Below are 83,255 nucleotides of genomic sequence, written 5' to 3'. Positions count from 1 at the left end.
ATCAGGAAACCTTAGAGCGAGTTCGTCGGCCGCCAGAAGCGCCGCCGCTCTCGTTCGATGGCCGGGTTATAGGCCCACTCATTCTGGGCGTCAACAGCCGATTTCATAAAAAAAGAGAAAATCGACAAGTAATTGATTTTGTTCGTTTATTTAATGAGACACGGACGGGGGAAGGGCGTAACCGGCTGAAAACCTGCGTTTCCGCAATTTGAAATCTTGTCCAGGTGGTAAAACTTTCTGCCTGCACCGCATAACGTGCTTTCGGGAGATCAACCCACTCTCCCGGCTCTTTTCCGGGCCTCCCCGGCGGGCTATTCAGGCGGAAAGAGAGCGGTTCCGGCGTCGTCGGCCCCCTCTTTATATATAGGGATATGCAGACCGATCATGGCATCGATATCAGAGACCATGCCGAAACTGCCGATAACGGATGTGCTGCCCGACCTCGGAGCCGCCCTTTCCGTCGGCACGCGCGCCGTGCTCTCGGCGCCACCTGGAGCCGGCAAGACGACACTGGTGCCGCTTTACCTGCTGGAACAGACCTGGCGCGGCGATGGCAGGATCATCCTGCTTGAACCCCGGCGCCTTGCGGCACGTGCGGCGGCCGGGCGGATGGCGTCACTGCTCGGGGAGAAGGTAGGCGAGACCGTTGGTTATCGCATGCGGCTGGACAACCGTATTTCCGCCAAGACGCGCATCGAGGTGGTGACGGAGGGTGTCTTCGCCCGGATGATCCTCGACGATCCCGAGCTGGCGGGTGTGTCCGCCGTTCTCTTCGACGAATTCCACGAGCGCTCGCTCGATGCGGATTTCGGGCTGGCGCTGGCGCTCGACGTGCAGGCTGCCTTGCGCGAGGACCTCCGCATCGTCGTCATGTCGGCGACGCTTGATGTCGACAGGGTATCCACGCTGCTCGACCATCCGCCCGCCATCGTCAGCGATGGACGCAGCTATCCCGTCGAGATCCGTTATCAGGACCGGCCCGCCGGCGAGCGTATAGAAGACAGCATGGCGCGCGCCATCATAGAGGCGCATCGCGCGGAAAGCGGATCGATCCTCGCCTTCCTGCCGGGACAGGCCGAGATTTCGCGCACGGCCGAGCGGCTCGAGGGCCGCTTCGGCGCCGACACGACTGTAGTGCCGCTCTACGGCAATCTCGGCCAGAAAGAACAGGACGCGGCGATCCGCTCCGCGCCCGCTGGCACCCGCAAGATCGTGCTGGCAACCTCGATCGCCGAGACCTCCATCACCATCGACGGCGTTCGCATCGTCATCGACAGCGGTTTGCAGCGCCTGCCGGTCTTCGAGGCGGCGACCGGGATCACGCGGCTGGAAACGGTGCGCGTCTCCCGCGCCTCCGCAGACCAGCGCGCCGGTCGCGCCGGGCGAACGGAGCCCGGCGTGGCGATCCGTCTCTGGCATGCCGGCCAGACGGCGGCGCTGCCGGCCTTCACGCCGCCGCAGATCCTGTCCTCCGATCTTTCCGGCTTCATGCTCGACGTCGCCCATTGGGGTGTCGCCGATCCCGCGACGCTGCGGCTGGTCGATCCGCCGCCGATGGCTGCGGTGGAAGAGGCCCGTAACCTGCTGCGCCTGCTCGGTGCGCTGGATAACAGCGGCGCGCTGACGCCGTCGGGAAAGCGCATCCGCGAACTGGCATTGCCACCGCGGCTCGCCGCAATGATCCTGTCGGCCGCCGAAACCGGCGAGCAGGCGGCGGCGGCGCGGCTCGCCGTGCTTCTCACCGAACAGGGGCTGGGCGGCCCCTCGGTCGATATCGAGGAGCGCCTGCGCCGCTTCTCCCAGGAGCGCGGCGAACGGGCCGATGCGGCGCGAAAACTCGCCCAGCGCATGGCCGAGGGTTTTGGCGCGGCCAAAGGCGGATCAACGAGCACGCCGGGCGCACTGCTGCTGCATGCCTTTCCCGACCGCATCGCTCTGCAACGCGGCGGCCGGGGACGTTTCGTCATGGCGAACGGCCGTGGCGGCGAAGTGCCGGAGACCGAGCGGCTGGCGGGCGCCGACATGATCGTCGTCGCCGACCTCACCGGCCAGGCCGGACGGCAGCGCATTCTCGCCGCCGCCGAAATCGACCGCGCGACCATCGAAGCCGAGCTTGCCGACAGGATCGTACGCGAGGACCAGTGCCTCTTCGACCGGGCGAGCCGGCAGGTGCGCGCACGCCGGGTCATGCGCCTCGGCGCGATGATCCTGGAGGAGACGCCGCTCAAGCGTCCGTCCGGGTTAAAGGCGGCGCAGGCGCTGGCCGACGGCATTCGCCAGCTCGGCCTGCAAGCCATTCCCTTTTCCCGCGAGGCGGCGCAGCTGCGCGACCGCATCGGCTTCCTGCATCGCTCGCTCGGCGCGCCCTGGCCCGACACCAGCGATGACGCCTTGCTAGCCTCGCTCGACACCTGGTTCACACCCTTCCAGGAAAACACCCGTGGGATCGACGACATCACGGCGGCAAGCCTGCACGATGGGCTGATGGCGCTGGTGCCCTACGACGTGCAGCGCGATATCGGCAAGCTGGTGCCCACCCATTTCGAGGCGCCGACGGGACAGCGCCATCCGATCCGCTATGATGGCGACGAGCCGGTGCTGGCGATCCGCGTGCAGGAACTGTTCGGGCTGAAGCAGCATCCGTCCGTTGCCGGCGGGCGGCTTCCGCTGCTGCTGGAGCTCGTGTCGCCGGCCCAGCGGCCGATCCAGACGACCCGCGACCTGCCCGGTTTCTGGGCGGGCTCGTGGCGGGATGTGCGCGCCGACATGCGCGGGCGCTATCCCAAACATCCCTGGCCGGAGGACCCGGCCGAGGCCATGCCGACGACGCGCGCCAAGCCGCGCGGCACATGACGGAAGAGAAGGGACGCATCATGGCATTCTATCAGGATATCGACTTCGAGGGCTCCGGCCGGCGGCTGCGCCTGGAAACGCTGATCCGCCTGCGCTGGCTTGCCGTCGCCGGCCAGTCGATCAGCGTGCTCGTCGTCGCCTTCTGGCTGAAATTCCCGTTGCCGCTCCTGCCTGCCGCGGTGCTCATCGCGCTGCTTGCGGCGGTCAATTTCTTCCTTGCCGTGCGCTTTGCCCCGGCGCACCGGCTGACGCCCGCCTCCGCCTTCACGCTGCTTGCCTTCGATCTCTGCCAGCTGATGGCGCTGCTGTTCATTACCGGCGGCCTTGCCAATCCGTTTGCACCGCTGGTCTGCGTGCCCGTCATCATCTCGTCGTCGCTCCAGCCGATCCGTTTCAGCCTGACGCTCGGCGGGCTTGCCGTCGCCGGCATCACGGCGCTCGCCTTCACGCCCTTCCCGCTGCCCTGGTATGTCGGCACGCTGCTCGTCGTTCCGCCGGTGCTGACGGCGGGCTTCTGGTTCGCCATCGTCTCCACCACCGCCTTCGCCGCCTTCTATTCCTATCGGGTGTCCCAGGAAGCCAAGGAGCTTTCCGACGCGCTGACGGCAACCGAACTCATCCTCCAGCGCGAAAAGCACCTCTCGCAGCTCGATGGCCTTGCCGCCGCCGCCGCCCACGAGCTTGGCACGCCGCTCGCCACGATCAGCGTGGTGGCGCGCGAGATGGAGCGCGAACTCGGCAGCGACGAGCGCTTCAAGGAAGACGTGCAGCTCCTGCGCAGCCAGAGCGAACGTTGCCGCGACATTCTGCGCCGGCTGACCACGCTCTCGACGGAAGACGAAGCCCATATGCGTGTGCTGCCGCTCTCCTCGCTGATGGAGGAGGTCTTGGCACCGCACCGCGAATTCGGCATCACGCTCAACCTCGTCGAGGACGGCGACCGCGCGGGCGAGCCGATCGGCAACCGCAATCCCGGCATTCTCTACGGTCTCGGCAATCTCATGGAAAACGCCGTCGACCATGCCCGCGAGGCGGTGACCGTCACCGTGGGCCATACGCCGGATAAGGTGACCATCGTCATCGAGGACGATGGCGACGGGTATGCGGCGGACGTTCTCCAGCGCATCGGCGATCCCTATGTCACCAAGCGGCAAAAGGACGAGCGGGCGGGCGGGCTCGGGCTCGGCCTCTTCATCGCCAAGACGCTGCTGGAGCGCTCCGGCGCCAAATTGACCTTCGGCAACCGCACGGGCGACCAGCCGGGTGCGCGCGTCTCGGTCGATTGGCCGCGGGCCCGCATGGAGGCAAAGGGCGTGAAATGACTTTACCGGCGCACCCTTAGGGGTGATAAGCTGATCCCGATCAAGAATGGACAAAAATCCGCGACGGAAGACGAAAAATGGCTGAAAACAACGAACCGCAGACCGCACCGGAAGATATCGGGCCGGATCCCTCGCTTCTTCTCGTCGATGACGATGCGCCGTTCCTGCGCCGTCTGGCCCGCGCCATGGAAACACGCGGCTTTGCCGTCGATACGGCCGAATCGGTCGCCGAGGGCATTGCCAAGGCCAAGACCAACCCGCCGAAATATGCCGTGGTCGATCTTCGCCTCGGCGACGGCAGCGGCCTCGACGTGATCTCGGCCATCCGCCAGCGCCGCGACGACACGCGCATCATCATGCTGACCGGCTACGGCAATATCGCCACCGCCGTGAATGCGGTGAAGCTCGGCGCGGTCGATTACCTCGCCAAGCCCGCCGACGCCGACGACATCTTTGCCGCGCTGACGCAGCGCCCCGGCGAAAAGGTCGAGCTGCCGGAAAACCCGATGTCGGCGGATCGCGTGCGCTGGGAACATATCCAGCGCGTCTATGAGATGTGCGACCGCAACGTCTCCGAGACGGCCCGCCGCCTCAACATGCACCGCCGCACGCTCCAGCGTATTCTGGCCAAGCGCGCGCCGAAATAGGCAAGCTATCACGCCCAGGGCGCTGAAAAGGGATAGCAATGGCAAGCAAGAGAATACGGCGTAGGATAGGCGATATTCTGCAGATCGATCTTGGCGATAGTCAACATTGTTATGCGCAGGTTGCTGGTGAGCCAGTGATCGTCTTCTTCGATGGCATTTTCACAGAAACCATCTCGATGGAGGATATTCCAAGGCTCCCCGTTGCCTTTAGGCTGGCCGTATCCAATTACGCGGTCACCAGAGGGGTCTGGCCCGTTATTGGCTCAAGGCCATTGACGCCCGAGAATGCTGAAGAGCCATTCTTCTACAAGCAAGATAACAGAGACCGTCTTTTTCTCTACCACTCCTCGTTTGCCGCTCAGAATTATGAGCGGCCAGCATCCTTGGCAGACTGCATCGGGCTGGAATGTGCTGCTGTATGGGACCCAGAACATGTCGTGGATCGATTGCGCGATCATGCTCTGGGTCAACCCAATCGATGGGTTGAGATCCTGAAAATAAAGATTCCCTCAATTTCCGGCTGACAGTGCGCGGTACAGAATCAACAACTACGCCGGTTCGTCGCGCCGCCCGGAGACGATCGCCGACATATCCGGCCCGTCGCGGCGCGAATCCATTGCAAACTCCGCCAGCAGCAGCCGGCCCGCCGCGACGCGGGCGAAGGCGAAGGTGACGGCCTTGCGCGTCGGGGCGGCCAGCTTGTGCTCTGGCGCCTCGCGCAACATGTGCGCACCGTAACCATCGGAGAGGATGAGGCCGCACTCCTCCGGAAAGATATCGAGCGGCACGTCCTTGTGGGTCGCGAAGAACAGGCGGTCGCAGTGGCGGCGGTAGTCGGGCCACTTGCGGTCGACGCGAAAATCCTCGATCGACGTCTTGATCTCGACGATCCAGATCTCGCCCTTGTCCGACAGGCTGACGAGATCGGCGCGCCGGCCGCTTGCAAGCGTCAGCTCCGGCAGCACTGCGTGGCGCATCTCCATCAGCATGCGCTGCACGCCGCGGCGCACCATCATGGCACGATCGGACTGGCGGCCGTCGAGCAGCGGATTGTCGTTGTGAATCGAAACGATCGTCATCGGTCAAACCTCGCGAATCACATTCTAGCGGCCGATCCCGCGAAATCGATTCGGCCCTGCCGGAAAACGTTAAGACAGCGGGCAAAACTGCGGCGAGAAAAAGACTCTGTTAACTGCGCGAATCTGTTCTTGTGCGGCTCGGGCACGATGCGCTGCAAGGGCATTGAACAGCGCACGGTGGCGTGCTTGGCATTGTCGGGGCTGAGCGAAAGCGGCGGGACGCCGGCATTGTTGTTGCAAAAAAACAATCCGGCAGCTTTTTGCCTTCGCTTACGCCCGCGCCGCGGCGCGCAGACTTGCATTGACTGGTTTAATCGAAAATAAACCATAATCGATGAAAGCTTCCGCATCCCGGAACTTCTTAATTCCTTTACAAGAGAATCTCATGCGCTTCCGCAATGCCCTCCTTCTGTGCGGCCTCGCAGCAGCCGTCACGCTCGCTGGTTGCTCCTCGTCCTCCCTTCCGGGCGAAAAGGTGGCGACCAATGCCATCTTCACGTCGGACTACGGCGCTGTCGAGGACAACGGCTATGCCCTGCCGGCGATCCCGATCAGCAAGGTGAACACCAAGTTCCACCGCCAGATCGTCGATTACGCCACCAGCGAGAAGCCCGGCACGATCGTCGTGAACACCCCGAACCGCTTCCTTTATTATGTGCTGCCCGGCGGCAAGGCCGTGCGCTACGGTATCGGCGTCGGCAAGTCCGGCTTTGCGTGGCAGGGTGAAGCCTACATCGCCTGGAAGCAGGAATGGCCGAACTGGCATCCGCCGAAGGAAATGGCGGACCGCAAGCCCGAAGTCGCACGTTACGTCAAGGACGGCATGGGGCCGGGCCTGAAGAACCCGCTCGGCGCCCGCGCCATGTACCTCTTCAACGAGAAGGGCCAGGACACGCTGTTCCGTCTGCACGGCACGCCGGAATGGGCCTCCATCGGCACGGCCGCCTCGTCGGGCTGCATCCGCCTGATGAACCAGGACATCATCGACCTCTACAGCCGCGTCCGCCCCGGCAAGGGCGCCCGCGTCGTCGTCCAGCAGTAAGCAGACGACAGTCTCTGTATATAAAGAAGCCGCCGGAGCAATCCGGCGGCTTCTTTCGTTTGGGGCATTGAACGGCAAGGCGATCAACCGCCTTGCCGGAAGGCACATCAGGCCGCAGCGGCCTTCAGCTCGAGGCGGCGGCGGTGCAGGACCGGCTCGGTATAACCGTTCGGCTGCGCGCGGCCCTCAAGCACGAGCTCGACGGCAGCCTGGAAGGCGATCGAGCCGTCGAAATTGCCAGCCATCGGGCGATAGAGCGAATCACCGGCATTCTGCCCATCGACGACGGCGGCCATGCGCTTCATCGTTTCGAGGATCTGATCCTTGGTGATAACGCCGTGGTGCAGCCAGTTGGCGAGGTGCTGGGCGGAGATGCGCAGCGTCGCGCGGTCCTCCATCAGGCCGACATCGTTGATATCGGGGACCTTCGAGCAGCCGACGCCCTGGTCGATCCAGCGCACGACATAACCGAGGATGCCCTGTGCATTGTTGTCGAGCTCGCGCTGGATTTCCTCCGGCGTCCAGTTCGGCCGCACCGCGACCGGAACGGAAAGGATGTCGGTGAGCTTTGCCCGCGGGCGCGACCGCAGCGAGGCCTGCACCTCGGCGACATTGACCTTGTGATAGTGCGTCGCGTGCAGCGTCGCCGCCGTCGGCGAGGGAACCCAGGCGGTGTTGGCGCCGGCCTTGGGATGGGCGATCTTCTGCTCCAGCATGGCGGCCATCAGGTCCGGCATGGCCCACATGCCCTTGCCGATCTGCGCATGGCCCGACAGGCCGCAGGCGAGACCGATATCGACGTTCCAGTTCTCATAGGCGGAAATCCAGGCGGCCTGCTTCATGTCGCCCTTGCGGATCATCGGACCCGCTTCCATCGAGGTGTGGATCTCGTCGCCGGTGCGGTCGAGGAAACCGGTATTGATGAAGACGACGCGCTCCTTGGCGGCGCGGATCGCTTCCTTGAGGTTGATGGTCGTGCGGCGCTCCTCGTCCATGATCCCCATCTTCATGGTGTTGGGCGCCATGCCGACGGCGGCCTCGACGCGGCCAAACAACTTCGAAGCGAAAGCGACCTCTTCGGGGCCGTGCATCTTCGGCTTGACGACATACATCGACCCGGCAGGCGAATTCTGCCGGCGGCCATTCGGACCGACGTCATGCAGCGCGATGAGCGCGGTGACCATGGCGTCCATGATGCCCTCCGGCACCTCGTTGCCATCACGGTCGCGGATCGCCGGATTGGTCATGAGGTGGCCGACATTGCGCACCAGCATCAGCGAACGGGCACGCAGCGACGCGGCCGAGCCATCCGGCGCGGTGTAAGCGCGGTCCGGGTTGAGCCGGCGCGTGATGGTCTTGCCACCCTTGGCGACTTCTTCCGACAGATCGCCCTTCATCAGGCCGAGCCAGTTGCGATAGACGACGACCTTGTCCTCGGCATCGACGGCGGCGACGGAATCCTCGCAGTCCATGATCGTGGTCAGCGCCGATTCGATCGCGACGTCGGAAATATGCGCCGCATCGTCCTTGCCGGTCGGCGTCGTCGCATCCACGCGGATTTCGATATGCAGGCCGTTGTTGCGCAGGAGAACCCGCGTCGGTGCGGCGGCTTCACCGACAAAGCCGGCGAACTTCGCTTCATCCGCAAGACCCGTCTTGCCCCCGCCGACCAGCGCGACGACGAGCTTGCCGCCCTCGACGGCAAGGCCGGCCGCCTCGCGCCAGGACGTGCCCGTAAGCGGCGCAGCCTCATCGAGGAAGCCGCGCGCCCAGGCGATGACCTTGGCGCCGCGCACGGGATTGTAGCCCTTGCCCTTTTCCGCGCCGTCGGTTTCCGGAATGGCATCCGTGCCGTAGAGCGCATCATAGAGCGAGCCCCAGCGCGCATTGGCGGCGTTCAGCGCATAACGCGCATTCATGACGGGAACGACGAGCTGCGGGCCGGCGAGGCTGGCGATCTCTGGGTCGACATGGTCGGTCGTTACCTTGAAGTCGCCGCCCTCGGGCAGGAGGTAGCCGATCTCGCGCAGGAAGGCTTCATAGGCCGCCATATCGACGGGTGCGCCGTTTTCGCGATACCAGGCATCGATCTTTTCCTGCAGCGCATCGCGCTTGGCGAGCAGGGCGCGGTTTTCCGGGGCCAGATCATGCACGATGGCGGAAAAATCGGCGAAATAGCACTCCGCATCCACGCCCGTGCCAGGAAGGGCCTCCGTGACGATGAAATAATAAAGGGCGCTGTCGATCGAAAGACCGGCTTTTTCGGTATAGGTCATCTGAAAAGGCTCCGAATGGCGGGATAAGGGGAGTATCCCGAATGGTCCCACTTTCCGGAGGTTTCATTCATAGTCAATTCGGCAAGGACATAAAGAATTTATTCCGCTCGGGAATAAATCCTACTTATCCTTCCTGCGCGATGCGTGGCCGGCCGCTGGCGGTGGCCGTAAAACGCGCCTCGATCAGCTTGCGCGACCCCTCGACTTCAGGCGCATCGATGGCCTCCGACAGGGTCACGACCGGCTCGTCCGCCCCGTTGGCACGCGCCGCCTGCAACGCTGCCGTCATCGCCCGCTCCTTGGCCAGCGAGAAGGCTTTCTCCTCGTCGATGAGGCGTACGCTGTCGCCCGCACCGTTGACGATGAAGATACCCTCTTCCGGCTGGGTGACGAAGACCGTGACGGCATTGCGCACCTGGCCGACGACGGCGCCGACGGCGTTCGCCACGCCGGCATCCGCGGGGATGGAGGAGACCGCGCCCAGCATCTCGGCGATGGCGGGATAATAGACCGGTGCCGAGGCGCCGAGGCCGACCAGCGGCCGGTCGAGCGCGATGCGGAATTTCACGATGCCGGGAACGCGGTGCAGCGCCCGGTCGATGGAGATGGAGTTGGCCGGATCGAGTGCGCCCACGCCGTCATCGGCAAGGCAGGCGGAGAGGATGACATCGGCCGATTGGCGGGTGAGACGGTCGACCAGCGTGCGGGCCAGCGCTTCCGGCGTCTCGGCGATCGGTTTCCCGGTGCCGTCCTTGGTGCGGGCGGCAAGTTCGAGGCCGAGACGGGCGGCCACGGCATCCCACTGCCCCTGCCCACCCAGCACATGCATGGCATCCGATGGCGTGATGCCGCAGATATGCACGAGGCCGCGCGCAACCAGCCGGTCGAGCGTCGCCTTTTGCGGCGTCGAGAGCAGCAGGCCATCAAGCGGCAACGGCGTGGCGCCGATCTTGTCGTAGAGCGCCTGTTCCTGCGCCGTCAGGCCGCTCGCCAGCCGCTCCGGCACGCCGGTGCGCACGGCAAAACGCCCGTCATGGCGGCCCATATGCGGCGCGCGCAGCTGGCGCTCCAGCACGGAAACCACCGCCTCGGGATGCAGGTGCGAGGCAAGGCTGAGCGGCATGAAGCGGCGCGGCCCCAGATCGATCTTCGCCTTGAGGCCGCGGTCGTTGATGCGCACTTCCGAATCACCGCCCAACCCGAAAGTCCGCATCGCGACGGCTTCCACCATGGTGCGATAGCCGCCGACGACGGCACCTTCCGCATCGAGTTTCGGCCGGCCATTGTCGAGCACTGCCACGTCGGTCGTCGTGCCGCCGATATCGGAGACGACGGCATTGTCGAGGCCCGTCAGATGGCGCGCGCCGACAAGACTTGCCGCCGGGCCGGAGAGAATGGTCTCGATCGGCCGCAGCCGCGCTTCCGCCGCCGAGATCAGCGCGCCGTCACCACGCACCACCATCATCGGCACATGGATGCCGCGGCGCTGGAGATAGTCCTCGCAGGCGCCGATCAGCCGGTCGATCATCGAGATCAGGCGGGCGTTGAGCAGCGTCGTCAGGGCGCGACGCGGGCCGCCGAGCTTCGAGGAGAGCTCGTGGCTGCACGTGACGGGCAGGTGCGAGACCGCGCGGATGCGATCGCGCACCCGCTGCTCATGCGCCGGATTGCGCACGGCGAAATAGCCGGCAACGGCGAAGGAGGAGACGGTTTGCGACAGCTGCGGCAGCGCTTCGTCCAGTGCCGTCATGTCGAGCGGCGTCTCGTTGCCATGCACATTGTGGCCGCCGGGCAGGAAGAGCACGGGATCGTTGCCGAGCGCATCGGCAAGCCCGTCGCGCTTGAGATCGTCGGGCGAAAAACCGATCATCACGAGGCCGGCGCGGCCGCCCTGCCCTTCGACGAGAGCATTGGTGGCAAGCGTCGTCGACAGCGACACGAGGCCGATGGCCGCGACCGGCACCTGCGCCTCGGCCAGCACCGCCTCTACCGCGCCTGATATGCCGACCGCTAGGTCGTGGCGCGTGGTCAGCGCCTTGGCGCGGGCGACGACGCCCCGGGTTTCGCTGTAGAGCACGGCGTCCGTATAGGTGCCGCCGGTATCGATGCCGAGTAACAAATGATCTGCCACGAGAATTCTTCCGAATGCCGCCCCGTCTGTTGTCAAAAGGGCCTGGCTCTTTTCAAAGCGGGTGTGGAATGGTGTTATTGCATGTCCAAGCCGAATGCCACCATCCCGCCGGCGACATCAGGTGAAAGAACAAGGAGCCTTGCAGTGATTGAACTCTCCATCCGGCGGCCGCTTCTGGCGCGCCTTCTTCTTGGCGCCGCACTCGTTGCCGCCGGCCTGCCAGCCCATGCCCAGGAGGACGGCGAGGAGGAATACAAGGCGCAGATCCCCGATGTCTCCATCTACAAGGCGATGCTGGATGCCAACAAGCAGACCGGCTGGGTGCAGTTCCGCGAATTCTCCGGCCAGCAGCTCATCTATTTCACCGCCTTGCAGACCATGCATTGCCGGCTGAAGGAAGTGCGCTACTCGATCAATTCCGACACGCTCGACAAGACCTTCCCGATGGCGAAATGCGATCCGGAACTGCCCTTCAACCTGCCGTCCGACGACAGCCAGAACTGGCTCTACCTCAACCTGAAGCCGGGTGAGGCCCAGACGATTGCCGTGCAGGCAGTATGGGATGACGGCAGCGGCAGCGAGATCGTCATCTACCAGCCCTGCAAGAACCCGGAAGCGACCTGCGCCTCGATCAAGACGATCAAGAAGCCGAAGAAGCGCGGGGACGAGCCCGCACCCGTAACGCCAGCCCGTTAGCCGGCTGCGTCGTCAGGCGCTGCACCGGCCAGGGCTTCGTGTCCTCGGTCATGTCGAAGCGGAAGCGGTGCATCAGCACACCGAGCGCGATGATCGCCTCCTGCATGGCGAAGGTCGCACCGATGCAGATGCGCGGCCCCGCTCCGAAGGGCAGGTACTGGAAGCGGTGGATCGCCTCGCGATTTTCCGGCAGGAAGCGCTCCGGCATATAGGCGCGCGGCTTCTGCCAGAGCAGCGCATGGCGATGCAGCGTCCAGGGCATGACGAGAATGGTGACGTCGCGGGGGATTTCGACCACCTCGCCGGACGGACTCGTCCAGCGGTCGTCGGCAATCGCCTCGCGGTTGATCGAGGGCGCCGGCGGATAGAGCCGCATCGCCTCCTCGAAAGCCGCCCGCGTCCAGGGCATCAAATCCAGCCAGTCGACGGGATCGGCACCGCTTGAGACGACGCGGTCGATCTCCGCCTCCATCGCGTCGCGCACATGCGGGGAATTGGCGACGCAATAGAGCGTCCAGGCAAGCGCACGGGCCGTCGTCTCGTGCCCGGCGCCGATGAAGGTGAGGATATTGTCCTCCACCTCCTCCATGGTCAGCCCGTCCGGCCCGGCCGCGCGCAACAGCAGCGTCAGGAAATCGTTGGGTGCATCGCCATCGTCCGCCGCCATGCGCTTCAAGCGCAGATCCATCGTATCGCGTACGATCTTTCGGAATTTGCCGAGAACCCGGAGACCGCCGATGCGCGTCACGCGCGGCACCCAAGAGGGCGCGCGCAGCAGATCCATCGGATCGACCCGGCCCATGGAGTGCAGGAGGTCATCCACATCATCGGCGAAATTGTTGGAGGCGGTGACGATCTCGCCGGAAAACAGCGTTTCCGAGAGGATCGAAAAGGCGAGCTCCGTCATATCGTTGCCGATATCGAAGACCGTGCCCTCGGCGCCTTCGTATTTCCTGGCATAAAGCTCGGACTGCGCCAGCATCTGCGTCGCGAAGCCCTTGGCATGGCGCGGCGTGAAGATCGGCGCCACCGCCTTGCGCGAGCGGCGCCACACCGCACCCTCCGCCGTCAAAAGACCATCGCGCAGGATCGGCCGCAGCACAAGCTGGCGCACCACCGCCATCTTGTAGTTCTGGGCATTGTCGACGAGCAGGTATTTGATGAGGCCGGGATCGTTGACGATCAGCGTCTTCTCGCCGAAGAAGCTCGTCATGATCCAGGGCAGCGTATAGGACGGCTCGCCCCACAGTTCGAGCGGATTGCGGAAAACCGTCCTGATGATCTCGAGCTTCGACGGCGGCACCGTGCGCGGGATCGGCGCCGGCGGTTCGAACGGCTCGGGACGCATGTCCATCATCTGCCTCCTTGTGATCGGCTCCCTACACAAGTTGGGCCGAGAGGTGGGCGAAACTTAGAGCAGTCCAGCAAAAGTGCGCAGCGGAAAGCAGATCAAATTCTTATTGAGCGTTCATCACCCAGTTTCGAAACATCGTGAGAAGCGAATGGAGATGAAGCGGACCGCCAGCACCATGAAACACGTTGTCGTCGGTCCAACACACCCACCAATCAGTTTCATGATCATAATTGTACGTGGTCCGATCAAGCGATCGACCGTCGCAGTCCGTCCCTGTAAGATCGATTTTTATCGACCAACCCGGATTGTCGACAGTGTTGATCGACACACCAAATCCATGCTCCCAATCGCCGTTGCATTGGGACTTGTACCAGTTGGAAAACCATTCCAAAATATCCATGTGCCTATGCTATCGGAGCGGTAGCATGGCGAAAAGAGCAGAACGCTTTCTGCCGCGTTCTCGGAACTAACTTCCTAGAGCAGCCCCTGAAGTTCCGCCAGCTTGTCGTTGACCAGCCAGCCGTAATAGTTCTCTTCCGGCCAGGTCACCTCGCCGGCCGCGCGGCGTGCGGCAAAGGCGGCGGCGCGCGCGTCGGGGTTGCCGATATTATAGAGCGTCGAGGTTACGCCCGGATTCTTCGAAATGTCGACGCCGGCGATCTTCTTATAGGCATCGATCGAGCGGCGGATGGACGCTGCCATATAGGCGAGCGAGATATCGGGATCCATGATCGCCTGATAGACATCGGCCGCATCGTTCTCGTCGAGACGGTCGTAACCGGAGATGCGTGCGACGTCGTCGGTCAAGGTCAGCGCCGTCAGCGGGTTGATCTGGCCGAGGCCAAAAGTCTGGCCGGCATAGAAGGGCTGGAAGAACACCGCGCTGAAGCGGTTGTTCGGGAAGGATTTTCCGCCGACCGTCTCGCCCTTGAACGTCCGGTTCCAGACGCCCTCACGGCAGGTCCACAGCGCATAGGAGCCCTTCTTGTCGGCGCATTTGGCAAATTCCGGCCGCGCGACGAAGTCGGCGACATTCTCGCCGTCATAGGCGAAACGGAAGCTGCCGGTATAGGAGGCCGCCTTCACGTAATAGCTTTGCAGCCGATCATAGGCGTCGACATTGTAGGTGTGCTCGCCCACGATGGCGCCGACCATGTGGATCGGGGCGATGCCGTATTTGGCGGCGGTCGACTTGATCTTGCTCGTCAGCTGGCCATCGCTCGCCAGGAGATCGCGCACCTTCTCGTATTTGGCGTCGAAGGAGGTCTTGCCCGCCTTGGTACGGCGCACGGAGGCGCCGGGAATCGCCGGCTGCTCGGCATTGCGGTTGCCTTCAGGCACCACGTCCATCGCCATGACCGTGGTCTGGCTCTGCAAGACGAGCGTGGCGGCAAGGGCAAACACAGGGATGAGCTGACGCACGGTTGCGGTTCCTGTCTGATCGAATCTCTGGGCGGATGGCGGGGACCGATGCAAGACAATCGTGTCGGAATGATGCCAGCGCGGGCAAAGGCCTAGGCCGCGTCGCCTCTTCTGTCGAGGGGCCGCCCATCAAAAATGCGGCACCGGCGACGCCGAATGGGTCGCCGGTGCCGAAAGGTCACAGGATGTAGCGCGACAGGTCGGTGTTGGCCGCCAGCGTGCCGACATGCTTCTTCACGTAGTCGGCATCGATCAGCAGCTTGTTGCCGCCCTTGTCCGGCGCCTCGAAGGAGATCTCGTCGAGCACCCGTTCCATCACCGTCTGAAGACGGCGGGCGCCGATGTTTTCAACGCTTGCATTAAGCTGCACGGCTACGTCGGCCAGCGCATCCAGCGCGTCCTCGGTGAAATCGAGCTCGACGCTTTCGGTCTCCATCAGAGCCTTGTACTGGCGGATCAGGCTCGCCTCCGTCTCCGTCAGGATGCGGCGGAAGTCCTCCTTGGTCAGGGCCTTCAGCTCGACGCGGATCGGCAGGCGGCCCTGCAGTTCCGGCAAGAGGTCCGAGGGCTTGGAGACATGGAAGGCGCCCGAGGCGATGAAGAGGATATGGTCCGTCTTCACCGGCCCGTATTTCGTCGCCACCGTCGTGCCCTCGACGAGCGGCAGCAGGTCGCGCTGCACGCCCTCACGGGAGACGCCCGCGCCCATGCCGCCGTCACGGGCTGCGATCTTGTCGATCTCGTCGATGAAGACGATGCCGTCGTTTTCGGCCGAGCGGATCGCCTCGCGCTGGATCTGCTCATTGTCGAGCAGCTTGTCGGATTCGTCGTCGATCAGGATCTTGTAACTGTCCTTGACCGTCGTCTTGACCTTCTTGCTGCGCCCGCCCATCGCCTTGCCGAACATTTCCGACAGGTTCAGCACGCCGATATTGGCGCCCGGCATGCCGGGGATCTCGAAGCCGCCGGGCGTGCCGGTATCGGCGACGTCGACCTCGATTTCCTTGTCGTCGAGTTCGTTGTTGCGCAGTTTCTTGCGGAAACTGTCGCGCGTCGCCGGCGAGGCGGTGGCGCCGACCAGCGCGTCGAGCACGCGTTCCTCGGCATTGGCATGGGCCTTGGCCGTCACCTCGGAGCGCTTCTTCTCGCGCACCAGGCCGATGCCGACCTCGACGAGGTCGCGCACGATCTGCTCGACGTCGCGGCCAACATAACCGACCTCGGTGAACTTGGTCGCCTCGACCTTGACGAAGGGCGCACCGGCGAGTTTGGCGAGACGGCGAGAAATCTCCGTCTTGCCGACACCCGTCGGGCCGATCATCAGGATGTTCTTCGGCATCACCTCGTCGCGCAGGTCGGGCGCAAGCTGGTGGCGGCGCCAGCGGTTCCTGAGCGCGATGGCCACGGCGCGCTTGGCGTCGTGCTGGCCGATAATGTAGCGGTCGAGTTCGGAGACGATCTCGCGGGGGGAAAAGTTGGTCATGATCTCTCGTTCGCTTTCGGGTCGAATTGCATGATCAGCACGTCGTCGCCGGTGCGGCCCAGAAGGCTTTCGACAGGCCGGAAGCCGGCTTTCGAATAGGCGCGAACCGCACGGACATTCGTGGGATCGGGGTCGATGATGATGGTCTCGTGGCCAAGGCTGCGAAGACGGGAAACGAAGGCGGCAAGGGCCGCGGAGCCGACGCCGATGGAAAGCTTGTCGGCATGGCCGATCGACAGATCGACGCCGACGGCGTCCCGCGGCAGCTCCAGGAGCCAGGGATTGTCCTTCGTCCAGTCCTCGTTCTGGTGATGGCCGAGAAACCAGACTTGAATATAGCCGACCGGCTCGCCATCCAGCTGGATGAGGAAGGGACGGGTCGTGTCCCTGCCTTCCACCATGGCCCTGATGAAGCCGATTTCCTCCTGCGGATCGCCCCACCATTCGCGCACATGCGGCGTTTCCAGCCATGCACGAAGCAGCGGGTAATGCTCCTCCCCGACCGGGGAAAAACCGATCCGTCGGGGATCAAGCGGCATCCAGCGTCTCCACCACGAAATTGTGGTTGGTGTAGACGCAGATGTCGCCGGCAATCTGCATGGCCTTGCGGGCAATCTCTTCGGCCGATTTGTCGCTGTCCATCAGCGCGCGCGCCGCCGCATAGGCGTAGTTGCCGCCCGAGCCGATCGCCATGGTGCCGTGTTCCGGCTCCAGCACGTCGCCATTGCCGGTCAGCGCCAGCGTGACGGTCTTGTCGGCCACCAGCATCATCGCCTCGAGCCGGCGCAGATACCGGTCGGTGCGCCAGTCCTTGGCAAGCTCGACGGCGGCACGCATCAGCTGGTCAGGGTATTGTTCGAGCTTGGCTTCCAGCCGTTCGAGCAGCGTGAAGGCGTCAGCCGTCGCGCCGGCAAAACCGGCGATCACGTCGCCCTTGCCGAGACGGCGCACCTTGCGCGCATTGCTCTTCATGACGGTCTGGCCAAGGCTCACCTGGCCGTCGCCCGCCATCACCACCTTGCCGTCCTTGCGGACGGTGATGATCGTCGTGGCGTGCATGGAGGCGTAGGGGTTGTGTTCACTCATCGATGGACCTTTCAGGCCCGCAAACCGGGCAAGGACACCGCCAGCGAGGCGGCTTCGTTGTGTCCTATGTAAGCGGCGTTTTGGAGATTGCAAACGCAGGCAGCCGGTCGGGCCGCATGCCGCGCGCACGAAAAACAGGACAAGCACGGCGCCGTCCAAAATAAGCCTTGCTTTCCCCCTGGGATGAGCAGGTTATGGTCTCCCATCAATCAAAAGGGGTTACGGCAATGGCCAAAGGGCAGGTCCGCAGCAACAAGGAAACGCGCAAACCCAAGAAGGACAAGGTGGCCGCCAAGGCCCCGCCGACGCTTGGATCGCAGGTGAAAAGCAGCGAGAGCGCGACGAAGAAGAAGTGAGGGTGGCTGCGGAGCGGAGGATGTCCCGCATTCCTCTCCTCCGATCTCCCTCCACCTTTCTCCCACTCGCCGCGTCTCCCCGCGACACGCGCGAATCTCTCCTCCGTCATCCTCGGGCTTGACCCGAGGATCCACCCATCCGCACGGCCCAGCTTGTGGCATGGATCCTTGGGTCAAGCCCGAGGATGACGTAGAGGGGAGGATGAGGGCGTGCCCCAAAGAGACCCAGTTAACCGAAAGACGCTTCGCCAAAAGGCCGCTGCAGGGCTGGCTTTCCGAAAGGGCTCGCCCAAAAACAAACGCGACTCCACCCCACCCAACCACATCTTTACCCCCCAATTTTCCCCGCCCCCACAACGTCGCCTATCCTGAACGTCCTTCCGCCGCCGGACGGATCGCGTAACGTGTCGATGCGGGCGGGAGGAGGCGCTTTCGTGTCTGCCGAAACGTACGGCAGGGGCGAAAGAGGCGTGGAGCGGCGGGGCGTGACACCCCCGTCGTGCGAGGTTTCCCCCTTCTCCGGGTCGCCGAGGAGGTTTGGGCCCGCCATGCAAGCATCGCTACGCATGAGCCCGAAAAATGCGCAGGCGGTTTTCGGACAAGGCTCATGCGAGACGATGCGCAGCGAAGCCCCGCCATGCCTGAAGGAGGATGAGACCGCCTCCGAAGAACGCCTGGGCCGCGCGAAAGCGAAGCCACCATCACACCAATTCCAGAGGCAACGCTTTCGCGCTGTTCTCCGGACGGTGTCATCAACCCGATGGCCAGCCATGCGGGCCGCTCCTGCATGCGCCTGAAACCCCTCGAAAGACTGGCCTTTTGTAAAGAGCCCTGTTAAGGAGCGGCGGTTAATTTACCGGAGACTGCCATGAGCCGCACCGCCAGCGTTTCGCGCAAGACGAACGAGACCTCCGTATCGGTCACCGTCGACATCGACGGCACCGGCACGTCGCGCATTTCGACGGGCGTCGGTTTCTTCGATCATATGCTCGACCAGCTGTCGCGCCATTCGCTCATCGACATGGAGATCAAGACCGAAGGCGACTTGCATGTCGACGACCACCACACGGTGGAAGACACGGGCATTGCCATCGGCCAGGCCATCGCAAAGGCGCTCGGCGACCGTCGCGGCATCACGCGCTACGCCTCGCTCGACCTCGCCATGGACGAGACGATGACGCGCGCCGCCGTCGATGTCTCCGGCCGGCCGTTCCTCGTCTGGAACGTCAATTTCTCGGCCCCGAAGATCGGCACGTTCGATACCGAGCTGGTGCGCGAATTCTTCAACGCGCTCGCCCAGCACGCCGGCATCACACTGCATATCCAGAACATCTACGGCGCCAACAACCATCATATCTCGGAGACGTGCTTCAAGGCCGTCGCGCGTGTGCTGCGCACCGCGACCGAGATCGATCCCCGCCAGGCGGGCCGCGTTCCCTCGACGAAGGGTTCGCTGGCCTGATCCAAAGGCACAGCTGGAGGCCGTCATGGCCACATTCCTCGTTCTGATACCGCCCGGCGCGACATCCGGTGATGAAAATGCCCGCATCGTCCGCGACCGCTTTTCCTGGGTCGCGTTCGTCCTGCCCGTCATCTGGCTCCTCTGGCATCGCGCCTGGCTCGCCGCAGCCCTCGCCTTCGCCGTCCAGGCGCTCGGCGCGGCAATTGCGGATCATCCCGTCTTCGGCCTTGCCGGCCTCGGCATCTGCCTTGCCACCCATCTTCTCGTCGCGCTCGAAGGCCCGTCCATGCTCGTCGCCGGCCTGGAACGCCGGGGCTGGGCGGTCGATGCGGTGATTTCGGCCGACGACCGCGCCACGGCGGAAGAAATTTATTATACGGAAACCCCGGCCGCTGCGGCAGAAACGCGCGACAGCGTTTCGCTCCCGGCCGCCGAAACCTCCGCGCGCCGGCACGCTCCCATGCTCGGCCTCGTCGGTTTCAAGGAAGGACGCTAGAATGCGCGTTGCAATCATCGATTACGGCTCAGGCAATCTGCGCTCGGCCACCAAGGCCTTCGAGCGCGCCGCCCGTGAAGCCGGTATTTCCGCCGAGATCGACCTGACGGACAAGGCCGAACGCGTCGCAAGCGCCGACCGCATCGTGCTGCCCGGTGTCGGCGCCTATGCCGATTGTCGCCGCGGCCTCGACGCCGTGCCTGGCATGGTCGAAGCGCTGCGCGAGGCCGTCGAGGCAAAAGCCCACCCCTTCCTCGGTGTCTGCGTCGGCATGCAGCTGATGTCGTCGCGCGGCCTCGAAAAGACCACGACCGAAGGCCTCGGCTGGATCAAGGGCGATGTCGTCAAGATGACGCCCAGCGACCAGAATTTGAAGATCCCGCAGATCGGCTGGAACACGCTGGATCGCAAAAGCACGCATCCGCTGTTTGCCGGCATCCCGGAGGCGCTGCACGCCTATTTCGTGCACTCCTACCATCTTGCCGCAGAAAATCCCGAGGATGTGGTCGCGACCGTCGATTACGGCGGCCCGATGACCGCCTTCGTCGCCAATGGCAACAAGGCCGGCGCGCAGTTCCATCCGGAAAAGAGCCAGACGCTCGGCCTCGCCCTCATCACCAATTTCCTGCGCTGGAAGCCGTAAAATGATTCTCTTTCCCGCCATCGACCTGAAAGACGGCCAGTGCGTTCGCCTGAAACTCGGCGACATGGACCAGGCCACCATCTACAATCCCGACCCGGCCGCCCAGGCGAAAGCCTTTGAAGACCAGGGCTTCGAGTGGCTGCATGTCGTCGACCTCAACGGCGCCTTCGCCGGTGAAAGCGTCAACGGCGCCGCCGTCGATGCCATCCTGAAAGCCACGAAGAACCCGGTGCAACTCGGCGGTGGCATCCGCACCCTCGACCATATCGAAAACTGGCTGTCGCGCGGTCTCTCCCGCGTCATCCTCGGCACCGTCGCCGTGCGCGATCCGGCGCTGGTCATTGAGGCCTGCAAAAAATTCCTCGGCAAGGTCGCCGTCGGCATCGACGCCAAGGGTGGCAAGGTTGCCGTCGAGGGCTGGGCGGAAGCCTCGGAGCTCGGCGTGATCGAGCTCGCGAAGAAGTTCGAAGGGGCCGGCGTCGCCGCGATCATCTACACCGACATCGACCGCGACGGCATTCTCGCCGGCATCAACTGGGCCTCGACGCTGGAGCTCGCCGAGGCCGTCTCCATCCCGGTCATCGCCTCGGGCGGTCTTGCATCGATGGACGATATCCACCGTCTCGTCGCGCCCGATGCGCGCAAGCTCGAGGGCGCAATTTCCGGCCGGGCGCTCTATGACGGCCGCATCGATCCTGCCGAAGCGCTGGCTGCCATTCGTGCAGCACGGGGAGAAGCCGCATGACCCTGAAAGCTCGCGTCATACCCTGCCTCGACGTCAAGGACGGCCGCGTCGTCAAGGGTGTCAGCTTCCTCAATCTCGTCGATGCCGGCGATCCCGTCGAATCGGCCAAAGTCTATGATGCGGCCGGTGCCGATGAACTCTGCTTCCTCGACATCACCGCCTCCTCCGACAACCGCGACACGATCTTCGACGTCGTGGCGCGCACGGCCGATCATTGTTTCATGCCGCTGACCGTCGGCGGCGGCGTGCGCACGGTGGCGGATATCCGCAAGCTGCTGCTCGCCGGTGCCGACAAGGTGTCGATCAACTCGGCCGCCGTGTCGAACCCGGATTTCGTCGCCGAAGCCGCCGACAAGTTCGGCAACCAGTGCATCGTCGTCTCGATCGATTCGAAGAAGGTCTCGGCCGAAGGCGAAGAGGACCGCTGGGAGATCTTCACCCATGGCGGCCGCAAGGCGACCGGCATCGACGCCGTGACCTTCGCCGAAAAGATGGTCGAACGCGGGGCGGGCGAATTGCTGCTCACCTCCATGGATCGCGACGGCCAGAAGGGCGGCTATGACATCGCGCTGACCCGCACCATCGCCGACCGCGTCTCGGTGCCGGTCATCGCGTCCGGCGGCGTCGGTACGCTCGACCACCTGGTCGAGGGCGTGCGCGACGGCCATGCGACGGCGGTTCTCGCCGCCTCGATCTTCCACTTCGGCACCTACACGGTCGGCGAAGCCAAGCGCTACATGGCCGAGCATGGCATTGCCATGCGGCTGGACTGAGGAGGCCCCATGAGCACCTTCACTCTTGCAGACCTGGTCGAAATCGTCGACGCCCGTTCGAAGGCCGATCCGTCGGAAAGCTGGACGGCGAAGCTCGTGGCGGCCGGGCAGCAGAAAGCGGCAAAAAAGCTCGGAGAAGAGGCCGTCGAGACCGTTATCGCGGCCATCGAGGGGGACAAAGCCGCCTTGACGAGCGAAACGGCCGATTTGCTCTATCATCTGATGGTCGTATTGAAAATCGGCGGCGTGGCGTTACAAGATGTCATGGGGGAGCTGGAGCGGCGCACGAGCCAATCCGGTCTCGTGGAGAAGGCCAGCCGGAAAAGCTGATGATTCAGGCAGCGCGTGACAAGACCCAGCCGGATATTCCGGATGATTTCGGCAACCGGGATTATTCGCCCTACCGCTTTTTCACGGCAGACGAATGGGCGCATTTCCGGGCCGACACACCCCTGACGCTGAAGGCGGATGAGGTCCAGCGCCTGCGCTCGCTGAACGACCCGATCGATCTCGACGAGGTCCGGCGAATCTACCTGTCGCTGTCGCGCCTGCTCTCGGCGCATGTCGAATCCTCGCAGATGCTGTTCGAGCAGCGCAAGCGCTTCCTGACCCTGTCGGACGAGGCCAAGACGCCCTTCGTCATCGGGATCGCGGGTTCTGTCGCGGTCGGCAAGTCGACCACGGCCCGCATCCTGATGGAACTCCTGTCGCGCTGGCCCTCGAGCCCCAAGGTCGATCTCGTGACGACCGACGGTTTCCTCTATCCGAACGCTGTGCTTCAGCGCGAAAACCTGATGGAGCGCAAGGGGTTTCCCGAGAGCTACGATATCGGCGCGCTGCTGCGTTTCCTCTCGGCCATCAAGGCGGGCAAGAAGGCCGTGCAGGCGCCGACCTATTCTCACCTCACCTATGATGTGCTGCCCAACACCTTCCGCACCATCGACCGGCCGGACATCCTGATCTTCGAGGGCATCAACGTTCTTCAGTCGCGCAATCTGCCGGCGGACGGCAAGATCGTGCCGATGGTTTCCGACTTTTTCGATTTCTCGATCTATATCGATGCCGAGGAAACGCTGATCCACGCCTGGTATGTCGATCGCTTCATGCGGCTGCGCGAAACCGCCTTCCGCAACCCGGATTCCTATTTCCATCGCTACGCGACGATCAGCGAGGCCGAGGCGCTGGCGATTGCGGAGAACCTCTGGCGCAACATCAACCTGAAGAACCTGCACCAGAACATCCTGCCGACCCGCCCGCGTGCCGATCTCATCCTGCAAAAGGGTAAGGACCACCTCATCGAGACGGTGGCGCTGCGCAAACTGTAGCCGGCTTATGGATTTACCCGGCGAAGCGTGAGATTGATCCGCCCGGCATTCTTCAAAAGCGTCGACGTATCTGGATAGATCCTGTCGACGCCGTGAAAGATCAGCCGGCTTTCGCCCCCGAACACGAAGACATCGCCGCTCGAAAGCCTGAACGACCGCGTCGGATCGTTGCGTGATACGCCACCGACGCGGAACAGGCATTGATCGCCCAGCGAGACGGAGACGACCGGCGCGCCGAATTCGTTTTCGTCGCAGTCCTGATGCAGGCCCATCTTCGCGTCGGGATCATAGAAATTGACGAGACAGGCCTCGGGCGGCTTGTCGAAGCCGGAAACATCCTTCCACAGCGCCAGAAGCGCCTCGGGAATGGCCGGCCAGGGCCTGTGGGTTTCCGGGTGCGTGGACTGATAACGGTAGCCGCGCTCCTTGTCCGTCACCCAGCCGAGCGATCCGCAATTGGTCATGCGGACCGACATGGGTTTTCCGGTCTTCGGCATGCGCGGCACGAAGAGCGGCGCGTCAGCCACGACTTGCCTGATGGCCGCGACAAGGGCCTCCTGCGCGGCACGGTCGAAATGATCAGGGAAATAGCGCAACCCCGGAGCGAGGCCGCGCTCGGACATCGCCACTTATGCTTCCGAGAGATCCGGGATGCGCAGGACCTGGCCGGGATAGATCTTGTCCGGATGGGACAGCATCGGCCGGTTGGCGTCGAAGATCACCGTATGCTTGGTGCCCTTGCCCTTGCCGTAATGCGCCTCGGCGATCTTCCAGAGATTGTCGCCCTTCTTGACCGTGTAGAGCGTCGGTGCCGCTGCCGGTGTCGAGGTCTTCAAAAGTTCGGTCAGGTCCAGCTTTTCGAGCTTCAGGCCGGATTCGGGCGCGACCTTGAGGTCGGCGGCTTCCACCTTGGAAATGCCGAGCGTGTTGCCCACGGCGATGACGGCCTTTTCGAAGGCGGTCTGGTCGGCCACGACACCCTTCAGCACGCATTTGTCGCCTTCGACGGAAACCTCGACATTCTTTGTGCCGAGATCGAAGGAATCGAGCTCCTTCTTGACCGCTTCGGCCTCCGGCGCTTCGTCGTCGCCACCGATGCCCAGCTTCTTGCCGGCGTTCTTGATAAAGCTGAAGAGACCCATGCCAACCTCCCGTTTCTGGTCTTGTTTTTTCGAACTAAAGCAGAGCCTTTCCGCAAAGGAAAGGTTTCGTTTTCATCTCACGCATAAACGGCCAAGTTGCGGCAATCAATCGCCGCCGGGCTTGGCGCGCAGGCGCTTCACATCCGACCGTCCGGATTTTTCCTTGAGCCGGCGCTCGACCGAGCCTTTCGTCGGCTTTGTTTTCCGGCGCGGCGGCGGCGGCGGTTCAGCCGCCTTGAGGATCAACTCCTTCAGCCGCTCGCGCGCATCCTCGCGATTGCGCTCCTGACTGCGGAAGCGGTTCGCCTCAATCATCAAAACGCCATCCTTGGAAACCTTGCGGCCTGCAAGCTTTTCGGCGTTTGCCTTGACCCGTTCGTTCAGCGAGGGTGAATTCCTGAGATCGAAGAACAGCTGGACCGCCGTCGATACCTTGTTGACGTTCTGCCCGCCGGGACCGCCCGCCAGCACGAATTGCTCGGTCAATTCCCAGCCGGCAATGGTGATCGTGTTGCTGATGTAAAGAGGGTCGCTGGCCATGGAAATTCCTTTCCGGGCCGTTGTAGCCGGCGAACAGGCAAACGGAAAGCCGTTTGCCGAGACGAAAAACCCGGCCTTGGGAGCCGGGTTTCACGTGAATCATGACCGAATCTTACTCGGCGGCGACCTTGAGGCCGGGCGCCGCGTCGCGCACGCTGCCATCCACCTGGTCTTCGAACTTCTCGAAGTTGGCAATGAACATGTCGACGAGCTTCTGGGCCTGCTTGTCGTAAGCGGCCCCATTGGCCCAGGTCGAGCGCGGGTCGAGGATCTTGGTATCGACCTCGGGAACCGAGACCGGAACCTGGAAGCCGAAATTGTCGTCGCGGCGGAAAAGCGCGCTCTTCAGCGAGCCGTCGAGGGCGGCGGCGAGCAGAGCGCGCGTCGCCTTGATCGGCATGCGGCGGCCTTCGCCATAGGCGCCGCCGGTCCAGCCGGTGTTGACGAGCCAGCAATCGACGCCGTGTTCGGCGATGAGTTCCTTCAGGAGGTTGCCGTAGACAGTCGGGTGACGCGGCATGAAGGGGGCGCCGAAGCAGGTCGAGAAAGTGGCTTCCGGCTCGGTCACGCCACGCTCCGTGCCGGCAACCTTGGCGGTGTAGCCGGAAAGGAAGTGGTACATGGCCTGGTCGGGCGTCAGCTTGGCGATCGGCGGCATCACGCCGAAGGCATCGGCCGTCAGCATGATGATCGTCTTCGGATGCGGCGCACGGCCGGTCTCGCTGGCATTCGGAATGAAGTGCAGCGGATAGGCGCAACGGGTGTTTTCCGTCAGCGAGCCGTCGTTGAAATCGGGAACGCCATTGCCATCGAGCACGACGTTCTCCAGAACGGTGCCGAAACGCTGGGTCGTGGCGTAGATTTCCGGCTCGGCTTCGGCCGAAAGACGGATGGTCTTGGCGTAGCAGCCACCTTCGAAGTTGAAGATGCCGTTTTCACCCCAGCCGTGCTCGTCGTCGCCGATCAGCGTGCGGTTCGGATCGGCCGAGAGCGTCGTCTTGCCGGTGCCGGACAGGCCGAAGAACACAGCGGCGTCGCCATCCGGGCCGACATTGGCCGAGCAATGCATCGGCATGACCTTTTCCGACGGCAGCAGCCAGTTCAGAACGGTGAAGACCGACTTCTTCATTTCACCGGCATAATAGGTGCCGGCAATCAGAACGATACCACGCGACAAATCGCAGGCGATCATGGTTTCGGTGCGCGCGCCGTGGCGGGCCGGATCGGCCTTGAAGGTCGGGAGATCAATGATCGTCAGTTTCGGGGCGAAGCCGGCCAGATCCTTCTCTTCCGGGCGGATGAGCAGGTTGCGGATGAACAGCGAGTGCCAGGCTAGCTCAGTGACGACGCGGGTCGGCAGCGCGTAGTCCGTGTCGGCACCGCCGACGAGGTCTTGCACGAAGAGGTCACGGCTGCCGGCATGGGCCAGCATGTCGGCATGCAGCGCATCGAAATGCTCGCGCGACACGGCCTTGTTGTTGTCCCACCAGATGGCGCCTTCGGTGTTTTCATCGCGAACGACGAACTTGTCCTTCGGCGAGCGGCCGGTGTGCTGGCCGGTCAGGGCGCGAAGGGCGCCATGGGCAGTCTTGACAGCTTCGCCGCGGCCGAGCGCCTCTTCATAGAGCGCTTCTGCTGCAAAGTTATACCGGACCGTGCCGTTGGTGTTGATACCCATCGCGGTGAGCCCCAGATCGGGGTTGCGAACGCCAATTTCCTGCATGGTCCAGATTTCCTCCGTGGACGAAGACCCATGGTGAATTTTGCCGGAAGCTAATCTGCTCCTGTCACAAAAACAAGAGGCAATCGGAAATTTGGCAATAATATCAATTATTTAATCGATTTAAATATTTGTCTGACTTTTTTAATCGGTTGAATAATCGATTTAAAAGCCCATTGGAAAACCACTCTGAAACGTCATCCTTTATCTCTGCCACAATTTGTTCCACCTTTACCCCCAGGAAGGCGCATCACATCCAGGACAGGAACTCGGATCCGAGGTCGGGAAAGGCGCCGATGAATATGGAGACTAACAGGATGCAGACGATCGCACTCGTCGACGACGACCGGAACATTCTCACATCCGTGTCGATCGCCCTTGAGGCGGAAGGTTACAAGGTCGAGACCTATACGGACGGTGCGTCCGCGCTCGACGGCCTTCTCGCCCGCCCGCCGCATCTCGGCATCTTCGACATCAAGATGCCGCGCATGGACGGCATGGAGCTTTTGCGCCGCCTGCGCCAGAAGTCGGACATTCCGGTCATCTTCCTCACCTCCAAGGATGAAGAGATCGACGAGCTGTTCGGCCTGAAGATGGGGGCCGACGACTTCATCACCAAGCCGTTCTCGCAGCGCCTGCTGGTCGAGCGCGTCAAGGCGATCCTGCGCCGCGCCTCGAGCCGCGAAGCCGCAGCCTCGGCCGGCGGTGGTGCTGCCGGCACGCCGGCCAAAGCCGGCGAAGTCGCCGCCCGCTCGCTGGAACGCGGCCAGCTCGTCATGGACCAGGAGCGCCACACCTGCACCTGGAAGGGCGAACCGGTGACGCTGACGGTCACGGAGTTCCTCATCCTGCATTCGCTGGCCCAGCGCCCCGGCGTGGTGAAGAGCCGCGATTCGCTGATGGACGCCGCCTATGACGAGCAGGTCTATGTCGACGACCGCACCATCGACAGCCACATCAAGCGGCTGCGCAAGAAGTTCAAGATGGTCGATACCGATTTCGACATGATCGAAACGCTCTATGGTGTCGGCTACCGTTTCCGCGAAGCGGCTTAAGGCGTAAAATCGCTTGCATGAACCGCGGCAGCGATGGCATGCCGCGGTCGGTGGCGTAATGCCGCCCGCATGAGGAATAGAATCAGGTGTTGCAGACCGTGCCGGACAGGGATGGAGACGACGTCGAGGGCAGGCCCGCGCCGCGCTCGCTGCGCCGCCGCTGGACGCATCCCTTCACGATCGCACGCCGCATCTTCGGCAATGCCGTCTTTTCCAGCCTCACGCGCCGCATCCTGTTCTTCAATCTCGTTGCGCTGGTCGTGCTCGTCGCGGGCATTCTCTACCTCAACCAGTTCCGTGAGGGGCTGATCGATGCGCGCGTCGAAAGCCTGCTGACCCAGGGCGAGATCATCGCCGGCGCGATTTCCGCCTCGGCCTCTGTCGACACGAATTCGATCACCATCGATCCGGAAAAGCTTCTGGAATTGCAGGCCGGCCAAAGCATCACGCCGCTGCCGAACGACGAAGACCTGGAATTTCCGATCAATCCGGAGCGCGTCGCGCCGGTCCTGCGACGGCTGATCTCGCCGACCCGCACGCGCGCCCGCATCTACGACACAGATGCCAACCTGCTGCTCGATTCGCGTCATCTCTATACGCAGGGCCAGGTGCTGCGCTTCGACCTGCCGCCCGTCGAGCCGGAGAGCACCAGCATTACCGAGCGACTGAACGTCTGGTTCAACCGCGTGCTCCAGCCGGGCAACCTGCCGCAATACAAGGAAGCGCCCGGCGGCGACGGCTCGATCTATCCGGAAGTGATGAATGCGCTGACCGGCGTGCGCGGTGCGGTGGTGCGCGTCAACGACAAGGGCGAGCTGATCGTTTCGGTCGCCGTGCCCGTACAACGTTTCCGCGCCGTGCTCGGCGTTCTCCTCCTGTCAACGCAGGCGGGCGATATCGACAAGATCGTGCATGCCGAGCGCCTCGCCATCATGCGCGTCGCCGGTGTCGCCGGCCTCGTCAACATCGCGCTGTCGCTGCTGCTCTCCTCGACCATCGCCAATCCGCTGCGCCGTCTTTCGGCGGCGGCGATCCGCGTGCGGCGGGGTGCGAAGGAGCGCGAGGAAATCCCGGATTTCTCCGTGCGGCAAGACGAGATCGGCAATCTGTCTATCGCGCTGCGTCAGATGACGAATGCGCTTTACGATCGCATCGACGCGATCGAAAGCTTTGCCGCCGATGTGAGCCACGAGCTGAAGAACCCGCTGACCTCGCTGCGCAGCGCCGTCGAAACCCTGCCGCTCGCCCGCACGGACGATTCGAAGAAGCGGCTGCTCGATATCATCCAGCATGACGTGCGCCGTCTCGACCGCCTGATCAGCGACATTTCCGATGCCTCGCGGCTCGACGCGGAACTGGCGCGCAGCGATGCGCGCACCGTCGACCTCGAAAAACTGCTCGGCGACCTCATCGACATCTCGCGACAGGTCAATACGCGCAAGAAACCTGTCAGCCTCGACTTCGTCGTCGATCGCAAGGACAATCCGAAGGTCAAGTTCGAGATTTCGGGCTATGAGCTGCGCATCGGCCAGATCGTCACCAACCTGATTGAAAATGCCCGCTCCTTCGTGCCGGATCCGGGCGGACGCATCGTCGTGCGCCTGTCGCGTGGCCGCAACGACCGTTGCATCATCCAGGTCGAGGACAACGGCCCCGGCATCCAGGCGGAAAACATCGATCGCATCTTCGAGCGCTTCTACACGGACCGCCCGGCGACCGAGGACTTCGGCCAGAATTCCGGTCTCGGCCTCTCGATCTCGCGCCAGATCGCCGAGGCGCATGGCGGCACGCTGAAGGCCGACAACATCGTCGACAAGAAAACCGGTACGCTGTCCGGCGCCCGCTTCACCCTCTCGCTGCCGGCCGGCCCCCACAAATGACCGCGCCCGTAAACGTGCACGCAACGGCAATCGTCATCGGCACGACGGGACTTCTCTTCATCGGACCCTCCGGCAGCGGCAAGAGCGCCGTCGCCCTCCACTCTATCGAGGAAGCCCGCGGGCGCGGCCTGTTTGCTGCCATGGTCAGCGACGATCAGGTACTGGTCTCCGAGGCCAACGGCCGCCTGATCTCGCGCGCGCCAAAAAGCATTGCCGGCCTTGTGGAAGTGCGCGGCGCCGGCATCGTCACCGTCGAAACCATCGAAGCGGCGGTGCTCCATCGGGCCATCCGGCTGATGGAGGCACCCTTTGCCGAGCGATTGCCGCCGGGGGAGGAGCGGTTCGAGGTTCTGCCTGACCGCTTCCTGCCTTTGACCCGCCTGCCGCTCTTTACCGGCGCCACGGCCTTCTCGACTTTGATCGCAATTCACCCCGAATTGCTTCATCCTTGATCGCAAAAGCCCCGTCAAAACGCGAAATCGGCCATTTAGGGCTTGCACTTGGGCTTTTCATTGACAAGATGGCCACCCCAGCGGTGGACGGAATTGTTGCATTGCGGTATTCGGCCGACCGTTTCGAGTTGGGAAAGTGGAGCGATTGCTGATGATCGGACTGGTGCTTGTCACCCATGGCAGGCTGGCGGAGGAATTTCGTCATGCGCTGGAGCATGTGGTCGGTCCGCAAAAGGCGATCGAGACCGTCTGCATCGGTCCCGAGGACGACATGGACCAACGCCGCCAGGACATCCTGGAAGCGGTCCAGCGCGCCGACCAGGGTCACGGCGTCATCATCCTCACCGACATGTTCGGCGGCACGCCCTCCAACCTCGCGATTTCGGTGATGTCGGGCGAGAAGATCGAGGTGATCGCCGGCGTGAACCTGCCGATGCTGATCAAGCTCGCCGGCATCCGTGGCGAAAACAACATGGAAAAGGCGCTGATAGACGCGTCGGAAGCCGGCCGGAAGTATATCAACGTGGCAAGCCGCGTCCTCAGCGGCAAGTAAGGTCCCCTGCCCTCCATGACCGTCTCGAAAGAGCTCCTCATCATCAACAAGCGCGGTCTGCACGCCCGCGCTTCGGCAAAATTCGTCCAGACGGTCGATGGCTACGACGCCGAAGTGACCGTCTCCAAGGACGGCATGACGGTGGGCGGCACCTCGATCATGGGCCTGATGATGCTGGCCGCCAGCCCCGGCTGTTCCGTCTTCGTGACGGCGACGGGCGCGCAGGCGCAGGCCGTTCTCGATGCGCTCGATGCGCTCATCGCCGACAAGTTTGGCGAGGAGATGTAAGTCTCCCGTCAATATAAGGATATAAAGACTTCTTTATGTCCGGTTGCTCCAGCGGCTGTTTCCTGATAGGAAGCGCCATCACCAAAAGCCAGAAGGCTGGAGCTCTTCATGACCACCACCCATGACTACCACGTCGCCGACATCGCGCTTGCCGATTTCGGCCGCAAGGAAATCCAGATCGCCGAGACGGAAATGCCGGGCCTGATGGCCTGCCGCGAAGAGTTCGGCGCATCCAAGCCCCTCAAGGGCGCGCGCATCACCGGCTCGCTGCACATGACCATCCAGACCGCCGTTCTCATCGAGACGCTGGTGGCACTGGGCGCCGACGTGCGCTGGGCCTCGTGCAACATCTTCTCAACGCAGGACCACGCCGCCGCCGCGATCGCCGCCGCCGGCATCCCGGTCTATGCCGTGAAGGGCGAGACGCTGAAGGAATACTGGGAATACACCGACAAGATCTTCCAGTGGACCGATGGTGGCTTCTCAAACATGATCCTCGACGACGGCGGCGACGCCACCATGTACATCCTGCTCGGCGCCCGCGCCGAAGCCGGTGAAAACGTGCTCGTCAATCCGGGTTCGGAAGAAGAAGAGATCCTGTTCGCGCAGATCCAGAAGCGCCTTGCCGCTTCCCCGGGCTGGTTCACCAAGCAGCGCGACGCCATCCAGGGTGTGACGGAAGAGACGACCACCGGCGTCAACCGCCTCTACCAGCTCCAGCAGAAGGGCCTCCTGCCCTTCCCGGCGATCAACGTCAATGACTCCGTTACCAAGTCGAAGTTCGACAACAAGTACGGCTGCAAGGAATCGCTGGTCGACGGCATCCGTCGCGGCACCGACGTGATGATGGCCGGCAAGGTCGCCGTCGTCTGCGGCTACGGCGACGTCGGCAAGGGTTCGTCCGCCTCGCTGCGCGGCGCCGGCGCCCGCGTGAAGGTCACGGAAATCGACCCGATCTGCGCCCTTCAGGCCGCCATGGACGGCTTTGAAGTCGTTCAGCTGGAAGACGTCGTCTCTTCCGCCGACATCTTCATCACCACGACCGGCAACAAGGACGTCATCCGCATCGAGCATATGCGCGAGATGAAGGACATGGCGATCGTCGGCAATATCGGCCACTTCGACAACGAGATTCAGGTCGCCGCGCTCAAGAACCTCAAGTGGACGAACGTCAAGCCGCAGGTCGATCTGATCGAGTTCCCTAGGGGCAACCGCATGATCCTTCTGTCGGAAGGCCGCCTGCTCAACCTCGGCAACGCCACCGGCCACCCGTCCTTCGTGATGTCCGCCTCGTTCTCCAACCAGGTTCTGGCGCAGATCGAGCTCTTCACCAAGGGCGACGCCTACAAGAACGAAGTCTACGTTCTGCCCAAGCAGCTCGACGAGAAGGTCGCCCGCCTGCACCTCGCCAAGCTTGGCGCAAGGCTCACGGAACTCTCGGACGAACAGGCCGGTTATATCGGCGTGACGACGACCGGCCCGTTCAAGGCTGAACACTACAGGTACTGATCCTTACCCGGATTATCCACAACATCTAGAGGCGGCGCGCTTGACACACGCGCGCCGCCTCTTTTTTGGGCCGGTGCCTTCCCGTCGATTCGGGAAACAAGTATCGTTTAAAGCATTGATTCGGCGTGCAGATGCGGAGCCTTCGCGCCGGATTGGGATGTCTTGTCGATCAGGCGGCAAACGGACGGAGACATACCGGGGATGATGTCGGATTTGAAACGAGGCCGTTCCGGGCAGGCTTTTGGCGTGCCGGAGCGGGATTGCGCGCATGGCTTTGCGCTGCAAAATGCATTTATGGTTAACAGTTGGTTTACAGGCAGCCAGCGCCGTCTCGTTTCGGCACTGTCGGCCGGCTCGGCGCTGATGGCCTTTGCCAACCCGGCCCACGCCGCCGGCCGCTACTTCGCCACCACGGAAATCGTTACGGGCTCCATACTGCTCGGTGTCATGTCGGCGGCCGTCGTTTCAGCGCTTTGGATGGGCCGCCAGCGCGCGAAGATGGCGGCTGAAAGCCGTACGCTGCAGGCCAGCCTTTCCGATGCCCGGCACAATGTTTCCCGCCTGCAGGCGCTGATCGGCGACAAGGATCGGCGCATCGTCGTGTGGGACGGTCGCTCCGGCAAACCGGAATTTCTGGGCCAGCTGCCGCCCGAGACCGGCGCGCCCCAGGCCGATAACGAATTCCTCGCCTTCGGCCGCTGGCTGAAACCCACCTCAGCGGGCGAGATCGAACGCGCCGTCGAAAGACTGCGTTCCCAGGCCCAGAGCTTCGACCTCGTCGTGGAAACCAGCCGCGACGAGGTGCTGGAAGCCCAGGGCCGCGTGTCCGGCGGACAGGCCTTCGTGCGCTTCGTGGCGCTCAACAACCTGCGCGCCGAAGCCGCCGAGCTGAAGCTCGAGCGCGACCGGCTGGTCGCGGCGCTGACCACCCTTCAGGGCATGCTCGACCAGATCGACCTTCCCGTCTGGCAGCGCGCCGCCGATGGTTCGCTCGCCTGGGTCAACGAGGCCTATGCCGAGGCCGTCGAGGCGAAGGACGCCGCAAGCGCCGTACACGAGGGCCGCGAACTGCTGCCGACGATTGCGCGCGAAAAAATCCGCGCCACCAGCACCTATGATATGGCTTATCGCGACAAGGTCTCGACCGTCGTGCACGGCAATCGCGGCTTCTTCGACGTCGTCGATGCCCGCAGCCCGACGGGCTCGGCCGGCATCGCCGTCAATGTCTCGGATGTCGAGGCGGTGCGCGAAGAGCTGATGCGCACGCTGAAGAGCCATGCCGAAACGCTCGACCATCTCGCCACGCCCGTCGCGATCTTCGACGGCGACCAGCGCCTGCAATTCTACAACCAGGCCTTCCAGCATATGTGGGAGGTCGATATGGCCTTCCTCGAAGGCAAGCCCGGCAATGGCGAGCTCTTCGACAAGCTGCGCGCCGCCGGAAAGCTACCGGAACAGCTGAACTGGAAGCAGTGGAAGGAAACCGCGCTTTCCGTCTATCGCGCCATCGAGACGCAGACCGATCTCTGGCATCTGCCGAACGGCCAGACGCTGCGCGTCTTCGCCACCGCCCGCCCGCAGGGCGGCGCGACCTGGGTCTTCGAAAACCTGACCGAGAAGGTCGATCTCGAAACGCGTTACAACACGCTGGTGCAGGTGCAGGACGAAACGATCGACCATCTGGCCGAGGGCGTGGCCGTGTTCAGCCCCGACGGGCGCATCCGTCTCTCCAACCCGGCCTTCCGGGCGCTCTGGGGCATCAGCGAGGCGGAAGCGAAATCCGGCACGCATATCCGCGCCATCGAGCAGGCCTGCGCACCCTCCTACGACAAGCCGGATGGCTGGAAGCGCTTTGCGCATATCATCACCAGCTTCGATGACGAAAGGCCGTCCTGCCAGGGTGTGCTGGAGCTGCGCACCGGCCTGGTGCTCGACTTCGCCGTCATTCCGCTGTCCAACGCCCAGACGATGCTGACCTTCGTCAACATCACCGACAGCGTGCGCGTCAGCCGCGCGCTGACGGAAAAGAACGACGCGCTGCGCAAGGCCGACGCGCTGAAGAACGATTTCGTCCAGCACGTCTCCTATGAGCTGCGCTCGCCGCTCACCAACATCATCGGCTTCGCGGATCTCCTGAAGACGCCGACCATGGGCGAGCTCAACGACCGCCAGTCGGAATATGTCGACCACATCGCGACCTCCTCGGCGGTTCTCTTGACCATCGTCAACGACATCCTCGATCTCGCGACTGTCGATGCCGGCATCATGGAGCTCGACTATACCGAGATCAATCTGACGGACCTGCTCGACGACGTGTCGATGCAGTTCGCCGACCGGCTGCACGAGGCGCAGGTGACGCTGGAGATCACCGCGCCCGACAATCTCGGCACCATCATCGCCGACCAGCAGCGCCTCAAGCAGATCCTCATCAAGCTGCTCGGCAATGCCGCGAATTTCGCACCGGCGCACAGCTCCATCGGCCTGCGCTGCTGGCGCGAGGGCGTCGATCTCGTCTTCACGGTCACCGACCGGGGGCCGGGCATTCCGCAGGACGTGCTGAAGACGGTGTTCAACCGCTTCGAAAGCCACGGCCGCCAGGGCGGCGCCGGCCTCGGCCTCTCGATCGTCGAGAGCTTCGTCAGCCTGCATCACGGCACCGTCTCCATCGACAGCCAGGAGGGCCGCGGCACGAATGTGACAGTGCGCATTCCCTCGGCGACGATGACCTCCTTCGCGGCCGCGGAATAGAAGGCCCGCATGGCACTCGATATCCTCCTCGCCGACGAAGCCGCGACCATCCGTTTCGGCGAGGACATGGCGCTGGCGGCAAAGCGCGGTGACTACATCGCGCTTTCCGGTGATCTCGGTGCCGGCAAATCGACTTTTTCGCGCGCGCTGATCCGTGCCATCGCCGATGACGCCATGCTCGAAGTGCCCAGCCCGACCTTCACGCTGGTGCAGACCTACGATCTGCGCGTGCCGGTCGCCCATTTCGACCTCTACCGTATCGCCGATGCCGCCGAGATCGACGAACTCGGTTTCGATGAAGCGCTGTCTGATGGCATCTGCCTCGTCGAATGGCCCGAAAAGGGTTTTGGCGCGCTTCCAGCCGAAGGCATCACGCTGACCTTTACGCATGAGGGCAATGGGCGACGTGTGGCGATCGATGGTCCGGCACCGGCCTTGAGCCGGATTCGGCGTTCGTTGGCGATCCGAACCTTTCTCGACGAGAAAGGCTACCAAGTCGCGACGCGCCGCCACCTCACGGGTGATGCCTCAGTGCGCGCCTACGAGCATGTTTACACCGGCGACCAGCGTTTCGTGCTGATGGACGCACCGCGTCATACGCCGGGGCCGATCCTTGCACAGGGCAAATATTACCAGCAGATCGCCCATATCGCCGAGGACGTGAAACCCTTCATCGCCGTCGGCCGGCATCTCGTCGCCCGCGGATTGCGGGCGCCGGAAATCTATAAGGCGGATATCGAGCAGGGTATCCTGCTGATCGAGGACCTCGGAAGCGAGGGCGTTCTCGACGAGAACGGTGTGCCGATCGCCGAGCGTTACCGCGAGAGTGCGGCGTGTCTCGCCCATTTGCACGGGCAGGCCTTCGCACGCGACCTGCCGGTGGCCGATGGCATCGTGCATCACGTGCCGGATTTCGACCGAGATGCCATGCAGATCGAGGTGAGCCTGCTCACCGACTGGTACCTGCCCTGGAAACGCGGCACGCCGGCCAGCGACGACGAGCGCCAGGCCTATATCGCGATCTGGGATGACCTGATCGCCAGCCTCGCGAGCGCCGAGCACAATCTGCTGCTGCGCGACTTCCATTCGCCCAACATCATCTGGCGTCCCGAGGCTTCGGGCACAGATCGCGTCGGCATCATCGATTTCCAGGACGCGATGATCGGCCCCTCGGCCTATGACGTCGCCTCGCTGGTGCAGGATGCCCGTGTCGACATGCCAGAGGGTGTGGCAGACAGCGTGCTCGACTATTATCTGTCGCTGCGCGCAAACCATGCCGGCTTTGACCGAACGCGTTTCCTGCGCGACTGGCATGTCATGGCGGCGCAGCGCAATTGCAAGCTCGTCGGCATCTGGGTGCGGCTGATGCAGCGCGACGGCAAGCCGGCCTATATGCGCCACATGCCGCGCACCTTCCGCAACCTGACGCGGGCGCTTTCCCATCCCGACCTCGCCCCCTTGCGCGACTGGTGCGAAAAGGCTGGAATCCTCGCGACCGAATCATAACGCGAGTGCTTGATGAAGATCGAAGACGCCATGGTGCTGGCCGCCGGCCTTGGAACGCGCCTGCGCCCCATCACCGATACGATGCCGAAGCCGCTGGTGCCGATCGCCGGCAAGCCGATGATCGATTATGGGCTGGATGCGCTGGCGGAGGCCGGCGTCAAACGCGCGGTCGTCAACGTACACCATTTCGCCGACCAGATGACGGCGCATCTGGCAAACCGCACCCAGCCTGAAATCATCCTGTCCGATGAGACGGCGCAGCTGATGAATTCCGGCGGCGGGCTTGCCAGGGGTCTGAAGCTGCTCGGCCGCGCCCCCGTGCTCGTCATGAATGCCGATCTCTTCTGGATCGGCGAGAAGGCCGGCGAGAAGACCAATCTTCAGCGTCTGGCCGAAGCCTTCGACCCTGACCGTATGGACATGCTCATGCTCTGCGTGCGGCTGGAGGACACGACGGGCCATAACGGCAAGAAGGATTTTTCGTTGGATGCGGACGGGCGGCTTACCCGCTACCGGGAGGAAAACGGCAATCCGGTCGTCTATGCCGGCGCCATCGCGATGATGTCCGCACTTCTCGACGACGCCCCCGACGATGCCTTCAACCTCAACATCTATTTCGACCGCGCCATCGAGAAAGGCCGGTTGTTCGGCCTGATGCTGGAGGGGCATTGGATCACCGTCGGCACGCCTGACGCCATCGATGCGGCGGAAGCCGTCATCGGCCGTTTCCAAGAGGCAGCGGCGTGACTTCTGCCCACGGCGGCCGCATCTTTTCGATCCCGGCGAGCCTGCCCTTCCTGAAGACGGTGGCAGCAAGCCTCATCGACGGCCGCCTCGTGCCCGGCTTCACCTATGATCCCACCGATCCGCTGGCGCTGGCCGACGTAACGATCTATGTGCCGACCCGGCGTTCGGCCCGCGTGCTGCGTTCGGAATTCGTCGATCTCTTCGGCGGCAAATCGGCAATCCTGCCGGTCATCCGGGCGCTGGGCGAGACCGATGACGACAGCGGTTTCTTCGACGAAGTGGCACCGGCACTGCTCGACATGGCCGAACCGCTGTCCGGCCCGGCGCGGCTTATCGAGCTTGCACGCCTCGTGCTCGCCTGGCGCAACAGCCTGCCCGCCGCCGTGACCTCCGTACATGCCGAGAGCTCGCTCGTCGCGCCGGCAAGCCCGGCCGACGCCGTCTGGCTTGCCCGAAATCTCGCCGAGATCATCGACGCGATGGAGACGGAAGAGCTGGACTGGGCTGCACTCGACAGCCTCGACGTCTCCAACCATGCGCTCTGGTGGCAGCTCACCGCCGAATTCCTGAAGATCGCCAGCGAGTTCTGGCCGGCGCGCCTAACCGAGCTTGGCCGCTCCTCGCCATCGCTTCGGCGCAACGCGACGCTGCATGCCGAAACCGAGCGCTATCGCCATGCGCCGCCGACCGGTCCTGTTATCATCGCGGGCTCCACCGGCTCCATTCCCGCAACCGCCGGGCTGATCGCCGCCGTGGCGAAACTGCCGAACGGCGTCGTCATCCTGCCGGGGCTCGATCGCTTCATGTCGGACGCCGAATGGCTGCTGGTCGGCCATCAGGGCGGCGCGGCGGGTGGGCTGAAGCCGGATGCCGCCGCGCGCAGCCATCCGCAATACGGCCTGCACCGCCTGCTCACCCGCATGGGCGCGACGCGCAACGATGTGGACCCGCTCGGCTCTCCCCCCGACGATCTCGAATACCGCACGAAACTCCTCTCCAGCGCCTTCCTGCCGACGCAGGCGACGGCCGGCTGGGGCGAGGTGCGCGGCGCGCTCGATGACGAGCGGATGGCCGCGGCGTTCCGCGAGGTTTCTCTCGTCGAGGCGGCCAATGAGCGCGAGGAAGCACTGGCGATCGCCATTGCGCTGCGGCTGGCGCTGGAAGAGAGCGACGACGCCCAGGCGGCTTTGATCACGCCGGACCGCAAACTCGGCCGGCGTGTCGCCGCTGAGCTTGCCCGCTTCGGCATCGAGGCGGATGATTCTGCGGGTACGCCGCTGCTCTCCACGCCGCAGGGCACCCTGCTCCGGCTTCTCGTGGAGGCAGCACTTCGCCCCGGCGACCCGGTGCCGCTCGTCGCACTGCTGAAACATCCGCTCACCCGCTTCGGGCTTCCCGTCGACGACCTCCACACTGCCGTGACCGCGCTGGAGTTGACGGCGCTGCGCGGCGGCACCGCGGAGATCGATATTTCCACGCTGGAACCGCTGCTGGAGGCCGCTCTCGAGCGACAGGCCGGGGATCGTCACCCGCCGATCTGGCGTACCGCACTGCCGGAAACGGCGATCCCGCTTGCGCAGGACCTGACGCGCCGCGTCGCCGCCGCGGTCGAGCCGCTGGCCGGCCTTCTCGTGCAGGAGACCCGCACGGGGCGGCGTTTGTCCTCGAAACTGCCGCTGTCCGACTGGGCCGAACGCACCGGCCGCGCGCTGGAAGCGGTGGCGGTGGACGAACGCGACAATCTCGCCGCCCTCTGGTCGGGCGAGGCGGGCGACAGCCTTGCCAATCTCCTGAAGAGCGTGATGGAGACGGACGGGCAGATCGAGGCCGACGGGCCGCAATGGTGCGATATCATCGAGGCGCTGGCAGCGAGCGAAAGCGTCAAGCCGCGCTCGATGCGCCATCCGCGCGTCTTCATTTTCGGCGCGCTCGAATCGCGCCTGCAAAGCGTTGATACGGTCGTCATCGGGGGACTCAACGAGGGCACATGGCCGGGGCAGGCGGCGAACGATGCCTTCCTCTCGCGCATCATGAAGGTGGAGATCGGCCTGGAGCCGCCGGAGCGGCGCATCGGCCAGCTCGGCCATGACTTGCAGATGGCCGCCGCCACGCCGAAGCTGGTTCTGACGCGTGCCCTGCGCAACGGCACCGCGCCCACTGTCGCCTCGCGTTGGCTCCAACGTTTGCTCGCCGTTGGCGGCCCGACATTGGCCGCCGATCTGCGCAGCTGCGGCAGAAATCTCATCGACTGGGCCAGTGACATCGACAAAAGCGCCAGCGTGTCGACCGCACCGCGCCCCGCGCCGAAACCGCCGGCGGATTTGCAGCCGAAGAAATACTCGTTCAGCGAGATCGGTCGCCTGCGCCGCGACCCCTATGCCATCTATGCCCGCCATATCCTGCGGCTGCACCGGATCGCGCCCTTCAACCTCGATCCCGGCCCGGCCGAACGCGGCTCGCTCTACCACCGCATCGTCGATCGTTTCGTGCGCGCGGAGGGCAGCGGCGAACCACTGACCCTCATAACCCATATCCTCGACGAGGAATTCGATGCCATCGCGCTGCCGCCGCATATCGATGCCGTCTGGCGGCCGCGATTTGCCGCCGTCGCCCGCGCTTTTGTCGACTGGCACCTGAAGCGGGCGCCCGGCGTGCGCGAAACTCTCACGGAAGTGCCGGCCTCGCTCGATCTCTCCGTCGGCGGCATCAGGCTGACCGGCATTGCCGACCGCATCGATATCCTGCCCGATGGCAGTGCCGATATCATCGACTACAAGACCGGCAGCACGCCATCGCTGAAGGTGGCGCGCGCGCTGCTCGATCCACAGCTGGCGCTGGAAGCCGCCGCCATCCGCCGTAGCGCCTTCCGCGGTCCCGGCCAACGCGAGCCGGCGAACCTTCTCTATGTGCGCCTCAAACCCGGTGAACGGTTCGAGGCCGAGCAGGTCAACAACGAGGGCACCAAGACCAATCCGAAATCGGCCGTGGAACTGGCCGAGGATTCGCTGGCCGAACTGGAAAAGCTGCTGACCGGCCTGATCGACGGCCGTTTCGGCTTCGCCTCGCGCCTCATTCCCGAGCAGGAGCGCGACTATGGCGGCGAGTACGACCATCTGGCGCGCGTCGCCGAATGGTCGTCTGCGGAAAACGGTGGGGAGGGCGACGATGTCTGAGAGCGAAGCCGAAGACCGCCCCGCCTCCGCCGATCCCGCGGCCTGGCTGAGCTGGACGTCGCAGAAGCAGGCGACGGCATCGGACCCTTCCCGCTCGGCCTGGGTTTCGGCCAATGCCGGCTCCGGCAAGACGCATGTGCTGACCCAGCGCGTCATCCGGCTGCTGCTGGCCGGCTGCCGGCCCTCGGCTATCCTCTGCCTCACCTATACCAAGGCGGCGGCCTCGGAAATGTCGAACCGCGTCTTCGAGCGGCTCGCCGAATGGGCGACGCTCTCGGACGAAGCGCTGTCCGACCGCGTTGCCGCCATCGAGGGCACCCGGCCGGACCTTTTCAAGCTCGCCGAGGCCCGCCGGCTTTTTGCGCGCGCGCTGGAAACACCGGGTGGCCTGAAGATCCAGACCATCCACGCCTTCTGCGAGGCGCTGCTGCACCAGTTTCCACTGGAAGCGAACGTCGCCGGCCATTTTTCCGTGCTCGACGACCGCGCCGCCGTCGTGCTGCTGGCGGATGCGCGCCGCACGCTCCTGACCGCGACGGCAAACGAGGACGACCGGGCGCTGGCCGAAGCCTTCGCGACGGTGCTCGACATCGCCGACGATACCGGCCTGGAAAAACTGATCTCCGACATCGTCGCCGCGCGTGGGCCGATCCGCAGCTTCATCGACGACGCGGACAAGGCCGGCGGCGTGGCTGCCGTGCTGCGACGGGAAACCGGCCTAGCGGCGACGGAAACCGCCGACACCATCCTCGCCGCCTTCTGGCCGCTCAATGGCCTTTCGGGCGCGACGCTGGAGGCCTATCTCTCGGCGGCGGAAACGCTGGGCAGCGAGACGGTGAAAAAATCGGCCGCCGGTCTGCGCGGCCTGATCCGGCTTACGGATGCGGAGGCGCGCCGTGCCGCGCTGCACAAGCTGTTCTTCACGGACAGCGGCAGCCCGCGAAAGATCGACAATGCTTTCTTCTCCGCCGCGCTGAAAAAGCAGTTTCCGCAATTCGAGGACGCGCTGATCGCAGCGCAAGAGCATATGGTGGCCTGCACGGAGCGGCTGCGGCGCCTGCGCATGGTCGAGGCGACGCTGGCGGCGCTCACCATCGCCGAACGGCTGATCGGCGACTACGAGGACCTGAAGCGCGCGCGCAGCCTGCTCGATTTCGACGATCTGATCGACCGCACCGCCACCCTGCTCACCCGCGAGCGGGTCAGCGCCTGGGTGCATTACAAGCTCGACCAGGGCATAGACCATATCCTTGTCGACGAGGCGCAGGACACCAGCCCGCGGCAATGGCAGATCGTGAAGGCGCTGACCGACGATTTCTTTGCCGGCGAAACGGCGCGGCGGGTCGAGCGAACGATCTTCGCGGTGGGCGATGAAAAGCAGTCGATCTATTCCTTCCAGGGCGCGCGGCCGGAACGTTTTGCCGAGGAGGGACGCGAGGTTTCGCGGCGCACGCAGATGGCGGAGGCGGCCTTCAGCCCGATCCGGCTGCTGCTCTCCTTCCGCTCGACGCGCGACGTGCTCTCAGCCGTCGACCAGGTGTTTCTCGACCCCGCCAATGCACGCGGCCTGTCGCCCGATGGTGACGAGATCGTGCATGCCTCCAACCGTGGGCGTGAACCCGGTGCGGTCGATGTCTGGGAGGTGATCGCCGCGCCGCCCGGTCTCGACGAGGAGGACTGGACGGCGCCCTTCGATGCGGTCGCCGAGGAAGCGCCGATCAATGTGCTGGCGCGGCGCATCGCCGATACGCTTGCCCTATGGATCGGCCGCGAGACGGTGACGGAAAAGGGCAAGGCGCGGCCGATGGCGGCAGGCGACGTGATCGTGCTGGTGCGCAAGCGCGATGCCTTCGTCAACGCGCTGACCCGCACGCTAAAACAGCGGCATAACCTGCCCGTCGCCGGCGCCGACCGGCTGGTGCTGACCAAACATATCGCCGTGCAGGACCTGATGGCGCTCGGCCGCTTCGCGGTGCTGCCGGAAGACGATCTGTCGCTGGCTGCGCTGATGAAAAGCCCGCTTCTCGGCCTGAGCGAGGAGACCGTCTTCGAACTCGCCGCCCGACGTGAGGAGCGGCAAAGCCTCTGGATGCGGCTGCGGGAAATGGCGGAAACCAGTGTGGCGCTGGAACCAGTCGTTCGCCGGCTTTCCGATCTCATCCACCATGCGCGCGAACAATCCGTGCATGATTTTTACGCCCGTATTCTCGGCGCGGGCGGCGGGCGGCGGGCGTTCCTCGCCCGGCTCGGGGCGGAAGCGGGCGAGATCATCGACGAGTTCCTGACCTTCGCGCTGGAGCAGGAGGAGAACGGCCTGCCCGGCCTTCAGGCCTTCGTCTCCACGCTCGAGCTGGAGGCGCCGACCGTCAAGCGCGAACAGGACAAGGCGCGCGGCGAGATCCGCATCATGACCGTGCATGCCGCCAAGGGCCTCGAGGCGCCGGTCGTCTTTCTCGTCGACGGCGGCTCGAAACCGTTCAATGCCAACCATATGCCGAAGCTGCGTTTCCTCGCGGGCGGTCCTCTGGCCGGCGGCCTGCCGGTCTGGCTGCCGCTCAAGGACCTCGGCAACGGGCTGACGGAGGCCGATGCCGAGCGCATCCGGGCAGGCGCGGAAGAGGAATATCGCCGGCTGCTCTATGTGGCGATGACGCGCGCGGCCGACCGGCTCGTCGTCTGCGGCTATCGCGGCCGGCAGGAGGCCAAGGACACCTGGCATGCGATGATCGCCACGGCCCTTGCCGCGGATGAAAGCCGTTGCGTCGAGACGACGTTTTCGACGGCGGGCGAAAGCTGGCAAGGGCTTTCCTGGCGCGAGGCCGGTGCGGCGGATATCGGCACGGTGTCGGTTACGACCGCCGAAGACCGGGCGAAGGTGCTGCTGCCGGAAGCCCTCGGCAAACCGCTGCCGCCGCAGAAAGCCCTGCCGCGCCCCTTGAGCCCCTCCGGTGCCGCAGCCGTCATCGAGACCGACACGGCGGACTTGCTGGTGCCCTCCGCATTGTTCGGCCGCAAGGGCGGCGGCGCGACCGGCAGCGGGCTGGCGCTGGAGCGCGGGCGCATCCTGCACCGCTTCCTGCAGATCCTGCCGTCCTTTGTGCCGGAGGAGCGCCCGGCCGCGGCGCGGCGCTATCTGGAGCGGGCGGTGGCGCATTGGCCGGATCATGCCCGCACCTCGCTGGTGGAGGCGGCGCTGGCGGTGATCGGCGACGAGAGCCTCGCCGCGATCTTCTCGCCTTCCGCGCGTGCGGAAGTCTCGATCATGGGCACGCTGTCGCTCGGCCGCCGGGATTTTGCAGTCTCCGGCCGCATCGACCGCATGGCCGTCGAGAGCGACACCGTCGAGATCGTCGATTTCAAGACAAACCGCGTGCCGCCGGCCGCCGTTTCGGACATTCCCTTCGAGCACCGGGCGCAGCTTGCAATCTATCGGGCGATCCTCACACCACTCTATCCGGAGAAGAAAATCCGCTGCGGGCTGATCTATACGGAGGCGGCGAAAACCTTCTGGCTGGAGCCGGCACTGCTCGATGCGAGCCTTGCCGAACTCACGGCAAAGTGAGATACCGGGCGGGACGGATCGCGCTGGCCCGGCACTTCAGGGCTTGAAACCGGGGGCTCGGCGCATCACATTTCATGCAACAATCACCGTTCCAAGGAGAGCCTCATGGCTACCGTAAAAGTCGACCAGTCCAACTTCCAGGCTGAAGTCCTGAATTCCGCAGAGCCTGTCGTCGTCGATTTCTGGGCCGAATGGTGCGGCCCGTGCAAGATGATCGCCCCGGCACTTGAGGAAATCGCGACGGAACTCGCCGGCAAGGTGAAGGTCGCCAAGCTGAACATCGACGAGAACCCGGAACTGGCCGCGCAGTTCGGCGTGCGCTCGATCCCGACGCTTGCCATGTTCAAGGGCGGCGAAGTGGCCGACATCAAGGTTGGCGCCGCCCCCAAGACGGCCCTTGCCTCCTGGATTTCCAGCGCCGCCTGATCGGCCTGGCTGGTCCATATGAAAAAGCCCGGCTTTGGCCGGGCTTTTTTCGTTTCTCAGGTGGGTGGCGTGCCGTTGTCGGCAAGCACATCGCCGACGAGATAGAGCGAGCCGCCGATCAGGATACGGGGCGGCACCGAATCCTCCTCCGTGATGCGGCCGATTTCGGCAAGGGCTTCGGCGACGGTCGAGTAGGCTTCCGCCTCCAGCCCGGCACGGGCGGCGTCCTCGGCCAGCGCCACCGGGTCGAGGCCGGCGTCGGATCCGCGGATCGGCACGGTGAAGACGCGCTCGGCCAGACCGCCGAAAGGCTCGAAATAGCCGACCGGATCCTTGGTGTTGATCATGCCCGTCACGAGGAAGAGCGGGCGAGCCTCTCGTTCCTCGAAATTCGCCATGGTCTCGGCAATCACCTGGCCGGCACCGGGATTGTGGCCGCCATCGACCCAGATCTCGCTGGCACGCGGCGCGATACGGGCCAGCGCGCCGTCCGTCAGCCGCTGCAAACGGCCCGGCCATTCGACATGGCTGAGGCCCATTTCCATCGCATGTTCGGACACGGTGAAGCCGGTGGCCTTCACCGCGCGGATCGCGGCGGCGGCATTGGCATATTGGTGGCGGCCGGGCAGGCGCGGCAGCGGCAGGTCGGCAAGGCCGAACTCGTCCTGATAGACGAGGCGGCCATATTCCTGATGCGCCATGAAATCCTGGCCATAGATGGCATGCGGGCAGCCGAGCCGCTCGGCGGTCTCGATCAGCACGTCGCGGGCGGCGTCTTCGGTCTGGAAACCGATAACGACGGGCACGCCGCGCTTCATGATCCCGGCTTTCTCGGCGGCGATCAGTTCGACACGGTCACCGAGATAGGCCTGATGGTCGAGCGAAATCGGCATGATGATGGAGACGGCCGGACGCGGGATGACGTTTGTCGCGTCGAAACGCCCGCCGAGACCGACCTCGATGATCGCGACATCGGCCGGATGTTCGGCAAAGAGCACGAAGGTGACGGCGGTCAGGATTTCGAAGACGGTGATCTTTTCCCCGCCATTGGCGTCGGCGACACGGCGCACGGCATCCGCCAGGACCGCGTCTTCCACGAACTGCCCGCGGCCGCCCTTGACACCGAGACGGTAACGCTCATGCCAATTGACGAGATGCGGCGAGGTATGGACGTGCACGCTGAGGCCCTGGGCCTCGAGGATGGCGCAGCAGAAGGCGGTGACCGAGCCCTTGCCGTTGGTGCCGGCCACATGGATGACCGGCGGCAGTTTCAGATGCGGATCGCCAAGTGTCGCAAGCAGCCGCGTGATGCGATCGAGCGAAAGATCGAACCCCTTGGGATGGAGACCGAGAAGCTTCTCGATCTCCGCTGCGGCTTCGCTGACCACCACGCCGGTCATGTCACTGGGCCGCGATGGCGACGGCGCCGTTGGTGACCGAAACGGCCGCCGGCTTCTTCATGAGGATCTTCAGAAGACGGGCGAGCGTATCGGGAATGTCATGGCGCTTGACGACCATGTCGACCATGCCGTGATCCAAGAGGTATTCCGACGTCTGGAAGCCTTCGGGCAGCTTTTCGCGGATAGTCTGCTCGATGACGCGCTTGCCGGCAAAGCAGATTTCGGCACCCGGCTCGGCGAGATGGATATCGCCCAGCATCGCGTAGGAGGCCGTGACACCGCCGGTCGTCGGGTTGGTGAGCACGACGATATAAGGCAGGCCTGCTTCCTTCAGCATCTCCACGGCCACGGTGGTGCGCGGCAGCTGCATCAGCGAGAGGATGCCTTCCTGCATACGCGCGCCGCCCGAGGCGGGGAACATGACGAGCGGGCACTTTTCGGCAATCGCGCGTTCGAAGGCCTTGATGATGGCCTCGCCGGCGGCAATGCCGAGCGAGCCGCCCATGAAGTTGAATTCATGCACGACGCCGACGAGCTTGACGCCACGCACCTTGCCCACGCCGGCAACGATCGTGTCTTCCAGATCGGTCTTGACGCGGCTGTCCTTCAGACGATCCGCATATTTCTTGGAATCGCGGAACTTCAGCGGGTCCTGCGCGACCTTCGGCTGCTGCAGGGCCTCGTAGACGCCATCGTCGAAAAGGTCCTTGAGGCGGGCCTTGGCCGGCATCTTCATGTGGTAGCCCGAGGCCGGGATGACCCACTTGTTTTCCTCGAGATCGCGGTGGAACACCATCTCGCCGGTTTCCGGGCACTTGATCCAGAGATTGTCCGGTACATCCCGGTCAGGGCGGCCAAGCATCGAGTTGATCTTTGGCCGAACGTAATTCGTGATCCAGTTCACGGTCTAGACTCCCGTTATAATGGTGGTTCCCATGTGGGAACTTTACTCCGCCGCCGCAAGGCGCGACGCGCGCACGCCGGATGCGAGGCTCATGACCAGCGTTTCGACACCGGCGACGGTGGCGGCACTGGCCTTGCCGTCCGCCGTCAGGCTGGAGGCGATCTGGTTGACGATGGCCGTGCCGACGACGACGCCATCCGCCGAAGCGCCGATGGCCCGTGCATGCTCGGCCGTCTTGACGCCGAAGCCGACGCAGACCGGCAGCTTGGTATGCGCCTTGATGCGGCCGACGGCACCGCCGATGAGCGACGGATCCGGCAGGGCCGAACCGGTGATGCCGTTCATCGAGACGTAGTAGACGAAGCCCGACGTGTTCTTCAAAACGGCCGGCAGGCGCTTCTCATCGGTCGTCGGCGTGGCGAGACGGATGAAGTTGATCCCCTTGGCAAGTGCGGGGATGCACAGTTCGTCATCCATTTCCGGCGGCAGATCGACGACGATCAGGCCGTCGATGCCGGCTTCCAGCGCGTCATCGAGGAAACGCTCGACGCCATAGATGTAGATCGGGTTGTAGTAGCCCATCAGCACGATCGGGGTCGCGTCGTCTTCCTTGCGGAAGTCGCGCGCCATCTGGATCGTCTTGGCGAGCGTCTGGCCGCCGGCGAGCGCGCGCTGGCCGGCCACCTGGATCGCCGGGCCATCGGCCATCGGGTCGGAGAACGGCATGCCGAGTTCGATGACATCCGAGCCGGCCTTCGGCAATGCCTTCATGATCTCCAGCGAGCTCGCATAATCCGGATCGCCGCCCATGAAATAGGTGACGAGGGCCGGGCGGCCTTCCGCGGCAACATCCGCGAAGCGTTTGTCCATGCGTGCGGTCATCTCAAAGCTCCATGCCGAGGATCTTGCCGACGGTGAAGATGTCCTTGTCGCCGCGGCCGGAGAGGTTCATCAGGATGATCTGGTCCTTGCCCATCTTGGGCGCGCGCTTGATCACCTCTGCAATGGCATGGCTCGGCTCGAGCGCCGGAATGATGCCTTCGAGTTTGGTGAGGAGCTGGAAGGCTTCCAGCGCTTCGTCGTCCATGATCGGAACATATTCGGCGCGGCCGATCTGGTGCAGCCAGGCATGCTCCGGGCCGATACCGGGATAGTCGAGGCCCGCCGAGATGGAGTGGCCTTCCTTGATCTGGCCGTCGGCATCCTGCAGCAGATAGGTGCGGTTGCCGTGCAGAACGCCCGGCGAACCGGCCGTCAGCGAAGCACAGTGCAGGTCGCCGTCAAGGCCCTTGCCGCCGGCTTCGACGCCGACGATCCGGACGTTCTTGTCGTCGAGGAACGGGTGGAAGATGCCGATGGCGTTGGAACCACCGCCAACAGCGGCAATGACCATATCCGGCAGGCGGCCTTCGGCGGCCATCAGCTGCTCGCGGGCTTCGGTGCCGATGACGGCCTGGAAATCGCGCACCAGCTCCGGATAGGGATGCGGGCCGGCGGCGGTGCCGATCAGGTAATAGGTGTCGTCGACATTGGTGACCCAGTCGCGCAACGCCTCGTTCATCGCATCCTTCAGCGTGCCGCTGCCGGCGGTGACGGGCTTCACCTCGGCACCGAGCAGCTTCATGCGGAAGACGTTCGGCGCCTGACGTTCGACGTCGGTGGCGCCCATATAGACGACGCAGGGGAAACCAAAGCGCGCAGCAACGGTGGCCGAGGCCACGCCGTGCTGGCCGGCGCCGGTTTCGGCGATGATGCGCGTCTTGCCCATGCGCTTGGCAAGCAGGATCTGGCCGATGCAGTTGTTGATCTTGTGCGAGCCGGTGTGGTTCAGCTCTTCGCGCTTGAAATAGATTTTTGCGCCGCCGAGATGCTGCGTCAGGCGCTCGGCATAATAGAGCGGGCTCGGGCGGCCGATATAATGGGCGCCGAGGTGCTTCAGTTCCGCCTGGAAGGCCGGATCGGTCTTCGCCTTGTCCCATTCCGCCTGAAGTTCGAGGATCAGCGGCATCAGGGTTTCGGCGACGAAACGACCGCCGAAAATGCCGAAGCGACCGTCCTCATCGGGACCTTCGCGATACGAATTCAGGTTGGGTGACTGGTTCAATTGCCTCTCCCTGCGACGGCGGTCTTGTCGTCCGCCTTGTTCGCCGCCTCAAAAAACGCTTCCATCAGGCCGAGATCCTTGACCCCTGGCGCACTTTCGACACCCGAACTGGTGTCGATGCCCGGCGCGCCGGTCAGTTGAATGGCCTCGGCGAGGTTATCCTTGTTCAGCCCACCCGAAAGCATGTAATCAACGCTTCCGTCAAGCAAATGCATGAGTTTCCAGTCGAACGAGACGCCGTTGCCGCCCGGAAGTTCAGAGCCTGCCGGTGGTTTCGCGTCAAACAGGAACCGGTCGGCGATGCCGATATAGGGATCGATCTTCTTCAGATCGTCCGCCTCGCGCACCGAAAAGGCCTTGATGACAGGCAGGCCATAGACCGCCTTGACCGTCAGCACCCGCTCGGGGCTTTCCTTGCCATGCAGCTGGAGAATGTCGGGCGAGAGCTGGTCGACGATCTCGTCCAGCGTGTCGCTGTCGGCATCGACGGTCACCGCGACGATCTTCACGCGGCCGCGTACCCGGTCGGCCAGACGGCCGGCGTCGGAGGGCTCGATATTGCGCGGGCTTTTCGGAAAGAAGATGAAGCCGATATGGCTCGCGCCGAGCGCAACCGCCTTGTCGACGGCCTCTTCGGTCTTCAGCCCGCAGATTTTAATGTCGCGTTTCATGGGGAAGGGGTTCGCACGAATCACCGGAAGAGTCGAGCCGAAAGACGGCGGCAATAGGACTGGAAACGCCACCCTTGCACCGCCCGCGAGACGGCCCATATGGAAGGAAACGACAGACCGGAGACATCCATGCGGCTCATCATTGCCATCCTCCTGCCCTTTCTCGTGTTTTTCACCATCGGGCGGCCGATTGCCGGTATTATCTGCCTGATTTTGCAGGTGACGCTGATCGGCTGGCTGCCGGCCGCCATCTGGGCGGTTTATGCGCTCGGCCAGTACAATACGGATAAAAAGATCAGCGAAGCGCTCGGCAACCGCCGCTAGTTTTCGGCGTAGTCCATCAGCCGAAATCCAGTGCGTGCAAAAGACTGCCATTGCGCTTCAGCCAACGCTTGGCCTCCTCCGTCGCCGGGCAGAGCTTTTCGCACAGAGCCCAGAAGGCCGAACTGTGGTTCATCTCCTCGAGATGCGCCACTTCGTGGGCGGCGAGATAATCGATGACATGCGGTGGGGCCATGGCGATGCGCCAGGAAAAGCTGAGCGCGCCATCCGCCGAGCAGGAGCCCCAGCGGCTGCGGGTATCGCGCAAGGTCAGCGACTTGACCTTGCGGCCGATGCGGCCGGCGTGAACGCTAACCAGCCGGTCCAGCTCCAACCGCGCCTCCTTCTTCAGGAAATCCGAAATGCGGCGGGGAATGCTCTCCTCCATGCCGCCAACGCGCAGCACCGCCTCGTCATCGACGATGACGGCCTCGGTCAACCCGCGCAGCCGGCCGGTCGCCTCGATACGATGGGCGACGCCGCGGATCATGACATAACCGCCATCGGCCAGTTCGTTCGTCGTGCGGAATTTGGCGAGCTTGGTCATCAGCCAGCCCTGATGACGATCGAGGAAATCGCGGATTTCGCGGTCGGCGATGCCTGACGGTACCGTCATGCGCAACGCCCGGCCGCCCGGCTCGATCCGCAGCGTCAGGCGTGTCGCGCGCGAATCCCGCTTGATGGTGAGCGGCAGGCGCCGGCCATTGACGTCAAGCTCGCGCCGCTCGGGCGGCGGCGGCGTCTTAAGGGCCTTTCGGGGCTTGCGAAGCAAGGAGAACATGCTGCCTTTCATAGCCGATTCGAGCCCGGCTGAAATGCCTCAACGAAAAACCGGCGCTCACGGCGCCGGTAGGTTTCTGGGTAGTCGCTTCTCTCCTTCGTCATGGACGGCACTCGGGTTAAACCCGAGGATAACCCGACCATCCATGCCGCGGGTACCGCGTGGATCCTCGGGTCAAGCCCGAGGATGACGGAGAAGGAGGTGGAGCGGCGCTCCACAGGCGATCAGGTTGCCGGGAAGCCGGGCACGTCGCCCTTTCCTTCGGCGCGGCGTTCGCGCATGAAGCGGTCGAACTCCTCCTGGTCCTTGGCGCGGCGCAGCTCGCGGCTGTAGGCGTCGAACTGTTCACGCATCTCGTCGAGCTTGCGGCGCTCCTCGTCGAGGCGGGCGAGTTCGGCATCACGCCAGTCGTCGAAGGCGACGTTGCCGGTGGTGCTGCGGAACGCGTGGCCACGGCCGCCGCGGAACTTGCTGCGGCAGGAGGCGAACATGCCGTCGAGATTGTCGTTGGCGTCTTTCTTGAAGTTTCTCAGGCGATCGCCGAAGATGATGTAGGCAAGCATGGCAAGGCCGAGCGGCCAGAATACCACGAAGCCCAGCACCATCAGGGCGATGGTCGCCGGCGTCCAGTCCGGACGAATGAGCGCTGACTGGTTCATGTGCAATCTTCCTCACGATCGGCGGAAACCACCTCGGTTTCCGGTGAATCCGATGTGGTTAGACCGCCCATCGCGTTCAAGACGATGGCGCATGAATTCGGGCAAGTGCCTGAAACGAGCCCGAAAAATCAGGCTGTGCCGCTGGCCTTTCCGCCCTTGATGACGCGCGGCACCGGCTTTGCCTTGTTGGCTTTGCCGTGCGCCTCGATGAAGGACAGGATGCGTGGCGCGATCTCCTTGCGGAAGCGCGAGCCGTTGAACACGCCGTAATGGCCGACATCCGGCTGCATGTAGTGCATGCGCATGTCGTCGGGAATGTTGGTGCAGATCGTCTGCGCCGCCTTGGTCTGGCCGACGCCCGAAATATCGTCGTTCTCGCCCTCGACGGTCAAGAGCGCCACCTTGCGGATCGCCGTCGTATCGACGGGACGCGAGCGGTGCATCATCTCGCCCTTCGGCAGCGCGTGTTTCATGAACACGGTTTCGACGGTCTGGAGATAGAACTCGGCCGTCAGGTCCATGACGGCGAGATACTCGTCGTAGAAATCGCGATGCTTTTCGGCCGCATCGCCGTCGTTCTTCACGAGATGGGCGAAGAACTCCTTGTGGGCGATGACATGGCGGTCGAGGTTCATCGACATGAAGCCCGAAAGCTGCAGGAAGCCCGGATAGACCTGGCGCATGAAGCCCGGTTGCGGCCACGGAACCGGCATGATGACATTGTCGCGGAACCAGTCGAGCGGCTTTTCCTTGGCGAGGTTGTTCACCGCCGTCGGGTTGATGCGCGTATCGATCGGCCCGCCCATCAGCGTCATGGTGGAGGGCGACAGCGGATCGTTGTCGGCTTCCATCACCGATACGGCGGCCAGCACCGGCACCGCCGGCTGGCAGACGGCGATGACATGCGTATCCGGCCCCAGCGCATGCAGCATCTGGATGACGTAGTCGATGTAATCGTCGAGATCGAAGGATCCATCGGAGATCGGCACCATGCGGGCGTCGATCCAGTCCGTGATGTGAACTTCCGCATGCGGCAGCAGCGCCTCGACCGTGCCGCGCAGCAGCGTCGCATAATGGCCGGACATCGGCGCGACGATCAGGACCTTTGGGTCCTTGCGGTGGCCGGCGGGCAGACAGCGCTCGAAATGGATGAGATTGCAGAAAGGCCGCTTCCAGACGATCTTCTCGTGAACCGAGACGTCCTTGCCGTCGATCGGCGTGGTCGGAAGATCGAAGGCCGGCTTGCCGTAGCGCCGGGTGGTCCGCTCGAGAACCTCGAAGCCCGCCGCCATGGTGCGGCCGAAATAGGTGTGCGAGAGCGGGTTGAGCGGGTTGCGGAAGGCGATCCGCATCTGGTCCGCCGCGGCGCGCCAGGGCGCCATCATCGCATGGTTGAGTTCATACAGCTGATAATACATCGGACGCGTTATCCCATTTTCCCGGTGCGGGGCTCATGTCCGCCACACCGTCTCACCCGGTTTCCGCAATTGCGAAAACACTAACAGGTTTTCGCTGCGTGGCAACATACCACACCGGCATCCTACGCCCGTGAACCTTTCGCGGAAATGAACGAAGCCCAGCCGGTTCAGCCATCCTCATGCGCCCCGGCGGTTTATCCCGCAACGCGAACGACGGCCTTGATCAATCCGCCCTTTTCGGTGGCCCAGCGGGCGAGATCGACGGGCACGTCGTCGAGCGTCGTGCGATGGGTCACGAGCGCCTCCACCGGCACATGACCGGCGCGGATGCTTGCCACGACATGTTCGAAATCGACCCGCGTCGCATTGCGGCTGCCGATCAGCATCATCTCGCGCTTGTGGAATTCCGGATCGGAGAAGCGGATTTCGTCCTTCACGACGCTGACCAGCACCAGCGCCCCGCCATGGGCGACATAGCCGAAGGCCGCTTCCATGGATTTGCCATAGCCGGTGGCATCGAAGACGACGTCGAAGCCGTCGCCATCCGTCACCCGGCTCACCTCTTCCGTGGCGCTCGCTCCGGCGACGAGGCCGGAGGCAAAGCCGAAACGCTCCGCCGCCATGGCGAGGCGTTCCTGCGATGTATCCATCAACGTAACATCATGGCCTGCGATGCGCGAAAAGAGCGCGGTGCCGAGACCGATGGGGCCAGCACCGATGATCAGGGCACGAGAACCGGCCGGTGTCAGCGAGCGGCGCACGGCATGGGCACCGATAGCGAGGAATTCGACGGTCGCGGCAGCCTCCAGCGACAGGCCTTCAGCCGGATAAAGATTTTCCGGCGGGACGGTGATCTCTTCACAGAACGCGCCGTCGGTGTGCACGCCGAGCACGCGGATGGCGGTGCAGCAGTTCGGCTTGCCCTTCCGGCAAGCGATGCAGGTGCCGCAGGAGATATAGGGGTTCACCACGACGGGCGTGCCGGCGGCAAGGCCGCCGGCGCCGGGCTCGATGACCGTCGCGGAGACCTCGTGGCCCATGACACGGGGGTATTCGAGGAACGGGTGTTTGCCTTCGAAGATATGATAGTCGGTGCCGCAGATGCCGACATGGCTGACGGCGACGCGCGCCCAGCCCTCCGGTACCGCAGGCCGCTCCCGTTCGACCGCCTCGAGGCGGCCGGGTTCCACACAAACGACAGCTTTCATCTCAACGGCTTCCGCGGCGACGCAACTGGTCGAAATAGACGATGACGATGATCAGCAGACCGGTGATGATACGCTGCCAGAACGAGTTGACGTTGAGCAGGTTCGCGCCGTTGTTAATGGTGGCGAGGATGAAGGCGCCGAGCAGCGGGCCATGCACGGAACCGACCGCGCCGAACAGGCTGGTGCCGCCGATGACGGACGAGGCGATCGCCTGAAGCTCCCAGCCTTCCGCCTGCGTGGCATTGCCGATGCCGATGCGCGAGGCGAGCAGCAGGCCGACGAAGGCGGCGCAGGTGGCCGAGAGGATATAGGCGAGATAGATCGTGCGATTGACATTAACCCCCGACAGCCGCGCCGCCTCGCTGTTCGAGCCGACCGCGAAGAGATAGCGGCCGAAGCGCGAGAGATGCAGGAAGACGAAGGCCGGGATCGCCACGAGGATGACCATCCAGAACAGGCTCGGCACGCCGAGGAAATCCATGCGGGAGAAATTGGTGAAGCCCTCGTGGTTGATCGAGATCGTAGAGCCATTGGTGATGAGCAGGCCGATGCCGCGCAGCGAGGTCAGCGTCGCGAGCGTGATGATGAAGGGCGGCAGGCCCATGCGCACGATGCCGAAACCATGGAAGGCGCCGATCGCAACGCCCATCAGCAGCGTCAGGATGATCGCCGCCCAGAGCGGCACGCCGGCCTGAAGCAGCCAGGCGACGATGACGCTGGTGAAGCCGACGATCGCCCCGACCGACAGATCGATGCCGGCCGTGATGATGACGAAGGTCTGGCCGACCGCAAGGATCGCTGTCATCGCCCCCTGACGCAGCAGGTTGGAAATGTTACCCGGAGTCCAGAAGGCATTCGTGGACAAGCCGAGCGCCAGCCAAAGCGCCGCCAAAAGCCCGAACAGGGTCAAGCCGAGCAGGATGTTCCTGCCTCTCTTCGGGGCCGGTGCGCTTTCCGTCGTCGTGTCCACGCTCATGTTTCTTCTCCCTTTTTCGCGTAGCGCTCAGTCTGTTTTGACGCAATTCCGGGCACAAAACCGCTGCACACTTTCGCTGGAATTGTTCAGATGCCGATCGCCTGGGTCAGGACGTCTTCATGGGTGGCTGCCCGATGGTCGTGGCTGGCAACCAGCCGGCCGCCGCGGAAGACGTGCAGCCGATCGGACAACTCATAGACCTCCGGCAGGTAGGACGAGATGAGAATGATGCCGGCGCCCCGCTTCAGCAGTTCGCCGAACAGCCGGTAGATTTCCGCCTTGGTGCCGACATCAACGCCGACGGTCGGTTCGTCGAAGATGAAGAGCTTTGCGCCGTGGCTCAGCCACTTGCCGATGACGATCTTCTGCTGGTTGCCGCCGGACATGGCCGAAGCCAGCACGCTGCGCGACGGCGTCTTGATGCGGAGATCGCGGATCTGCCGCTCGGCATTCTCGGCCTCGTCGCCCTTGCGGATCACAAGGCCCGAACTCAGCCGCCTGAAGATCGGCAGATTGATATTGAGGCCGATCGACAGGTTGAGGCAGAGGCCCTGGTCGCGCCGGCTTTCCGGCGCCAGCGCGATGCCGAGAGCCATCGCCTCGCGCTCGTTGGAAATCTCGACCTTGCGGCCCTCCCAGAGGATTTCGCCCGATTTGACCGGCTGGCGGCCGTAAAGGCCGAGCGCGAATTCGCTGCGCCCCGCGCCGATGAGACCATAGAGGCCGACGATCTCGCCGGATCTTACCGTCAGCGAGACATCCTCGAAACCGGGGCCGGACAGGCCCTTGGTCTCGACGATCGGCTTGCCGATGGCGACCTTCTCCTTGTGATAGATCTGCTCGATCGTGCGGTTGATCATCAGCGCGATCAGTTCGGCCTCATTGGTCTCGCCGATCAGCCGCGTGCCGACATGGGTGCCGTCGCGCAGAACCGACACACGGTCGGCCAGTTCGAAGACCTCTTCCATGCGGTGGCTGATGTAGACGATGGTGACGCCCTGATCGCGGAGCCGGCGAATGAGCCGGAAAAGCTGGGCCGATTCCTGGCGGGTCAGGTAGGCGGTGGGCTCGTCGAAGATGAGAAAACGGATACCGCGCATAGCAGCTTTCGCCGTCGCGACCAGTTGCTGCTGGCCGATGGTGAGGCTGCCGAGCGGGGCTGCCGCCGGAAGCTGGAAGCCGAGATCGTCCAGCACGGCCTGAGCTGCCTTTTCCATCGCGCCCTTGCGCATCAGGCCATAGCGGTTCATCTCGTCGCCGAGAAACATGTTGGCGGCCACGGAGAGATGCGCGCAGAGCACGACCTCCTGATGCACCGCATTGATGCCGCGGGAAATCGCCTCGTTGGGGGTGGCGAGCTGGACGGGTTTTCCGCACCAGAAGACCTCGCCCGCCGTTCGCCGGATAACGCCGGTCAGAAGCTTGATGAGCGTGGATTTGCCGGCACCGTTTTCGCCGACGATGGCGTGGATTTCACCGGCCAGGAACGTCACTGTCGCCGGTTTCAGCGCTTCGACGAGGCCGTATTTCTTCTGCAGGCCGCGCAGTTCGAGGATGGGCGCACCGCGCGCCACGGTGTCGGATTCGGCGAGCTTCGCCTGGTCGTCATGCCGATGGCTGAGCTCTTCGAGGCTGCTCATCGCGTTCTCCTCCCTGGCTGCGGAAAGCGTCCCGCCCGGATGATGCCGTCCGGGCGGGACGGGGTCAAACCGTCATGGTTTTCCCGTCAGTTGACCTTCGGGTTCAAGAGGGCATCGATCTTCGGATCAGCCATGTTGTCCTTGGTCACGAGATTGGCGCCGGTATCGACGAAGGCCTCGACTTTCTCGCCCTTGGAGACGGCGAGCGCCGTCTTCACGCCGTCATAGCCCATGCGATAGGGATCCTGTACGACGAGGCCGGCCAGCACGCCTTCCTTGAGGAAGCCGACGGTCTTTTCATCCGAGTCGAAGCCGATGACCTTGATCTTGTCGCCGAGCTTGTTTTCCGCGATCGCCTGGCCGACGCCCTGCGCCATGATGAGGTTGGAGGCGAAGACGCCGACGAGGTTGGGGTTGGCGGTGATGAGGTCGGTCATCATGTTGAGGCCGGTGGTGGCCTGGCCGTCGGCATATTTGTCGGCCACGACCTTCAGGCCCGGATACTTGGTCTTGACCTGATCGAGGAAGCCTTCGCGACGCTGGTCGAGCGAGCCGACGCCCGGCAGGCTGGTGATGATGGCGATCTCGCCCTCTTCCTTGCCCGTCGCAGCCTTGACGGCGGCGGCGAGGCCATCGGCGCCGATGCGGCCGCCCTGCACGTTGTCGGTGGTCAGGAACGAGGTGAAGGCCTTGGAATCCGCCGAGGAATCGATGCCGATGATCGGAACGGACTTCGCGGCTTCATCGACCGGCTTGCCGAGCGCCTTGAATTCCGTCGGCGAGATGACGACGGCGGCAGGACCGCCGGCCACGGCGTTTTCAAGAATGCTGATCTGGCCGTTGATGTCGGATTCCGACTGCGCGCCGAGCTCCGGCACGTTGACGCCGAGATCCTTGCCGGCCTGGCGGGCGCCGGCCAGCACGATCTGCCAGTAGAAGGACGTCGTATCCTTGACGATGATCGGAATGGTGACATCCTGCGCAAAGGACGCGCCCGGGGTCATAGTGGCGAGGACTGCGGCACCCGCCAATGCCGTGAAGGCGCGGCGGGACAGAAGCGATCTTACAATGCTCATCAGGTTTCTCCTCTCAGATGCTTCCTGTCCTCCTTGAGGGATCGTGTTGCAGGAAGCGAACAACTCGACCTTTTATCGATAAAAAACATTTATACGGCACGCTACACCCGAGCCGGTTTCCTGGCAAGCGGGCGATTTTCAGGTAAAAAACTGCAACTCCAAATGATCCAGTCCATCGTCCCCCGTCCTCCCAAACGGTGGCCGCCGGGTTTACGAAACCCGATAGACCTCATGCGGGTGCACGACACCCTTCTTCAGAATGATATTGCCGTAGAGGCGGAATTCCGTCGTGGCGACGATATAGGCCGCCTTCTTGGCCATCTCGTAGAAAGCGAAACGCTCGACCGAATGGACGGTGAAATCCCCCGCCAGCCGGTTCACCAGATCCTGAAAGGTCGCGCAGACCTCCGGCACCGCGGTAGGGTCGCCGACGACTTCCATTCGCCACGCCGCCTCCGGCACGAAGGTATCGAGCGGCATATGGGCGAGGATCGCCTCGGTGATCCCTACAGCATCGACACCGTCGGCACGGATGACCTTCGGGCCTAAGAAGCTCGACGGGAAATTGGCATCGGCAATGACGATATGGTCGCCATGTCCCATCGTCCTGATCGCGTGCAGAAGCTCCGGCCCGAGCAGCGGATGAATGCCTTTCAACATGGTCCTGCGATCCTTTCCGATCGAAATCTATTGCCGGATGGCATCTTGCCCCAGTTCGGGCGCCACCAGCGTATGCGGCTCGAAAGCCGGGTAAATATCTTTGCTCAAATCCAGGCGCGCGAGCGCCATGTTGCGATGCAGGCTCTCCGGCTTCGCCGTACCGATCAGTACCGAAGCGACGGCCGGATGCTCCAGCGGAAATTGCAGCGCCGGTGCGGCAAGCGGCACACCCCGGCTTTTCGCAATGTCCATCATAGCGCCGACCTTACCCGCAATGTCTGCTGTCGCCGGCATGTAGTCGAAATGCGCGCCCTCGACCGGGCCGGTTGCCAGAATACCGGAATTGAACACGCCGCCAACCACCAGCGAGGTCCCTGTCGTCTCGCAAAGCGGTAGCAGCTTTGCAACGGCCGAGCGGTCGAGAAGCGTGTAACGGCCGGCAAGCAGGATGCAGTCGAGATCGGCCTCGCGCAATACGTCGAGGCAGACGGGTATCTCGTTGACCCCAAGACCGAAGGCCTTGATGGCGCCCGACGATTTCAACTCCTGCAAGGCTTTCAAGCCGGTATCGAAGAACTGGCGAAGGTGAAAGGCGTTGCGCTCGGCACCGTGCGTATAGACGCCGATATCGTGCACATAGAGCATGTCGATGTGGTTGAGGCCGAGCCGGGCATGGCTGAGCTCGACCGAGCGCATGATGCCGTCATAGCTGTAATCGTAGCGCACATCGAAAGGCAGCGGATTGACATAGCCATAGCTCGGCACCTTATCGTCAGGCACCGGAAACATGATGCGGCCGACCTTGCTGGAGAGCACGTAACTCCCGCTCGGCTTGTCGCGCAGGAAATCGCCGGTGACGCGCTCGGCGAGGCCGAACCCATACCAGGGAGCGGTATCGAAATAGCGTAGGCCCTCATCCCAGGCGGCCTGCAGCGTGGCCATCGCCACGTCACGCGGGCAAGCGCGGTAGAGACCGCCAAGGGCTGCGGTACCGAAACTGAATTCGGTCACGGCAAGGCCTGTCCTCCCGATGGTCCGCGTCTTCATGTTTCCTCCCGGCCGGCGTCCTCCCGCCAGCCCTTTTGTCTTTTATCGACAATAGACAGATTGCCGTCAATGGGTAATATGACGACAGGAGGAGCCGGGAGGATGCGGCAGGCGGTGTGACAGCCGCGCGTCTGGCCATTTGCCCGCGCAATGACTAAGGGACGCGAACCCCAACAACCGGCGGCACCCATGGCCAAACAGAACACCGTCTTCAAAGACGCTTTCAATCGTTGCCTCAAGGTCTTGGAGCAGACGGCAAGCCTCCCGTCCGAGCCGGAGCTCGGCGCGACACTCAGCGTCAGCCGCACCACAGTGCGCGCCATCCTGACCCGGCTTGAAGAGGTGGGGCTGCTCGCCTGGGAGAAGCGCCGGAAGATCGTGCTGCGCAAACCCGTGGCGGCCGATTATTTCCCGACCGAGGAAACGGATTCGCTCTCCGAAATCATCGAGCGGAGTTTCATGCGCCGGATTCTGGCCGGCGGTGCCGAGCCCGGCATGCAGATCAACGAGCTGGAGCTGGCGCGCGAGATCGGCATCGGCACGACGAGCGTGCGCGAATTCCTGATCCGTTTCAGCCGCTTCGGCCTGATCGAGAAGCGGCCGAACAGCCATTGGGTGCTGAAGGGCTTTACCCGCGATTTCGCGCTGGAGCTGACGGAAGTGCGCGAAATGTTCGAGCTGCGCTCCGCCGCCGCTTTCGCGCATCTGCCTGGGGAGCATCCGGCCTGGCAGGAACTCGATGCCATCGAGGCGGTGCATCACGCCATCCTCGCCGATATCGAGAACCGCTATCTCGACTTTTCCGAGCTCGATGAGCGCTTCCATCTCCTCGTGCACCGCGCCTCGAAGAACCGCTTCGTGGTCGATTTCTACGACGTGATCGCCATCGTCTTCCACTATCACTACCAGTGGAACAAGACGAATGCGCGCGAGCGCAATGCCCGCGCGCTCGAAGAGCACCTCGCCTATATATCCGCGCTCCGTTCACGCGATCCGTCCCGGATCGAGCACGCCTGCCGCCAGCACCTGAAATCGGCGCGCGAAACCCTCCTGCAATCGATCAACTGACGAGACGACTATGGCAACGCCCATCCTGCAATTCGGAACGAGCCGCTTCCTGCAGGCCCATGCGGATCTTTTCGTCAGCGAAGCGCTGGAACGCGGCGAGGCGCTGGGCCGTATCACCGTCGTGCAGACGACTGGATCACCGGAACGCGCCGGGCGGCTCACCGCCCTTGCCGCGCCGGAAGGCTATCCCGTCATCATGCGCGGCCGCCAAGATGGCAGGGATATCGATAGCCGGCAGCACGTCACCAGTATTTCCCGCACTCTTTCGACGATGACGGATTGGGACGCGGTGAAAGCCGTTTTTCGCGATGAGGCCGAGGTCGTCATCTCCAATACGGGCGACACCGGCTACCAGGTCGGCCCCGACGATCGGGCCGGTACCGTGCCGGCCTCGTTTCCAGGTAAGTTGCTGGCGCTTCTTCATGATCGCTTCCGCGCCGGCCAACCGGGTCTGACGATACTCCCCTGCGAACTCGTTGCGCGCAATGGCGACGTGCTCAAGCGCCTGATCCTCGACCTGCAAACCGATCGTTACCCAGAGTCCGTTTTCCGAAACTGGCTATCGCAGGATGTGATCTGGGCCAATACACTGGTCGACCGCATCGTCTCCGAGCCGATCGAGCCGGCTGGCGCGGTGGCGGAACCCTATGCGCTCTGGGCAATCGAGAAGCAGCCGGGCCTGACCGTGCCGTGCACGCATCCAAACATTCTCGTCGTCGACGATCTCACGCCCTATGAGAAGCTGAAACTGCACATTCTCAATCTCGGCCATACGGTTCTGGCGGATATCTGGCTTCGGGGGAACCGGTCTGCGGACGAGACCGTGAAGGCGATCCTGTCGGACATCAGCGTTCGCGAGCGGCTGCTCTTTCTCTACAGGCAGGAGGTCGTGCCGGGCTTTGCCGCCAAGGGGCTCGGGAACGAGGCTGAAGCCTATGTCGCCGCGACTCTGGAACGCTTCGACAATCCCTTCCTCGATCACCGCCTGCGCGACATTGCCAACCACCATCCGGAAAAACTCGTCCGCCGCATCGTCGATTTTCATACCTGGACACCTGACGTGCCCAAGCCCGAACTCCTGGCGATTGCCGGCGGTCAGTAACCGCCGCCGCGCTTTTCCGCTTCCTTTTCGCCGAGGAAGCTGCGGCGCAGGTTTTCGACCGCCGAAACGAGGCAGTTGACGTCGGTGCCGATCGCCAGGAAATCCGCGCCGAGATCGCGATAGACTTCAGCCTGCGGCAGTGAGACGGTCATGATGCCCCGCGCCTTGCCGTGCGCCTTGGTGCGCGCGAAAATATGCGTGATCGCTTCCAGCACCTCCGGTGCGCTGGGATCGCCGAGATGGCCCATATCGGCCGCCAGATCCGACGGGCCGATGAAGATGCCGTCGACGCCCTCGACCGCCGCGATCTCGTCGATCGCCGCAAGACCGGCGCGGTTTTCCACCTGCACGATCAGGCAGATCTGATCATTGGCGGTCGTGATATAATCCGGCGTGCGGTTGAAATCGCTGGCTCGGCCAAGGCCGGCACCGACACCGCGAATACCGTGCGGCGGGTAGCGCAGGGCGCGCACCAGAGCCTCGGCCTCAGCAGCCGATTCGACCATCGGGATCAGGAAGGTCTGGGCGCCCTGGTCGAGCAACTGTTTGAGGATCCAGGCTTCGCCCATCGGCGGGCGCACCATGGCATGGGTGGGTGTGTGGCGCAGCGCCCCGATCTGCGCGCTGATCAGCGGCATATCGTTCGGGCCATGCTCACCGTCTATCAGCAGCCAATCGTAGCCACTGGTCGAGAGGATTTCCGTTGCATAGGCGCTGCCGAGTGCTGCCCAGAGACCGAGCTGAAACCGGCCCTCGCGAAGGGCTGCCTTGAAGGCGTTTTTGGGTGCTGCCACGACTTTTCCTCTCGAAACAAAACCGGCCGGCATTGTTTGCCGGCCGGGTCATCAGATTGTAGGCTGCTCAGGCAATACCGCCGAGGCAGACATATTTGATCTCTGTGAACTCCTCGATGCCGTAGCGCGAGCCCTCGCGGCCGAGACCGGAGAGTTTCACGCCGCCAAACGGCGCTTCCGCCGTGGAGATCAGACCCGTGTTGACACCCACCATGCCGTATTCCAGCGCCTCGGCCACGCGGAACACCCGCGACAGTTCCTTGGCATAGAAATACGAGGCAAGCCCGAACTCCGTATCGTTCGCCTGTGCGATCACATCATCCTCGTCCTTGAACCGGAACAGCGGTGCGACAGGACCGAAGGTCTCTTCCTTTGCCACGGCCATGTCCGGCGTCACATCGGCAATGACCGTCGCCTCGTAGAACGTGCCGCCCAGCGTATGACGCTTGCCGCCCTGCACCACACGGCCACCCTTCTTCACCGCATCCGCGACATGCTCCTCGACCTTCTCGAGGGCGGCATTGTCGATCAGCGGGCCGAGGATGACACCCTCGTCGAAACCGTTGCCGGTCTTCAGCTTGCCGACGGCCGCCGCGAGCTTTGCCGAGAAGGCGTCATAGACACCCTCCTGCACATAGAGACGGTTGGCGCAGACGCAGGTCTGGCCGTTGTTGCGGAACTTGGCGATCAAGGCACCTTCCACCGCCGCATCGAGATCGGCATCGTCGAACACGATGAAGGGCGCATTGCCGCCAAGCTCCAGGCCGAGCTTCTTGATGGTCGGCGCGCACTGCTTGTAAAGCTCCGCACCGATCTCCGTCGAACCCGTGAAGGTCAGCTTGCGCACGGTGGGGTTCGCCGTCATCTCCGCGCCGATCTCGCGGGCAGAGCCGGTGATGACCGAGAACAGGCCGGCGGGAAGGCCAGCGCGTTCGGCCAGCACGGCAATCGCAATCGCCGAGAACGGCGTCTGCGAGGCGGGCTTCAGCACCATGGCGCAGCCGGCGGCGAAGGCAGGACCCGCCTTGCGGGTGATCATGGCGTTCGGGAAGTTCCACGGCGTGATCGCTGCCACCACACCGATCGGCTGCTTCATCACAAGGATGCGCTTGTCCTTCTGGTGGCCGGGCACGATATCGCCATAAAGACGACGCGCTTCCTCGGCGAACCATTCGACGAAGCTTGCGCCATAGACGATCTCGCCGGTAGCTTCGGCCAGCGGCTTGCCCTGTTCCATGGTGAGGATACGGCCGAGATCGTCCTTGTTGTCGATCATAAGTTCGAACCACTTGCGCAGGATGCCCGAGCGTTCCTTGGCGGTACGCGCCGCCCAGCCCTTCTGGGCAACGGCGGCGGCATCGATGGCTTCCTTCGTCTCGGCAGCACCGAGCTTCGGGACATAGCCGACAAGCTCACCCGTCGCCGGGTTCTTCACCACGATGCCGCTATCATCCGCTTCGATCCAGCGCGTGCCAACCAAGGCAGCCTCACGCAAAAGGCTCGGGTCTTTCAAGGTCATCGGAGTTCTCCCATTTCGCGATGCGTCTCTTCTCGCAGCGTTATATTGCCTCCGCCACCCCTTCGACAATGCAGCAGACATGCGATTTTGACGCTTCGCGAGACCGCGCACCAGGTCTAAGGTCGGCGCGCTGATTTGATACGAGGCTTACCATGACCCATCCCACTGGCCGCACCGCCGACCACGCCATCGCCCCCATCTTCCTCGACCGCTGGTCGCCCCGCGCCTTTACCGGCGAGGCCATGTCGCAGGGCACGCTACTGTCGCTGTTCGAGGCCGCGCGCTGGGCACCGTCCGCCGCCAATGGCCAGCCCTGGTATTTCGTCTATGGCCATCGCGGCACCGAGGCGTTCCAGACGATCTACGACACGCTCGACGAAGGCAACCAGCGCTGGGCCGACAAGGCGTCCGTCCTCATCGTCATCGTCTCCCAGACGCACCGCAAGAATGCCGCCGGCGAGATGCGCCCGGCCTATACCCATGCCTTCGACACCGGCACCGCCTGGGGTTATCTCGCCTTGCAGGCGGCCCATGCCGGCTATCACGCCCATGGCATGGGTGGCATAGACCGGGAGAAGGCCAAAGAGGTTCTGGGCATTCCCGAAGGTTTTCGGGTGGAAGCGGCCGTCGCCATCGGCAAGATTGCGCCGAAGGAAACCCTGCCGGAGGACCTCCTGAAGCGCGAGGTGCCGAGCGGGCGCAAGAAGGTCTCGGAATTCATCTCCGAGGGACGCTTCAACGCCCCCTGATCCGGCCAGACCGGAGCAATGCCATGGATAATTGGGATGACGACCGCCTCTGGGCGGCGCTGACGGAGCGCAATAAAGGCCAAGGCGGTGTCTATGCCGTCGCGTCGAGCGGCATCTATTGCCGCTTCGGCTGCCCATCCCGGCCGCCGCTCCGGAAGAATGTCCGATTTTATGCAGCGCCAGCGGAGGCATCGGAAGCCGGCTACCGGGCTTGCAAACGCTGCAAGCCGGACCAGCCCGCCGCATGACGGCGGGCTTTTCCTATTAGATATCGAGGTTGGCGACGCTCAGCGCGTTTTCCTGGATGAAGTCGCGGCGCGGCTCCACCTCGTCGCCCATCAGGCGGGCGAAGAGGCCGTCGGCGTCCGTGGCATCCGTGACCTTCACCTGCAGCAGCGAGCGGACGTTCGGATCGAGCGTCGTTTCCCAGAGCTGCTCGGCATTCATCTCGCCAAGACCTTTATAGCGCTGCATGGACAGGCCCTTGCGGCCCGCGGCAAACACCGCGTCCAGCAGGGCACGCGGACCGGTAATTTCCGTCTGGCCATCCTTGCGGCGCAGCACCGGCGGGACCGTATAGGTTTCCTTGAGGCGCGACGACAGCTGGTCGATATGGCGGGCATCGGACGAACCGATCAGTGCCATGTCGATATGAGCGAATTCCTTGACGCCGCGCACCATGCGCTCGAAACGCAGGCCGCCATCGGTGGCGACGGAGCCCTCCCAGCCGCGTTCCGTCTCCTCGGCGATGAGGTCGAGACGGCGGGCGACTTCCTGCGCCATCGCGGCATAGGCTTCACGGTTATGGCTGAGCTCGAGGTTCAAGCCACCGGCAATCGCCGCCTGTTCGACAATGCCACGATTGTAACGCGAGTGCAGGCCGTCGAGCAGCGTGCGCAGGCGCAGCGCATCCTGGATCAGCTCCAAAATATCCTGGCCGGCGCGCACTTCGCCGGAGGCGAGCTCCAGCGCCGCATCGTCGAGACCGGAGCCGATCAGGTAATCTTCCAGTGCCTTTTCGTTCTTCAGGTACTGGCTCGATTTGCCGCGCGCCACCTTATAGAGCGGCGGCTGGGCGATATAGAGATGGCCGCGCTCGATCAGCTCCGGCATCTGGCGGAAGAAGAAGGTGAGCAGCAGGGTGCGGATATGGGCGCCGTCGACGTCGGCGTCCGTCATGATGATGATCTTGTGGTAACGCAGCTTGTCGGCGTTGAACTCGTCCTTGCCGATCGACGTGCCGAGTGCGGTAATCAGCGTGCCGATTTCCTGGCTGGACAGCATCTTGTCGAAGCGCGCACGCTCGACGTTCAGGATTTTTCCACGCAGGGGAAGAATAGCCTGGTTTTCGCGCGAACGGCCCTGCTTGGCCGAGCCGCCAGCCGAATCACCCTCGACGAGGAAGACTTCGGACTTTGCCGGATCGCGCTCCGAGCAGTCGGCGAGTTTGCCGGGCAGCGAGGAGATGTCGAGCGCGCCCTTGCGGCGCGTCAGCTCGCGCGCCTTGCGGGCGGCTTCGCGGGCGGCGGCGGCTTCGACGACCTTGCCGACCAGCGTCTTTGCATCGGCCGGATGCTCTTCGAGCCAGGTCGACAGGGCCTCGTTGACGAGGCTTTCGACGACGGGGCGCACCTCGGACGAGACGAGCTTGTCCTTCGTCTGCGACGAGAACTTGGGGTCCGGAACCTTCACGGAAAGGACAGCAGTCAGGCCTTCGCGGCAGTCATCGCCGGTCAGCGTCACCTTTTCCTTCTTCATGATGCCGGTGTTTTCGGCATAGGAAACGACCTGGCGCGTCAGCGCGCCGCGGAAGCCCGCCATATGCGTGCCGCCGTCGCGCTGCGGGATGTTGTTGGTGAAGCAGAGCACGTTTTCGTGGTAGCTGTCGTTCCACCACATGGCGACTTCGACGGTGATGCCGTCCTTCTCGCCGCGGATGGCGATCGGCTTGTCGACGAGGGCCTTCTTGGCGCGATCGAGATAGGTCACGAAGGCTTCGAGGCCGCCTTCGTACATCAGCTCGTCCTGCTTGATATCCGAATGGCGGCGGTCCGTCAGAAGGATACGTACGCCAGAATTCAGGAAGGCGAGTTCGCGCAGGCGGTGCTCCAGCGTCGAATAGACGAATTCGATATTGGAGAAAGTGTCCGTCGAGGGCAGGAAGGTGACTTCCGTACCGGTCTCGTTTCCAGCCTCGCCCGTCACCGTCAGCGGACCATCGGCAACGCCATGCGTGAAGCTCATCTCGTGGATTTTGCCAGCGCGGCGGATCTTCAGCTTCAGCTGCACCGACAGCGCGTTCACCACCGAGACGCCCACGCCGTGCAGGCCGCCTGAGACCTTGTAGGAATTCTGGTCGAACTTACCGCCGGCATGCAGCTGCGTCATGATGACTTCGGCGGCCGAAACACCCTCTTCCTTGTGGATGTCGGTCGGGATGCCGCGGCCGTTGTCCGTCACGGTCACCGAGCCGTCCGCATTGAGCGTGACCGTCACGATATCGGCATGGCCGGCCAGCGCCTCGTCGATCGCGTTGTCGACGACCTCGTAGACCATGTGATGCAGACCCGAGCCGTCATCGGTATCGCCGATATACATGCCTGGACGCTTGCGCACGGCATCGAGTCCCTTGAGGACCTTGATCGAATCTGCGCCATACTCGGCCGGGCCGTTTTCGGTCTCGGGTGTGTCAGTCATACAAACGTCTTTCCAGAGTTTCGCAAACCGCAGGGGTTTCGCGGGACGGCGGGAAGCACGGCGAATCACCGCTTTCCAAGTCTTGGAATATAGGGATTTTGGCCCGTAGTTCCAAATCCGAGCGCCGTAAACACGGCAGAATTCAGGGGATCGTCAGGGTTTTACCCGGTTATTGCACGCTTTTTCGAGAATGCCGGCAAGGCGGCGCACGGTCTCGGGTGGAAGGTTGGCGATTTCGGCAGCAACACGGTTGGCAAAGGCCGTATATTCCGGCGGCAGACCCGATGTATCGACCACGACGCGCGGATCGGAAATCTGCGCAATGCGGAACAATTCTTCCGCCTCGTCCCAGATGACGTTGAAATAGCCGGCGACGCGTTGCAGAAAATCGAAGCTCGGCATGCCACGCTTGCCATGCTCCAGCGCCGAGAGATACGCCGGGCTGACGCCAAGGGCCGCCGCCATCTCCTTCTGCGAAACACCCTTGCGATCCCTGAGATGGCGCACGGCCTTGCCAAAGGGCGTCGTCATCGCTTCTCACCATGGCGGGCAAGACGAACATAGAGCGCGCCCTCGCCGCCGTGATTGCGGGCAGCGGGCTCGTAGGAGGAGATCAGCGGGCGGAACTCCGGCAGCGAGAACCACAACGGCACCGCGCGCTTCAAGGCGCCGTCGCTGCCGAGCGAAGTGCCCTTGCCGGTGATCACAAGCACATGGCGCAGGCCCCGCTCATGCGCCTTGATGAGGAAGCCGAGCAGGAAGCCATGCGCCTCGCTCTGGATCATGCCGTGCAGGTCGATGCGCGCTTCCAGCGCCAGGCGGCCCTTGGCAATCTTGCGCTTGACCGGGCGTTCCAGCGGATAGTGTTTCGCGTCCTTGCCGCGGCCGATGGTGAGCGCGATGCCTTCGGCGGCCGGCTGTTCGGCCTTGGCCTTCTTCGGCTCGGGGGCTTTCTCTTCCGGGATTTTCTCGGCGAAAACGGCTTCGAATTCCGTCAAGGCATCGAGCTTGCCCGGCATGGCCCGCGTCGAGCGTGCAACCTTGCCCCAGAGGATGCGGTCCTCGCTGGTGAGCGCCTTATCCCTGGGCATGGAGGTAGCGCTCCGCTGCCGCCTTCGGGATGAGGATATGGAAAGTCGCGGCATTGCGGACGTTGCCCGCCAGCGCGCCGGCCGCATCGCCCGATCCGGTGAAGATATCGCCGCGCGCCGGACCGACGATGGCCGTGCCCGTATCGAGCGCCAGCATCAGCCGGCGGAAGGGTTTGCCGCCGTCCATATGGGTCAGGCTGTCGCTCGAAATGAAGAAGGGCAGGCCGAAGGTGTGGATCATGCGGTCGACGGCAAGCGAGCGGCCGGCAATCAGTGGCACCTTGGCGGCCGCGATAGGACCAAGCGCCAGACCTTCGACCGCAGCCGCCTTGAAGAAGATGAAGGAGCGGTTGTGCCAGAGCACCGCGTCTACCTGATCCTCATGCCGCGCCAGCCAGTCGCGGATCGAGGCCATGGAGACGGTGGCGGCGTCGATCTCGCCGCGATCGATCAGCAGCTTGCCGATCGCCGAGAAGGGATGGCCGGTCTTGGCGGCATAGGTGATGCGCGTCAACGATCCATCGGGATAGACGAGCCGCGCCGCACCCTGCACATGGGCGAAGAACACATCGACCTTCGAGCGGGCATAGGCGATTTCGAGGCCACGACCATCGAGATAGCCGCGCTCGATATCGCCGCGATCGGGGTGTTCGACGATGCTGCCGTCCTTCAGCAGGCCGAAGGCGTAGCCTTGCGGATAGCCATCCGGCCGGTTGGCGTCATCGACATCGACGAGATCATCGGGCCGGCGGTAGAAGGGATAGCGGTAATCGGCATCCGGCTCGGCCTTCACCGCCACTTCCGGTTCGTAGAAGGCGGTGACGAAACCGGTGGAACCATCGGCCTTCTCGATCCGGAACGGCACGCACTGCGCCTCGAAGAAGGCGCGCACGGCAGCCGCCCCCTCGGGCTTTTCAGCGTCTGCCGCATCCAGCAACGCCAGGAGCTCGCCGGCGGTGATGCCGATCGAGCCCGTCTTATAGGCTTTGACGTTGCGGATATGATCGCGACAGCGGGACATGCCCGCCATCAGCGGCGAAGGATCGTCCTCGTCCCAGCCGGGAAGCGCCGAAAACCGGGCCGGAACCAGGCGATAGTCCATTTGCGTGCCTCGCTCAGCCTTCCGATTCGGTGGCGATCAGCTTCCAGTTCGGATCGCGCGAGCGGATATCGCGTGCGAAGGTCCAGAGGTCGTTGACCTCTGCCACCGTCTCGGCGTCGCCATCGATCAGCGTACCAGCCTTGTCGTAAGTGGCGGAGATCAGCTGACTGACGATGCGCACGGTCACATTGGCCTCGCTGTCCTTGACCTCGGCGCCGATGAGATCGGCCTTCTCGATGCCGACGAAACTGGAGCGAACGACCTCGCCCTTGCTTTCGCGTTCGGAGATCGCCGCATCGAAGCCTTCGTAGACCTCACGCGACAAAAGGTTTTTCAGCGTCTTTCGGTCGCCATCGGCGAAGGCGACGACGATCATCTCGTAAGCCATGCGGGCGCCGTTGACGAATTCCTTCGGATTGAAGGAGGGATCCGTCTTGGCGAGTGCCCGCAGCTGCTCGTTGAGTGGCGTACCGGCGGGCGTGAACGCATCGATGGCGGCGTAGGGATTCTCGTCCTCATCCGAATCGCGCTTCGGCAGCGTCACCACCTTGCCGCGATCGGCCGAATCAGCCTCGGCGGCGGACTCGCGCTTCGAATAGGGATCGAAGGGCGGACGCTCGCTGCCGGTGCGGCGGCCAAGCACGCTGCGCAATTGCAGGAAGATGACCACCGCAGCCACGAGGAAGAAAATCGTTACAAAGTCGAATGAGCCCATTATCGATCCGCTGCGGTTTCTGTTTTTTGTTCCTTTTCCATATAGTCCGCAAAACCGGATCATTCAAATGGCGATGACGTGAATGTGGCGAAGGCGCGCAGAAGGCCGGTCGGCAGTATCGAATGACGCGAATCTGTGCGAGATTGGGAACGCATGTTGAGAATCCTACTTCCCCTTTTCTTTCTTCTCCTGCCTCTGGCGGAGATTGCCGGCTTCATTCTCGTCGGGCGGCGCATCGGCCTCATGCCGACGCTCTCGCTCGTCGTGCTCTCCGGCATCGCCGGCATCGTGCTGATGCGCATCCAGGGTTTCGGCGTGCTGGCGCGGCTGAGACGCTCCGGCCAGGACGGACATGCGCCGGGCAAGGAGCTGCTTGATGCCGCCATGATCCTGATTGCCGGCATCCTGCTTCTGATCCCCGGCTTCATCAGCGATATCGTCGGCCTTGCGCTGTTCCTGCCACCGGTCAGAACCTTTCTCTGGAACAGGCTGATGCGCAACGTCGTCGTCGTCAATGTCGGCGGCACGCGTCCCGGCCGCGAACAGCAACAAACCGGGCCTCAGCGCACGATCGATCTGGACGAAACCGACTTTCATCGCGACGGCCGCCTCTAACCCCCGGGTTGTAAGGCCCGGGCTGAAATGCTAGATGGCCTGACTTTCCAGAGTCTCCAAGGATACTTTCCATGACCGAAGCAGCAACCGAGACCAACGGCGCAAGCCCGTCGCTCAACATCCTGGCGCAGTATGTGAAGGACTTCTCCTTCGAAAACCCGGGTGCTCCGCGGTCGCTGCAGGCCCGCGACAAGGCTCCGGCCATCAATATCAGCGTCAATGTCAACGCCAATCCGCTCTCCGAGACCGACTTCGACGTCATCCTCTCGCTGAATGCCGAAGCCAAGGACGGCGACAAGGTTCTGTTCAACGCCGAGCTCGCCTATGGCGGCGTCTTCCGCGTCACGGGCTTCCCGCAGGAGCACATGCTGCCGGTTCTCTTCATCGAGTGCCCGCGTCTGCTCTTCCCCTTCGCCCGCCAGATCATTTCCGATGCGACCCGCAATGGCGGCTTCCCGCCGCTGATGATCGACCCGATCGATTTCGCCCAGATGTTCTCCCAGCGCATGGCGGAAGAGCAGGTCAAGGCCAAGGTTCAGGCCAACTAAGCCGAACCTTCCATTCTCAGACAAAGACGCCCGGCCACATCGTGACCGGGCGTTTTTTAGTGCGAAAGATAGTGAGCCGAATTCAGGCGCCGTATTTCGCCCAGATCGCCTTGCCGCCCATCTTGTCCACCATGGCCTTGTGCGCGGCCTGTTCGGCTTCCGTAACCCGGGGCGCCAGGGAGCGCGGGCGGGTGCCGAGCGGCTGGATCACTTCATCCTCGTTTTCGACCAGCGTCTTGCGGCCGTTTTCCGCCGTGCCGAGACCAAGTGCCGCCTGTCGGCCGCCAAGCATCTCGATATAGACCTCGGCGAGGAGTTCGGAGTCAAGAAGCGCACCGTGATACTTGCGGTGCGAGTTGTCGATGCCGTAGCGACGGCAAAGCGCATCGAGCGAGTTCGGGCCCATCGGATGTTTGCGGCGGGCGAGCGCCAGCGTGTCCGTCACCTTCTCCTGAAGAATCGGTGGCCGGCCGAGCCGGTCGAGCTCGGCATTGATGAAGCCCATGTCGAAGCTGGCATTGTGCGCCACCCAGCGCCCATCGCCGAAAAAGTCGAGGATCTTTTCGACCACCTCGGCAAACGGCGGCTTGTCTTTCAGCGACTCGTCCGTGATGCCATGCACGGCAAGTGCGTCAGGATGAACCTTTCGGTCGCCCGGATTGATATAGAGATGCAGGGTCCGGCCGGTCGGGAAATGGTTTTCCAGCTCGACACCGCCGATTTCGATGACGCGGTCGAGCTTGTTGTCGAGGCCGGTGGTTTCCGTATCGAAGATGATCTCGCGCATCAGTCCCGCTCTTGTCTCAAGGTTGCGATGATCTCTTCCACCTGTTTGCGCGCCGCTTCAAGCCCCCCGTCTGTATGGACGATGAAATCGGCACGCTCGCGCTTTTGTGCATCCGGCATCTGGCGGGAGAGGATGAGCGCGAACTTTTCCTCCGTCATGCCCGGCCGGGCGAGCACGCGCCGACGCTGCGTCTCAGCATCGCAGGTGACGACGACGACCTTGTCGACGCGCTTTTCGCCGCCGGTCTCGTAGAGTAGCGGAATATCGAGCACGACGAGCGGCGAGCCGTTTTCACGTTCCGCTTTCAGAAACGCCGTTTCGCGCGCGCGCACCAGCGGATGAATGACGGCTTCCAGCTCGCGAAACCGTTCCGGGGCCTGCGCGAGGATCGCCGACAGAACCTTCCGGTCGATTGCGCCCTCCTTCAAGGCTTGCGGAAAACAGTCCGCAACCGGCGCCACACCCTCATGGCGATAGAGATCATGGACTGTCGCATCCGCATCATGCACCGGTATGCCGAGGTCCCGAAACATCGCCGCGGTCGTCGACTTACCTGTGCCGATCGATCCGGTGAGGCCGAGCACGATCATCAATGTTTCTCCATATCCGCAAGGATGATCCGGCGTAGGGCGTCGTCCACGGTGGGGCGCACACCGAACCATTTTTCAAAGCCGGGTGCCGCCTGGTGCAGCAGCATGCCGAGACCATCGACGACGGCGAAACCCTGCTGGACCGCCTGAGCGAGGATCGGCGTGATCAGCGGCACATAGACGATGTCCGTGACGACAGCGCCGTCTGCCAGTGGCGAAAAATCGAAGACCGGCGCTTCTTCGCCGTCCATACCGAGCGAGGTTGTGTTGACGAACAGTCCGGCCTCTTTCATCACCTCCGGCAGGGCACCCATGGAATGGGCATGTACCTTCATGCCGAAACGGTCTGCAAGCTCCTGCGCCCGCGCGGCGGTACGGTTGACCACATGGATTTCGCCGACGCCCCGATCGCGCACCGCCTGGATGATCGCCCGGCTGGCCCCGCCTGCACCGAGGATAACCGCCCGATCCGTCTTGTTCCAACCGGGCGCCGTCGCATCGAGATTGGCGAGGAAACCGTAGCCATCCGTGTTGGTGGCATGAAGAACGCCATCCTCCAGCCAGAGCGTATTGGCAGCGCCGAGCTCCTCGCTCAGCGCATCCGGCCGGTCAGCGAGCCTGAATGCTGTCTCCTTGTGCGGAATAGTGACATTCCCGCCGACGAAGCCGGATTCACCACTTTTCAGTCGCGATATGAAGCCGGCGAAATCTTCTGGCGTCACCTCCTGCCGCGTGTAGGATCCCTGAAGACCAAGCACACTCAGCCAATGACCGTGGATCAGCGGTGAGCGCGAATGTTTGACGGGACAGCCCGTGACAAAGGCATTTCTTAACAATGTTTCACGTGAATCATGCATCGATGGCACCGAGTTCGCGAAGCTTAGCCAGCAGCGGAAGCAGCGGCAGGCCGAGAATGGTAAAATAGTCGCCGTCGATGCGCTCGAAGAGCTGCACACCCTCGCCTTCCAGCTGATAGGCTCCGACGCTCGCCAGCACCTTGTCGCCGACGCGAGAAAGATGGCGATCGATAAAACTGGCCGACAACGGCCGCATCGTGAGATGCGCAATAGAGACCTGGCTCCACAGCGTCTCGCCGTCCCGCACCAGCGCGACGCCGCAATTCAGCGAATGGGTGCGACCCGACATCGACGTAAGATGTGACTTCGCCTCTGCCATATCGGCGGGCTTGTGAAACACGCGGCCTTCCAGCGACAGCGTCTGATCCGATCCGATGACGAGCACACCCGGATGGCGCCCTGCGACATCGCGCGCCTTTTCGATCGCCAGCGTCTCGGCGACATCCTGCGGCGATGGATTGCGCGCCGCGAGCGCGGTTTCGACGGCGCGTTCGTCGATGCGGGCCGCCTCCATCGTGAAGCTCAGGCCGGCATTTTCCATCAACATACGCCGGAAGGGGCTCTGCGAGGCAAGGATCAGCGTCATCGGTTTCTCCCAATTCTCCTCTTGCGTTAACGGAGCTTCGGGCGAAGAGCAACGATAGCGGCGGCCGTTTCCTCGATCGAACGGCGCGTGACATCGATGATCGGCCAGTTGTTACGGGCACAAAGCGCACGGGCATATTTCAGCTCCTCGGAAATCTGCGCCCGGTCGATATAGTCATCCCCGCGGAAATCCTGCGTCTGCCCCAGAATCCGGTTCTGCCTGACCTGGGCAATCCGGTCCGTGGTGGCAATCAGCCCGACGATCAGCGGCTTCGTCACCGTCGACAGGCGCTCGGGCAACGGCACACCGAGCACGATAGGCACATTCGCCGTCTTGATGCCGCGGTTGGCCAGATAGATGCTCGTCGGTGTCTTGGAGGTGCGGCTGATCCCGATCAGGATGACGTCCGCCTCTTCGAGATCGGCCGGCAACTGGCCGTCATCGTGGTCCATCGTGAAGTTGAGCGCATCGATACGCGCAAAATATTCCGCATTCATCACATGCTGCGCCCCCACCCGGCGGCGCGACGGCGCACCGAGATAGGACTGGAAGAGATCGATGACCGGTTCAAGAACCGACACGCAGGGCACGCCCATTTCCCGGCAGCGCTGGTCGATGACGTCGGAAAGCTCCCGGTCGACGATCGTGTAGAGCACGATGCCAGGCGCGCCGTCGATCGCATCGAGCACCGGCATCAGTTGCTTGCGGTTGCGGATCAGCGGATAGACATGCTCCAGCGCCTGCGAGGACTGGAATTGCGCCGCCGCGGCGCGTCCGGCTGCAATGAGGGTCTCGCCTGTCGAGTCCGATATCAGATGCAGATGGAAGTAATTTTTCGTGCTTTCCACAATATCCTCCGCGCCCTGTTGATGGACTGGGACAGCGGTGAGCTAAAAGCGGGCGGGGGCCGGACGCAAGGGGATAAGTGGCAAGTTGTCCACAATTGGCGATTTGCGGGAAAGCGATTCCAGCAGCATGTGGATAAGACTCATGACACGGCAAAGTGTCGCGCTTCTCCACAGACTATCCACAAGCTGCGAATTTCTGGTCCCGACGGATCATTTTGATTCCATTTGGTGATTCTGCTTTTCCGCGATTTCCGGATGAAAGCAGGTAACGCGTTCGTCGTTTTCCCCAGCCCGTGGAACAAAGCAGGATTCATGTGGAGAGGATTTAATCCTTGATAGTCACCGACTCTAAGAAATAGAAACCTTCTCTAAGAGATTATTTCATTATTGGGAGAACCCTGCGGTGTCCTCGAAAAGCCGGAAGATCGTCGATGTCCTCAACGGGAAGACGGTCTCCCCCCCTCCCCTCTGGCTGATGCGCCAGGCAGGACGTTACCTGCCGGAGTACAGGGCGACACGTGCTGTCGCGGGAAGTTTCCTCGATCTCTGTTATTCCCCGGAGCTCGCAACGGAAGTGACACTGCAGCCGATTCGCCGTTATGGGTTCGATGCGGCGATCCTGTTTTCCGATATCCTCGTCATTCCCGATGCGCTGAAACGGAATGTTCGCTTCGAGGAGGGTCATGGACCCCGTCTCGATCCGATCGATGCGGCCGGAATCCACGCACTGGAAGGCAAAGGCGTCCTGGATCACCTCCAGCCCGTCCTGGAGACCGTCGGGCGCTTGCGGGGCAGTCTTCCCGAGGAAACGGCGCTGCTCGGCTTCTGTGGTGCTCCCTGGACCGTTGCGACCTATATGATCGCCGGCCACGGCACACCCGATCAGGCGCCCGCCCGGCTTTTCGCCTACAGGGAACCAAAGGCTTTCGCCTATCTGCTCGACATGCTTGCGGATCTCTCGGCGGATTATCTCGTTGCGCAGATCGATGCCGGTGCCGATGCCGTGCAGATTTTCGATTCCTGGGCGGGTGTTCTCGGCGAAAAGGAGTTTTCAGAGTTTGCGATAAAGCCGGTCCGCAGGATTATCGATTCCGTCAAATCCCGCCGGCCGCAGGCGAAGATCATTGCCTTCGCCAAGGGGGCCGGCCTGTTTCTCAAGACCTATCGGCAGGATACGCGCGCCGATGCGATCGGCCTCGACTGGTCGGTGCCGCTGGCCTTTGCCGCCGAGTTGCAGAAGGACGGTCCCGTACAGGGAAATCTGGATCCGATGCGCGTGGTCGCCGGTGGGACTGCGCTGGACGAGGGTATCGATGCCATCCTGCAGGCGCTTGGAAATGGTCCACTGATCTTCAATCTCGGCCATGGCATTACACCGCAGGCCGATCCGGAAAATGTTACGCGCCTCGTCGCGCGGGTGCGGGGAGAAGCGCGGTGAGCGAAAGGCAGACAGGCGAGAGTGCTGGACGCCGGGCGCGGCTGCGCGCGGCGGTCGCCCTCGTCGTCTTCGTCTTCGTCGCTCTGCTGCTGGTCCTCTATCCGCCCGATAATCTCTATCTTTGGATCAAGGCGCTCCACATCATCGCCGTGATCTCCTGGATGGCGGGCCTGCTCTACCTGCCGCGCCTTTTCGTCTACCACACGGATGCACCCGTGGGTTCCCAACAGTCCGAAACCTTCAAGGTGATGGAACGGCGGCTCTTCGGCACGATCATGCGGCCCGCCATGGGTCTTACCTGGTTGCTCGGCCTCTATCTCGCCTGGTCCGTCTACGGTTTCCAGGGCGGTTGGCTGCATGCAAAACTTCTTTTGGTGTTTCTGCTGACCGGCGTGAATGAATATTACGGTCGTGCCGTGCGTGCCTTTGCCGAGGATCGCAACAAGAAAACCGGCCGGCAATGGCGTATCTGGAACGAAGCGCCGGCGCTGCTGATGGTGCTCATTGTCGTCATGGCGGTGGTCAAACCCTTCTGACCAGCGCGACAAAACGGACGAAATGCACGAGGCCCCTTGCGAGGGCGCACCGGAACCGCTATTTTCCGCGCATCTCATCTTTCATGGCATGTGTATTTGTTCAGTGAACTGCACCGAATCCCTCGCAGTTCGTCCTTGACCCGCACGCCTTTTCCCACCCCGATGACCCGCAGCATGGACCATTCATGGCCGAAATGAAGCTACAAGACCTCAAGAACAAGACTCCGACCGATCTCCTGGCTTTCGCCGAATCACTCGAGGTCGAAAACGCGAGCACGATGCGCAAACAGGAATTGATGTTTGCCATCCTCAAGATGCTCGCCTCGCAGGATGTCGAAATCATCGGCGAGGGTGTCGTAGAGGTGCTGCAGGATGGTTTCGGCTTCCTGCGTTCGGCCAATGCGAACTATCTGCCGGGTCCTGACGACATCTACATCTCGCCCTCGCAGATCCGCCGCTTCTCGTTGAAGACCGGTGATACCGTCGAAGGTCCGATCCGCGGCCCCAAGGAAGGCGAACGCTATTTCGCCCTTCTCAAGGTCAACACGATCAATTTCGACGACCCGGAAAAGATCCGCCACAAGGTCCATTTCGACAACCTGACGCCGCTCTATCCGAACGAGCGCTTCAAGATGGAGCTGGATATCCCGACCTCGAAGGATCTTTCTCCCCGCGTCATCGATCTGGTGGCGCCGCTTGGCAAGGGCCAGCGCGGTCTTATCGTCGCTCCGCCCCGCACGGGTAAGACGGTTCTCCTGCAGAACATCGCCCATTCGATCACAGCGAACCACCCGGAATGTTATCTGATCGTCCTCCTCATCGACGAACGGCCGGAGGAAGTGACGGACATGCAGCGCTCGGTGAAGGGTGAGGTTGTTTCCTCGACCTTCGACGAACCGGCGACGCGCCATGTTCAGGTTGCCGAAATGGTCATCGAAAAGGCCAAGCGCCTGGTGGAGCACGGTCGTGACGTCGTTATCCTGCTCGATTCGATCACCCGTCTCGGCCGCGCCTACAACACCGTCGTTCCGTCTTCGGGCAAGGTCCTGACCGGTGGTGTCGATGCCAACGCGTTGCAGCGTCCGAAGCGTTTCTTCGGTGCGGCGCGCAATATCGAGGAAGGCGGTTCGCTGACGATCATCGCGACGGCGCTCATCGACACCGGCAGCCGTATGGACGAAGTCATCTTCGAAGAATTCAAGGGTACCGGTAACTCGGAAATCGTGCTCGATCGCAAGGTCGCCGACAAGCGCATCTTCCCGGCCATGGATATCCTCAAGTCCGGTACGCGCAAGGAAGACCTCCTCGTGCCGCGCCAGGATCTTCAGAAGATCTTCGTTCTGCGCCGTATCCTTGCGCCGATGGGCACGACCGATGCGATCGAATTCCTTATCGACAAGCTGAAGCAGACCAAGACGAATGGCGACTTCTTCGATTCGATGAACACCTGATCGATTGCGCATGCATCTGGATTTCATGGTCCCGCCGCGAGGTGGGGCCATTTTCGTTTGGGAACCAGGAATTGATTCTTCTCCGAAACGACCAGATCGATTCGATATCGTAACGTTAGACCGGATATTGCCGTGAGTCAGGATACGATTTTTGCTCTGTCGAGTGGGAGCTTGCCCTCCGGCGTCGCTATTGTCCGGTTGAGCGGTCCGCGGTGCCGGCAGACGTTGGAAACGATATGCGGCCGCGTACCTGCTCCCCGGCGAGCGTCTCTTTTGCCGGTTCGTGATGGCGGTGGCCTTGTTCTGGACGAGGGTCTCGTCCTGTTTTTTCCCGGGCCAGGGTCCTTCACCGGTGAAGATACAGCCGAGCTTCAAATTCATGGCGGGCGGGCCACGGTGAAGGCGGTTCTGTCAATGCTGGGCGCATTGGAGGGCCTTCGCGCCGCTGAGGCTGGCGAATTCTCTCGAAGGGCCTTTCAGAATGGCCGAATGGACCTTGTAGCGGTGGAGGGGTTGGCGGACCTGATTGCCGCCGAAACGGAGATGCAGCGGCGTCTGGCGGCGGAACATGCAGCGGGCCATCTTTCGGCGCTTTACGATTCGTGGGCGAAACGTTTGACGCATGCACGCGCCATGATTGAGGCGGAACTGGATTTTGCGGATGAGGACGACGTGCCTGGTTCGGTCGCTTCGACAATCTGGCAGGACATGCAGGGACTGAAGCAGGACATTGTTAACCATCTAGCGGGTGCTCACGTTGGCGAAATCGTGCGCGACGGTTTCAATGTCGTGATAGCGGGGCCCCCCAATGCCGGGAAATCCAGTCTGCTCAACTACTTGGCGCAGCGGGACATCGCCATTGTGACGGATGTTCCCGGAACAACGCGGGACGTTCTGCATGTCGATCTCGATCTCTTGGGCTACGCTGTCCGACTTCATGACACGGCTGGCCTTCGCGATACCGATGACATTGTCGAACGAGAAGGCATTCGGCGGACGCAGCGTTCGATTGCCGAAGCCCATCTTGTTCTCCTTCTGTCGAGCGATCCGGATATTGATTGGGCTGGTCTTTCGGCTGACTATACCGGCCCGCGTCTCCGCGTGCTGACGAAATCGGACGAGCGTGCGGACGCTTGGACACCCGACGGCGTGGATGTTATGATCTCCGTCACATCCGGAGAGGGCATGACGGCATTGCTCGATGCGGTGGGTGGTTTCCTGCCGGATCTCGAATCGGGGCAAGCCCTCTCTCTCCCGACGCGAGATCGGCATTTTAGCAATCTGCGCGATGCTCTTGGTCACATTGGTTCCGCGCTGGACGCCGGGCCCTTGGGGCTGGATATTCAGGCAGAGTACCTTCGCCTGGCTGGTCATGCGCTGGGCAGGGTGACTGGCAGGGTTGATGTCGAGAATCTGCTCGACGTGATCTTCTCGGAATTTTGCATAGGCAAGTGATTCACGTGAAACAGCACAACATACACGAGTCAGACCGTGCGTTTCACGTGAAACAGGTAGGTGATAGATGACGGATACACAGCACTACGATGTCATTGTTGTCGGAGGCGGTCACGCGGGAACCGAATCCGCCGCCGCCGCTGCTCGTTGCGGCGCCAACACAGCGCTTGTGACACACAAGGCATCGACCATTGGTATCATGTCCTGCAATCCGGCTATTGGCGGCCTCGGCAAGGGTCACCTTGTTCGCGAAGTCGACGCGTTGGACGGGCTCATGGGCCGCGTCGCGGATCGCGCGGGTATCCAGTTCCGGCTGCTCAACCGCCGCAAGGGTCCTGCCGTGAGAGGACCCCGCACGCAGGCGGACCGGAAATTGTATCGTGAGGCAATGCAGGAGGAAATCGCAGGCATAGACAATCTCACGGTCATCGAGGGCGATGCCTTCGATCTCGATATTGTTGACGGTAGAATCAACGGTCTCCAGATGAAAGATGGCCGTCGCTTGTCATGTTCTGCGGTGGTTGTCACCACGGGCACGTTTCTCCGTGGTCTTATTCATATCGGAAACGAAAAGATTCCAGCGGGTCGCGTGGGAGAGGAACCGTCAATCGGGCTTTCTGCGACCTTCGAGCGCCTTGGGTTGATGTTGGGTCGTCTCAAGACCGGAACGCCGGCACGCCTTGATGGCCGCACGATCGACTGGACAGCCGTTGGCCGCCAGGGGGCGGACGATGAACCCGTTCCCTTCTCCTTCATGACGGATCGGATTGCGACGCCGCAGATCGAATGCGGTGTAACACGCACGACTCCGGCGACGCATCGCATCATCGAAGACAATATCGGCAAGTCGGCGATGTATTCGGGTCAGATCGAAGGCGTCGGCCCGCGCTATTGCCCATCCATCGAGGACAAGATCGTCCGTTTCGGCGAGCGCGATGGCCACCAGATCTTTCTCGAGCCGGAGGGGTTGGACGATCACACCGTCTATCCGAACGGTATCTCCACCTCTCTACCGGCGGATGTCCAGCATGCCTTTATCCGGACGATTCCCGGCCTGGAGCATGTCGAAATCCTTCAGCCCGGCTATGCTATCGAGTATGACCACGTCGATCCGCGAGAGCTTTCCGCCACCCTTGAGGTAAAGCGCCAGCCCGGTCTTTTCCTCGCCGGCCAGATCAACGGGACGACCGGGTATGAAGAGGCCGCCGCGCAGGGGCTTGTCGCAGGCCTGAATGCTGCCCGGCGGGCGGGTGGACGCGATGGCCATATCTTCAGTCGCACCGACAGTTATGTCGGCGTGATGCTGGACGACCTGACATCGCGCGGCGTCACCGAGCCCTATCGCATGTTTACGTCGCGGGCGGAGTATCGCCTTTCTCTTCGCGCTGACAACGCGGATGTCCGTTTGACGCCTTTGGGAGAAGAGCTTGGCCTTGTCGGAAATGCAAGACGCAAGCGGTTTGCAGACTGGTCCGAGCAGATGGCGTCGGCGCGAAATAACCTGCAGGGTCTCAAGCTTTCTCCGAATGAAGCGGCAGCACACGGATTGAAGATCAACCTGGATGGTGTTCGTCGGAGCGGTTATGACCTTTTGGCCTATCCAGACATTGACTACGCGCGCCTGGTTACGATCTGGCCTGACGCGTTGGGCACCTTTGCCAAGCGGGTTCGGGACGCAATCGAGATCGAGGCAAGCTATGCGGTCTATCTGGGCCGGCAGCAAAATGACATCCAGGAGGCGCGCCGTGAAGAGGAGCGCAGGATTCCGACGAATTTCGATTTCTCCGTCCTTCCAGGACTGTCCATCGAACTACGGCAAAAACTCTCCACGACACGTCCAGCCAATCTGGCGCAGGCGGCACGTGTCGACGGTATGACGCCTGCCGCGCTCACATTGCTTCTGGTGCATCTGAAGCGTCTGGTAGATGAAGATAGCGATCGGGTTGTTCACGCATGACGAGTCTGCCGCGAGAATTGAACGGTCTGAATGTTTCACGTGAAACTGTGGACCGGCTGAATGTCTTTATCGCTCTCTTTCAGAGGTGGGCGAAGGCGATCAATCTGGTGGCGCCATCGACGCTTGCGGAAGTCTGGAACCGACACATTGTGGATAGCGCTCAGATCTACGCGCTCAATCCCGGCCCGCGCACATGGGTTGACCTTGGCAGCGGCGGCGGGTTTCCGGGCATTGTGACCGGCATATTGTTGGCCGGGACCGGCGATGGATGGGTGCATCTTGTGGAAAGCAACAACAAGAAGGCGGCTTTCCTGCGAACGGCGATTCGCGAGACCGGTGCTCGGGCCTCTGTGCAGGCGATCCGAATCGAGGAGGCACCGTCGATTATCGCACAATGCGACGCGATCTCCGCGCGGGCCCTTGCGGATCTCGATCTTCTCATGGAATTTGGCTATCCTTGGGCGCAGCGTAACGCTGATTTGCGCTTCTTCCTCCATAAAGGCCGGGATTACCAGCGGGAGGTCGATAAAGCGCTTGGTCGCTGGAGATTCGATCTGGTAAAACATGCCAGTGTGGTCGAGCCGGATTCCATCGTGCTCGAACTGTCCAAGCTCTCGCGAAATTCTTAGGGATTGGCGGCGTCCATGATAGGCGAAAAGAACCGGATCATCACTATTGCGAACCAGAAAGGTGGCGTCGGCAAGACGACAACGGCCATCAATCTCGCAACGGCCCTCGCCGCGATCGGCGAACGCGTCCTGATCGTTGATCTCGATCCGCAGGGTAATGCCAGCACGGGTCTCGGTATCGACCGTCGCAGCCGCGAGCTCTCGTCCTATGATTTGATGGTCGGTAGCCACGGCGTGGCCGAAACGGCAATGGCGACTGCCGTGCCGAATCTCTCCATCGTTCCCTCGACCATGGATCTGCTCGGCGTCGAGATGGAGATTGCCCAGCAGAACGACCGCGTTTTCCGTCTCAAGCGCGCCTTGGCTTCAAGCGAAGCGCTGTCTTACTCTTACGTGCTGGTCGATTGCCCGCCGTCGTTCAATCTCCTGACGATGAATGCGCTGGCGGCCGCCCACTCCGTGCTTGTGCCCCTGCAATGCGAATTTTTCGCGCTGGAAGGCTTGAGCCAATTGCTGGAGACGGTCGATCAGGTGCGCCGCACGGTCAATCCCCGGCTCGATATCCAGGGAATCGTGCTGACAATGTTCGATTCGCGTAACAATCTGGCGCAGCAGGTCGTTAACGATGTGCGCACGCATCTCGGTGAGAAGGTGTACCATACGCTCATTCCGCGCAATGTGCGTGTGTCCGAGGCGCCTTCCTACGGCAAACCCGCCATTCTCTACGATCTCAAATGCGCCGGAAGTCAGGCTTATCTTCAACT

Annotated in this window: 80 protein-coding genes and 2 pseudogenes (1 of these 82 only partly in view); 41 read left to right on the top strand and 41 right to left on the bottom strand. The window is 63.1% G+C overall.

All coding sequences use genetic code 11. From position 1 onward, the window contains the following. The 5 genes from MUU55_RS24990 to MUU55_RS24970 all read left to right on the top strand — a co-directional run. Window positions 1-212: hypothetical protein (locus tag MUU55_RS24990; protein ID WP_244763487.1), on the top strand; the 212-nt coding region annotated here is incomplete at its 5' end. Between the two features lie 172 nt (window positions 213-384). After that, on the top strand, window positions 385-2,853 hold the full coding sequence (gene hrpB, locus MUU55_RS24985) for an ATP-dependent helicase HrpB (RefSeq protein ID WP_244763486.1): 2,469 nt from the start codon (window positions 385-387) through the stop codon (window positions 2,851-2,853). Between the two features lie 20 nt (window positions 2,854-2,873). Next, complete coding sequence (locus MUU55_RS24980; protein WP_244763485.1) at window positions 2,874-4,175, top strand: ActS/PrrB/RegB family redox-sensitive histidine kinase; 1,302 nt, start codon at window positions 2,874-2,876, stop codon at window positions 4,173-4,175. Between the two features lie 77 nt (window positions 4,176-4,252). Continuing rightward, the gene (locus MUU55_RS24975) at window positions 4,253-4,822 is read left to right on the top strand and encodes an ActR/PrrA/RegA family redox response regulator transcription factor (protein ID WP_244763484.1); all 570 of its coding nucleotides are present in this window, start codon (window positions 4,253-4,255) and stop codon (window positions 4,820-4,822) included. 38 nt (window positions 4,823-4,860) lie between these two features. After that, window positions 4,861-5,346 carry an immunity 26/phosphotriesterase HocA family protein gene (locus MUU55_RS24970; RefSeq protein ID WP_244763483.1) on the top strand — a complete coding sequence of 162 codons (486 nt, stop codon included), beginning with the start codon at window positions 4,861-4,863 and terminating at the stop codon, window positions 5,344-5,346. A 24-nt stretch (window positions 5,347-5,370) separates the two neighbouring features. Here the strand turns inward: MUU55_RS24970 and MUU55_RS24965 are convergent, their stop codons facing one another. Both MUU55_RS24965 and MUU55_RS24960 read right to left on the bottom strand, forming a co-directional pair. Next, the gene (locus MUU55_RS24965; RefSeq protein ID WP_244763482.1) at window positions 5,371-5,901 is read right to left on the bottom strand and encodes an MmcB family DNA repair protein; all 531 of its coding nucleotides are present in this window, start codon (window positions 5,899-5,901) and stop codon (window positions 5,371-5,373) included. A gap of 17 nt (window positions 5,902-5,918) precedes the next feature. Next, complete coding sequence (locus MUU55_RS24960; protein ID WP_244763481.1) at window positions 5,919-6,251, bottom strand: hypothetical protein; 333 nt, start codon at window positions 6,249-6,251, stop codon at window positions 5,919-5,921. Window positions 6,252-6,286: 35 nt separating this feature from the next. On the opposite strand from MUU55_RS24960, the gene MUU55_RS24955 reads away from it, so the two are divergent. After that, a complete protein-coding gene (locus MUU55_RS24955; protein ID WP_244763480.1) occupies window positions 6,287-6,943 on the top strand; it encodes a L,D-transpeptidase in 657 nt (218 codons plus the stop codon). 107 nt (window positions 6,944-7,050) lie between these two features. Here the strand turns inward: MUU55_RS24955 and MUU55_RS24950 are convergent, their stop codons facing one another. Together MUU55_RS24950 and MUU55_RS24945 are read right to left on the bottom strand one after the other, a co-directional pair. Continuing rightward, window positions 7,051-9,219, bottom strand: coding sequence for a malate synthase G (locus tag MUU55_RS24950; protein WP_244763479.1), 2,169 nt, complete (start codon window positions 9,217-9,219; stop codon window positions 7,051-7,053). A gap of 124 nt (window positions 9,220-9,343) precedes the next feature. Further along, window positions 9,344-11,350 carry a hydantoinase/oxoprolinase N-terminal domain-containing protein gene (locus MUU55_RS24945; protein ID WP_244763478.1) on the bottom strand — a complete coding sequence of 669 codons (2,007 nt, stop codon included), beginning with the start codon at window positions 11,348-11,350 and terminating at the stop codon, window positions 9,344-9,346. A 144-nt stretch (window positions 11,351-11,494) separates the two neighbouring features. Between MUU55_RS24945 and MUU55_RS24940 the strand changes: the two genes are divergently transcribed. Continuing rightward, a complete protein-coding gene (locus tag MUU55_RS24940; RefSeq protein WP_244763477.1) occupies window positions 11,495-12,046 on the top strand; it encodes a hypothetical protein in 552 nt (183 codons plus the stop codon). On the opposite strand, the gene MUU55_RS24935 is transcribed toward MUU55_RS24940, so the two are convergent. From MUU55_RS24935 to hslV, 6 genes are all read right to left on the bottom strand, one after another. Continuing rightward, a complete protein-coding gene (locus MUU55_RS24935; protein WP_244763476.1) occupies window positions 11,991-13,400 on the bottom strand; it encodes a cytochrome P450 in 1,410 nt (469 codons plus the stop codon). The genes MUU55_RS24940 and MUU55_RS24935 overlap by 56 nt on opposite strands. Window positions 13,401-13,503: 103 nt before the next feature. Beyond that, complete coding sequence (locus MUU55_RS24930; RefSeq protein ID WP_244763475.1) at window positions 13,504-13,800, bottom strand: immunity 53 family protein; 297 nt, start codon at window positions 13,798-13,800, stop codon at window positions 13,504-13,506. Between the two features lie 74 nt (window positions 13,801-13,874). Then, entirely contained in the window at window positions 13,875-14,822 is a 948-nt protein-coding gene (locus MUU55_RS24925; protein WP_425314229.1) for a DUF1402 family protein, read from the bottom strand. Between the two features lie 178 nt (window positions 14,823-15,000). After that, on the bottom strand, window positions 15,001-16,305 hold the full coding sequence (hslU, locus tag MUU55_RS24920; protein ID WP_244763474.1) for an ATP-dependent protease ATPase subunit HslU: 1,305 nt from the start codon (window positions 16,303-16,305) through the stop codon (window positions 15,001-15,003). Beyond that, on the bottom strand, window positions 16,302-16,844 hold the full coding sequence (locus MUU55_RS24915; protein ID WP_244763473.1) for a GNAT family N-acetyltransferase: 543 nt from the start codon (window positions 16,842-16,844) through the stop codon (window positions 16,302-16,304). The genes hslU and MUU55_RS24915 overlap by 4 nt, the downstream gene beginning before the upstream one ends. After that, a complete protein-coding gene (gene hslV / locus MUU55_RS24910; protein WP_244763472.1) occupies window positions 16,834-17,391 on the bottom strand; it encodes an ATP-dependent protease subunit HslV in 558 nt (185 codons plus the stop codon). The genes MUU55_RS24915 and hslV overlap by 11 nt, the downstream gene beginning before the upstream one ends. A gap of 227 nt (window positions 17,392-17,618) precedes the next feature. On the opposite strand from hslV, the gene MUU55_RS29195 reads away from it, so the two are divergent. From MUU55_RS29195 to coaA, 8 genes are all read left to right on the top strand, one after another. Continuing rightward, window positions 17,619-17,747: a hypothetical protein gene (locus tag MUU55_RS29195; RefSeq protein ID WP_280519103.1), complete on the top strand. Its 129-nt coding sequence runs from the start codon at window positions 17,619-17,621 to the stop codon at window positions 17,745-17,747. An 868-nt stretch (window positions 17,748-18,615) separates the two neighbouring features. After that, a complete protein-coding gene (hisB, locus tag MUU55_RS24905; protein ID WP_244763471.1) occupies window positions 18,616-19,209 on the top strand; it encodes an imidazoleglycerol-phosphate dehydratase HisB in 594 nt (197 codons plus the stop codon). A 25-nt stretch (window positions 19,210-19,234) separates the two neighbouring features. Then, window positions 19,235-19,705, top strand: coding sequence for a DUF2628 domain-containing protein (locus tag MUU55_RS24900; protein WP_244763470.1), 471 nt, complete (start codon window positions 19,235-19,237; stop codon window positions 19,703-19,705). A gap of 1 nt (window position 19,706) precedes the next feature. Continuing rightward, on the top strand, window positions 19,707-20,348 hold the full coding sequence (gene hisH, locus MUU55_RS24895) for an imidazole glycerol phosphate synthase subunit HisH (protein WP_244763469.1): 642 nt from the start codon (window positions 19,707-19,709) through the stop codon (window positions 20,346-20,348). Between the two features lies 1 nt (window position 20,349). Further along, window positions 20,350-21,093: a 1-(5-phosphoribosyl)-5-[(5-phosphoribosylamino)methylideneamino]imidazole-4-carboxamide isomerase gene (gene hisA, locus MUU55_RS24890; RefSeq protein ID WP_244763468.1), complete on the top strand. Its 744-nt coding sequence runs from the start codon at window positions 20,350-20,352 to the stop codon at window positions 21,091-21,093. After that, entirely contained in the window at window positions 21,090-21,866 is a 777-nt protein-coding gene (gene hisF, locus MUU55_RS24885; protein ID WP_244763467.1) for an imidazole glycerol phosphate synthase subunit HisF, read from the top strand. Before hisA ends, hisF begins: the two co-directional genes overlap by 4 nt. Window positions 21,867-21,875: 9 nt before the next feature. Further along, window positions 21,876-22,196 (top strand): phosphoribosyl-ATP diphosphatase, encoded by a 321-nt coding sequence (locus MUU55_RS24880; protein ID WP_244763466.1) that lies wholly within the window; start codon window positions 21,876-21,878, stop codon window positions 22,194-22,196. Next, complete coding sequence (gene coaA, locus MUU55_RS24875) at window positions 22,196-23,191, top strand: type I pantothenate kinase (protein WP_244763465.1); 996 nt, start codon at window positions 22,196-22,198, stop codon at window positions 23,189-23,191. The genes MUU55_RS24880 and coaA overlap by 1 nt, the downstream gene beginning before the upstream one ends. A 5-nt stretch (window positions 23,192-23,196) precedes the next feature. Here the strand turns inward: coaA and MUU55_RS24870 are convergent, their stop codons facing one another. From MUU55_RS24870 to MUU55_RS24855, 4 genes are all read right to left on the bottom strand, one after another. Beyond that, window positions 23,197-23,814 carry an alpha-ketoglutarate-dependent dioxygenase AlkB family protein gene (locus MUU55_RS24870; protein WP_244763504.1) on the bottom strand — a complete coding sequence of 206 codons (618 nt, stop codon included), beginning with the start codon at window positions 23,812-23,814 and terminating at the stop codon, window positions 23,197-23,199. Between the two features lie 6 nt (window positions 23,815-23,820). Beyond that, window positions 23,821-24,333, bottom strand: coding sequence for a peptidoglycan-binding protein LysM (gene lysM, locus MUU55_RS24865; protein WP_244763464.1), 513 nt, complete (start codon window positions 24,331-24,333; stop codon window positions 23,821-23,823). A gap of 105 nt (window positions 24,334-24,438) precedes the next feature. Continuing rightward, complete coding sequence (gene arfB, locus MUU55_RS24860; protein WP_244763463.1) at window positions 24,439-24,873, bottom strand: alternative ribosome rescue aminoacyl-tRNA hydrolase ArfB; 435 nt, start codon at window positions 24,871-24,873, stop codon at window positions 24,439-24,441. A gap of 112 nt (window positions 24,874-24,985) precedes the next feature. Then, on the bottom strand, window positions 24,986-26,596 hold the full coding sequence (locus MUU55_RS24855) for a phosphoenolpyruvate carboxykinase (RefSeq protein WP_244763462.1): 1,611 nt from the start codon (window positions 26,594-26,596) through the stop codon (window positions 24,986-24,988). Between the two features lie 314 nt (window positions 26,597-26,910). Between MUU55_RS24855 and MUU55_RS24850 the strand changes: the two genes are divergently transcribed. The 12 genes from MUU55_RS24850 (at window position 26,911) to trxA (ending at window position 44,492) form a co-directional block, all read left to right on the top strand. Further along, window positions 26,911-27,648 (top strand): response regulator transcription factor, encoded by a 738-nt coding sequence (locus tag MUU55_RS24850; protein ID WP_244763461.1) that lies wholly within the window; start codon window positions 26,911-26,913, stop codon window positions 27,646-27,648. 149 nt (window positions 27,649-27,797) lie between these two features. Continuing rightward, window positions 27,798-29,528, top strand: coding sequence for a sensor histidine kinase (locus MUU55_RS24845; RefSeq protein WP_244763503.1), 1,731 nt, complete (start codon window positions 27,798-27,800; stop codon window positions 29,526-29,528). Next, a complete protein-coding gene (locus MUU55_RS24840; RefSeq protein ID WP_244763460.1) occupies window positions 29,525-29,980 on the top strand; it encodes an HPr kinase/phosphorylase in 456 nt (151 codons plus the stop codon). The genes MUU55_RS24845 and MUU55_RS24840 overlap by 4 nt, the downstream gene beginning before the upstream one ends. 151 nt (window positions 29,981-30,131) lie before the next feature. Beyond that, window positions 30,132-30,533, top strand: a complete 402-nt coding sequence (locus MUU55_RS24835) for a PTS sugar transporter subunit IIA (RefSeq protein ID WP_117372283.1) — start codon at window positions 30,132-30,134, stop codon at window positions 30,531-30,533. Window positions 30,534-30,548: 15 nt separating this feature from the next. Continuing rightward, window positions 30,549-30,821, top strand: coding sequence for an HPr family phosphocarrier protein (locus tag MUU55_RS24830; RefSeq protein WP_244763459.1), 273 nt, complete (start codon window positions 30,549-30,551; stop codon window positions 30,819-30,821). Window positions 30,822-30,929: 108 nt separating this feature from the next. Beyond that, window positions 30,930-32,330 (top strand): adenosylhomocysteinase, encoded by a 1,401-nt coding sequence (gene ahcY / locus MUU55_RS24825; RefSeq protein WP_244763458.1) that lies wholly within the window; start codon window positions 30,930-30,932, stop codon window positions 32,328-32,330. A 204-nt stretch (window positions 32,331-32,534) separates the two neighbouring features. Next, entirely contained in the window at window positions 32,535-35,078 is a 2,544-nt protein-coding gene (locus MUU55_RS24820) for a PAS domain-containing sensor histidine kinase (RefSeq protein WP_425314233.1), read from the top strand. A gap of 9 nt (window positions 35,079-35,087) precedes the next feature. Further along, window positions 35,088-36,584: a tRNA (adenosine(37)-N6)-threonylcarbamoyltransferase complex ATPase subunit type 1 TsaE gene (gene tsaE, locus MUU55_RS24815; RefSeq protein ID WP_244763456.1), complete on the top strand. Its 1,497-nt coding sequence runs from the start codon at window positions 35,088-35,090 to the stop codon at window positions 36,582-36,584. A 12-nt stretch (window positions 36,585-36,596) separates the two neighbouring features. Then, on the top strand, window positions 36,597-37,331 hold the full coding sequence (locus tag MUU55_RS24810; protein ID WP_244763455.1) for a nucleotidyltransferase family protein: 735 nt from the start codon (window positions 36,597-36,599) through the stop codon (window positions 37,329-37,331). Continuing rightward, window positions 37,328-40,504, top strand: a complete 3,177-nt coding sequence (addB, locus tag MUU55_RS24805) for a double-strand break repair protein AddB (protein ID WP_244763454.1) — start codon at window positions 37,328-37,330, stop codon at window positions 40,502-40,504. The genes MUU55_RS24810 and addB overlap by 4 nt, the downstream gene beginning before the upstream one ends. After that, window positions 40,497-44,066 (top strand): double-strand break repair helicase AddA, encoded by a 3,570-nt coding sequence (addA, locus tag MUU55_RS24800; protein ID WP_244763453.1) that lies wholly within the window; start codon window positions 40,497-40,499, stop codon window positions 44,064-44,066. Before addB ends, addA begins: the two co-directional genes overlap by 8 nt. A gap of 69 nt (window positions 44,067-44,135) precedes the next feature. Next, complete coding sequence (gene trxA / locus MUU55_RS24795) at window positions 44,136-44,492, top strand: thioredoxin (RefSeq protein ID WP_303278672.1); 357 nt, start codon at window positions 44,136-44,138, stop codon at window positions 44,490-44,492. Window positions 44,493-44,548: 56 nt separating this feature from the next. On the opposite strand, the gene MUU55_RS24790 is transcribed toward trxA, so the two are convergent. The 5 genes from MUU55_RS24790 to MUU55_RS24770 are packed head-to-tail and all read right to left on the bottom strand — an operon-like array spanning window position 44,549 to window position 49,571. Beyond that, window positions 44,549-45,892, bottom strand: a complete 1,344-nt coding sequence (locus MUU55_RS24790) for a bifunctional folylpolyglutamate synthase/dihydrofolate synthase (protein ID WP_244763451.1) — start codon at window positions 45,890-45,892, stop codon at window positions 44,549-44,551. Window position 45,893: 1 nt separating this feature from the next. Continuing rightward, on the bottom strand, window positions 45,894-46,796 hold the full coding sequence (gene accD / locus MUU55_RS24785; protein WP_244763450.1) for an acetyl-CoA carboxylase, carboxyltransferase subunit beta: 903 nt from the start codon (window positions 46,794-46,796) through the stop codon (window positions 45,894-45,896). Window positions 46,797-46,838: 42 nt separating this feature from the next. Beyond that, on the bottom strand, window positions 46,839-47,678 hold the full coding sequence (gene trpA / locus MUU55_RS24780) for a tryptophan synthase subunit alpha (protein WP_244763449.1): 840 nt from the start codon (window positions 47,676-47,678) through the stop codon (window positions 46,839-46,841). A gap of 1 nt (window position 47,679) precedes the next feature. After that, window positions 47,680-48,900 (bottom strand): tryptophan synthase subunit beta, encoded by a 1,221-nt coding sequence (gene trpB / locus MUU55_RS24775; RefSeq protein ID WP_244763448.1) that lies wholly within the window; start codon window positions 48,898-48,900, stop codon window positions 47,680-47,682. Beyond that, entirely contained in the window at window positions 48,897-49,571 is a 675-nt protein-coding gene (locus tag MUU55_RS24770; protein WP_244763447.1) for a phosphoribosylanthranilate isomerase, read from the bottom strand. Before MUU55_RS24770 ends, trpB begins: the two co-directional genes overlap by 4 nt. A gap of 129 nt (window positions 49,572-49,700) precedes the next feature. On the opposite strand from MUU55_RS24770, the gene MUU55_RS24765 reads away from it, so the two are divergent. Then, window positions 49,701-49,895, top strand: a complete 195-nt coding sequence (locus tag MUU55_RS24765) for a YqaE/Pmp3 family membrane protein (protein WP_244763446.1) — start codon at window positions 49,701-49,703, stop codon at window positions 49,893-49,895. 16 nt (window positions 49,896-49,911) lie between these two features. On the opposite strand, the gene MUU55_RS24760 is transcribed toward MUU55_RS24765, so the two are convergent. From MUU55_RS24760 to MUU55_RS24720, 9 genes are all read right to left on the bottom strand, one after another. Beyond that, window positions 49,912-50,673: a M48 family metallopeptidase gene (locus MUU55_RS24760; RefSeq protein WP_244763445.1), complete on the bottom strand. Its 762-nt coding sequence runs from the start codon at window positions 50,671-50,673 to the stop codon at window positions 49,912-49,914. 224 nt (window positions 50,674-50,897) lie between these two features. Then, a complete protein-coding gene (locus MUU55_RS24755; protein ID WP_244763444.1) occupies window positions 50,898-51,332 on the bottom strand; it encodes a DUF2852 domain-containing protein in 435 nt (144 codons plus the stop codon). A gap of 128 nt (window positions 51,333-51,460) precedes the next feature. Further along, window positions 51,461-52,750 carry a polyhydroxyalkanoate depolymerase gene (gene phaZ / locus MUU55_RS24750; RefSeq protein WP_244763443.1) on the bottom strand — a complete coding sequence of 430 codons (1,290 nt, stop codon included), beginning with the start codon at window positions 52,748-52,750 and terminating at the stop codon, window positions 51,461-51,463. 194 nt (window positions 52,751-52,944) lie between these two features. Beyond that, window positions 52,945-53,958 (bottom strand): zinc-binding alcohol dehydrogenase family protein, encoded by a 1,014-nt coding sequence (locus MUU55_RS24745; protein WP_244763442.1) that lies wholly within the window; start codon window positions 53,956-53,958, stop codon window positions 52,945-52,947. Between the two features lies 1 nt (window position 53,959). Next, window positions 53,960-54,934 (bottom strand): ABC transporter permease, encoded by a 975-nt coding sequence (locus tag MUU55_RS24740; protein ID WP_244763441.1) that lies wholly within the window; start codon window positions 54,932-54,934, stop codon window positions 53,960-53,962. Window positions 54,935-55,020: 86 nt separating this feature from the next. Next, window positions 55,021-56,574 carry a sugar ABC transporter ATP-binding protein gene (locus MUU55_RS24735; protein WP_244763440.1) on the bottom strand — a complete coding sequence of 518 codons (1,554 nt, stop codon included), beginning with the start codon at window positions 56,572-56,574 and terminating at the stop codon, window positions 55,021-55,023. A gap of 86 nt (window positions 56,575-56,660) precedes the next feature. Next, window positions 56,661-57,650, bottom strand: coding sequence for an ABC transporter substrate-binding protein (locus MUU55_RS24730; RefSeq protein WP_244763439.1), 990 nt, complete (start codon window positions 57,648-57,650; stop codon window positions 56,661-56,663). 210 nt (window positions 57,651-57,860) lie between these two features. Further along, the gene (locus MUU55_RS24725) at window positions 57,861-58,310 is read right to left on the bottom strand and encodes an RbsD/FucU family protein (RefSeq protein ID WP_244763438.1); all 450 of its coding nucleotides are present in this window, start codon (window positions 58,308-58,310) and stop codon (window positions 57,861-57,863) included. A gap of 27 nt (window positions 58,311-58,337) precedes the next feature. Then, window positions 58,338-59,357 carry an aldo/keto reductase gene (locus MUU55_RS24720; protein WP_244763437.1) on the bottom strand — a complete coding sequence of 340 codons (1,020 nt, stop codon included), beginning with the start codon at window positions 59,355-59,357 and terminating at the stop codon, window positions 58,338-58,340. A gap of 189 nt (window positions 59,358-59,546) precedes the next feature. Between MUU55_RS24720 and MUU55_RS24715 the strand changes: the two genes are divergently transcribed. Together MUU55_RS24715 and MUU55_RS24710 are read left to right on the top strand one after the other, a co-directional pair. After that, complete coding sequence (locus MUU55_RS24715; RefSeq protein ID WP_244763436.1) at window positions 59,547-60,425, top strand: GntR family transcriptional regulator; 879 nt, start codon at window positions 59,547-59,549, stop codon at window positions 60,423-60,425. 10 nt (window positions 60,426-60,435) lie between these two features. Next, window positions 60,436-61,527 (top strand): mannitol dehydrogenase family protein, encoded by a 1,092-nt coding sequence (locus MUU55_RS24710; RefSeq protein ID WP_244763435.1) that lies wholly within the window; start codon window positions 60,436-60,438, stop codon window positions 61,525-61,527. On the opposite strand, the gene MUU55_RS24705 is transcribed toward MUU55_RS24710, so the two are convergent. Both MUU55_RS24705 and gabD read right to left on the bottom strand, forming a co-directional pair. Then, window positions 61,521-62,321 (bottom strand): HpcH/HpaI aldolase family protein, encoded by an 801-nt coding sequence (locus tag MUU55_RS24705; RefSeq protein ID WP_244763434.1) that lies wholly within the window; start codon window positions 62,319-62,321, stop codon window positions 61,521-61,523. The genes MUU55_RS24710 and MUU55_RS24705 overlap by 7 nt on opposite strands. Before the next feature lie 67 nt (window positions 62,322-62,388). Next, window positions 62,389-63,840 carry an NADP-dependent succinate-semialdehyde dehydrogenase gene (gene gabD / locus MUU55_RS24700; protein WP_244763433.1) on the bottom strand — a complete coding sequence of 484 codons (1,452 nt, stop codon included), beginning with the start codon at window positions 63,838-63,840 and terminating at the stop codon, window positions 62,389-62,391. A 152-nt stretch (window positions 63,841-63,992) separates the two neighbouring features. On the opposite strand from gabD, the gene MUU55_RS24695 reads away from it, so the two are divergent. Beyond that, window positions 63,993-64,589, top strand: a complete 597-nt coding sequence (locus tag MUU55_RS24695; protein ID WP_244763432.1) for a nitroreductase family protein — start codon at window positions 63,993-63,995, stop codon at window positions 64,587-64,589. 23 nt (window positions 64,590-64,612) lie between these two features. Next, entirely contained in the window at window positions 64,613-64,837 is a 225-nt protein-coding gene (locus tag MUU55_RS24690; RefSeq protein WP_244763431.1) for an Ada metal-binding domain-containing protein, read from the top strand. Between the two features lie 16 nt (window positions 64,838-64,853). Here MUU55_RS24690 and gyrB read toward each other — a convergent pair whose 3' ends face one another. The 6 genes and pseudogenes from gyrB to MUU55_RS24665 form a co-directional block, all read right to left on the bottom strand. Further along, complete coding sequence (gyrB, locus tag MUU55_RS24685) at window positions 64,854-67,286, bottom strand: DNA topoisomerase (ATP-hydrolyzing) subunit B (protein ID WP_244763430.1); 2,433 nt, start codon at window positions 67,284-67,286, stop codon at window positions 64,854-64,856. A gap of 153 nt (window positions 67,287-67,439) precedes the next feature. Then, window positions 67,440-67,817, bottom strand: coding sequence for a helix-turn-helix domain-containing protein (locus tag MUU55_RS24680; protein ID WP_244763429.1), 378 nt, complete (start codon window positions 67,815-67,817; stop codon window positions 67,440-67,442). Beyond that, window positions 67,814-68,152: pseudogene (locus MUU55_RS29410) on the bottom strand (Smr/MutS family protein); the annotation flags it as partial. The pseudogene MUU55_RS29410 and the gene MUU55_RS24680, both read right to left, overlap by 4 nt. A gap of 122 nt (window positions 68,153-68,274) precedes the next feature. Continuing rightward, window positions 68,275-68,377 (bottom strand): annotated as a pseudogene (locus MUU55_RS29405) (Smr/MutS family protein); the annotation flags it as partial. Next, entirely contained in the window at window positions 68,364-69,479 is a 1,116-nt protein-coding gene (gene mltA, locus MUU55_RS24670; protein ID WP_244763427.1) for a murein transglycosylase A, read from the bottom strand. The gene mltA and the pseudogene MUU55_RS29405, both read right to left, overlap by 14 nt. Window positions 69,480-69,492: 13 nt before the next feature. Then, a complete protein-coding gene (locus tag MUU55_RS24665) occupies window positions 69,493-70,194 on the bottom strand; it encodes a Tim44/TimA family putative adaptor protein (protein ID WP_244763426.1) in 702 nt (233 codons plus the stop codon). Window positions 70,195-70,347: 153 nt separating this feature from the next. Here MUU55_RS24665 and MUU55_RS24660 point away from each other — a divergent pair, with 153 nt between their 5' ends. Both MUU55_RS24660 and secB read left to right on the top strand, forming a co-directional pair. Then, the gene (locus MUU55_RS24660; RefSeq protein WP_244763425.1) at window positions 70,348-70,809 is read left to right on the top strand and encodes an FxsA family protein; all 462 of its coding nucleotides are present in this window, start codon (window positions 70,348-70,350) and stop codon (window positions 70,807-70,809) included. A gap of 71 nt (window positions 70,810-70,880) precedes the next feature. Next, window positions 70,881-71,357: a protein-export chaperone SecB gene (secB, locus tag MUU55_RS24655; protein ID WP_117371977.1), complete on the top strand. Its 477-nt coding sequence runs from the start codon at window positions 70,881-70,883 to the stop codon at window positions 71,355-71,357. Window positions 71,358-71,439: 82 nt separating this feature from the next. On the opposite strand, the gene dnaQ is transcribed toward secB, so the two are convergent. From dnaQ to MUU55_RS24630, 5 genes are read right to left on the bottom strand one after another with little or no spacing between them, the layout of a single operon-like run. Beyond that, window positions 71,440-72,144 carry a DNA polymerase III subunit epsilon gene (gene dnaQ / locus MUU55_RS24650; protein WP_244763424.1) on the bottom strand — a complete coding sequence of 235 codons (705 nt, stop codon included), beginning with the start codon at window positions 72,142-72,144 and terminating at the stop codon, window positions 71,440-71,442. Continuing rightward, a complete protein-coding gene (coaE, locus tag MUU55_RS24645) occupies window positions 72,144-72,734 on the bottom strand; it encodes a dephospho-CoA kinase (protein ID WP_244763423.1) in 591 nt (196 codons plus the stop codon). The genes dnaQ and coaE overlap by 1 nt, the downstream gene beginning before the upstream one ends. Further along, complete coding sequence (locus MUU55_RS24640; protein WP_244763422.1) at window positions 72,734-73,591, bottom strand: shikimate dehydrogenase; 858 nt, start codon at window positions 73,589-73,591, stop codon at window positions 72,734-72,736. Before MUU55_RS24640 ends, coaE begins: the two co-directional genes overlap by 1 nt. Further along, entirely contained in the window at window positions 73,584-74,177 is a 594-nt protein-coding gene (locus tag MUU55_RS24635; protein WP_244763421.1) for a Maf-like protein, read from the bottom strand. The genes MUU55_RS24640 and MUU55_RS24635 overlap by 8 nt, the downstream gene beginning before the upstream one ends. Window positions 74,178-74,203: 26 nt before the next feature. Continuing rightward, window positions 74,204-75,025 (bottom strand): pyruvate, water dikinase regulatory protein, encoded by an 822-nt coding sequence (locus MUU55_RS24630; RefSeq protein ID WP_244763420.1) that lies wholly within the window; start codon window positions 75,023-75,025, stop codon window positions 74,204-74,206. 403 nt (window positions 75,026-75,428) lie between these two features. Here MUU55_RS24630 and hemE point away from each other — a divergent pair, with 403 nt between their 5' ends. From hemE to MUU55_RS24595, 7 genes are all read left to right on the top strand, one after another. Continuing rightward, the gene (gene hemE, locus MUU55_RS24625) at window positions 75,429-76,463 is read left to right on the top strand and encodes a uroporphyrinogen decarboxylase (protein WP_244763419.1); all 1,035 of its coding nucleotides are present in this window, start codon (window positions 75,429-75,431) and stop codon (window positions 76,461-76,463) included. Then, a complete protein-coding gene (hemJ, locus tag MUU55_RS24620) occupies window positions 76,460-76,999 on the top strand; it encodes a protoporphyrinogen oxidase HemJ (protein ID WP_244763418.1) in 540 nt (179 codons plus the stop codon). The genes hemE and hemJ overlap by 4 nt, the downstream gene beginning before the upstream one ends. 185 nt (window positions 77,000-77,184) lie before the next feature. Beyond that, window positions 77,185-78,450, top strand: a complete 1,266-nt coding sequence (rho, locus tag MUU55_RS24615) for a transcription termination factor Rho (RefSeq protein ID WP_244763417.1) — start codon at window positions 77,185-77,187, stop codon at window positions 78,448-78,450. Between the two features lie 126 nt (window positions 78,451-78,576). Further along, window positions 78,577-79,905 (top strand): tRNA uridine-5-carboxymethylaminomethyl(34) synthesis GTPase MnmE, encoded by a 1,329-nt coding sequence (gene mnmE, locus MUU55_RS24610; RefSeq protein ID WP_244763502.1) that lies wholly within the window; start codon window positions 78,577-78,579, stop codon window positions 79,903-79,905. Window positions 79,906-79,972: 67 nt separating this feature from the next. Then, window positions 79,973-81,862 carry a tRNA uridine-5-carboxymethylaminomethyl(34) synthesis enzyme MnmG gene (gene mnmG, locus MUU55_RS24605; protein WP_244763416.1) on the top strand — a complete coding sequence of 630 codons (1,890 nt, stop codon included), beginning with the start codon at window positions 79,973-79,975 and terminating at the stop codon, window positions 81,860-81,862. Then, the gene (rsmG, locus tag MUU55_RS24600; RefSeq protein WP_244763415.1) at window positions 81,859-82,491 is read left to right on the top strand and encodes a 16S rRNA (guanine(527)-N(7))-methyltransferase RsmG; all 633 of its coding nucleotides are present in this window, start codon (window positions 81,859-81,861) and stop codon (window positions 82,489-82,491) included. The genes mnmG and rsmG overlap by 4 nt, the downstream gene beginning before the upstream one ends. Before the next feature lie 15 nt (window positions 82,492-82,506). Further along, a protein-coding gene (locus tag MUU55_RS24595) for a ParA family protein (RefSeq protein ID WP_244763414.1) crosses the window boundary here: on the top strand, window positions 82,507-83,255 show its 5' portion. It continues 46 nt past the right edge of the window; only the first 749 of its 795 coding nucleotides appear in the window; it begins with the start codon at window positions 82,507-82,509; its stop codon lies off the right edge, out of view.

The organism is Shinella curvata (assembly GCF_022899935.1).
GTDB classification, from domain to species: domain Bacteria; phylum Pseudomonadota; class Alphaproteobacteria; order Rhizobiales; family Rhizobiaceae; genus Shinella; species Shinella curvata.
The sequence above is the reverse complement of the archived record's forward strand: the minus strand, read 5'-3'. Positions and strand labels throughout refer to the sequence as shown.

What these genes read in the sequence shown, in the direction of transcription:
- hrpB (WP_244763486.1), top strand. Translation starts at nt 385, where the DNA reads ATGGCATCGATATCAGAGACCATGCCGAAACTGCCGATAACGGATGTG.
- MUU55_RS24980 (WP_244763485.1), top strand. Translation starts at nt 2,874, where the DNA reads ATGGCATTCTATCAGGATATCGACTTCGAGGGCTCCGGCCGGCGGCTG.
- MUU55_RS24975 (WP_244763484.1), top strand. Translation starts at nt 4,253, where the DNA reads ATGGCTGAAAACAACGAACCGCAGACCGCACCGGAAGATATCGGGCCG.
- MUU55_RS24970 (WP_244763483.1), top strand. Translation starts at nt 4,861, where the DNA reads ATGGCAAGCAAGAGAATACGGCGTAGGATAGGCGATATTCTGCAGATC.
- MUU55_RS24965 (WP_244763482.1), bottom strand. Translation starts at nt 5,901, where the DNA reads ATGACGATCGTTTCGATTCACAACGACAATCCGCTGCTCGACGGCCGC.
- MUU55_RS24960 (WP_244763481.1), bottom strand. Translation starts at nt 6,251, where the DNA reads ATGCGGAAGCTTTCATCGATTATGGTTTATTTTCGATTAAACCAGTCA.
- MUU55_RS24955 (WP_244763480.1), top strand. Translation starts at nt 6,287, where the DNA reads ATGCGCTTCCGCAATGCCCTCCTTCTGTGCGGCCTCGCAGCAGCCGTC.
- MUU55_RS24950 (WP_244763479.1), bottom strand. Translation starts at nt 9,219, where the DNA reads ATGACCTATACCGAAAAAGCCGGTCTTTCGATCGACAGCGCCCTTTAT.
- MUU55_RS24935 (WP_244763476.1), bottom strand. Translation starts at nt 13,400, where the DNA reads ATGGACATGCGTCCCGAGCCGTTCGAACCGCCGGCGCCGATCCCGCGC.
- MUU55_RS24930 (WP_244763475.1), bottom strand. Translation starts at nt 13,800, where the DNA reads ATGGATATTTTGGAATGGTTTTCCAACTGGTACAAGTCCCAATGCAAC.
- hslU (WP_244763474.1), bottom strand. Translation starts at nt 16,305, where the DNA reads ATGACCAACTTTTCCCCCCGCGAGATCGTCTCCGAACTCGACCGCTAC.
- MUU55_RS24915 (WP_244763473.1), bottom strand. Translation starts at nt 16,844, where the DNA reads ATGCCGCTTGATCCCCGACGGATCGGTTTTTCCCCGGTCGGGGAGGAG.
- hslV (WP_244763472.1), bottom strand. Translation starts at nt 17,391, where the DNA reads ATGAGTGAACACAACCCCTACGCCTCCATGCACGCCACGACGATCATC.
- MUU55_RS29195 (WP_280519103.1), top strand. Translation starts at nt 17,619, where the DNA reads ATGGCCAAAGGGCAGGTCCGCAGCAACAAGGAAACGCGCAAACCCAAG.
- hisB (WP_244763471.1), top strand. Translation starts at nt 18,616, where the DNA reads ATGAGCCGCACCGCCAGCGTTTCGCGCAAGACGAACGAGACCTCCGTA.
- MUU55_RS24900 (WP_244763470.1), top strand. Translation starts at nt 19,235, where the DNA reads ATGGCCACATTCCTCGTTCTGATACCGCCCGGCGCGACATCCGGTGAT.
- hisH (WP_244763469.1), top strand. Translation starts at nt 19,707, where the DNA reads ATGCGCGTTGCAATCATCGATTACGGCTCAGGCAATCTGCGCTCGGCC.
- hisA (WP_244763468.1), top strand. Translation starts at nt 20,350, where the DNA reads ATGATTCTCTTTCCCGCCATCGACCTGAAAGACGGCCAGTGCGTTCGC.
- hisF (WP_244763467.1), top strand. Translation starts at nt 21,090, where the DNA reads ATGACCCTGAAAGCTCGCGTCATACCCTGCCTCGACGTCAAGGACGGC.
- MUU55_RS24880 (WP_244763466.1), top strand. Translation starts at nt 21,876, where the DNA reads ATGAGCACCTTCACTCTTGCAGACCTGGTCGAAATCGTCGACGCCCGT.
- coaA (WP_244763465.1), top strand. Translation starts at nt 22,196, where the DNA reads ATGATTCAGGCAGCGCGTGACAAGACCCAGCCGGATATTCCGGATGAT.
- MUU55_RS24870 (WP_244763504.1), bottom strand. Translation starts at nt 23,814, where the DNA reads ATGTCCGAGCGCGGCCTCGCTCCGGGGTTGCGCTATTTCCCTGATCAT.
- lysM (WP_244763464.1), bottom strand. Translation starts at nt 24,333, where the DNA reads ATGGGTCTCTTCAGCTTTATCAAGAACGCCGGCAAGAAGCTGGGCATC.
- arfB (WP_244763463.1), bottom strand. Translation starts at nt 24,873, where the DNA reads ATGGCCAGCGACCCTCTTTACATCAGCAACACGATCACCATTGCCGGC.
- MUU55_RS24855 (WP_244763462.1), bottom strand. Translation starts at nt 26,596, where the DNA reads ATGCAGGAAATTGGCGTTCGCAACCCCGATCTGGGGCTCACCGCGATG.
- MUU55_RS24850 (WP_244763461.1), top strand. Translation starts at nt 26,911, where the DNA reads ATGCAGACGATCGCACTCGTCGACGACGACCGGAACATTCTCACATCC.
- MUU55_RS24840 (WP_244763460.1), top strand. Translation starts at nt 29,525, where the DNA reads ATGACCGCGCCCGTAAACGTGCACGCAACGGCAATCGTCATCGGCACG.
- MUU55_RS24835 (WP_117372283.1), top strand. Translation starts at nt 30,132, where the DNA reads ATGATCGGACTGGTGCTTGTCACCCATGGCAGGCTGGCGGAGGAATTT.
- MUU55_RS24830 (WP_244763459.1), top strand. Translation starts at nt 30,549, where the DNA reads ATGACCGTCTCGAAAGAGCTCCTCATCATCAACAAGCGCGGTCTGCAC.
- ahcY (WP_244763458.1), top strand. Translation starts at nt 30,930, where the DNA reads ATGACCACCACCCATGACTACCACGTCGCCGACATCGCGCTTGCCGAT.
- MUU55_RS24820 (WP_425314233.1), top strand. Translation starts at nt 32,535, where the DNA reads ATGTCGGATTTGAAACGAGGCCGTTCCGGGCAGGCTTTTGGCGTGCCG.
- tsaE (WP_244763456.1), top strand. Translation starts at nt 35,088, where the DNA reads ATGGCACTCGATATCCTCCTCGCCGACGAAGCCGCGACCATCCGTTTC.
- MUU55_RS24810 (WP_244763455.1), top strand. Translation starts at nt 36,597, where the DNA reads ATGAAGATCGAAGACGCCATGGTGCTGGCCGCCGGCCTTGGAACGCGC.
- addA (WP_244763453.1), top strand. Translation starts at nt 40,497, where the DNA reads ATGTCTGAGAGCGAAGCCGAAGACCGCCCCGCCTCCGCCGATCCCGCG.
- MUU55_RS24790 (WP_244763451.1), bottom strand. Translation starts at nt 45,892, where the DNA reads ATGACCGGCGTGGTGGTCAGCGAAGCCGCAGCGGAGATCGAGAAGCTT.
- trpA (WP_244763449.1), bottom strand. Translation starts at nt 47,678, where the DNA reads ATGACCGCACGCATGGACAAACGCTTCGCGGATGTTGCCGCGGAAGGC.
- MUU55_RS24770 (WP_244763447.1), bottom strand. Translation starts at nt 49,571, where the DNA reads ATGAAACGCGACATTAAAATCTGCGGGCTGAAGACCGAAGAGGCCGTC.
- MUU55_RS24765 (WP_244763446.1), top strand. Translation starts at nt 49,701, where the DNA reads ATGCGGCTCATCATTGCCATCCTCCTGCCCTTTCTCGTGTTTTTCACC.
- MUU55_RS24760 (WP_244763445.1), bottom strand. Translation starts at nt 50,673, where the DNA reads ATGTTCTCCTTGCTTCGCAAGCCCCGAAAGGCCCTTAAGACGCCGCCG.
- MUU55_RS24755 (WP_244763444.1), bottom strand. Translation starts at nt 51,332, where the DNA reads ATGAACCAGTCAGCGCTCATTCGTCCGGACTGGACGCCGGCGACCATC.
- phaZ (WP_244763443.1), bottom strand. Translation starts at nt 52,750, where the DNA reads ATGTATTATCAGCTGTATGAACTCAACCATGCGATGATGGCGCCCTGG.
- MUU55_RS24745 (WP_244763442.1), bottom strand. Translation starts at nt 53,958, where the DNA reads ATGAAAGCTGTCGTTTGTGTGGAACCCGGCCGCCTCGAGGCGGTCGAA.
- MUU55_RS24740 (WP_244763441.1), bottom strand. Translation starts at nt 54,934, where the DNA reads ATGAGCGTGGACACGACGACGGAAAGCGCACCGGCCCCGAAGAGAGGC.
- MUU55_RS24735 (WP_244763440.1), bottom strand. Translation starts at nt 56,574, where the DNA reads ATGAGCAGCCTCGAAGAGCTCAGCCATCGGCATGACGACCAGGCGAAG.
- MUU55_RS24730 (WP_244763439.1), bottom strand. Translation starts at nt 57,650, where the DNA reads ATGAGCATTGTAAGATCGCTTCTGTCCCGCCGCGCCTTCACGGCATTG.
- MUU55_RS24725 (WP_244763438.1), bottom strand. Translation starts at nt 58,310, where the DNA reads ATGTTGAAAGGCATTCATCCGCTGCTCGGGCCGGAGCTTCTGCACGCG.
- MUU55_RS24720 (WP_244763437.1), bottom strand. Translation starts at nt 59,357, where the DNA reads ATGAAGACGCGGACCATCGGGAGGACAGGCCTTGCCGTGACCGAATTC.
- MUU55_RS24715 (WP_244763436.1), top strand. Translation starts at nt 59,547, where the DNA reads ATGGCCAAACAGAACACCGTCTTCAAAGACGCTTTCAATCGTTGCCTC.
- MUU55_RS24710 (WP_244763435.1), top strand. Translation starts at nt 60,436, where the DNA reads ATGGCAACGCCCATCCTGCAATTCGGAACGAGCCGCTTCCTGCAGGCC.
- gabD (WP_244763433.1), bottom strand. Translation starts at nt 63,840, where the DNA reads ATGACCTTGAAAGACCCGAGCCTTTTGCGTGAGGCTGCCTTGGTTGGC.
- MUU55_RS24695 (WP_244763432.1), top strand. Translation starts at nt 63,993, where the DNA reads ATGACCCATCCCACTGGCCGCACCGCCGACCACGCCATCGCCCCCATC.
- MUU55_RS24690 (WP_244763431.1), top strand. Translation starts at nt 64,613, where the DNA reads ATGGATAATTGGGATGACGACCGCCTCTGGGCGGCGCTGACGGAGCGC.
- gyrB (WP_244763430.1), bottom strand. Translation starts at nt 67,286, where the DNA reads ATGACTGACACACCCGAGACCGAAAACGGCCCGGCCGAGTATGGCGCA.
- MUU55_RS24680 (WP_244763429.1), bottom strand. Translation starts at nt 67,817, where the DNA reads ATGACGACGCCCTTTGGCAAGGCCGTGCGCCATCTCAGGGATCGCAAG.
- mltA (WP_244763427.1), bottom strand. Translation starts at nt 69,479, where the DNA reads ATGGACTATCGCCTGGTTCCGGCCCGGTTTTCGGCGCTTCCCGGCTGG.
- MUU55_RS24665 (WP_244763426.1), bottom strand. Translation starts at nt 70,194, where the DNA reads ATGGGCTCATTCGACTTTGTAACGATTTTCTTCCTCGTGGCTGCGGTG.
- MUU55_RS24660 (WP_244763425.1), top strand. Translation starts at nt 70,348, where the DNA reads ATGTTGAGAATCCTACTTCCCCTTTTCTTTCTTCTCCTGCCTCTGGCG.
- secB (WP_117371977.1), top strand. Translation starts at nt 70,881, where the DNA reads ATGACCGAAGCAGCAACCGAGACCAACGGCGCAAGCCCGTCGCTCAAC.
- dnaQ (WP_244763424.1), bottom strand. Translation starts at nt 72,144, where the DNA reads ATGCGCGAGATCATCTTCGATACGGAAACCACCGGCCTCGACAACAAG.
- coaE (WP_244763423.1), bottom strand. Translation starts at nt 72,734, where the DNA reads ATGATCGTGCTCGGCCTCACCGGATCGATCGGCACAGGTAAGTCGACG.
- MUU55_RS24640 (WP_244763422.1), bottom strand. Translation starts at nt 73,591, where the DNA reads ATGCATGATTCACGTGAAACATTGTTAAGAAATGCCTTTGTCACGGGC.
- MUU55_RS24635 (WP_244763421.1), bottom strand. Translation starts at nt 74,177, where the DNA reads ATGACGCTGATCCTTGCCTCGCAGAGCCCCTTCCGGCGTATGTTGATG.
- rho (WP_244763417.1), top strand. Translation starts at nt 77,185, where the DNA reads ATGGCCGAAATGAAGCTACAAGACCTCAAGAACAAGACTCCGACCGAT.
- mnmG (WP_244763416.1), top strand. Translation starts at nt 79,973, where the DNA reads ATGACGGATACACAGCACTACGATGTCATTGTTGTCGGAGGCGGTCAC.
- rsmG (WP_244763415.1), top strand. Translation starts at nt 81,859, where the DNA reads ATGACGAGTCTGCCGCGAGAATTGAACGGTCTGAATGTTTCACGTGAA.